Raw genomic sequence first — 115,343 nt, forward strand, 5'->3', positions numbered from 1 at the left:
CGCCTTTGTATTGGAGCGCTTTACTACAGCCTTTGGCATCGGTATTGTTTTTTTGATAAACGCTTTATGCTCCACTTTTTGAGGAAGGGGGTCTTCTAAAGACTTTAAGTCATCCTGTTTTACTATATGCTGAGGTTCTTGCGATTGAACTTCATCCACGGATTGCAATCCTTCTAACTCCTGCTCTAGGAGATCAGACTGTAATACTTCTGGCTCTGTATTAATATCCGACTCTGTATGAATATCTGGCAAGTCTGTATCAACATCCGGATATACAGTTTCTTGCGCAAAAGTCAGCATAATCTCCGACGAGAGCAAGCCATTACTTACACCAATACTTTGAAAATAAAACTGCGCTCCCAATAATACATGCAAAAAGAAAGCTCCAACAAATGCACCAATCCAAAGAGTTAATAATTGCTTCGTATTTGCAAAATTCATCGTTTTTTCTGCCACTATTTTAAGCTTAATATTGGTGTTCAATCTCATTAAAACAGGCTATTTTGAAATTGCAACTTTTTTCTTGACTGATTTTGTCATGTTTAATATGGTTTTCCAGTGATTTTGTGTTGTTTTCAAAATCATTTCTACTTGGCTGGCAAGTTTTAATCAGCGGGTCCAGCCTTTTTGTATGTAAATAAAATTTCAAAACAGAGAGGGGACGTTAAAAGGGTTGTGATGTGTTATGCAAATAAGACGAAAAAATATCTATAAAAGCTGTGTGATTTTAAGTGCATTATCGGTCTGTATACCTTCATTTGTTTTCGCACGAAGTAATGATGGAGCTTCTGTCACTGAACTCAAACCAATTGTTATTGAAGAGAAAAAAATAGGGACGGCCTTGGATTCGGTCACTATTTTGACGAGTCGAAAAACCGCGAAAGATATTCGTGAAAAACAAATAACTGATGCCTATGATATTAATCGCCTTGATCCATCCGTATCCTATAACCCAGGGAATAACAGTTTTGTCATTCGTGGTTTAGAGGCAAGCCGTATTCTTACAACAATGGATGGTATCGTTCTTCCATGGTTGGACGATATATTCCGCGGAAATAGTGGTAACACAACGTTTGATTTTGGTGCACTTTCCACACTTGATATTATTCAAGGATCGGATTCTAGCCTTTATGGATCTGGTGCGCTAGGAGGAATTGTTGCTTTGCGTACCCTTGATCCTGAAGATCTTATCACAGAAGGAAAAAATTGGGGTGGTCTTATAAAAGGTGGTTATCATTCTGTTGATAATAGTTGGCACGTAGATCAAGCTGTTGCAATGCGTGCTCAACAAACGTTTTTGCTTTTCCAGGGTTCTTATGCGGAAGGTCATGAGCGCAAAAATATGGGAACCTTAGAGGGCTATGGAGAGCGCACACGTAAAAACCCTGCTCATTTTGATCAAAATAATTTGCTCTTTAAAATTCACCAATACCTTGATGATAATCACCGACTTGGTTTTACCGCCGAGCGTTTTGGTCACACCATTGATACACATTCATTGAATGCTTCTGAGAGATATTATGCCCCTAGTTCTGTTTATGATAAGGACGACAAACTCCGTGAACGCCTTTCTCTTTCTTATGACTATAATGGCAATGAAGATGCACTTTTTGATGCATTTCGTGGGCAGATTTATTGGCAAAGACAGTCAAATCGTCATATTCTGACCGGATTTCGTGTTAGGGCCCCCAAAGGGGATTTTTTGAGAGATAATTTTTTGCGTAATACTAATTATGGTATCAATGCTAACGCTCTCAAGAAAGTTCATATTGGCACTGTAGATCATACGTTAAAGATTGCCACTAATGTTTTATCATCTAAATTTCATCATTATTTGTTAGGGAAAGATAATTGTCATTTGGCGGAAAATGCACGGGGCTGTCTCTTTGTACCCGCTAATCGGTCAGATTCACCAGATGCGAATGGCTATAATTTGGGTTTTGTTTTCGAAGATGAAATTGGCTTTGCTGATAACCATTTCCGTATAACACCTGGAGTTCGTTATGATTGGTTTAAATATATCCCTCAAAAAACGTCCTCTTATGAGAAAGCTCTGATTTCTGACAAATTTCCTCCAGAAAGAAATGGTTCACATTTTTCTCCCAAATTACGTATGGAGCTGGATGTTCGTAATCAAGTAACACTTTATGCTCAATGGGCGCAAGCTTTTCGTGCACCACGTATTCCAGAACTTTATGTCTCTTATATAAAACCCTCTGCTTATTATGTGAAGGGAAACCCTGATCTTAAAGCAGAAACAAGCAATGGATATGATGTTGGTATAAGGTATGGAAATGGAAATTTCGGCGGTTCAGTCAGTGCCTTTTTCAATCAATACAAGGACTTCATAGATACTATAGATAAAGGTCCATCAGAGGAATTCAAATTTGCGCGTCGCCATTACATAAATCGTGCAAATGTGCGTATTTATGGTGCTGAAGCCAAAATACATTTGGCTCTTAATGGTGGATTCCATAGCAATTTTGCTCTTGCCTATTCGCAAGGAAAAGATCTTGATAAAGATGAATATCTTAACTCAATTCCAGCTTTAAAAGCGATTGTTGGGATCGGATATGCAAAAGAAATCTGGGGAGCAGACGTTGTTCTTACCTCATCTGCCAAACGCGATAAAGTTGCTAAGGAATCGGACTATCAAAAAATTCCAGGTTATAATATTATTGATGTGTCAGGTTGGTTGAAGCCATTTGGTGAAAAGGGTCCTGTTATAAGGGCTGGTGTTTATAATCTGTTCAATCAAAAATATTGGAATGTATCAGATCTTCCTTCCGGTGAAAGCTCAACGCCGAAGGATTATTATACTCAGCCTGGTCGCAACTTTAAAGTTTCGTTCGTGCAAAAATTTTAGTTACTTTTGTTAACCATTAGATCAATTAAAAAGGTTAGATCGATAAAGAATAAGTCATTGTGTTTCTGTTCTTCTTGTTCTCTAAACAACAGATTTTGAGGTTTACGCTTTAGCTTTTTGTAATTTATCGGTTTTTATTGTTCTACTGTTAATAAAAAAAGGGCTTATTTGGTAGTAGGTTGAACCATTAGTTGATAGTGGTTCGACTTACTGTCTTTGAGTTGAAAAATTAAACAATTAACCCTCAAACAGGTAACATAAGGATAAGCCCATGTCATACACAGCCGAAATAATTATTCGCTTGCGTGAAGAAAAAAAAGAGATGCGTAACCGCGATTTCGCGGACTCTATTGGTATATCCGAAGCAGAACTCATTGCGGCTTATTGTACAGTTGGAAAAGCAAAAAAACTACGCGCTGATGTCGCTACTCTCTTGGAAAATGCTCCTAAACTTGGCACAGTTATGGCATTGACACGGAATGATAATGCTGTCCATGAAATAACAGGATGTTTTGAGAAAATTGTTCAAAGCCAGCATATCCCGATAACACTCGGTGAAATTGACTTGCGTATTTTTTCAAAACAATGGAAGTTTGGTTTCGAGCATGACGTGATTATTCTCGGAACACCTATGAAAAGTTTGCAATTCTTTGATCAATATGGCATTGCCATTTTCAAACTCTATTCTAAAGACGCAACAAATATGGATGAATGGGCTGCACTTGTTGAAAAGTTGCTTCATGACGATCAATCACCTGTACTTGATATTTCTCCCGTTCTTACTCCAGTACAATGTGATACGACAAAGCTGGATGTTGAAAAGTTCCGAGATCGTTGGCGCCAGATGACTGATGTGCATCAACTTCATGAGATTATTTCTGAACTGAAAATTAATCGACATGATGCTGTAAAACATGTCGGAAATGAGTTTGCCGATGAGTTAAAAATAGAAGCTGTTGAAATGATGCTCAGACAAGTTGCACAACAAGAGTTACCAATTATGTGTTTTGTTGGTAATAAAGGATGTATTCAAATTTTCACTGGGCAAGTAAAGAACATTAAGCAAATGGGACCTTGGCTTAATGTTCTCGATCAGAAATTTCACCTCCATTTACTCGTTTCTGGATTTTATAAGGTATGGCGTGTTCGCAAGCCTACGATTGATGGGTATGTCAGCTCACTTGAAGTTTTCGATAAAGCTGATGAGATGGTTATTCAATTCTTTGGCGTACGCAAGGAGGGACAAAAAGAACGTGACGATTGGCGCTCTTTATTGAATAGTTTGCCATCATGCCAAGAAAACAGCAGTAACTAAGATAAGGTAAGGTTGGACATGTTCGTATCTCTTTTACATAGGTTATCAAACCTTTTTCTTATGTGTTTACTGCTCTCTCTTACTTGTTTTTCTAAACAAGTAATTGCTGAACCTGCAACGCGTTTTCCTGAAAATGCTCGAATTGTTTCTATCGGCGGAGCACTTACAGAAATTGTCTATGCATTAGGAGCCCAAGATCAACTTGTCGCCCGTGATAGTACAAGTGTCTACCCACAAGAAGCGCTCAAGCTTCCTGTGCTTGGATATATGCGTGCTCTTTCACCTGAGGGTGTTTTATCTCTTGCTCCAGAGGGTATATTGCTTGTTGAAGGAAGCGGTCCCGCTTCAACAATTGATATTCTCAAAAAAACATCGATACCTCTGGTGATTATACCAGAAGACTACTCCCGTGAAAATGTGATAGAAAAGATTCGCCTCGTTGGTCAAGCCATTCATCGGGAAGTGCAAGCGGCTGCGTTAATTGAGAAATTGAAGCGTAATTTTTTAGACAACGATGCGCTTTTGGCGAAAGTAACAAGACCAAAGCGTGTTCTTTTTGTTTTCTCTGTGCAAAATGGACGCGTCATGGCATCTGGAACAGGTACTGCAGCTGATAGTATGATAAAACTTTCAGGCGCTATCAATGCTATCACCGATTATAAAGGATATAAACTTCTCAACGGCGAAGCATTATTGAAATCAGATCCCGATGTTATTTTGCTTGTAAAACATGGTGCAAGATCAACCAGCATTGATAAGATTTTAGCCATACCGGCAGTTCAAGCAACAACTGCAGCAAAAAATCATGCCATAAAACAGATGGATGCCATGTATTTTTTGGGATTTGGTCCACGCACTGCAGACGCATCAAGAGAGCTTATTGAGATACTTTATGGTGCCAATCAAAACGGTAAGAGCTGATAAAAATGGTAGACGGTACATCCATGATGCATTTACCTGAAGCAAAAGAAGGTAAAAAAATAAGCCGTTCAAAGCAGGGGAAGATTTTATTATTAAGCTTAATAATCTTCCTTATCTTCAGTATTTTTGGTGGGCTTTTGAATGGTGCTGCAAAGGTTTCTTTCGTTGATCTCCTCCATGTGATGCTTACACAAGATTTTTCGGTAAGTAGTAAAACGCGTGATTACCTCGTGCTCATAGACATAAGGCTTCCCCGTGTTATCTTGGGATTATTGATTGGAGCAGCTTTAGCTGTCTCCGGTGTTCTTATGCAAGGGCTTTTTCGTAATCCTCTTGCAGATCCCGGAATTGTAGGTGTATCAGCAGGTGCTGGACTTGGAGCAGTCTTAGCAATTGTTGTCGGTATTGCTTTTCCTGTTTCATTTGCACCTTTTCTAGAGCCTTATAAAGTTATCATAGGAGCTTTTTTTGGTGGACTTTTATCAACGATTATTCTCTACATAATAGCAACGCATAATAGCTTTACCTCTATTGCAACCATGCTGCTTGCTGGTATTGCTCTTGGTGCATTAAGCAGTGCAGTTGTCGGAACATTGATTTTTGTCGCAAATGACCAACAACTGCGTGATATCACTTTTTGGAGTCTTGGCTCTCTTGCGGGCGCTACATGGTTAAAAGTATGGCTCGTTCTTCCTTTTATCGTTATTGGTCTTCTTTTCTCTCCCTTTTTATCACGAGCACTTAATGCCCTTGCTCTTGGAGAAGCTGTTGCTGGCCATATTGGTTTCCATATTCAACGCGTCAAAAATATTGCTATTCCCCTTGTTGCTCTTATGTGTGGTAGTGCTGTTGCTGTCAGTGGTGGTATTGGTTTTATTGGTATTATTGTTCCTCATATTTTACGTCAGCTCATAGGTCCTGATCATCGCTATCTCATTCCTTGCTCTGCTCTCCTGGGAGCAGCATTACTTATTTTTGCTGATATGTTTGCACGCTTAATTGTTGCCCCCGCAGAATTGCCGATTGGGATTGTAACAGCACTTTTTGGTGCACCTTTCTTTCTATGGATCCTTATATGCAAACGAGGAACAGACTTTTCATGATTGAAGCGACAAATATTTGTGTTCAGCGCGGAAAGAAGAAGATTCTTAAACACATTAATCTTCAAGCTAAAAGTGGCGCTTTTACCATTATTATTGGTCCTAATGGATCAGGAAAAAGTACTTTTATCAAAGCTCTGAGTGGTGAAATTCCTTACAGTGGAAAAATAACCTTAAATGGTTATAATGTATGCCAAACAAAAACTCATGTAATGGCAAAAATGCGCGCTGTACTACCACAATCAACAACGCTCGTATTTCCATTCTTAGTCCATGAAGTTGTAGGACTTGGTCTTTCTGTAAACCAATTTACCTTTGCCACAGCCGAATTGCAAAATCTTATTCAGAAAGCTTTAGAGTGCGTTGACCTTTCTGATTATGGCAACCTGTATTATCACCAATTATCAGGCGGAGAACAAGCTAGAGTACAACTTGCCCGTGTACTTTGCCAAGTCTGGAAACCTGTTCATAATGGGATTCCTCGCTGGATGATATTAGATGAACCTATTGCTAGCCTCGATATTCAACATCAAATCATCGTTATGGATATTGCTAAACAATTTTCCTATTCTGGTGGCGGCGTTCTTGCTGTTCTTCATGACCTCAATCTCGCGGCACATTATGCAGATAACATGATCTTGCTCAAGGAAGGTGAGATTTATTGCGAAGGAAATGCAACTAATGTTTTGACAACACAAAATCTCCGCAATGTTTATCATTGTTCTTTAAACGTTTCTGAATTACCTAAAGAAGATATCCCTTTTATACTCCCTCAAACGGCATCCTCCTATGAAATTAGATCTCTAAGCTGTCGGCTTCAATCTAAAAACTAAAGTCCATAGCAAAATAAAACACGCAAATATTCAAGAATCTTTTTTATTTTTATATGAACTCCTTTTTGTCATCTATCATTAAAAAGAAGACCAAGCACCCTAAAGATATTTTTTGAAAAAACTACCAGTTTAAAATCTTTCAAGATTTTACGTAACTAAAAACATGTGAAGTTTTGTTTTGCTATCAAACTGTTAGATAATACGAATTTATACAACATAAATATGCGTTTTCCTACTCTTTCTATCACTTTTATCTTTATAAAAATGATTCAAGAAATGCGTACAAATGCCTTTGTTATAATAACGGGTGTATTATTTATATCTTCTAAGGACCATATAGAAATCAAGTACTTTTCTCCCCTCCACAAAAGATTTGTTTGTAGCTTTAATAGTAACATCTTCTTTATAACACATATACTTTAACTTTTTTTATAAATAAATATTAATTTATACTAATATTTTTTACTTTTCTCTTTCTATTAAAAAATTGTTTATTGGCATATCACAAAGAATTAACCTATTGAATAAAAACTTTAAAATAAACTCAATAACGCTTCTTGTAAGCCCCCCTAATGCAAAAACAATGCGAAATATAGGGATGAGGAGAGAGTATAGAAATAGCGTTTGTCTTCTGCTTCACAAGCATAATGATGATTCCACTCAAGGAGTACTATCATTTACAGATAAAGCCTCCACCATGGCAATGCAAAGAAATGAAATCGACAACAAGGTGAGAGATATCTTTATAAGATGAATTAACTCATACGGGGGTATGCTGTTTTTGCACAAAAAAACGTTAAAATATTGTACTTTATTTATGCCTCAGGTTGAATAATTTTATCACCTTACCCCCTATCAAAACACCTTATGAAAAAATGTATCTCTAGATCACTTCACGGTACAGTTTAAATGATTTTTACATATTTTCCCTATGTTATCATACAATTATAAAATAAATTATATCCTTAACTCTTTCTTTCAATCATTTTTAAATTGTTTTTTGACTCTCTCAAGTATCCTATTAACAATATAGATTTCCTCTTCATATGCATAGAAAATAACGCGGAATTGCTCCGCGTTAACAAAATTATCAAGGTCTATAGATTATTTATGGACCCGACCATACTCATGATTTTATAGCATAGACAACGGTTGTATTAACAGGGCGCGTTTCTGCCTCACCCGTATGGGAAAGAGTTACCTTGTGTGTATGTGCACCAGCAGAAGCTGTTCTCCCTTTCAGGGTCGTATTATAAGTATAATGATTCGGGAGTCTCCCAATATCACCAACGGGCCAGCCTACCCCTTGATACTCAAAATTGTGTGCATGCTCGCCTGCGTTTTCAATGCTTCCAATATGCGTATGCAATTTTATGCTATCTTGTTGTTCATCCGCAAACTTTCTACCACCATCTAAACCCCGACCATTATCAAAGCCGCGTAAAAACATGCCTCTAAAATCAGGAACTTTAAAAGTTTTATTGCTGTCTTTTCCCCATTTATCACCTATTGCATTGAATAACAGCGGATAATCTTCACGCTTATAGGCCTTACCATCACATAAAAGCCAACCATTTGGCACATTTTGCATAGCAAATGTTGCAATGAATCCAGCGGGAAAACTTTCTATCTTTGGTGGTGTAGGATTTAATAAATACCAACCCTCATGCTCTTTTATTAAAACACCATTATTGTATACCATTTCATAAATGCCATCTGTTTGAAATTCTCCACCTTCTAATGGTATAACCCCCACATCAGTGGCTTTATAGATAAGCTTTTCTCCTATATTATTAACAGTTATGGTTGTCGCGCCAATATTTACACCACAAGCTTTAAAACGTATGACGATATCATTGTTGTATTTCTTTATAGGCGAAACTGTCTTTAAAGTAATTAATGTTGTTTTATCATCCACATTTACTGTAAAGCTTGAATTAATAGATCCTCCATTATCTGCAAGATATTCACGTACGCGCTGCATCATCGCCCGTGCACTATCATTAACAGAACTAGGCGGCTGACCTTCTGCCCAATTAATGATACTATCTGAATAAGCATTTTCATCAGCCTTTAGAGACCAATCGTAAATATTAGACATTTTAAATCCCCCATTATTTTCATAGTTTTTCTAACAATTTCTCGTTCTGTGCACTAAAATGTGCGGCCGCTGTTGATTGGTACATCATAACCACTGTACCATCCGTATTTACGCATTTTATCTCTCTTCACTCCTTCCAATTTTATAACCTAAATTCACCAGACGCTTTTCATAACATTAGTATTAATGCTTTCTCTTCTAATGTGTAATGTAACCACCTCATTTGAGGTTACTCAGTATCTTGTTTTGTTGTTTTGCTGTTGTTATATAATTATTTCTCAAATCTTGCATCTTGTTGCAAAATTTATAAATACTGTTCAAAATTTTTCTTATTATGGATTTCATATAACCATTACTGAATGTAATAACTTATCACCCACATAGAAAGTTTCTGACTTAAACATTATCTTTTTTTATTTTTTCAATAGTTTAAATCTATCTCGTCGATATTTTAAACAAAGAAATTCTATCTTTTAGCTATCATTTGTATTAAAATTTTAAAATTAGCTTCAAATTTTTTGCATGCTTCATTATGTTTTTATTCACATGCAGATACTTTGTTCTATTTTATTCAATTTATTCCTGAAATTGTGTTACAGGATTATCACCAATGTTTTTTTGAACAAGCTTTTGTTCAATCTAAATACATCATAGAGAATATATTCAATATGGCTATTTCCTCACGCTTTCATTGAACTGAAAAGAAATACTTTGAAATACTAAAGAAACACTACACACCTTCACAAAATTTGAAGGTTGTATCCGATCCGGAAAAAATTAAAAAGCATAACCTAGCACCCTCCCCCAATTTTTATGAACAATATCCTTGTTTTTTAAACGCCCCATAACCAACTTTTCCCCTCCCACACTTAGCACATCTGCCTCTATATATTATTATATGTATATCTTTTTTGCAAGAACAATAAATCATTCTAAACAACATCTTGCAATTATTGGTGTTCTTCTTAATTCATGACAATATCAAAAAGCATTCTCTAAACTGTTTTTCTAACTCATCTGCTTCATCAATCCAAACAAAAAATACGCTCCATCGATTTAACACTTGCTATACCCTTAACTATCAAAGAAAACACCTTACAAAATCTTGCATAAGTAGCCAGACAATTGGACTATCCATGGCTTGTCTTTTCCAAATAAAATATCCTCTCCACTCATTACCGACTTTATTTTCAGTGTTCTCTGCACCTTGAACTTCTATCTTCCCTTTAAAATATACATCATTTATTAGCTACACCCTTTACCAGCTCTCGATGGGGTTATTTTTACTGTTTTTGAAGTTATTGCTATATTTTCTAATGTCAGAAACATTTTCTTTAGGTAATAAAAAACTCAGAAATTCCAGACTTTTTACATACATAACGCTAATATATAACCTTACAATACATGAATAAAATGTGATCTATTCTACAAAAATATAATACGTATTGATGAATCAACAAAACCAACACTCAAAAAGAAAGATGGGAATATGAGTTTTGGAGATCTTATCGTATGCAGTATATTAGGATTTTTGTTTACAATCTTTTCATTGGGGGGGGGGATGCTTAAAATCGTTACAGTAGAATTAAAAAAAAATATTTTAGGTGTCCTTTTCTATTCCTTCCAGCATTTACCTCACTATTTAGTATAATTGCACTACTTAAATATGATCTTTTTAACAAGATTTAAAAGATAAGCTGTTTTTATATCCTTCATAAGGTGCATAACGAGTTTTATGATGTGAGTGGAGTAATGCAAAGCGATTATAGAATGCTATGATACTGCAGATAAAGAATTCACTAACGAATTTATTTATGAATCTCTTGTCAACACATTTGTCTATCTTTGGGGTGCACCAATCATCACTGGCTGTATAGCTGCAGCTTTTATATGGCTACCATTTATAATACTGTTAATAATAGTAATATTGGTGGGAATTTGGTTACTCTTCCTCATAATTCCCTACTTATTCAAAAATTGGTTTTCGGCTTTATTAATCATCATTATAATAATTCTTTGTTTGTGTTTATTTTAATTATTACCTATTTTAGTGTTTAAAATTTTTTTTGACGCAAATTTTCTCAATTTTTCTCTTGTTGTATTATAATAATAATAAGAGCACTTCATTATAATTAGAAAGCTTTTTGTATATAATTAGTGATTTCTTATCTGTAATATTGTTGCACGATATCACATGACACTTGAATAACTTTACCTTGAAAACAAAGAGCTTTATGTCTCAGAAAATGAATTTTCACCTCGTCTTAAGCTAAAACACAGCGCTTTGCACGCATTTCTATTGCAAACTAATTAATGAATTTACGTATACTTTTGTGCTGAGATACATCCTTTTGCTTTCCTCTCTCTTCCAACTATTTAAAATTGTTGATGAAATTTCAAGATAAAAAGCCTTTGTGCATTTTCATCATCATTTTTTAATTCAGCTTACGATTTTCAAAAGATTCAAAACAATATTATTTTTAATAATAAAGATTAAGTATTGTTTCACGCTTTTGTTTATCGCATTCTTAATGGGAACATCCCCCTCATGAAGAATAGAATGCTCCAAACAAAATATAATGATATTGCATATTACGCACTTTTTAAAGAAATATTGCTCAAAATATACTCCTTTTATTTTACGACAGCGCACGTCAATAATAAAATAGTAAGCCATTATAGATCATCAGCGTTAAGCTTTTGAAGATACAAGCTGGAACCCATTATACATTTTACTGTCCCCCACGTTTTGACAGTCCTCACATCTTAGAATATTCATTAAATGACATTGGGCTTCCTTTCTTCAAGTGTTTTGCCCCATACGCCCCCACTTATGACGTGCAAGGAAGTGATTTTATATGAAAAGATGTATGATGAGAGAATCTTATGGTATTCTGAGTTATTATTTTAATATGAAAAAAATCTCAATCAGAGCCATAAACTATCTACTTTTTCCCTGATAATCCGTTTTTAACTTTATTCTGGTTTATAAAAGCTTCAATATCATAGTTTATCACTTCATAATATCTATTTACACTCTTAAAAACACACCAAAATCGTTTAAAATATATTTTTATGATTGACAATATAGATATTTAAGCCAACCATATTCGTATTAACAAAAATACTTCAAGTGGGAGGAGGCATGCAAATATTAGAATAGATATTGTATCAATTTTCAAAATAACTTTTCTTGAGCTGTATTGGATTTTCTTTGCTACAAAGCAATATTATTCCTATTCACCCGGATGCTCGTGATTGATAATTTGAATACATCTCCATTAACATCGTAACTCCATTAACATCGCAACCTATTTTTGAACTCTGTGTCTATAAGGAAAAAGTTTGTGCAGAAAAATACTCCATCAATCAGTTGTAGCCCCTTTCCCGCTTCACGCAAAATTTATCAACAGAGCCTTCTCTTTTCTGATGTGCGCGTACCATTGCGTGAAATTTCACTGACTGATGGCAGTGGTGAAAAACCTTTAAACGTCTACGATACTTCTGGCCCCTATACAGATAAAGATATGATCATTGATATTACAAAAGGCTTGCCAGCAATTAGCTTACCTTGGCTCTCTAAGCGGGATGATACTGAAACTTATCCTGCACGATTAGTTAAACCTGAAGATAATGGATTGACTTCTGATAAAAATCTTACACCAGCCTTTAAACAAAAACGTCCTATTTTACGAGCAAAAAATGGCAAAGCAATTACACAAATGGCTTACGCACGCGCAGGCATTATTACCGAAGAAATGGAATATGTGGCTATACGAGAAAATGAAGGATTAGCAGTAAAAGAACGGCAGAATGTACCATCAAATGAAACATTTTCTGGATCAATACCAGAAATTTATACTGCCGAATTTGTTCGCAATGAAATTGCTTGTGGACGCGCCATTATTCCACAAAACATTAATCATCCAGAGTGCGAACCCATGATTATTGGGCGTAATTTCCGTGTTAAAATTAATGCCAATATTGGTAATTCAGCAGTAACGTCATCTATGGAAGAAGAAGTTGATAAAATGGTTTGGGCCATTCGCTGGGGAGCAGATACAGTTATGGATCTCTCTACAGGACGAAATATTCACAATATTCGTGAATGGATTATCCGAAATTCTCCTGTGCCCATCGGAACAGTCCCTCTTTATCAAGCACTCGAAAAAGTACAGGGTATTGCCGAAAACTTAACATGGGATATTTTCCGTGATACCCTTATTGAGCAAGCAGAGCAAGGTGTTGATTATTTTACCATTCATGCAGGATTAAGATTACCATTTATTCCTATGACCATTGATCGTGTAACAGGTATTGTTTCACGAGGCGGTTCTATTATGGCAAAATGGTGTCTCCATCATCACAAAGAAAGCTTTCTCTATGAACATTTTGATGAAATTTGTGATGTTGCAAAAACATATGATATCTCTCTTTCATTGGGGGATGGATTGCGCCCTGGCTCTATTGCCGATGCCAATGATGAAGCCCAATTTGCAGAGCTTAAAACTTTGGGAGAATTGACAAAAATTGCTTGGAAAAAAGATGTACAGGTTATGATTGAAGGTCCTGGGCATGTCCCAATGCACAAAATTAAAGAAAATATGGAGCAACAATTAGATCTTTGTCATGAGGCGCCTTTTTATACTTTGGGACCTCTTACAACGGACATTGCTCCTGGTTATGACCATATTACATCAGCAATTGGTGCCGCTATGATTGGATGGTTTGGAACTGCTATGTTGTGTTATGTAACACCTAAAGAACACCTAGGACTCCCCGATAGGAATGATGTAAAAACTGGTGTGATCACTTATAAAATTGCTGCTCATGCCGCTGACCTTGCTAAAGGTTTGCCTAGAGCACAATTGCGCGACAATGCTCTTTCGCGTGCACGATTTGATTTTAGATGGCACGATCAATTTAACCTTTCTCTTGATCCAGAAACAGCTTGTGCCTTTCATGATGAGACAATGCCTAAAGAAGCCCATAAATTAGTGCATTTTTGTTCCATGTGTGGACCAAAATTCTGTTCTATGCGTATTTCCCATGATATTCGTGAGGCAGCTGCAATAAGAAAAACAAAAGGGGAAGGTATGATCGCCATGGCCGAAAAATATCAGAAAAATGGTGACCTTTATATGGAAACTGTTCCTCCTCAAAAAAAGAAAGTAAACAGTTGAAGAACATTCTTATCAAAGGTGCAGGTGTAGGCGGCTTAACAGTTGCCTTTATGTTACAGCAAAAAGGTGCTTCTGTTACTGTATCGGCCCCCCCTCATTCACCTATAGGAAGTGCTAGTTGGTATGCAGGAGGAATGCTTGCACCTTACTGTGAAAGGGAAAGTGCAGAACAAATTGTTGAAGATCTTGGTGTACAAGCTATACAATGGTGGCGTAAAACGCTCCCCAACCTTGTCATACAAAAAGGCACTTTAGTGGTTGCACCTACACGAGATAGAGGAGAGCTTGAACGATTTTCTGTGCGTACGCATAATCACAAAACCGTAGATAATACAGAAATAGCTCATCTTGAACCAGATCTTGCGGAACGTTTTAACTGTGCGCTCTTTTATGAAAATGAAGCCCATATTGATCCTCGCAAAGCACTTATGGTTTTAAAAGAAAAGCTTCTCAACAATGGAGCCTGTTTTGTTGATGTAGAAATAGCTGAAAAAAATTTTGATATTGTTATTGATGCGACAGGAATAGCACGTTTAGGAAAAGATAAAAATATACGGGGCGTACGTGGTGAAATGCTTCTCGTGCGCTGCACCGATATTAAAATTTTGCGTCCAATTCGTCTTCTTCACCCACGGTTTCCTCTCTACATTGTACCTCGACAAGATAATATTTTTATGATTGGTGCAACGATGATTGAAAGTGACTTTGATGGTGCAATCTCTGTAAGATCAATGATGGAACTGCTCAACGCGGCTTATACTTTACATCCTGCTTTTGCTGAAGCAGAAATTATTGAATCTGGCGTTGGTGTTCGTCCATGTTATCCTAATAACTTCCCTTCTGTGTATAAAGATGGTAACTTTATTTCTATTAATGGATTTTATAGACATGGTTTTCTGTTGTCTCCAGAAATGGCAAAACGAGCAATGGAATTGGCATTGGAATAAAACATGCAAATATTTGTTAATGGTGAAACAGTCCAAACAGAAGTTATGACTCTCGGTCTCTTGCTTGAAGAATTGGGGTATGAAGGAAATTGGCTTGCAACTGCTGTTAACGCTGAAGTTGTTCCCATAGATGCACGAAGCCAATTTGTCTTGCATGAAGGAGATAAAATTGAAATTTTAAGCCCAATGCAAGGAGGCTAAAATTATGCTGAATCTTTATGGACGACAATTCTCTTCCCGTCTTCTATTAGGTACAGCGCAATATCCTTCACCAGCAATCCTTCGTGATGCTATTCATAAATCGAATACGGAAATTGTAACTGTTTCCTTGCGCCGTGAAACTGCAGGTGGAAAACAAGGTGGACAATTTTGGAAATTTCTTCAAGAACTTGGGGTAACAGTGCTTCCTAATACTGCTGGTTGTTATACTGTTAAAGAGGCCGTAACCACAGCCCAATTAGCAAGAGATCTTTTTAAAACGGCTTGGATTAAACTCGAAATTATCGGTAATTCAGATACCTTACAGCCAAATATTTTTTCCTTAATCGAAGCTGCTCAAATTTTAAACAATGAAGGTTTCAAAATTTTTGCCTATACAACGGATGATCTCATTGTTGCTGAAAAACTTTTTGACATTGGTTGCCGTGTTATTATGCCTTGGTGTGCTCCTATTGGTTCTGCCAAAGGACCTCATAATACTGATGGATTGCGTTCTATCCGTGCTTACCTTCCTGATGCTACTCTTGTTATTGATGCCGGCATTGGACGCCCATCACATGCCGCCATTGCGATGGAACTCGGTTATGATGCAGTACTGCTTAATACCGCAGTTGCTAAAGCAGGTGATCCTGTCTTAATGGCTGAAGCATTTTCTAAAGCTGTTCAAGCAGGACGTATGGGATATAAAGCTGGCATGATCGAAGCACGCAGTGTAGCAGTCCCTTCAACGCCAATCATTGGAAAAGCAGTATTTTCATGAAACTGGATCCATTTTACCTCATCGTTGATAACGCTGATTGGATTGAACGTTTGCTTCCTCTTGGTATCAAGCTCGTACAATTGCGTATGAAACATGAAAATCAACAAATAATCCGTCAACATATCAAGCGTGCAAAAAACATATGCAATAAATTGGGAGCACAATTAATTATTAATGATCATTGGGAAATAGCAATTGATGAAAAGTGCAATTTTATTCATCTGGGACAAGAAGACCTGAGCAATGCTGATCTTCACGCAATTCGTAAAAGTGATATAAAAGTTGGTCTTAGTACACATGATGAACATGAATTGGATACCGCACTCTCTGCTAATCCTGAGTATATTGCACTTGGTCCTATTTATCCGACAATCTTAAAAAAAATGAAATGGATGCCGCAAGGATTAGAGAAAATCAAACAATGGAGAAAGCGGATTGGTGCTTTACCTTTGGTGGGTATTGGTGGTTTAACACCAGAACGCGCAGTTGGTGTTTTAAAAGCAGGAGCAAATAGTGCTGCTGTTGTGACTGATATTATCCTCCATAAAAAACCTGAAGAGCGTGTACAGCAGTGGATAAAAGTGACACAAACATGGCGTTGATACCTTCCATTCTTATTGTTGCGGGCACTGATCCAACAGGAGGTGCTGGTATTGTTCGTGATATAGAAACCTCTGCGCATTTTCAAATAAAAGCAAATTTAGCAATTACTTGTGTTAACGTACAAGATGATAATCGCGTTGTCGAAATCATTCCAATGCGTGGAGACCTCGTCGCTGCGCAAATGCGTGCTGCCCTAGAAGCAAATCCAATAAGCGCAATAAAAATCGGTATGACGGGGACAAAAGCAATTATAGCAGCAATCTGTAACGTACTCAAAGACTATCCCCATGTTCCAGTTATTTTGGACCCTGTACTTGTCGCTTCATCAGGAGGAAAACTAATAACGGAAACAATCATCGACACTATGATCGATAAACTGCTTCCTCATGTTGATCTTTTAACACCGAATAGAGAAGAACTCGCTCTTCTTAGCCAAAGTCCATTGGCATCTCATGATAAGCAAGCAATACAACAAGCAAAAAAACTTTTGTCATTGGGAGCTCGCTCTATTTTAGTAAAAGGGGGACATGCGGAGGGGCCTCTTGCAATTGATAGCTTCATTGACAAAACTGAAGTCATAAATATCTCTACTCCACGTTTAAAAGGAACAATGCGAGGAACAGGTTGCATTCTCTCAAGCGCTATTGCAGCGCATTTAGCATTAAATGAACCTCTCATTTCAGCTGTAAAAAAAGCAAAAGAATATATCCACACATTGCTTTTAACCCATTGTAAAAATAGTTTATAACGTCTTAGTATTTTTCTCATATAAAATTAATATTTATATATTCATTAATATATTTATTTTTTAATAAAAATTATTTAAAAAATATAATAATAAAAAATTTACACTTTATTTTATAAATAAAATACTACAAAAGTAACTTTAATTAAGTATTAAATATATAATACAATGATAACAAATATTATAACACCACTTGCATTCAGTAAAAAAATCTTTTATTATGAATGAGTTTAGTCTGTTTAAAAAGTTGAAATAGCGCAATTTAAACAAATTGTACATTTAAAGATGTATATAATCGCGAACACTCGCATTTTACGATTTGCCTTTTTTGTGAAAAGAGAGAATCCTATCAGCGTTCTTATACATTAATGGCTAGCGAATACATTTAATAAAACTTGAAGGATAATTTTGTTTGATCTATAATCGCTAGATCATTAGAAAAAGTAAAATGTTAAATCAAACGCCGTGCTCAATTTCCTATGAAGAACTCTTAAACTTTTATAAAGAAAGTGGTGCGGATGCCGTTCTGACGGATTTCCCTATTGATCGTTTTAAGCAGTCTGCTTGTTCAGAGAGAAAATTAATATCTGTCGTGAACATTTCTCATAATCAACAAGCATCTCCCAAAACATCTCCAACCGTAAAATTAGATCATCATCAGCTGCATAACTCTAGGACTATACAAAATGAATCCACAGCTATAGAGAGTGCAAAAAGTGCCAAGACACTTGATGAATTAAAATCTGCTCTCCTTGCATTTAATGGCTGTTCATTAAAATTGACAGCAAAAAATACCTGTTTTTCAGATGGAACAGCAGGAAGCCCCCTGATGCTTATAGGCGAAGCACCAGGACGAGACGAGGATATACAAGGAATTCCTTTTGTGGGAAAAGCCGGGATGTTGCTTAATAAAATCCTCGCATCAATTGGCTTAACAAGAAATAATGTTTACATTGCCAACACTATTCCTTGGCGTCCACCAGGAAATCGTACACCAACACCAAGAGAAGTTGCCTTGTGCCGCCCTTTTATTGAACGGCACATTTATTTAGCGCGTCCTCGTGTTCTTATAGCACTGGGAGGTGTTGCTGCACAGTTTCTTACTGGATCTCAAAATGGAATTATCCGAACAAGAGGGAAATGGCATATCTATGAAAGCGAGGATAATATAAAAATACCTGTTATGCCAACTTTCCACCCAGCCTACCTTCTTAGAACCCCTAGTCAAAAGAAGCTTACATGGATAGACTTCTTAGAAGTAAAAAATCGCCTCGACAGCCTTTTGTAATTCTTTAATCCTATCTTGCTTCTAAAATTAACACACCCTTCTTTAACTCTTAAAATACAAATGGGAAAAAACTATGAAACAGCCAATAACATCTATTTATCGTTTGGAAGACTACCAACCAACACCTTACGTTATCCCTAAAACACAACTTTCTTTCCAATTGGCACCGACAAAAACCTATGTTACAGCCATATTGTCTATTGAATCCCGTCACGATACAAAAGAATTAACACCTCTTGTTCTTTCTGGTGATGATCTTACTTTAATTTCCGTTTCTATTAATGATGAGATATTAGCCCCAAACACTTATAAAGTGACGCCTTCACGTTTAGAAATTACAACGCCACCAACGGCTCCTTTTACATTGAAATTGGTTACAGAACTGAATCCTGAAAGCAACCGCCAACTTATGGGGCTTTACCTTTCAAATGGTGTTTATTGCTCACAATGCGAATCGGAAGGTTTTCGTCGTATTACTTATTTTTACGACCGCCCAGATGTTCTTTCTACCTATAGAGTGAAAATTGAAGCAGATTCCCAAACAATCCCAATCTTGCTTTCCAATGGTAATCTGGTGGAAACAGGAACTTTAGAGAATAATCGCCATTTTGCCATTTGGGAAGATCCTTATCCCAAACCATCTTATCTCTTTGCTTTAGTAGGTGGAGATCTTGATAAGTTAGAAGACCATTTTACAACTGTATCTGGACGACGTATCGAGCTTGGTATCTATGTAGAAAAAGGAAAAACCGAACGCGCAACCTATGCAATGGATGCTCTTAAACGTTCCATGCGTTGGGATGAACAATGTTTCGGACGCGAATATGATCTTGATGTTTTCAATATTGTTGCTGTGTCCGACTTTAACATGGGAGCAATGGAAAACAAAGGCCTTAACGTTTTTAATGATAAATATGTTCTTGTCGATCCTGAAACAGCAACCGATCAGGATTATAGAAATGTTGAACGTGTCATTGCACATGAATATTTCCATAATTGGAGCGGTAATCGCGTTACCTGTCGCGATTGGTTTCAACTCTGTTTAAAAGAAGGATTCACTGTTTATCGTGATCAGGAATTTTCATCAGATCAAAATGTACGCAGCCTACAGAGAATTGAAAATGTAAAAGCATTAAAAGCAACGCAATTTGCAGAAGACGCAGGACCTCTTGCGCATCCTGTACGTCCTCGTCAATATAGCCAAATTAATAATTTTTACACCACAACTGTTTATGAAAAAGGTGCTGAAGTTGTTCGCATGATACGAACTATTTTAGGTCCTATTCTGTTTCGTAAAGGCACTGATCTTTATTTTCAACGTCATGATGGACAAGCTTGTACAATTGAAGATTTTATTACCTGTTTTGCTGAAGTGTCTGGTCAAGACTTCTCCCAATTCATGCTATGGTATGAACAGGCAGGAACACCCAATGTAGAAATCGATAGTCATTATAGCGATGGTGTTTTAACAATTCATGCAAAGCAACATATTCCCGCAACCCCACAACAAAATACAAAAAAGCCCATGCTTATCCCTATCGTATTTGGCTTGTTAGGACCTAACGGAGAAAACCTCACCTATGAAGCAGATACAGATATTCAATCAGATGTTATGCTTTTATCCAAGGAAAGCCAAACGTTTACATTAAAGGGACTGCGTGAAAAACCCGTTTTATCACTGCTGCGGGACTTTTCAGCACCAATCATTCTACACACTCCATTCAATGAAAGAGAACTTATTTTTCTTGCACAACATGATGACAATCACATCAATCGCTGGCAATCTCTTAATCATTTAATGACGCAAGCTTTGATTCAAAGCATTCAAGATAAAACACAAGAAAAAGCAACTCTCTCTTCTGCTTTGCTAAAGCTGATTGAAACGATCATAACAGATGAAACCTTAGAGCCTGAATTTCGTGCCTTCTGTTTAAATTTACCTAGTGAAGTTGAGCTTGCTCATACAATCGGTAAAAATATTGACCCAGATCGTATTCATTATATCCGCAATCAGTTTTTAGCTTCACTTGCACAAACTCATCAAGAGCTCTTAACAAAATTCTATGGACAAATGCAAACCCAAGAGCCCTATTCACCAAACACTGCACAAGCTGGAAAACGAGCATTAAAGAATATCATACTGGATTACCTTTCCATTGCTGAAGCCAATCCAAATCGAGCTGCTATACAATATGCAACAGCTGATAATATGACTGACCGTATGGCTAGTATCGCTGTTCTCGTGAAGCGTTTTAATGAAAGTGAGCAGGCACAAAATGCCTTAAATGATTTTGAAAACCGCTATCGGCATGACCCTTTGGTCATGGATAAATGGTTTTCTATTCAAGCAATGGTTGCTGGCACATCAACACTCGAGAATGTTCAAAAGCTCATGCAACATCCGCTTTTTTCACAAGATAATCCTAATCGTGTACGTTCCCTAATCGGTGTTTTTGCCTCTAACAATCTCACGGGCTTTAATAGGATGGATGGAGCGTCTTATCATTTTCTTTGCCAAGTCATTTTGGAAATTGACAAAAAAAATCCACAGCTTGCTTCACGATTATTAACAATGATGCGCTCTTGGCGACAATTAGAACCTATTCGACAACAAAAACTTGAAACTGAATTAAAAATGATTGCTGTTGCGCCAAAATTATCAAGCGATGTTGCTGATATCATTAATCGTCTGCTCACTTAAAACAAAAAATTATTTTAAATCAATATGCTATAATATTTTTTAAAATAAATTCTATAAACTATTCGATCATCATTAAACCTATAAACAGGTAATCTAAGCCTGTTTATAGGTCACGTTTAAAGTGCTTTTTTCTTTTCATATTCCAAAATTATAAAAGTAAAATTATTTTTTTAAAAAAAAGACTGGACAGAAGACTCCTGTTTTGATTCATTGCACTCGATGGGGTTACTATGAATATCGAAGCAGTTTTTAAATCACATTATTCCAGAATTAAAGGAACGCGAGATGGCTAAATTGGACGCATATAATGCGCCAAGGGAGGTGTATGCTGATTCAAAATCAAGCGCTCAAAGTCGCAAGGAGCGGACAGAGCGTACCAATCTGTTTTCTGGTCCTGCCTATCAAAAACTTCTTTTTATTGAACCTTGGCTGCGACGTTCACTCCCATTTGTAATTCTTGCATTTCTTGTTACGCTAGCAGCGATCCGTTTCCTATCAATCTATGATTGGCGCAACACAATTGATAAAAACACGCATTCTACCATCACTCTCTTAGCTTCTCATATTACCAATACGATTGACCGTGACTTACTTGCAGCCACTCGACAAGGAAAAACTGCTGTTCTTTCTCATAATCATTTACAAAATATCCTGACTAATTTTCGTAACAAAGGTCTTATAAAAACCAGCGCTGTTATTGCTATTGTCGATCAAAAAGGCAATGTCCTAGCTTCATCAAGTTCCGAGATTGTCTTAGGAAAACCCTTACAGGATTTTACCTCTGAAAGCATTGCTTTACAAGCTCTAGGAAAACATGCTGGAATCATGAAAATTACAATAGGAAAAGATATTCCTGCTCTCGCTTCCTTTCAGCAAACAGAAAATGGACAATATGGGGTATTCATCAGTGAAAAAATGCAACATATTTACATGGAATGGCGGAAAGCTCTCTCGTTAAATATAACCATGTTTATTGGAACTAGTGGCGTTATCCTCGCTCTTCTTTATGCTTATTATAACCAAATTGTACGAGCACGCAAAACAGATCTTGTTTCAGAAAAAATTCAAAACCGTATTGATATGGCAATGATGCGTGGACGCTGTGGACTATGGGATTGGAATATGGCAAGTGGACGTGTCTACTGGTCACGAGCAATGTACGAAATGCTCGGCTATGTCCCTCAAGATGCACTGCTCTCAATTTCCCAAATTAGCGCCATTATCAATCCAAATGATGCGAATTTTTTTGATCTTGCTCAGGAATTAATGAGCGGTAAAAAGAAGCATATCGATATTAACGTTCCTATGCGTCATGCTGATGGTCATTATGTATGGATGCGCATTCGTGCCGAAGTTACTGAAGAAGAAGAACCCCATTTGGTTGGTATTTCCTTCGATATTAGTGAACAGCAACAATTGGCTGAACAAACAGCGCAAGCCGACCTTCGTATCCGTGATGCGATTGAAAACATTTCAGAATCTTTCGTCTTGTGGGATGCTGAAGGACGTTTAGTCATGTCCAACAGCAAATTTTGCGAATATGCCGCTATTCCTAAACAAATTCTCCAATCAGGTATCCAACGTGCAACGGTCGAAGCCATGGCACGCCCTGCACTCAGTGAATATCCCCTTAAAGATGATGGTACTGGTAACTTAACCAGTATTCGCCAAACGGCAGATGGTTGTTGGCTCAAAATTAACGAACGACGAACCCAAGATGGAGGATTGGTTTGTATTGGTACTGACATTTCTGAGCTTAAACAACAACAGGAAAAATTTGAAGACAGTGAAAGGCGTCTTTTTTCTTTCATTCAAGAACTCAAGCGCGCGCGAGGGAGTGCTCAACAACGCGCAACAGAAGTTGAAAAACTTAATAAAAGTTTGAAAGCAGAAAAAGAACGCGCCGAAAGTGCTAATAAGGCTAAATCAGAATTTTTAGCCAATATGTCTCATGAATTGCGCACGCCTCTGAATGCTATTCTTGGTTTTTCAGATATCATGTTGCAATCGACTTTTGGTCCTCTTGGTTCACAACGCTATAAGGAATATATGCATGATATTTACAATTCAGGAACCCATCTTCTAACCCTTATCAATGACATCCTTGATATGTCAAAAATCGAAGCAGGAAGATTTACGCTTGATTGTAAAAATACCGATCTTGAGCCCATCATTAGTGAAGCAGTACGAACACTAACACCTCAAGCTCAAGAAAAAAATATTGTTGTTACAACAAACATTACCCCAGAACTTCATGCTGAAGTTGATGGTCGTGCAATGAAACAGATTTTCCTTAATCTCATCTCTAATGCCGTTAAATTTACGCCTTCTGGCGGAAATATTGATGTCTGCGCTTTCAAGAAAAAAAATAACCTTATTTTTAAAATTACAGATACAGGCGTTGGTATTCCCCAATCAGCAATTAAAAAACTTGGGCAACCTTTTGAACAAGTCGAAAATCAGCTCACTAAATCTCATACGGGCTCAGGTCTTGGATTAGCCATTTCACGCTCCTTGCTAGAACTCCACAAAGGAAAACTTGAAATTACTTCAAAAGAAATGAAAGGAACAACTGTAACGATTATAATGCCCATCACACAAAGTTAAATTTTTCCATTTTGTTCCCGTTGTAGTAAAATCTGTTTCCGTTTTTCCCCCCAACGATACCCTGAAATAAAACCATTTTTACGCACAACACGATGACACGGAATGATAATAGCCAATTCGTTACGTGCACAGGCATGAGCAACGGCACGAAAAGCTTTCGGCATACCAATACGGCATGCTAAGATCTCATATGAAATTGTTTCACCACATGGTATATCACATAATACTGCCCATACTTGTCGTTGAAAAACTGTACCATTTATATCTAAGGGAAAATTATATTTTTTTACCAGCTTAGGTGTTTCTATCATGGCTATAATATGGGCAACTTCTCTCTTAAATGTATTGTCACCTACAACTTGTTGTGCATCACCAAAGCGTATCGTAAACTCCTGTAATAATTGCTCTATAGTGTCTCCTAACGCTATATGACAAATCCCTTTTTGAGACCTAGCCACCAAAAGCTTTCCTATTGATACATCTTTCAGACAGAATACTCTCGTTTGGGAAATATTCAGCATTTTAGTCTTCTTTATATTTTAAAAAGTTTTGAACATCATCCATAAAGTAAAGGGAGAGTATTCACTATCTTTTAAAAACAAACAAAATCATTCTGAAATTATATCCTTAGCCATTGTATTAAAATACACTCTCACCCTTTTATGAAATGGAAAGATACATAGATTGACTGTCTTCCTACCCTAAAACGGAAACTTCGACCAGAACCGGATCTATCAACAATCTTGCTTTTTATATAACAGATTCCAACTGAACCCATTTGATATGGTTTATTTCATAAGCTCTCTACAGACAAATCCTGCTCTGAATTCTATCATACACTCTAACAAAAACACCTTAATGTGGTAAATTTTCATACCTTATATCACAACTCTAAACGGCAGTATTTTACGGAACAACACGATAAGCTTCCCATTTTATTTTACGAAATCCCATCGAACCATAAATAATGGCTTATGTTTTACAAGCAACAGAAAAAGCGCGTGCTCTCTTAAGCAAAAAACGTCATAAAACACAAAGAAAGTATGCCGGCAATGGATTGGAAAGATGTTCCGGCTTTTTATGCTCCACAGTATGCTTGAATATTCTAATTTGTTGGAGCACTGTTATTATTTTTTATCAAAGGTCATACTTTTGATAAACTGACGAGATGACTCAACTCAAAAAAGAAATTTATCTTCAATTTTATGAAAAAAAGCATGGAAAAGGTATTTTAATGCTTACTTTCTTTGTCACTTAACTTATAAAATGACGGTAGCCTCAGAACTAAAATATTTTGCCCACAACAATCGCACACAGATATTTGTCATAGGAAAAAGTCATGCCCAAACGCACAGATATAAAATCTATTCTTATCATCGGAGCAGGACCTATTATCATTGGTCAGGCATGTGAATTTGATTATTCAGGCACTCAAGCCTGTAAAGCATTAAAAGAAGAAGGTTACCGAATTATTTTGGTAAATTCTAATCCTGCCACGATTATGACAGATCCAGATCTAGCTGATGCAACTTATATAGAGCCCATTACTCCTGAAATAGTTGCCAAAATTATTGCTCACGAGCGTCCCGATGCCCTTTTGCCCACTATGGGAGGACAAACAGCCCTCAATACTGCTTTATCATTAAAGCGTATGGGTATTTTAGACCGCTACCATGTTGAAATGATAGGAGCCAATGCTGATGCTATTGATAAAGCTGAAGATCGTGCTTTATTCCGCCAAGCGATGGCAAAAATCGGTTTGGAAACGCCACGCTCTATGTTAGCCAATGCAACAGAACTGAAAGAAGAAAATCGCCAACAACACGCAAAAACGTGTGCTGAACTTAAAGCAAAGCTTTCTGGTGCTGCGCTTGACAAAGCACTCGAAGAACTTGAGCGCAACTGGCGACATACCGAAGCTGATCGCAAACAACATTATATCGCTCATGCAACAGCAAAAGCAGTTCAAGCTCTTGATGTTGTTGGGCTTCCAGCTATTATTCGTCCTTCATTCACCCTTGGTGGAACTGGTGGTGGAATCGCTTATAACCGCTCTGAATTCTATGAAATTATTGAACGTGGGCTTGAAGCTTCACCAACAACAGAAGTATTAATTGAAGAAAGTGTTTTAGGGTGGAAAGAATATGAGATGGAAGTTGTTCGTGATAAGAACGACAACTGTATCATCGTTTGTTCTATTGAAAACATTGATCCAATGGGGATTCATACCGGTGATTCGATCACTGTAGCACCTGCTCTCACCTTAACCGATAAAGAATATCAATGTATGCGTAATGCTTCGATTGCTGTTTTGCGCGAAATTGGTGTTGAAACGGGGGGATCCAATGTACAGTTTGCTGTCAATCCTGAAAATGGGCGCCTCATTGTTATTGAAATGAATCCGCGTGTTTCTCGCTCTTCAGCGCTTGCCTCAAAAGCAACGGGGTTTCCCATTGCCAAAGTAGCGGCTAAACTGGCTGTTGGTTATACACTTGATGAATTAAAAAATGATATCACGGGTGGTGCAACACCAGCATCATTTGAACCTTCTATTGACTATATTGTGACAAAAATTCCTCGTTTTGCGTTCGAAAAATTTCCCGGTTCATCACCTGTCCTCACAACTGCGATGAAATCTGTAGGAGAAGTCATGGCAATTGGACGCACTTTTCAAGAATCGTTACAAAAAGCACTCCGTGGACTTGAAACAGGGCTTACGGGTCTTGATGAAATTGTGATTCCAGAGCATGCTGAAGGTGATGAAAAAAGTTCTATACGCTCAGCCATTGCCATACCAAGCCCTGATCGTCTACGCTATATTGCTCAAGCCATGCGCACAGGCTTACCCTTAAATGAGATTCACCAAATTAGCAAAATTGATCCGTGGTTTTTAGAACAAATAGCCTCCATCATTGAAATGGAGCAGCGTATCCGCATTCATGGATTACCCCAAGATGCAGATAATTTACGTATGTTAAAAGCTATGGGCTTTTCAGATGCGCGATTAGCCTCCCTTACAGGGAAAGAACCCGATTATATCGCAGCTTTACGTAAATCACTGAATGTTAAACACGTCTTCAAACGGATTGATACTTGTGCCGCTGAATTTTCTTCTCCTACAGCCTATATGTATTCAACATATGAAGTTCCCTTTGCAGGTGTAGAGCACTCGGAAGCACACGTTTCTGAACGCAAAAAAATTGCTATTTTAGGCGGTGGACCAAACCGCATTGGGCAAGGTATTGAATTTGATTACTGTTGCTGCCACGCTGCTTTTGCACTGCGTGATGCAGGATTTGAAGCGATTATGATTAACTGTAATCCTGAAACAGTTTCAACCGACTATGATACCTCTGATCGCCTTTACTTTGAATCTTTAACAACAGAAGACGTTATCGCTATTTTAGAAGCAGAACAGGAAAAAGGAGATTTGGTTGGAGTCATCGTCCAATTTGGCGGACAAACACCCTTAAAATTGGCAAGCGCTCTAGAAAAACACAATATCCCCATCCTAGGTACTTCACCTGACGCTATCGACTTAGCAGAAGATAGAGACCGCTTTCAAAAACTTTTATTTAAACTTAATTTAACACAACCTCAAAATGGTATTGCCCACTCCATTGAACAAGCACGCCTCATTGCCCACGAACTAGGCTTCCCTTTGGTTGTACGTCCCTCTTATGTTTTAGGAGGACGTGCTATGCAAATTATTCGTGATGAACGTAGCTTACAAAATTATTTACTTGAGAGTGTCCCTGAATTAATTTCAGAAGATATCAAAGTCCGTTATCCTAACGACACAACAGGACAAATCAATATATTGCTTGGTAAAAATCCGCTTCTCTTTGATACCTATTTAACAGAAGCAATTGAAGTAGATGTTGATTGTCTATGTGATGGTAACGAAACACTGATCGTTGGTATTATGGAACATATTGAAGAAGCTGGTATCCACTCTGGTGATTCAGCATGTTCTCTACCAGTCCATACGCTCTCAAATAAAATAGTTACTGAATTAGAGCGCCAAACCAAAGCATTAGCACAAGCACTTCATGTTCGCGGCTTAATGAATGTACAATATGCTATAAAAGATGACACCATTTATGTCTTAGAAGTCAATCCCCGTGCTTCACGTACTGTCCCATTTGTTGCAAAAACGATTGGTCGCCCTATTGCTAAAATGGCTGCACGTATTATGGCAGGAGAAACGCTTCATGATGCTCTTCAAGCTTATGGTGGATTACCTTCTTTGCAAAAAAAACAACATATTGCCGTCAAGGAAGCAGTATTTCCTTTTGCTCGTTTTTCAGGTGTTGATACACTTCTTGGTCCAGAAATGCGCTCAACCGGTGAAGTTATGGGACTTGACTATGAATTTTCGCTTGCTTTTGCTAAAGCCCAACTTGGAGCTGGTGTAAAACTCCCTAAAGAGGGAACTTTGTTCGTTTCTGTAAGAGATGAAGATAAAAAACGCATCTTAAATCCTGTAAAACGTTTAACTGAGCTTGGCTTTTCTGTTGTCGCCACAAGTGGAACACAAAAATTTCTCACCGAACACCACGTTGAAGCAAAAAAAATTAACAAAGTTCTAGAGGGACACCCCCATATTGAAGACGCTATTCGTAATCGCAAAATTCAATTGATTTTTAATACAACTAGCACGGCCAGTGCCATCTCAGACTCAAAATCATTACGTTATGCAGCCCTCATGCAAAATGTTCCCTATTATACAACAATAGCTGGAGCCGAAGCCGTTGTAGAAGCGATCAAAGCACTCAAAAAAAGGCGCCTTGAAGTACGTTCACTACAAAGTTATTTCAGTTGAATTTTTCTACTTAACAAAATGTACACTGTTTTCTTATTTTTTCTTTATATAAAAATTGATTAAGACTTGCTTTTTGTTCCAAAAACTTTTATAGAGGTTTCATCGAATTTTCGGTTACGTGACTTTCTTTCCTGTGCAATCTGCACTTTCGGCGAAACTTCTCCCACCTAATTTCGATCTACAACCGTATTGAAGAAATGAAAGCTTCAGTACTCAATATAATTATATATTCTAAGGAGTTTCCTATGTCTACAGGAACAGTTAAGTGGTTTAATACAACAAAAGGTTTCGGATTCATTCAACCTAGTGATGGTAGTGCAGATGTATTTGTACACATTTCTGCTGTCGAGCGTTCTGGTCTAAACAGTCTTAATGAAGGGCAAAAAATTTCTTATGATGTTCTTCAAGATCGTCGTTCAGGAAAATTTGCCGCTGGTAACCTTGCAGCCCTTTAAAGTTTAAATTCTGCAATATTTTATTTAAAAATCTTCGTCTGTAATGACGAAGATTTTTTTTATTTTGTATAAAGCATCATTTTACCTTGTTAACATAAAAGACTGCTTATCTCCTTTGCACAATTTATCCCCCCCTTATACTTCCTCAAAACTTTCATAAAATCTACAAAGAGATTATCTTGTGAAATCTCAAAAAAGAAGAATATAAAGCCCGTGTAAGAGTATTTTAGAAGTTTTTTATTGCATACAATATAATCTCTTATAGAATATCCTTAAAGCAATAACCATTTGTTGATATAATATAAGGATTTAAAATTATGGCTTTTATTGCCGACAAACTGTCTCTTATCAAACCTTCTGCAACAATAGCTGCTTCTCAAAAGGCCCGCCATTTAAAAGCATTAGGGCGCAATGTTATTGCTTTAAGTGCTGGAGAGCCAGACTTTGATACCCCAGACAACATCAAAAACGCGGCTATTGAAGCTATTCGAAGAGGAGAAACAAAATACCCTCCCATATCTGGAATTCCAGAATTGCGCCAAGCAATTTCTGCAAAGTTTAAAAGAGAAAATAACCTTCTTTACCAACCAGAACAAATTATTGTTGGTACCGGTGGAAAACAAATTCTCTTTAATGCATTCATGGCAACTTTGAATAAAGGAGATGAGGTCATCATTCCATCCCCTTATTGGGTTAGTTATCCAGAAATGGTCGCACTCAACGATGGTACGCCTGTCTTTTTAGAAACAAAAGCCGAATTTTCTTATAAACTCCAACCCCAAGAGCTAGAAGCTGCCATTACCCCCAAAACCAAATGGTTCATCTTTAACTCTCCTTCAAATCCATCAGGTGCTGCTTATACACATAATGAATTGAAAAAACTCACAGATGTTTTAGTAAAATATCCTCATGTTTATATCCTTTCCGATGATATATATGAACATCTCACATATGAGGGTTTTACCTTTGTTACTCCAGCTCAAGTAGAACCAGCGCTTTATGAGCGTACACTCACAATGAATGGTGTTTCTAAAGCCTATGCGATGACGGGATGGAGAATCGGCTATGCAGGCGGACCACAAGAATTAATTAAAGCCATGGATACCATTCAAGGACAGCAAACATCTGGAACAAGTGTCATTTCACAATGGGCTGCGGTTGAAGCACTCAACGGGCCACAAGACTTTATTGCTAAAAATAAAAGTATTTTTCAAACACGCCGTGATCTCGTTGTCTCCATGCTAAATCAAGCTCCTGGCATTCACTGTCCAACGCCTGAGGGTGCTTTTTATGTTTATCCTTCTTGCTCCGGAATTATTGGAAAGAAAACACCTAACGGCCAATGTATTACCAATGATGAGGACTTCGCCATAGCGCTTCTAGAAACAGAAGCTGTTGCTGTCGTCCAAGGATCTGCTTTTGGACTTGGATCAGCTTTTCGTATTTCTTATGCAACATCAGAAGAATTACTTGAAGAAGCTTGTATACGTATACAGCGCTTTTGCAACAGTCTAATTTAAAATTTTTAAATATCATCTCTTGTGATTGTTTTTACCGAATGTCAGTATATCCGAGAAAATATCGGAAACTGTGTCATGGTCTAAATCTATCGATTCAGCAAAAATAGAGGCTGTAGATAAAGATCAAAAAAATCTAGCTATCAAATAAATGAATCGGTCTATTATCATAAGAGATGAAAAACCTATTCTGCTTTCTCCATTCAATTTATAACTCTAAAAAAGACCGAGCGCTTTTAAACACAATTGCCCTTATAATCAAAGGCCCTTACAATAAAATCTCTTCTATTTCTCGGCTTCTTCTTCGTCCTAAAATGAAGAAGAAGCCACCTCCCATCGTTGTGTAAGCAATCCAGTTTCCTTTAAGTTCTATCTAATAACTACTTGATTTACTTCATAGGCTTTATGAACAAGACCTGCCTTAAATATTCACCTCACACTCTAATAAAAAGCACTTCATGTATAAGGTTTTAAATATTTTATATCACACCCCTAAAAGACAGACTTTTATGGTACAACAGGATAAATCTCTCTTAAACTCCTCATTGAATTTTAGTATTCTTAAAAAATTGTTGGATATCCACAAGTTTCAAAATTTTTTCCTTATCATCTTCCCATATATTGCAATTTCTAAGGACTCTTTCAAAAATAATAAAAAAAAAGCCGGACATATTGTCCGGCAAATTTGGAAAATCTTCAGAGATAAAATCAATCTGATAGATCTTCGTAAGGGAACACTCAAGAAAACGCACTGGGAGGCAACATAATCAAGAGATAGCATTCTATGTCATTTTATAAGAAAAAGCACAATAAAGACTTAAGCGTATCTGCTATGCAATAAACACATAGCTTTAAATTTGTCTCCATTATGTAGCACTCTCTTTAATTAAATATAAAAATGTAAGCTACACCATCACACGATTGTCCATTTTTCAATATATAATAGCTCTCACGTTTGCTAGCATTTGTAAAAAAACATTTATCCCTTTTTTCAAAAATATTTACCCGCGCAGACTCCCTCCACTTTTAATGTGCAACGAATAATTTTAATTGATTCAATATGAGCAAATTTGAAACGAAAGAATATTACGGGAGTCTCAAGTTGCAAAACAGCTAATTGTTCCTTATAAATTAAGACATTAATATTAAAAAGACCACTGACGAGCTTTTAAAAAAATATAATCTCGAAAAGCATTTAACCTTGCCAAATTCTTTAAATTATAAGGATAACAAAAAAAAGTATCAAAAGAAGGAATATCAACCATATCAGGAAAAAGACGCACCAAATGCTCATCATTATTGACGATATAATCAGGAAGCACAGCAATCCCAAGATCACGCATAAGCGCATTCTTTATTGAGATGATATTGTTGATTTGTAGAACTGAAACGCGCAATGATCCATCACTTCTACCAGCCTTTTCCAACCAATTTAAACCAGACAAATAAGGTGGAACAGGTTCACCGAACGAAATAATACGATGCTCATCGAGATCAGATAATTTTTCCGGCTTTCCATAATTTGCAATATACTTTTCCGAAGCATAAACATGCATATGAATTGTAAAGAGTTTTCTTTGTATAAGATCAGGTTGTTTGGGTTGATGTAAGCGAACAGCACAATCCGCATGACACATTGTCAAATCAAGCTCTTCATCGGAAAGCAAAAGCTGAACCTGCATATCAGGATAAAGACTAAGAAATTCTGGCATACGCTCTGCAATCCACCCTGCCCCCATTCCAAAGGTCGAGGTCACACGCAAGTGCCCCGTTGGTTTTGCATAGCTTTCACTTAATTGCAAACGCACACTTTCAAGCTTCATCAAAACATCATGAGCTGTACGATAAAGAGTTTCTCCCTGTTCTGTAAGAATCAAACCACGCGCATGACGTTGAAATAAGGATACCCCAACCTCTTGTTCTAAAGCCGAAACCTGTCGTGAAACGGCTGATTGAGATAAATGAAGTTTTTGAGCAGCATGCGTAAAAGATCCCGCTTCTGCTGCAGCGTGAAAAACCCTTAACTTATCCCAATCCAACGGTGGCGCCACAATTAATTCTACCTCTATATTCTCTATTTTCTCAATGAGTTACTAACGCTTGGATATATCCAAAAACCGTTCTGCTTCCAACGCTGCCATACATCCTCTTCCCGCAGCTGTTACAGCTTGGCGGAATGTTTCATCTGTCACATCCCCAGCAGCAAAAACACCAGCAATGCTTGTTGCTGTTGAGTCCGGTGCTGTCCATAAATAGCCGCCTCGTTTTTGTTTCAGCTGTCCTTCAAACAGAGAAACAGCAGGATTATGCCCAATGGCAATAAATATGCCCTCTGCATTCACTTTCATCTCATGACCTGTCTTAACATTTTTCAGACGTGCACCTGTTACAACAGCGCCCATTGAATCTTGAGCTGGCAGCCCCACAATTTCTTCGACCACATGATCCCAAAAAACACGCACATTATTACAAGCCAGCAACCTATCTTGCAAAATTTTTTCTGCCCGAAACTGCCCCCGCCTGTGAACCACGCTTACACTCTTAGCCAAATGCGATAAATAAAGTGCTTCTTCAACAGCCGTATTTCCTCCTCCCACGACAATAACGTCCTTATCACGATAAAAAAAGCCATCACATGTAGCACAAGCGGAAACACCTCCGCCCATAAAGGTCTGTTCACTTTCTAAACCAAGCCAGCGTGCTTGAGCTCCTGTTGCAATAATCAGTGCATCACAAGAATATTGTGTTCCTGAATCCCCATATAAGACAAAAGGATACTTCAACAAATCAGCCTTTATAATTGTATCATAGACAATTTTTGTCCCCATATTCTCAGCTTGTTTTGCCATTTGTTCCATCAACCATGGTCCTTGAATGGGATCTGCAAAACCTGGATAATTCTCAACATCAGTTGTAATTGTTAATTGTCCACCCTGCTGCAAGCCCGTCACCAAAACCGGCTTAAGCATTGCTCTTGCTGCATAGATCGCCGCTGTATAACCAGCCGGACCTGAGCCAATAATCAGCAGACGAATATGCGATTGCACCATTAAATCCCCTTCACTTTATTATAAATTAATTATTCTATAAATGATAACGGAATGCAGCCTTTTAAAAAAATATTTTTCAAGAGCCCTAATTATGTTATGTATACTTCTTTTCAAGTTTTATGAAAAGGTCTGATTACTAATTCATCAAGGCACGCTAATGTTAAGAATTAATCCTTATCCTATAAAGAGAAAAATGTAACTTCTTATGAGCACAAAACCATAATAAAAAGAGATACAAAGATAGGGAACGATCATTTTTCAATTTATTATCAATGTCTGTGCACGTTTTGCCTTAATCATGGGAGGAGCAATGCTTTTGCCAATTTTTGTGGATTTGCACGACAACAATCGTAATTGGATAAGCTTTCTCTATTCTTGTGCCATAACCACCATGTTAGCAACACTGATTCTTTTAGCAACTAAGGGAGCTACTTGTCGCTTTTCAGCACGGCTTGGCTTTATGCTCACTGTTTGTCTTTGGCTTACAGGAAGCATCGTAGGTGCCTTACCTCTTTATCTTTCTCCTCTTCCCATTTCTCTAGCAGGAGCCATTTTTGAATCTGTTTCTGGAATTACAACAACAGGCTCCACAGTCCTTTCTGATCTTGATAATTTATCGCGAAGTATTTTATTATGGCGTTCTCTTATATGCTGGATTGGGGGCATTGGTTTTATCGGTTTAGCCCTCTTAATTTTGCCTTCACTGCGTGTGGGTGGCGTGCGACTTTTTCATATGGAATCATCTGATAAATCTGAAAAAATATTGCCTCGCATCAACCAAATTGCTAACGGAATTATCATCGCTTATGTTGGGTTAACATTGGCTTGTATGCTTTCTTATTTTGCTGCAGGCATGAATTTATTTGATGCCATTAACCATGCAATGAGTACAGTAGCAACAGCTGGTTTTTCAACGCATGATGCTTCTTTTGGCTATTTTTCTGATAAACCAGCCATCTTAATTATTTCAACAATCTTCATGTTGCTTTCTGCTTTACCCTTCGTACTTTATGTTAAATTAGTCCTTCCTGGACACTCCAAACGCTTCCTTGACCCACAAGTGATTGTTTTTCTCCATATCGTTCTCCTTTTCAGCTTTGCTTTAGCGGCATGGCTACGGTTTTATGATCATCGCGCGTTCCACTTGATTTTCCTTGATGTCATTTTTCACCTTTCATCCATTATTAGCACCACAGGTTATAGCGCTGAAGATTATCAACTTTGGGGACCGTTTGCGCTTGGAATTTTCTTCATTGTTTCTTTTACAGGCGGATGTGCTGGTTCTACTTCTGGTGGCATGAAAATCAATCGCCTCATTATTCTTTGGCGTATTACACAAACAAATATAGAAAAACTTCTTTCTCCTAATGTCGTTGTAAAAGCGCGCTACGATCACTCAAATATATCAAATGATGTTGCTCAAGCCGTTTTGTTTTTTGTCTGTCTTTATATGTTTTGCCTTGTTATCGGCACTGCACTTTTGCTTACAACCGGTCTTGACTTTACCTCTGCCTTTACGGGGGTCTTAACCGCACTTTCAAATGTTGGTCCAGGCTTTGGAGATATTATTGGCCCCACTGGTAATTTCTCTACAATCAACGACCATGCTTTATGGATTTTAAGTTTTCTAATGTTAGCTGGACGCCTTGAAATCATAACAATATTCGTCCTTTTTATTCCCGCTTTCTGGCGTGAACAATTCTAATGCAGAGAGTATTTTATTCTACCATGATAAAAATTTACAAGATAAAAAGGTGTGAACAGTATGCATCATAATATTCACCCCTTACTCAATCCACTGAAGATTTTCTAAAATTTCATACAAATCATCATATCAATGATATAAAAATAATTTAACAAAAACAATCAAATACCAATATTTTCAAAGCCATAACATATAAAACTTCACTTTATTGATCTTCTTTATCAAATAAAGTGGACGCATAGAACATTCTTTTTTACGAATAATCTCTCATGCAAAAAATATGAATATTTGCTGATAAAAGTGTTTTTTCTCTTTAATAGAGTTACCTCCTTATAGAAAAAAATGCTATTATATTACGAGCTCACAAGCTTATAAAAAAACATCTCACAGTACTCATCACCCCCATTCCACGACAGCCTTCATGAAAGATATAAAATGGGCACCATCATTTTTACTTAAATAATAATAAGGTGCAAGTCGGTACTACAAAATAAGATATAAATTAGTACCACCATATTATTTTTTTTCTGTTAATGTCGTAACAGCCTGCATTTCAGACAATTTATAAGAAATCTCTTTACACCTTGTCTTCAATAGTTTTGATCCACCACATGCCTTCTTCCGATTGTGATGTGCTAGAGGATAGCTCTCCTTGATTTAATATCAACAGATTTGACATAAGAAAATCTTACGCTACTCAAAGCTCTTATTCAAATTGAAAAGGTAAATTATCTATAAAAATCATATATATATTAATCTTAAATCCATCTTATCATGAATTTATTGAAAATATGTACGACTATTTTATCCATGGAGATAGCATCATTATCTTTTTAAGACAAGAAAACGTTTTTTTGCTATCTATTTAAGTCTTACAAAACGAACAATATCAGTACGACACCGTATAAGATAGTGCATAAATCCCCAGACTTGAGTTAAAGCATTATTTTCTTCTTATTCTAAAACATCAATGAATAAAAGTAGCTTTCCTCTCTCCTAGTATGCTTTATCATAAACTACATATCGCTCTCAAGCGTATACATTTTTAATCTTTTATCCAAAATTTTGAGAACTTCTTATAGCGTTCTACTAAAGACAATATAAATTTTGTAAAATAACAGCTATATCATTGAGCTGTTTTCTTGATGACTATGAGAAACCTTTAAGGAAAATACTTTTTATCATCCCTCAAGAAGATTTTTGATATCATATCAAAGTGTTTTTTCCGCAAACAGTTCTTTGTAAACACTTTCAATCTTGCTTGCCTCTTTTTCCAAAGGAAAGTGAGTACGAACATGGGTTAAAGCTTTCTTTCCGGCTGCCAATGTTTTTTCCACATCAGAAAAATAAGGTTCAATTGCTGCGGTTAAAGCCGAACCATCTCCTGCTTTTACAACTGTTCCTGTCGCTTCTACAACCAATTCTTTATAAGCTCCAGCATCACTCGTTACAACCGCAACCTGTGATGCCATTGCTTCTAATGGCGTTAAACCGAAACCTTCTGTACGAGAAGGTGCAACATAAAGTGTTAAACGACGATACCACAAAGGGATGTCCAGAATCTCACCAAGAAAAATAATGCGATCATCCAGACCAGCTTTAGCAATCTTTTGGCGTAACTCTTTTTCAAAATGATAATATTGCTCTGTCGTACGACCAGCGATAAGTGCTGTCCATTCGGGGTAATCAGGCAATAATGCTATCATGGCATCAACAAATAAATCTGTTCCCTTTGAGTAGCGCAGACGCCCAAAACATCCTACCGCATATTTTCCTGGAAATCCTGTCGAAGAAAAGCAATCATCAAAAGTCTGTGGTGGAGTAAAACGCCTCACATCCACCCCATGCATAATAACCTTATGAGGCACTTCTAGATAAGCGCCCGTACGTGTACTGGTAGCTATAACCCTATCCATACAGCGAATCAACCATTTGGTAAAAGGCTTATGATGACGTTGTGAAGCCGAAGTAAAGATGAGTTTAAGCTTCATTCGCAAAACATCGCGTAAAAAGATCCCACAAAGCATCTCAATATTGCGTCGTGCATGCCAAATACGAAATGGCTTCCCTTTCGGACTTTTCCAAAGTCCGAAAAGGTCCCTAAAGGCAAGAGCCGGTAAAGTTTGTGGTAAACCAAACCCCAAAGTGGATATACGCATACCCTGTTCGCGTTGCATTGGAATAAGCTGAATAATCGTAGATGTTACTCCCGACAAACGCCTTTTAAAGTGAGGCGCAATAACCTCAGTTTCGTCCAAAGATACACGCATAATAATCCATATGTTATTTAGATGTACTGAACCTTAATGATCTCATAATTATGCGCACCACCTGGTGCATTCACCTCAATCACATCACCTTCTTGCTTGCCAATAAGTGCACGTGCGATAGGCGAAGAAATAGAGATTTTACCAACCTTTACATCAGCTTCTTGATCTCCTACGATCTGATACACTTTTTTTTCTTCAGTGTCCTCATCCAAGAGTTTAATGGTTGCGCCAAATTTTATTTTGTCACCTGAAAGACGCGAGACATCTATAACTTCTGCTCGCGCGATATAATCTTCAAGCTCATTTATACGCCCCTCATTATGACTTTGCGCTTCTTTAGCTGCGTGATACTCAGCATTTTCGGATAAATCACCATGCGCACGCGCTTCAGAAATTGCTTCAATAATTCGCGGACGCTCCTGTTGTTGACGCCAACGCAACTCTTCTTTAAGACTCTCAAAACCAGCTGTAGTCATCGGAACTTTTTCCATAATCCGTCCCTTTCTATTACACGGAAGGTTTAATAAAAATACAAAAAACGGCTTCCAAAATTACTTTTGGAATCCGAAAACTACGATCTTTTTTATTATATAGTACAGTATCGCTGTTTTCCATACAAAAATAAATAAAGGAAACAAAACATGCACAAATAGTGATTAAAACATCTCATTTTGGTGTTTAAAACGTTAAACTTCACTATTCTCTTTAAAAGTGTCCTAAAGAAGAAAGAATTGTATTTTTTTCTGTTTTATCATAATCTAGTAAAAGAAATCATATGGGATATGAAGAGAGAAGGATAGAAAATCTCTAAAGAAATTCTTTACAGAAAAATGAAAAAAATCGTCATTTTTTTTATGTTTGGCTCTTTCTTTTTAGCCACAACAATATCAGAGGCAGCAGATGCTTTTGTTACGAGAAATCTTAATTTTAGAACAGGTCCCAGCACTCAGTATGCGCTTTGCGGCTTAATCTCTGCTGGAGAATTGGTTTTTGTTAAAAACTGTGAAGGAAATTGGTGCCATATCCGATATAACACTCAAATAGGTTGGGTGTCATCTCGTTATCTTTCATTTAAAGATGGAAACGATCTTTATCACACATATACAATGTCTTTAGTGCCCAAACATACCGATTATTCTCCATAACAGCCATAATAACTTATGCCCTCTTGAATATCATCATGGCAAAAATGCAATAGTGTCCACGAACAACCACAAATATGCCCCCTCCAAAGAAATACTTCGAAGAATTTGTCTCATGAAAAACTTGATCAATATCCTAATGAAAGCTCTAATAAACCAAAATAAATCTGTTCAATAACGTTTTGCTGTTGTCGTAATAAATTTGTAAAATTAGTATTTTCTTTAAAATCACCAACACTTTTCTATCAAAGGATACAACAATGAAAAATGGTGTTACTGCAACAGTAGAAGCTCTTTCTGCTCTCATTGCTTCAGGTAATCCTCTTTTTAAGAATGGCGCGTTATGGACACCTCACCGCCCTGTTCGTCCTGAAAAGTCTGAAGGTGGTATTCCATTTCAACTCGAAACATCTTTTAAACCCGCGGGAGATCAACCTCAAGCCATAAAAACTCTGGTTGAGGGAATTCAAAAAGATGAACGTACACAAGTGCTTTTGGGTGTTACCGGCTCAGGAAAAACCTATACAATGGCCAATATCATTGAAAAAACACAGCGTCCAGCTTTAATCTTAGCACCAAATAAAACTCTAGCAGCGCAGCTTTACGGTGAATTTAAAAGTTTTTTTCCCCATAATGCCGTCGAATATTTTGTTTCCTATTATGACTATTATCAGCCAGAAGCCTACGTTGCACGCTCTGATACCTATATTGAAAAAGAATCCTCAATTAATGAACAAATCGACCGGATGCGTCATGCTGCAACACGCGCCGTCTTAGAGCGTGATGACGTTATTATCGTCGCCTCTGTCTCCTGCATCTACGGGATTGGTTCCGTAGAAACCTATACGGCCATGACCTTCCAAATAGCAAAAGGGGACAAACTCAATCAACGAACACTCTTGGCTGATTTAGTCTCTCAACAGTATTATCGACAAGATATCAATTTCATTCGTGGTTCCTTTCGTGTACGAGGGGATACAATCGAAATTTTCCCTGCCCACCTCGAAGATCGTGCTTGGCGTATTTCGCTCTTTGGCGATGAAGTGGAAACAATTACGGAATTCGATCCTCTCACCGGACAAAAAACAGGCGATCTTCAATCGATTAAAATTTATGCCAATTCACACTATGTAATACCGCGACCAACACTCAATCAAGCAATGAAAGCCATCAAAATGGAACTCGTTCAACGCCTCGATGAGTTGAACGCAGCTGGACGTCTTTTAGAAGCACAACGTTTAGAACAACGTACAATTTTTGATTTAGAAATGTTAGAAACCACCGGCTCATGCGCCGGAATAGAAAATTATTCACGTTATTTAACAGGACGAAAACCCGGAGAACCACCACCAACCTTGTTCGAATACATTCCAAATAATGCTCTTGTTTTTATCGATGAAAGCCACGTAACCATTCCCCAAATTGGGGGCATGTACCGAGGTGACTTTCGTAGAAAAGCAACACTAGCAGAATATGGTTTTCGCCTCCCTTCTTGTATGGATAACCGTCCTTTGCGCTTTGAAGAATGGGATGCTATGCGCCCACAAACGATTGCTGTCTCCGCAACACCTGGACGCTGGGAAATAGAACAATCTCACGGCACTTTTGCGGAACAAGTTATTCGCCCAACAGGGCTTGTTGACCCACCAACAGAGGTTCGTCCAGCTAAAAATCAAGTCGATGATGTTGTGAATGAAATTCGTAAAACAATTCAAAAAGGCTACCGTACATTGGTGACAGTTCTCACAAAGCGTATGGCTGAGGACTTAACTGAATATCTCCACGAACAAGACATTCGTGTACGCTACATGCATTCTGACATTGATACATTAGAACGCATTGAAATTCTACGCGATCTTCGGCTTGGCACCTTTGATGTCCTCATCGGTATCAACTTGCTCCGAGAAGGCTTAGATATTCCAGAATGTGGTTTTGTTGCCATTCTAGATGCCGATAAAGAGGGCTTTTTGCGCTCTGAAACTTCCCTCATACAAACAATCGGACGTGCTGCACGTAACGTAGATGGCCGTGTTATCCTCTATGCAGATACGATCACTGGTTCCATAGAACGAGCCTTACAGGAGACACAAAGACGTCGACAAAAACAAATAGCCTATAATGAAGAACACCATATCACACCGAAAAGTATCAAAAAAAATATCGGAGATATTCTCAATTTAGGCGATGAAAACAACCATGTTCGTACAAATATCCCTGATGTTATCGAGAAAAAAAATATAGTTGGCAACAATTTAGCATCTCATATTAAACACCTTGAAAAATTAATGCATGAAGCAGCTGCTGATCTTAATTTTGAAGAAGCAGCGCGACTTCGCGATGAAATCAAACAATTACAAAAGATAGAACTAGAACTCGCAGAAAATCCCTTAACACATCATAGCGAACAATCCACCCATGAGCCCGTGTTACAACAAAGTCTTTTCTCCAAACCAGACCTTGCACACATGGGACCAACCATGGACACTGGTATTTTGGAAAATCAAAAAGGAAAATCTCGTAAAAACACCCCTAATCAAGCAACAATAAAACGAAAAAAACGCAATCAATGAAGGAGTAAGAAATTTCAAACCGCATAAAATAATCTTCAGCTCTTCTAAAAAAGACTAAGGTTCAAAAGCAAACAGCATTATCCGAAAAATAGACAACCTCCAACATCAAGGGTGCTCCAATTTGTCTAAAACAACATAAGAAAGAACATTTTACAAAAAATTCCAAAATATATTATTTTATACAGTTATACTCTGATATTTAACTCAATATTATCGATCCTTACAAAAAAATATTCAAATAGGTCACTGTTCTATAACACAAATAAAGTAAAATAAGACTTTCTCATAGAACCATAAGACTATGATAAAAAATGATAACTTTGTATTCATACACCTATTGTTCAATTCATATTGTACCAAACAATAAAAAAGTACCAATAAATAAAGATTTTATATCCCATAGTAAAAAATCGGGTACTCTCAATACAAATTTATTAATTAACCTCAAGCAGAGTACATTAATTGAAATCAAAATTCTGTTATGATTTTATTGTACTGTCTCCGTGGTAGATTTAACTAAATGAATTTTTATTTTTTTGTCACAATAAAGTCCAAAATTGTTCAGGCTCTATTCAGTTTGAAACGTGTAGGATGTGAAAAATACGAATTTACACAAGGAGCATCATTATGAAAAAAGTGATCAGGCTAGCGGTATTATCAGCAATGTCAACTGTGACCGTTTTGATGCCGCTAAATGCAACGCTTGCGAATATGGCATGGAATCGTAGTGACTCTATCTCGAGAGAAATAGATGATATGATGAGGAAGATGCGTAAAGAAACAGATGATGCGATAAGGGAAATAAGGAAGAAAGCTGATATCCCGCCTTGCGGTTTTTCTCGCTCCCATTGTTCTGATAGAAAACGTGGCTTTTTTTCTGATGATTTCCAAAAGTTTGTTGATGATTTCCACAAGAGTTTTGAAGACGGCAAAAGAAGATTTAAAGCCGAACATGAAAGGTTTGTAGCCAAACATAGTAAGACGGAACAACAACACCACCACCACCACCACCACCATTATCATTATATTGAAAACAAAACGTATCATTACGTCGAGCGCAAAAAAACAAAACACCGTAATGTTCATATAGACAACTCAAGAGATGCTGTAGTAATGGGTATTCTTGGTCTTGCAACAGGTACGATTCTTGGTACAGTTTTAAAAAAACCAGAACAGCCACAAGTTGTTTATAAAACCGTACCACAACATCAAATTGTATATCAACAGGTTCCACAAGAACAGATAATTTATGAAGCTCCGCAAACGGTGAAATATGAGCCAGTACAACAATCATGGGAATCTGATTGGCTTAACTATTGCAAGAAAAAATACCGTTCTTTCAACCCTAAAACAGGAACTTTCCGAGACCGTAATGGTTTGGAACACGTTTGTTATGCCCCAATAAATTAACTTCTGTTCCGCCCTACTAAAAAGTCTTAAATGGCACAAAAAAACGCTTCAAAGCGTTTTTTTGTTTGCTCATATATTAAAATCTTGAAGAAAAGGATTATTTTGGCGCCCATAGCCTATGCTACTTTTAGGGCCATGCCCACAAATAAAATAAACATCATCGCCTAAGGGTAAAACTTTTTCTCGAAGAGATTGTATCAATTTTTCATAGGAACAGAAGGGGAAGTCCGTACGTCCAATAGAACCACAAAAGAGAACATCACCCAAGAGGGCTAAGCGCTCTTTTTCATTGAAATAAATAACATGACCAAGGGAATGCCCTAGTGTATGCAAAACCCTAAACTCATGTCTAGCAAAATACACACACTCACCATCTTCTAACTATATCGAACAACGCACCATAATGCTTTCGGGTGTAAGCCATGATTTAAGAACCATTCTCACCCGTTTTAAACTTCAACTAGCGTTAGCAAATACTGACTTTGATATTAAACCGCTTGAGCAAGATGTGAGCGACATGCAAAATATGTTAGAAAATGACCTTGCTTTTGCCCGTAGTGAAGGAAGTGAGTGTATTAAAACTTTTGATTTAAATACTCTTATGCAAAAATTCTCTACCGATGCGCATCTTCACAAACGTCAATTTTCCTACACCATTGAAAGCCCTACACAAATACAAGTACGCCCCCATGCCTTCACGCGTCTCATCAGCAATCTTGTATCAAAAGCATTTTGTCATGCTAATACTGTCAAACTAACAGCCATATCCCAACAAGAATCTTTCATCATAACTATTGATGATGATGGACCTGGGATTCATAAAAATATGCGCACAGAAGTCTTTAAGCCATTCTTTAAACTTGATAAAACACAAAATCAAGATGCGAGTAGAGCAGGACTCGGCCTTTCTATTGCTCAAGATATAGCACGTAGCCATGGAGGCAATATTCAATTGGATGATAGCCCTCTAGGGGGCTTACGCGCTATTATTGATGTCCCCCTTTAGCAATTTTTCTTGTTAAACCACGTTATAAAAAAATCCCTAAAACTATCAAAACATGCCAAAAACACTTCTAAAACCTAAATGAGCACAAAAAAATTAAAGAGAATGTTTCCCATATATCAAAAAAAGTTCCCGCAATATATTATCTTATACAGTTATAATCTGATATCGAACTCAATATTTAACCTCACAAGAGAGTAGTCAAACAGGACTGTATTCTATCACACAAATAAGATTTTATCTTAGCACCATAAGCCTATAATAAAAAACGATAACTTTTATTCATACACCTATTGTTTAATTCATATTGTATTAATTAATAAAAAAGTACTCATCAATAAAGAATTTATAACCAATAGTAAAAAATCTGCTGCTCTCAATACAAGCTGCTTAATTAACCTTAAGAATATTACATTAATTGAAATCAAAATTTTGTCATGATTTTATTTTACTGTACCGGCAATGTTTTAACTAAATGAATTTTTATTTTTTTGTCACAATAAAGTCCAAAATTGTTCAGGCTCTATTCAGTTTGAAACGTGTAGGATGTGAAAAATACGAATTTACACAAGGAGCATCATTATGAAAAAACTCTTCAGATTAGCGGTATTATCAGCAATGTCTACTGCAACCGTTTTGATGCCATTAAATCCAACGCTTGCAGATATGGCATGGTATCATAGCTATGATATGAGGAGGGAGGCTGGTTTACCAGCTCACAATTTTAGCTCCCATTTTTCTCATAGTGAACATCGCTCTTTTGATAATCCCCACAAGCGTCATTATGTTAGCCATAAATGGGGAGCACAACAACACCATCATGTTGAACACAAGACATATCATTATGTCGAGCGCAAAAAGACAAAACACAGTAGTATTAATATAAATAACTCAGGAGAAGCTTTAGCAATGGGCATTCTTGCTCTTGCAGCAGGTGCACTTCTCAGCAAAATTTTAAAAAAACCAGAACAGCCACAAGTTGTTTATCAAACCGCACCACAGCATCAAATTGTATATCAACAGGTTCCACAAGAGCAGATAATTTATGAAACTCCGCAAACGGTGGAATATGAGCCAGTACAACAATCATGGGAGTCTGATTGGCTTCAATATTGCAAGAAAAAATACCGTTCTTTCAACCCTAAAACAGGAACTTTCCGAGACCGTAATGGTTTGGAACACGTTTGTTATGCCCCAATAAATTAACTTCTGTTCCGCCCTACTAAAAAGCCTTAAATGGCACAAAAAAACGCTTCAAAGCGTTTTTTTGTTTGCTCATATATTAAAATCTTGAAGAAAAGGATTATTTTGGCGCTCATAGCCTATGCTACTTTTAGGACCATGCCCACAGATAAAACAAACATCATCGCCTAAGGGTAAAACTTTTTCTCGAAGAGATTGCATCAATTTTTCATAGGAACAGAAGGGGAAGTCCGTACGTCCAATAGAACCACGAAAGAGCACATCACCCAAGAGAGCTAAGCGCTCTTTTTCATTGAAATAAATAACATGACCAGGGGAATGTCCTGGGGTGTGAAAAACCTTAAACACATGTCCAGCAAAATGAACACACTCACCATCTTCTAACCATTTGTCAGGAATACAGATGCAAGCATCAGTGATGCCATAATTTTTTGCGCTTTCGCTCACAGCATCCATCACAGGCTTATCATCGCGATGTGAACCGATAATTTTTACATTAAGCGCTTCTTTCGCTTGCATTGCTGCTCCCACATGATCAAAATGACCATGTGTTACCCAAATAGCCTCAACAATAACACCATTCTTTTCGATTACGTCTTGAATCCGCGGCCAATCACCACCAGGATCAACGAGAACCCCCGTTTTACATTCACTATCAAAAAGCAAAGTGCAATTTTGTTGGAATGTCGTAACGGGAATAATATGTATATTAAGACTACCCATAATATCCTTTTCAAAAGTAACTTTTTTAAATTTATAAATAAAACTTTCTCTCCTTTAAGGTAAAGGTGCTGCTCGACAGCTTTATACAACTTATGTAAACTTGCATTTTGTGTAAACTAAATTTTTATCAAGGTTTTTTTAAGAATGACCAATCACGTTCAAGTTTTGTGTGACGATGCCCCTCACCTTCTTGTGATTGATGACGATACTCGTATTCGCAATCTTTTATTTCAGTTTCTCATTAAAAATGGATTTCGTGTTTCAGTTTCAGCCAATGCGAATGAAGCAAGACGACTGTTGGCAAGTTTAGATTTTGATCTTCTTATTGTTGATGTCATGATGCCTAGCGAAAACGGTATTGATCTCACTCATTCACTCCGCCAAACAAAAGATGTTCCTATCTTGATGCTAACAGCTTTATCAGAAATAGACAATCGTATCCGTGGATTAGAAGCAGGGGCCGATGATTATCTGTCTAAGCCGTTTGACCCTCGTGAACTTCTCCTTCGCATCAACGCCATTTTACGACGTGGTTTTCCCCTTAGCCAACCTAAAATTGAGCAAATCGTTTTTGGTCCTTATATATTTTCAATTTCACGACGCGAACTCAAAAAAGGAGGAGAAATTATTAAATTAACAGATAAAGAACAAGAAATGATGGTCATGTTTGCCGAAAATGCAGGCGATACAATTCCGCGCCATAAATTCGCGACAGATGACAGCAATATAAGTGAACGTGCCATTGATGTGCAGATCAACCGCCTTCGTCGTAAGATCGAAAAAAACCCAGCACTGCCTATATGGCTCCAAACCGTGCGAGGAATAGGGTATAAACTCTCTATTGAATAGGCACAAGAATGATCAAACCTTTAAGATTTTTTCTTCGATGGTTAACGAAAAAAATGCCTAAACGGCTTTATGCTCGCTCTTTAATCATTATTATCGCTCCCATGGTGCTTCTGCAAACGGTCATTGCTTATGTCTTTATGGAACGCCATTGGCAAATGGTAACCGAGCGTCTTTCAACGGCTGTCGTGCATGATATTTCAGCCATTATTGATATTCTTGAAACATATCCCCAACAAGATAACTATGAAGATATCAAGCGTATTGCACAACAACGTATGGGATTAAATATTTCTATTCTATCTCCTACCTCCTTACCCCCTCCAGGACCTAAGCCATTTTTTGCAATTCTTGACTATTTTTTAAGTGAAGAAATCACCCGCCAAATTAACCGTCCCTTCTGGATTGATACCGTAGGAGATTCTGATCTTGTTGAAATCCGTATCCACCTTGGTCACAACATCTTACGCGTCTTTGCTCCACGCAGCCAAGCCTATGCTTCCAATACTGCTATTTTTTTAAGCTGGATGGTAGGAACAGCTCTTGTTTTATTGCTGATAGCAATTTACTTTTTGCGCAATCAAATCAAACCGATTCAACAATTGGCTGAAGCAGCAGAAAGCTTTGGACGCGGTCGTCCTTTACCAAAAGGTTTTCAACCACAAGGAGCTGATGAAGTCCGTCGTGCAGGCATCGCTTTTTTACGCATGCGTGAACGTATTGAACGCCAAATTGAACAACGTACCATGATGCTCTCAGGAGTAAGTCATGATTTAAGAACCATTCTTACACGCTTTAAACTTCAGCTGGCATTAGTAAATACTGACTTTGATATTAAACCGCTTGAGCAAGATGTAAGTGACATGCAAAATATGTTAGAAGATTATCTTGCTTTTGCTCGTGGTGAAGGAAGTGAAAGTGTCAAGACTTTTGATTTAAATGCTCTTATGCAAAAATTCTCCACCGATGCTCGTCTTCACAAACGTCAATTTTCTTACACCATTGAAGGTCCTACAGAAATACAAGTACGTCCCCGTGCTTTCACACGCTTAGTCAGCAATCTTGTAACAAATGCATTTTGTTACGGCACGACTGTTAAACTAACCGCTAACTCTCAACAAGAATCTTTTATATTGATAATCGATGATAATGGACCTGGAATTCATGAAAATATGCGCACAGAAGTTTTTAAGCCATTCTTTCGACTTGATAAAGCGCGAAATCAAGATGCAAGTGGAACAGGACTTGGTCTTTCTATTGCTCAAGACATAGCACGCAGCCATGGTGGCAATATACAATTAGATGAGAGCCCACTCGGGGGAGTGCGCGCTATTCTTGATGTCCCCCTATGAGCAATATTTCCGCAAACCGTCTGTAAAAATAACAGACTGTATATTTTAGGCATTCCCTACAGTTTCAAACAAAGTGTACTGTAGTGCCTTGTAAGCACTTTCTCCCGACAAAGCAACCATCTGAAATGCAACATAATGGCTTTCACAGGCTTTAAGTGCATGTATCAACAATGTTTCAACCTGTATATGAGATGGATGCATCCCACCAGCCAAAAGAAGACCTTGTCGATAAATAACTGAATTATTCCTTTGCCAGTAATCAAAATGTCCCAACAACAACTTTTCATTAATTGCTAGCAATAAGCGCTGTATTTCAGCTGTTCGAGCATTTTTAGTAGAGAGATCAAACGAACAAGCTAAATGAAGTGCTTCATGCTCTTCCATCCATGAAAAAGCAAGACGATAGTTTGCGCGTTTTCCTTCCACACAAACGCTAATTTCATCTTGTGCATCCCGCTCAAACGACCAATCATATTCACAGGCAATCTGTTCGATAAAGTCAACAGGGTGCTCTTTTCTTTCTGTGGCGCAAAATGCAAGCCTCATCACAATCCTCAATCATCTTAAAACATTGTCAACAGAATATAAACCGTCTAAACTGTAACAATATTTTGCTACAATCAGAACCTTTACACCAAACAAATACACATAAAAACATCGACAGTACACAAACACCCAGAACACAATCGCGCTGTTTAGGGCAACCTGATAGTCATAAAACGAATCATCAAGTCTTTTCAGTGTATTGATACAATTTCATAGCGCCAGCCCCCCTGATTCAAAAAAATGTATTTTACCCAAAAAAAAATCAAAAATAAACAAATGCTCCGCTCTAACAGACTCAAGATTAAGCATTTTTTAGTTTCACGCATCACATTGAAAAATTGGGGATATTTTTTGAAGATTCTTTTTTTAAGAAACTATTTTACTTTTTTGTGTCTGCGTTTTTTTAATCATCTTTCTTTAAATCATCAAGGCGCCTTTTCAAATCAGCATTATCAGCATGGATTTTCAGCACCATCTCCTTAAAAGTCTCAAACTCTTCGCGAGAAACAAGATCAAGTTTGTTTGCTATCTTTTCAGCCTGCACACGAAAAGCTGTTCCAGCTTCACGTCGTATGCCTTGCGCAACGTCAGCAGCATCCGTTGCTAATTTTGCTAGTTCATCAAGAATACGATTTGATCCATTACGCATAACATTTTTCCTTAAATTTTAATTATTGACGCACGCATTATAGCGTATTCTCATAACATTTAGATACTGTAATTTGTTCCTTTTACTCTATATTTTACATACTATGTAGACTTTTCATAACGATTTTGTTTAAGATTTTTTAATATTCCTTTATCACCATATTTTTTACCGCGATAAATCAGTGGAAATCTATCTCCCTTTCTGACTAGCCTCCCTACTGACTTGACCATTGTGCATTCATCTGTCATTTCTGACCATCAGAGTCACTTCATATTCATCTCGTATAATGTAAAATGCTTAACTCATGAACAATCTGTCTTGTCCAGCCATTGCTTTTCCGTCTTTCCTTGATCCTGTCATTATCCAGCTAGGTCCCATAGCACTTCATTGGTATGGACTTGGTTACGTACTGGGTATTCTTTTTGCTTGGTGGTATGCGCAAAAATTATTAAAAAAAACATCTCTATGGTATAGAGACCACCCTCCTATGGATAAAGAAAAGATCGGAGATTTTGTTGTCTGGTCTGCCATAAGTGTTGTTATCGGAGGGCGTTTAGGACAAGTTCTTGTATGGGATCCCATTTACTATTTTAACCATCCAAGTGCTATCATTGCCGTATGGGATGGGGGAATGTCCTTTCATGGCGGACTTATTGGTATTATCATTGCTATGATCTGGTTTGCCCGTAAAAATTATATTAACATACGAGCCATGTTTGATATCATTGCTGCAGGTGCTCCTATTGGTATCGGCATTGTACGAATCTGCAACTTCATCAACCAAGAGTTATGGGGCAATATCACTACACATCCTTGGGCTGTTTGTTTTCCTCTCGATCCTTACTATTTACCGCGCCATCCAAGCCAGCTTTACGAAGCATTTATGGAAGGATTTCTTCTCTTCATCATCTTGTGTCTTCTTATTTTTGGGTTCAAAGCATTAAAGCGTCCCGGTGCTGTATCAGGAACATTTATTATAGGCTACGCAGTAGCACGCAGCATTTCTGAAGTTTACCGTGCGCCTCAAGAAGATCCAGAATGGTTTTCGACACTTTTCCATTCTACTGGTTTTACCTATGGCATGGCTTTATCTCTTCCCATGCTTCTTTTAGGGGGTTATCTTCTTCTCCACGCCTTTAAATATAAATCGACAGAAAATGGCCAATCTAAAAGAAAAAATTAAAGAAATTATTGTCCTTAATGGACCAATCACTGTTAGCCAATATATGACGTTGGCACTTACAGATCCTCAGTTTGGTTATTATCAAACACAAACACCTTTTGGACGTGATGGTGATTTCATTACAGCACCTGAAATAAGCCAATTATTTGGAGAGATGATTGGCATTTGGACTCTTGCGAGCTGGAAAGCTCAAGGTTGTCCTCATCCTTTTATCCTCGCTGAGATAGGTCCAGGACGTGGAATTTTGATGGATGACATTTTGCGAACCATCCAAAAGCTTTCTACAAGAGCATTTAATGCTGCTGAAATTTTTTTGATCGAAATAAGCAAAAAACTTGCAAAAGAACAAAAAAAGCGCCTTTGCTCTTATCAAAAACAAATCCATAGCATTGAAAATTTTAATCAAATTCCTTCAAAACCTCTCTTCCTCATTGCTAATGAATTTCTCGATACACTCCCTATCAACCAATATATTAAAGTCAATGGAGAATGGAAAGAGCGCTGCATTACAGTCAATCAAAATGGAGATTTCATCTTTATTGCTGCCCCGCATAAACTTCCCTCTTCTTGTCTACAAACCTATTGTTCTAAAGTGCCTGACGGAACAATTTTTGAACATGCCCCTTTACGGCATCAATTCATGCAACAAATCAGCCACCATTTAGTGCAAGTGACAGGTTCTGCTTTACTTATCGACTATGGTGCTTGTGAGCTTGCCTTTGGCGATACCTTGCAAGCACTCTCAAAACATAAATTTCGTGATGTTTTTGATGCCCCTGGTGAACATGATTTAACATCCCATGTTGATTTTTCTTTTTTAAAAAACATAGCTCTTGAACAGGGCTGTTTTGCTGAAATCTTAGAGCAAGGAGAATTTCTTTTTAAAATGGGGCTACTGGAGCGCGCAAACCAGCTTGGAGTTGGCAAAAGTGCTCCTTTGCAAGACAAAATCCGCCAAGACATCGAACGGCTCGCTGGTCCAGATCAGATGGGAAAATTATTTAAAGTTTTACATTTCAGTGATAAAAACATCTCCATACCTCCTCAATTTTGATGATCGGCGCTTTTGTCAATAAGCACATCAGTATCTGAAATATTCATTGACAAATATGAACATCTCCATCCTCATTTCAAATAATCTCCATAAGGAACTTTTATGAAATCTATCCCTCATCCCATTCTTGCAAAAAATCTTTCTACTTTACACACCCATGGGATAAAACATGGATTTTTTACACGTCAAGGTGGTGTTTCAAAAAATCTTTATCATAGTCTTAATGTTGGGAAAGGTTCAAATGATCAGCTTGAATATATTGTACAGAATCGTCTTTTGATCGCCAATTATTTTTCTATTGAGGCGCAAAATTTAGTCACAGTCAATCAAATACACTCCTGTAACGTTGTCGTAGCTCATCAAGCAACTATCGGTGCACCTCCTCAAGCTGATGCTCTGGTTACGACCACCCCAGAACTCGTTATTGGGGTTCTTACAGCAGATTGCGGACCCATTCTGTTTGCTGATCCACAAGCTGGAGTCATCGCTGCAACTCATGCTGGCTGGCGTGGAAGCTTAAATGGAATTATCGAGAAAACAATTGCTGTTATGGAAACACAAGGAGCCAAAAGACAATCAATAACAGCAGTCCTTGGACCTTGTATTGGCCCTTATCACTACGAAGTAACAAATGAATTTTACGACCAATTTATTGATTACCACAGCAAATACCAAAAATATTTTTTAAAAACAGACAAAATAAATCGCTTTTATTTTAATCTATGGGCATTTATTATAAACCAACTCAAAGAAGCAGGCGTTAATGCTTCTTGTGTAGAGCTTTGTACCTATCAAGATGAACAGCGTTTTTTCTCCTATCGCCGTGCAATACACCGCAACGAACCCGATTACGGACGGCAAATTTCTGCTATTATGCTGAAAAACAAAAGATGAGCCCCTTTTATACTTGAGAACAATACCAAAACTGCAAAACTAAACTTTTTACCCAAATGTAAAAATAAATCCCATTGGACTTTGCTTTTTTCACAAAATTATCTACCAGCACATAAAATATGATAGCCTTCGCTGTGATCATTTTCAATGTTTGGTTATAATAATTGAAGGCAAGATGATACTTCTTTTTATTACTCCCCTTCATTCATCTTAAATATGAAACATTCCCCATATTGAAAGCATTTTTATAAAGTAATAACCAAAAAGATTAATCAATATGTATTTCTTTGCCGCATGGAGAAAAAACTTTGCTCTAAAAGTAACAAACTTTTGGAAAAAGAGAAAACATACTGCATAGCTCTTTAATAATAATCGATAAAATTGTAAGGCTTTTGTAATTGTTCTCTTGCAATTTAATAAAAAGAAATTAAAAACCGTGTCGCATTCTCACCATGATGATTCAGAGGTTCTACTATGAAACTTTTCTGCGGAAATTCTAATCCACGCCTAGCTGAAGATGTTGCAAATTATTTGAACATCCCCTTAGGCAAAGCAACTGTAAAGCGCTTTGCTGATCAAGAAATTTTCGTAGAACTGCATGAAAATGTACGTGGCCAAGATGTTTTTGTTTTGCAATCTACATCCTATCCCGCAAATGATCATTTGATGGAATTACTCATCATGATTGATGCCCTTCGTCGTTCTTCTGCACGTCGTATTACAGCTGTTATCCCCTATTTTGGCTATGCCCGCCAAGATAGAAAACCAGGACCACGGACTCCTATTTCTGCAAAACTTGTTGCCAACCTAATTACGGAAGCAGGGGCCCATCGTGTTTTAACATTGGACCTTCATGCAGGACAAATTCAAGGTTTTTTTGATATCCCTACAGATAATCTCTATGCTGTTCCTGTCATTTCTCGCGATGTCAAAGTGCATTATTCTCTTGAAAATGTTATCGTTGTTTCACCTGATGTGGGTGGTGTGGTTCGCGCGCGCGCGCTCGCCAAGCGCTTGAACAGTTTGCTCGCTATTGTGGATAAACGTCGCGAAAGCCCCGGTGAATCAGAAGTTATGAATATCATTGGAGATGTATCGGGAAAAGATTGCCTTTTGCTTGATGATATTGTTGATTCAGGTGGAACTTTATGCAATGCAGCAAGTGCTCTGCTTAAACATGGTGCCAATAGTGTCACGGCTTATATCACGCACGGTGTTCTTTCTGGTAATGCAATCGAACGAATTGCCAATTCAGAGATGAAAGAATTGGTTATTACAGATTCAATTATGCCAACACAAGCTATTGAGAAAACCCATAATATTCGTGTTTTGCCCATTGCCGACCTTATTGGAGAAGCAATAGCAAGGACAGCAGCAGAACAATCGGTTTCCAGCTTATTTGGTTAAAGTGGTTCCTTGGGGTCTCCCGGTGCTGTTTCAACACCAAGATCAGGAAATGCAACAATACGTTGACCACTAAAATGCGTATGAATAACAATAAGTCCACGCTCTTCAAAGTAGGTTAAAAGTCGGCGTGCACGGCTTAAAGAATGAGTTCCATAAAGACGTGCTAAAAATGCATCAGATGGACATGGCTTTCCCCCTAATGCGGCCTGTGCCACATTCAAGAAGACTCCTTGAACATCTTCTTCCAAACTTTCTGATATCTGCAAAATATGTTTCCAATGTTCACTGACAGCCGTTTGTTCATCAACAAAAGCCTGAGCAATAGCCAATTTACGCCGAAATTGTGAAAGATTAAAAGGAACCTTTGACATACCATGGATACGGCAACGAACTGAAAAATCTTGATAAAGCACCGCTGTTGAACGATAAAAAGCCTCAGAATCCTCAAGAATTTCCCGAATAATATGTTCTGCTTGGCCGTCACGCTCAACATCAGAAAGTTCAGGAAATAAACTCAGGTTTTCTTCCAACAGCTCTTGTTTTTTATGCACTACCTCCTCTAACATCTCGTGCATTGATTTTTCCCTCATCGGCTCTCGTGTTTGTTTAAATGGCGTTAAAATTTCCTCTGGTGAAGCAGTAAAAACGAGCTCTTGCACATCATCCCGCTCTGTTGGAAGTGGCATTAATTTAGGACTAGAAGAGCGTGCCAAAGTTTCAACAGAACCGATAATGATTGGTAAGGGACGTCGTGATAAAGCAGGGCCTAAAGCTATAAAATTTCCCCGTTCAAGATCTCTAAACATTTCCGCTTGGCGACGCTCCATTCCCAAAAGATCAGCAGCGCGCACCATATCAATATCTAAAAAAGTCCGCCCTATTAAAAAGTTTGAAGCTTCAGCAGCAACATTTTTGGCAAGCTTAGCCAAACGTTGTGTCGCAATAACACCAGCAAGACCACGTTTACGTCCTCGACACATAAGATTGGTCATAGCGCTCAAAGAAATTTTACGCGCTTCATCAGAAACTTCTCCTGCTGCAGTTGGAGCAAACAATTGCGCTTCATCGACAACGACAAGCATAGGATACCAATAATCACGTTCCACATCAAAAAGTGCCCCAAGGAATGCCCCTACAGCACGCATCTGTTGTTCAGTATCCAAGCCTTCAAGATTAAATACCACTGAAACTCGATGTTGTCGAATGCGATGGGCAATACGAGTCAACTCTAATTCACTACGTTGAGCCTCTACAATAACATGACCAAATTTATCTGCCAAAGTTACAAAATCGCCTTCTGGATCAATTACACAATGCTGCACCCACTTAGCACTTTGCTCCAAAAGACGGCGTAAAAGATGTGATTTCCCTGAACCGGAATTACCTTGTACAAGAAGACGTGTCGCCAATAATTCTTCTAAGTCAAGAAGTGCTGGCATCGATTTATGCAAAGCACGATTCTCTGACATCTCACCCAAGGCAATCTCAACCTTCATAACATCTCCAGTGTTTGATTTTGAACATATCAGTGCCAGCACATATTGGTTGATTCTCCATCCACACCGCAATTTGTAACATTTCCTCCTTTTTAACGGTAGAAATCATCGATTTTTCCCACAACTCTTGCATCTATGAATAGTTTGAACTATAGAACAAACTTCTGCGTAGACACCCTTGGAGGCAACGTAGAATGGAGTGATCGCTGTTGGTTAGCGCATATCTTCATATCCATGCAAAAACTATTACTGTTTTTGAAGGATCTCCAATCATGTAAAAAGGACTTAAATTATGAGTAAAAGCTACACTCTTAAGGCCGAAAAACGCGAGCGGGTTGGTAAGGGGTCCTCCCGTGAACTTCGCCGCAACGGTCTTATTCCTGCTGTCATTTATGGTGAAAAACAACCACCCTTGGCAATAACAGTTCCCTATAAAGAAATTTTCTACAAAATTCATGCCGGTGGCTTTCGTACCACCATTGCAACGATTATTCTTGACAAGCAAAAAATTATGGTTTTGCCAAAAGATTATCAATTAGATCCCGTGCGTGACTTTCCCCTCCATGTAGACTTTTTACGCATTTCAGCAAAATCCGTTGTAGAAGTGAATATTCCTGTCCACTTCCTCAATGAAGATACGGCACCTGGACTTAAAAAGGGTGGTGTCCTCAATATTGTTCGGCACGAAATTGAATGTACAGCTCCAGCAAGTGCTATTCCTGAAGCTATTGAAATTGATCTCTCCAGCTACTCTATTGGTGATTCTATTCACATTTCAGCAGTGCAACTGCCAAAAGATGTGACTCCCATCATCCAAGATCGAGACTTTACCATTGCAACCATTGCAGCTCCTGCTGGCATGGATGTCAGCGATGAAACTTCTGAACAAGAAAATGATGAAGAAAACACGGAAACTTCATAAAACTCAAAAGGCGGGAATTTTTTCCGCCTTAATTTATGAGACATTACCCTTACTCATACTTTGACTGAAGATACACATGTGGCTTATTGCTGGTCTTGGCAATCCTGGTTTACAATATCAAAATAACCGCCATAATATCGGTTTTATGGCTGTTGATGCCATTTATCAGTCCTTCTCTTTTTCTCCATGGTCAAAGAAGTTTCAAGCAGAAATCTCCAATGGTTTCATAAGTAATGAGAAAATTTTTCTTATAAAACCACAAACTTTCATGAATCTTTCTGGTCAAGCTATTGGCGAAGCTTTGCGATTTTATAAATTAGATTTGAAGAATTTGATCATCATTTATGATGAGTTAGACCTGTCACCGGGAAAAGTTCGTATAAAAATTGGTGGAGGAAATAATGGGCATAATGGCATTAAGTCTATTGATGCCCATTGTGGTACTGACTATTGTCGGATACGCATAGGAATTGGTCATCCTGGAAGCAAAGAACTTGTTCATCAGCATGTTCTGGGAAATTTCACCAAATCTGATCAAGAATGGTTATCCCCTCTCTTAGAGGCAATTGCAAAAAATATTGCTCTCCTTATAAAAGATGAGAAATCCCTCTTTATGAATGAAGTTTCACAAACGATAAAAAACAATCAAAACCATTGGCTTGAGTGTCCCAGTCGCGTGAAGAATATGGATAAGAACTCTTAAAAAAAATCCTCTTATAAACTTTCTCAAAGGAAAAATCTGTTGGCAACGTGAGAAGCTAGAAAATAGAATCAGAATACAAGCTTGTATGCACTTTTGAAAAAGAAAGGCTTATTTTCTCTTTTAAGAAAAAGAGAAGATTGAACAGAAAACCAAAATACTTAAACAGCTCTCTCCAATCTTCTCCCCAAAATTAAAAAAATTCATTTGGCTGAATGGTCGACTGTAGCGGATCATAGCCATTTGATTGTTGACTATAAACTGTAGGAATACTCCTATTGTTTTGCAATACCACAACACGCGAACCAACGGGAACACGATCATAAAGATCGATAATATCTTGATTAAGCAAACGAATGCACCCACTTGAAATAGCACGCCCAATTGACCACGATTCGTGTGAACCATGAATACGGAAAAGTGTATCTTTCCCATTTTTGAACAAATAAAGTGCCCGCGCACCTAATGGATTATCGGGTCCTGGTGGCATTCCTTTCCCAAGATGTCCATAACGTTCTGGTTCTCGAGCCATCATAGCTGCAGTAGGAGCCCAATTTGGCCACCGACGCTTGCGCTGTATAACCCCCTCACCTTCAAATGCTAAACCTTCCTTACCGACCCCAATCCCATAACGCAAAGCTTTTCCATTTTCACCAATAAGGTAAAGAAAACACTCTTGCGTATCTACAACCAATGTTCCAGGTGGATAAGATGTATAATAAATCACTTCTTGTCGCCAATATTTTGGATCAATTGTCGCAAGATCAACAGCAGGTAACGAATAAGTCTCATTCGTTACAGGACCATACAAAGCCTGTATTTCTGGTGGAATGTATCGAACTTGTTGAAAAGAAACCGATGACATATCTGACTGATGTGTAGCACATCCAGCCAAAGCCAAAAGTGCTGCAATTAAAAAGGCACAACGAGATAACACTCTTCTATTTTCTCCGATTAATTATTTATGCAGATTTGCATACCATGAAAAACTTAGCACAATATTAACATTAATTCGAAGTTTTCTTATCCTTGAAACTAAGGAGAGAATTAAGATAAGAAGAACTAAGGTAAAAAAAGCAGATACCTGCTACTTTATACTTTTTTCTCACTTATCGCAAGGCAAGGACTATAACTCTTATGAAAATATGCTATAAAAAAGAAGCTTTATCTTGACTATAAAATCAAACGAAAAGAAAGACTCTCATGGGCTTTAAATGCGGTATTGTCGGATTACCTAATGTTGGGAAATCAACTCTTTTTAATGCATTAACAAAAACAGCCACTGCACAGGCTGCCAATTATCCTTTCTGTACCATTGAACCCAATACCGGTGAAGTTGCTGTTCCAGATTTACGAATGGAAAAAATTGCATCAATCGCTGGTTCAAAAGAAATGATTCCTACACGCATTAACTTCGTCGATATTGCGGGGCTTGTGCGAGGAGCTTCAAAAGGCGAAGGTTTAGGAAACAAATTTTTAGCCAATATTCGCGAAGTCGATGCCATTGTCCACGTTTTACGCTGTTTTCAAAATGAAGATATTACCCATGTAGAGGGACGTATTGATCCTGTTAGTGATGCAACAACGGTTGAAACCGAACTCATGCTTGCGGATCTTGAAAGTCTTGAGAGACGAATCATACAAATTCGTAAACGAGCAACCGGAAAAGACAAAGAAGCTCTCACAATTTTGCCTATTATGGAAAAAGCATTAAACATACTGCAACAGGGAAACCCTGTCCGGTTATTGCTCAAAGATATCTCTTCCGATGAACACCACATTCTTAAAAGCTTGAATCTTTTAACCTCCAAGCCTGTACTTTATGTTTGTAATGTAAGCGAAAATGACGCCGCTCATGGAAATAGCTTTACCCAAACAGTTGAAAAAATGGCAACAGAGCAAAATGCGCAAAGCATTATCATTTCTGCTTCTATCGAAGCGGAAATCACACAACTGAGTGATGCTGAAGCATCAGAATATCTCAATGCTTTAGGACTCTTTGAACCGAGTCTCAATCGCCTCATTCGCGCTGGTTACCATTTACTTGATCTCATTACTTACTTCACCTGTGGGCCTAAGGAAACACGAGCATGGACAATTACGCGTGGTACAAAAGCTCCCCAAGCAGCTGGCGTTATTCACTCAGATTTTGAGCGCGGTTTCATTCGTGCTCAAACCATCAGCTACAATGACTATATTGCTCTGGGTGGAGAAAGCGGTGCAAAAGAAGCAGGAAAAGCCCGCGATGAAGGAAAAGAATACATTGTGCAAGATGGCGATATCATGTTATTTAAACATAATACTTAAATCTTCACTCTGTCTTAATAGTTTATCTTGAAAACTTTGGTAATAGCTCCCTGGAATCTTGTCGCAAAAGCTCTCAAGTGTTTTTAGAACAAAAAGACTGTTGCTAGCATATGATTATGATAGCAACAGTTTTATCCATTAAAGAATGAAAATATAAAATTAGCGTGTCCAACGCCCTTCGTATTTAAATGTTGGAGCGTCCTTTAAAGAATCTTTTGTCGCATTTGTAATGAGTTTCCATTTACCATAATCATTTGTCATCTGGATTGTTTCTGGAGAAACGACCACATAACTCTCGCCTATGCCAAGAAAACCACCAACAGCAATAACAAATCCTGCAATATTATTTTCACGTAAAATAATATCTTTTACTTCACCAATATTTTCATCTTCTATATTATATACATTGGCGCCTATAAGACTGGAAGCTACAAAATCCGTTGCTAAAGGTGTCACATAACGCACAGACTTATCTATCCCCACCTGTACAATACCCGTCGAAGAGATCATTTCAGGTTTTGAAGGCACTTCAAAAGACTGAGCATAAGTACTAGAAACCATCAAAATTGACATAAGAGTAGTACATGCAATTTTTTTCATTTTAACATCTCCATTTTTACTTTGCTTTTACTTTATAAAACCTCAATGCATCATAAAAAGATTTGTTCCTTATGCTCTTTATACTCTATACTCTTTCGAGCCTTGTCGCTTTACCCTTTTCTCTTTATTTCGTCTTTTGTTTCTTTCTCTAACTCTTTTTCTAAACCACACCAAATACGATTTTTTAAAATATAAACAAGCCCTGCAAAAATGATTAAAAATAAAATAACACGAAAACCGGTTTTTTTACGAATTTCCATATGAGGATCAGCAGCCCACATCAAAAAAGCAGAAACATCGCGCGCATAATGTTCAATGATTTCTGGAGTTCCATCTTCATAAGCAACCATACCATCACTCAAAGGAGGAGCCATCGTTAAAGAATTACCGGCAATAAAATAAGGATTATACCAATAACCATTCGCAATTTTTATCTCCTTCGGTGCCTTCTGATATCCTGTTAAAAGAGCTGTAATATAATCTGGACCAGCTGTATCATAATGAGTTAATACATCAGTAATTAAAGCAGGAAACGGCAAAGATACCCCACGTGCACGTGCCATCAATGACAAATCTGGAGGATAAGCACTATTCAAAATAAATCTTTCTTCTTCTTCATGTGAAAAGGGAGAAGGAAAATAATCCGTTGCAACCCCAGCACGTTTAAAAAATTTTCCTTCTCGATTCGGGCCATCGCGCACTTCATATTGCCCCGCCAAAGCTTTAATCTGTTCTTGATCATACCCTAGAGCTTTTAAATTGCGAAAAGCCACATATTTTAGCCCATGGCAGCTGGAACAAACTTGTTTATAAACCTTTAATCCGCGCCTCAATTGCGCCTTATCATAAAGCCCAAATGGACCTGAAAAACTCCATTTTTGTTTTTTAGGAACTTGTAAAGGAAAAGAAATAAATCCCTCTTCCTGATCAGAGTCATCACTCGCTAAACTCTGAGCAGAAAAGCTCATAGCAACAATAAAAATCAGTCCGACAAAAACATTTACCATAGTCTCTTTTTCTGTTTTAAATCTTGCATAATTGAAGAAGGAAGAGAACAATTTTTTTCAAACGCTGGCAAAATCGGCAAAATAACCAAAAAAAATATAAAATAATAAACAGTAGCCAATTGTGTCCATAAAAGAATTTTATCACTTATTTCTCTTGACCCCAACCAACCAAGAAAAACGACATCAATAACCAACGCCCAAAAGAAAATTTTATAAACAGGTCGATATCTTGCTGAACATATTTTAGAACGGTCTAACCATGGCACAAAAATTAAAATGCAAATCGAACTGACGAATAAAACAAAACCAACAAAGTTTGAAGAGAAAATACCAATATCAAAAGTTATAGCACGAAGCATCGCATAAAAAGGCAAAAAATACCATTCTGGAACCACACGAAGAGGTACCTTTAAAGGATCTGCCACACTATAATTTTCAGCCTGCCCCATATAATCGGGCATATAAAACAAAAACCAGGCAAAGAAGATCAGAAAAACAGTAATAGCAAAAATATCTTTGATAAGCGCATAAGGCGAAAATGGAACTGTTTCCTTATCTGATTGTATAGCAAGACCCGTTGGATTACCTTGCCCAACACAATGGATTGCCCAAATATGCAGCCCCACAAAAAGAAGCAAAATAAATGATAAAACATAATGGAAAACATAAAAACGATTCAACGTTGGTTGTCCTACGACATAACCACCCAGAAGTGTCTCATGCAACCATGTCCCCACCAAAGGTATCGTTTTAAAAAGCCCTGCAATCACTGAAGCCGCTGAAATAGACATCATCCCCCAAACAAGCACATAACCAAAAAATGCTATTGCCATCATGATGATATAAATAAAAATACCTGTAACCCATACCATTTCTCGCATGTTTTTATAAGAACCATAATAAAGTCCACGTGCCAAATGGATATAAACAGCAATAAAAAAAAACGAAGAGCCTACACAATGCCATGGACGAAAAAGCCAACCAAACTGCCCTTCACGCCGAAATCGTTCACTGGTTTCAAAAGCCAAATGAATATCCGGAACATAATGCATAGCCAAGACAATACCAGTCAAGAGCTGTGATAAAAGCATAATGGTTAAAATACCGCCAAATGTGTAAAAGTAATTAAGATTACGCGGAACAGGAAAAATCACAAATGCATTATAAAAAAAACGAGGAAGAGGAAAACGCTTATCAAACCAACGGGCAAGAGCATTTTTAGGACAATAAGGAGGAAACCTTATCATGACTTTATCCTATTTTGAGCAAAGTATCAGAAAGAAATTGGTAAGGTGGAATAGTCAAATTATAGTTAGCTGGGCCTGACCGCACTCTTCCAGCGGTATCATAAACAGACCCATGACAGGGACACAACCATCCTCCAAATTTACCCGATTGCCCAAGTGTTACACAGCCTAGATGCGTACAAAGATTAATAACAATCAGCCAATTTTCACGTCCTTTACCTGCTGAACGCGCAAAATCTGTTGCTTCTTTTTCACCTTCAAGATTAGGATTGCGCGCTTGACGATCTTTTAGAAGTCTCAATTCAGTAGCGCGCGCATCAGCAATTTCTTTTGCCGTACGATTTCGAATAACAACAGGCTGTCCTCGCCACTTTACCGTTACCGACATCCCCTCTTCAATACCAGAAAGATCAACCTCAACAGAGGAAGATGCCAAAACAGCTTCATCTGGACGCAACTGACGGATAAAAGGCCACGCAACCGCTCCCATTCCAACTGCTCCTGCAACAGCTGTTACCAAAAACAGAAAATCCCGCCTCGTTTGCTCACCCATGGACTTAACTTAAAGAGACACTTTGCTAAAACATTCTTTTACCATACCCTCTCCCATTGTACAATGCTTGATCATTCAGTTACCTCAACCATGAAAACATCCCCGTAAAAAACTCCTGCCATTTGTATGGTTTATACAAAAACTGTTTTATAATGATAATTCATCGTTTTACAGAGTGAATGAAATCCTGAAACACCGTAAGTTTCTTTCATTTCAAACCTATTCATATTAATCAATCAAAATTACTCCCCCACCCGTGAAAATCAGAGATAGCATGTAAATAAACACTTCTAAAGAAAGAAACATTATCTTGTTATGACCATATCTCAGTAAATAAGTTGAGCTTATCGGTTATTTCTTTAACACATTTACAGCATCTCTCCCTTCCTCAATTCCAACTGGTTGCATGAGTATTTTTTTCGCTTCTGTTTTTGCATAAAAAGCATATTTTGTTGATTTTAATTAAAATGGATGATCTAACCTCATTAAATACCCCACTTTTCAACATAATGAGCCAATCCATTTCATGGATTGCTCAATAAAAGGAAGTCTCTAATAGGGAGCTTCTCTCTTATCCCAAACAGACCTATATACATAACTTTTTCCCTGAAATTTAAAGGGAATAAAAATTAACCGTAAAAACATGTATTTCTCAAAGCATATTTTTCGAATAAATTGTGGTGCTTCTTTACAAAGTCGAAAGAAAAATCATATTACAGAGAACATGACACTTCATATAGCTCTTTTCCAACCTGATATTGCTGGTAATACTGGAACGATTTTACGTCTTAGCGCTTGCTTTGGTTTACATGTGCACATTATTGAACCTGCAGGCTTTAATCTGTCGGATCGTAATCTCAAACGCGCAGGATTGGATTATCTCGAATATGCTTCCTTAGAACGACACATTGATTGGCAACATTTTATAAGCTCCATGAAACACTTAAACCGCCGCCTGTTGCTTTTAAGTACAAAAGCAAAAACATGCTATACGCAGATATGCTATCAAAGAAATGATGTTTTACTTTTTGGTCGTGAAACAGCTGGCGTTCCCGATTATGTTCATGAAGCGGCCGATTACACATTGAAAATTCCCATGCAACCACAGGCACGCTCTCTAAATCTCGCCATGAGCGTAGCCATAACAACAGGAGAAGCATTACGCCAAATTGGTTATCATGAAAGAACCTGTAATCTATAAAAACACAACAATTCCACTAAAATTTTTAATAGAACGATAAAAATACATAAAATATGGTTTTAAATAATTAAAAAATATTTTTTATAGCGTATAATAAGTAATTAAAAGCGCATACGTTTCAATAATACTTTTGGAATAACTTACAGAATTCCTGTAAAAAAACATAAATTATTACGAAAAACAATATACAATATATAAAAAACAGTTAGAGTGTATAATGCCTATCATTTTCCAACAATCAAGTGCTGATAAAATAAACATTTCTTAGTGCCCATCATATCCATTTCATATCACCACCTATAAATGATTAAATACTCCTCCTAGTAAAAATCCATTAGATATCCCCCTCTTCATGCTCATACAAAGTGCAAACCGCTATCACTATTCTCTTTATTCATTCTCATTTTCGAGAATCCTTATCTTTGAGATGGTTCATAAGAGACATTTTTCCTCTCTGTAATCACTTTTCCTCACTTGTGACATCTAAGGCAAATAATTTTGATTGATCTAATATGAACAGGTTTGAAATAACCTTACAATATTTGGAGCTCTTATTTCACATGAATAATGATGCTTATAAATTAATATGTTGACTTAAAAAATATAAACAGAAATGTTATAAATCAATTTTTTCTAATAATACATGACGATCCATTAAAAATCCGCTTTCAACCCATATCATTTCTAACTCTTTAAGCTTTTTTCCTAAAAGTACACCTTTAGCAAAACCTTTCTTTATTAAATCGTTACCATTAATGGGAAAAGTTGGAATCTGCCATTTTTTGGCAAGCTGATGAAGCTTGACATAACCCTCTGCTTTTTGCAAAGCATCACTTTTTTCCAGATGATTAAGATGTGATGCAGCGACAGACAACGATAATTGATCTAAAACTGGCTGTCGTCCATGAAAATAAATCAGTTTTTGCACAAAATGATCAGAACAGTTTTGGTTTATTATTTCTAACTCTGCCCATTCTTTTAATCGCGTTCTTTCTTTATGGGAAAAATGCAAGCGCTGTGCCATTTCATGAAGACGTATGGGGTCAGGAGGAAGAAGGCTTTCTAGCCGTAATAATGGATCAACTTTCCAACCAAGAGTCTGTTCTGTCTTCACCAATGCGTGAATTGCATCAATGCCCCATCGTTCTGTTTCAGGAAAAATGAGTGCCAAAATTCTGCTTTGTCGCATCCATAAAAGAGCACGCGTTGGATCAAACGCCGCAAGAAGCTTTTTCATTTCTGCCCAAATACGTTCAGAAGAAAGTTTTTTTAAACCGTGTTTTAAATGAACACATGCCTTCAATCCTTGCACATCAGGTCGCCCTGCTCCATACCACGCAAAAAAGCGAAAAAACCGTAAAATACGCAAATAATCTTCGCAAATACGATCTTCTGCAACCCCAATAAAACGAACTGTTCGGCTAGCAATATCACTCAAACCTCCCACATCATCATAAAGGTTTCCAGCAGCATCACAATAAAGTGCATTTATCGTAAAATCCCGCCGTTCAGCATCTTTTTTCCAATCACGACCAAATGCCACTTTTGCATGACGACCATCTGTTTCAATATCGCAGCGAAGCGTTGTAACCTCATAAGAACATGAATGAGCAATTACTGTTATTGTACCAAAAGCAATCCCTGTAGGAATAGCTTTAAATCCTGCTTCTTCTACACGTGCAATAACCTGTTGCGGCAAACAGGTTGTTGCAATATCAATATCACTAATAGGCTGCCCTAGCAGTTGATTGCGCACTGCTCCCCCTACAATACGCGCCTCTTCCCCCTCCTCAGACAAAACACGAAGAAGTGTTTGAATATCACTTTGTTGTAACCACGCAACCTGTTTGAAGTTCTGTCTTATATTCACCCTTTAACCTTTCAAAAAAGTTGTCTTCATTGCTTTAAAGCACCCTCTTCATAAAACAAAATTTTTAAGACATCCCTTATAAAGCACGTCTATTCCGTCCAAAGAAACTTTTCTCTTCTTATATACGAATATGAAAAAAATGGCATATGATACTTCATTTCTTCTCATTTTCTGTTACAAACAATAAGATATTCATTATCATGCAGAGAAAATTACCATTTTTGCGACAAACGCCTTAAGGAAGAAATATGAGTCAACATGATCCATCATCCAATTTTATAAAAAAGGTCAATATCAATCATGAGGCTCAAGTCATTATTGATGATATTGATACGGCACACAAAGAATTGGATATTTTACAACAAGAAATTGACAAAGTTATTTTTGGGCAAAATCAGGTAATCGAATATGCTTTAATCGCTATTTTTGCTGGTGGTCACGCCCTTCTTGTCGGTGCTCCAGGACTTGCAAAAACACGTCTTGTTGAAACATTGGGAACAGTCTTAGGGCTTGATGAAAAACGCATCCAATTCACTCCTGACTTAATGCCATCGGATATTATTGGTTCTGAAATTATGGATTCCGATAAAGACGGTAAACGTTCTTTTCGATACATTCAAGGTCCTATTTTTACGCAACTTCTCATGGCCGATGAAATCAATCGTGCTTCCCCACGGACACAGTCAGCCCTTTTACAAGCTATGCAAGAATATCATGTTACTGTTGCAGGTACCCGTTATGATTTGCCACAACCTTTTCATGTTCTTGCAACGCAAAATCCTCTCGAACAAGAAGGGACATATCCACTTCCTGAAGCACAACTGGATCGCTTTTTGATGCAAATCGATATTGACTATCCTGACCTCACAACAGAGCGACGGATTATTTTAGAAACAACAAAAGAAAAAAAAACAAATGCAAAACCAATTTTATCCGGCAAAAAATTGCAAAAAATTCAAAATATCGTTCGCAAAATGCCTCTTTCAGAAAATGTGATTGAAGCTATTTTAAAAATTGTCCGCTCATCTCGCCCTCATAAAGACAATAGCCTTGCTAATACTTATGTTTCTTGGGGACCTGGTCCACGGGCATCACAAGCCCTTTCACTTTGTGTTCGCGCCCGTGCTCTTTATTATGGACGCTTAGCCCCTTCACTTGATGATGTTGAAGCATTAGCCTATCCCGTATTACAACACCGCATGGCTCTTAATTTTTCTGCCCGTGCTGAAGATATAACCGTAAAAGATATTATCAATAACCTTGTGAAAGATGCTCTTTGAATGGCACTTGGCAAAAAAGTTTTACAAAAACCTCCATTGTCTCTGGCAAATGAACTGCATAAGGATACTGGCAAAATGCCATATTTCCTTTTGCAAGCGCGTCATATCGCTAATACACTGATAACCGGATGGCACAGACAACGTAAAAGCGGTAATGGGGAAAACTTTTGGCAATTTCGTCCCTATATGGAAGGAGAATCCATTACCCGCATTGATTGGCGTCGCTCAGCGCGTGATGAAAATACGTATCTGCGCGAAAACGAATGGCAAATGACACAAACCGTTTGGCTTTGTCCTGATCAGAGCGCATCAATGCATTACTGTTCACGCTTTTCTAAAATCTCTAAAGGTAATCATGCCATTATTCTTACCCTTACCTTGGCATCCCTTCTTGCACGCAGTGGCGAACATATTGCTATTCCCAACTTAATGTCCCCCACAATGACATCCAATGTCGTAGAACGAATAGCCTTTGCTTTAGAAAATCATTCAGATGAAAATTCATTTCCGGATTTTTCAACGATTACACGCTTTTCACATGTCGTTATAATGAGTGATTTTCTCGACTATCCTGAAAAAATCATCCAACATTTAACCGTTTTAACTACAAAACAGGTGACAGCTCATTTAATTGAAATTTCTGATCCCGCAGAAGAAAACTTTCCCTACACAGGTCACACAGAATTTTTGGATCCTGAAACGAAAGAGAAACATGTTTCCACTAAAGCAGAAGATCTTCGTAAGAGCTATTGTAAACTATATCACGCAAGGCGACAAGAATTGGTAAATTTTTGCGCACGCCAAGGATGGTCTTATCACGTTAGTACAACGGATCAACCTTTAACAGAGACCATTTTTCATCTTGCAAATACAATGAGCGACTCTCCATTGCAAAAAAGGAGGGCACTTTGAGTTTTGCTGCTCCCTTTCTGTTACTAGGGCTTTTGTTCCTACCGGTCATTTGGTGGCTGTTACGGATAACTCCTCCATCTCCGCGCAAAGAGCTTTTTCCCCCTTTTCGCTTCTTACCCAAACCAACTCATCAACAAGAAACAGCAAAACATACACCTTGGTGGTTGCTCTTGTTGCGTTTAACCATAGCGGCACTTGTTATCATAGCTCTAGCACGCCCCACTTGGAATCAAAAACCAATCAGCTTTTCTGGATCTCAACCCCTTGCACTCATTATTGATAATGGTTGGGCTTCTGTAAAAGAATGGAAAAAGCGCATCTCTATCACTGAAATGCTTCTTGCACAGGCAGAAAAACAGCAAAAAAATATTTATCTTGTTGCAACGGCTGAAAATGATATCTCCAATATAGAGCCTCAACCAGCCAAGATTATAAAACAGCATTTAATGCATTTGCAACCGCGTCCTTGGCCTGTCAACCGTGTGCATGCCTTCAAAAAACTCAGCGAAATAACCAAAGGAAAACCTCTTGATATTGCTTATTTAAGTGATGGATTACGAACAAATGAAGATGAGCAAGCTTTTGCTCATCTTGAAGAATTAAAACCTAGAAACTTCTTGTGGTATTTGACTGATATTTCCGATTTAACCGGCATAACATCCATAGAAAATAACAATGGAAACATGGGCGCGCGTATTATCCGCTCAACAACACACAGCAACACTCCCGCTATACTCAGCCTCTACGATTCAAATAATCAACTTCTCGGTCAATTTACGAACAATTTCTCTGAAGGAGAAACAACAGCACTTGTTCCTTTTAATGTACCACTTGAACTACGCAATGATATCGCTTGGATAAAAATAAACAATCAAAACCATGCTGCTGCAACCTTCTTGGTAGACAGCCATAACAGAATAAGCCGTGTTGCTCTTCTCTCACCAGATACCAATGAAATGGCACAGCCTTTACTTGCTCCATTTTATTACATTATCAAAGCCTTACAAGGTCATACACAGCTTATAACAGCCGGTGGAAGAGAACTTTCAACGGATATTGATCATTTGCTTAAACAAAATCCATCTGTTTTGATTATGGGTGACATTGTTAACATACCCCCAAAAGCAGAAAAAAAACTTTCTGATTTTGTGAATAAAGGGGGAACACTCATCCGCTTTGCAGGAGAAAAACTCAGTAGTGCAGAACATTACGATAACCTTCTTCCGATACCACTACGCCCAGGTCAACGTTCCCTTGGAAGTATTATGTCTTGGACAAAACCACAAAAGCTTGCCCCTTTTGCAAAAAATAGCTTTTTCTTTGATCTTCCTTTTCCAAAAGATGTCACTGTCTCGCGCCAAATCCTCGCAGAACCAACCCCAGATCTTTTTGAAAAAACGTGGCTTAGCCTTTCGGATGGAACTCCTCTTATTACCGCAGCAAAACGTGGTAAAGGAACCCTCATTCTTATTCATGTTGCTCCTGACCCAACATGGTCTAATCTTCCTCTTTCTGGCTTTTTTGCACAAATGCTGCAAAAATTAATCACATTAGGTTCTAACGAAAACACAAACCTAACACACAGAGAAAAAAGAACCGTGGTACAAAGCCCTTGGCGAACTATAGCCGTTGACGGACAATTACAAGTACCACCCTCTGATGTTGTTCCTTTGATCTTTGACTCTCAAAATCCACCCCATCCTTCCTACCATACTCCCCCAGGACTTTATGGTGTCAAAAACAATTTTTATGCACTCAATCTCTTAACTCATTCGTCGCACTTGATGAAACAATCATCATTGCCAACTTCTCTTAATAAAAGCCCTTTATCTTACGATACAAAAGAAAAAAATCTTATTGGTCCACTTTTAGGATTAGCCATCTTATTATTCGCCTTTGACAATTTTCTCATTTTATGGATGGGAGATATTTTTTCTTTCATGAAACGGCGTAATATGTTTCTCCTCCCCTTTATAAGTCTTATTGCCTTGTTTTCATATGATCCAACTCTTCATGCACAAACGAAAGAAAACCATCATGATAGTGTACAAGCTGCCGGCGCAACACATCTTGCCTATGTTATAACCAATAATCATGAAATTGATACAACGAGTAAAAGTGGTCTAGAAGCGTTAAGTCAATTTATCGCAGAGCGCACAATGCTTACCCTCGGCTCTGTTACAGCACTTGATCTCGATAAAGATGAACTCTCTTTTTATCCTCTTATTTACTGGCCAATTGATGTTAAAAGTCCTATACCAACCCCCAAAAGCCTTGAAAAAATAAATAACTTTATGAAACATGGGGGAACAATTTTATTTGACACGCGCGATCAGATAAAGAGCAATCTTAATCTTGAAGGAGATGCCACTCCAGAAACGCAAAGATTACGAGATATCTTAAAAGAGTTAAATATTCCATCCATTGAGCCAGCATCAACAGATCATGTTGTTGCACGTTCTTTTTATATTATGCCAGATTTTCCTGGTCTCTACCGTGGTTCACCTTTATGGATTGAATCCTCCTCAACAAACAAAAAAAATAAAAATTCTCTTGCCAGCGGCGATAATGTAAGTTCTCTTCTCATTACTGCCAATAACTTTGCCGGTGCTTGGGCACTCGATGAAAAAGGGACATGGAAATATCCCCTTGTTCCCAATGATCCAATGCAACGTCTATGGGCATTTCGTGCAGGTTTAAATATTGTCCTTTATGTTCTTACAGGAAACTATAAAGCGGATCAAGTTCATGTTCCAGCACTCTTGGAACGCTTTAAAAGAGAAAGAAGGCAATGATATCATTTTTCACTTTTCAGCCTTTTTTACCACTCATTTGGATTCTGTTCTTAAGTGGAATATCGATTCTTTTTGTCGTTGTTGGTCTTGTTACGCAACGGCAAGGTTCTTTATTTCGTCTGATGGCATTAAGCGCCCTCATCCTTGCTTTGCTCAATCCAATGATCATAAAAGAACAGCGCGAACCACTGAAAAGCACAGTGGGAATTGTTATTGACCGCAGCAAAAGCCAAACATTTGGAACACGTACAAACGACAGTGATGAAGCGCGCGCGCAATTAACTCAAGCATTGGCGCATTATCCACAATTTGAACCACGCTTTATTGAAGCTGGAAAACTTGCTGATAATCAGTATGCGCCCTCAACGAATTTGTTTGAGGCTTTAACACAAGCAGTATCTGATGTACCGCTCTCTCGTTATGCAGGAACCATTTTTATCACCGATGGACAAGTGCATGACATTCCTGACCTATCAGACCTTCATCATGAAGCACCTCTCAATGCTCTGATTACAGGGCACTCAGATGAATTTGATCGCCAAATTAAGTTTATCTCTCCTCCACGATTTGCCCTTGTCAACAAACCACAAACGCTCTCCATTTTGGTAGAAGATAAAGGCCCCACCAAAAAAACAATACCACAGAAAGCAAATATTACACTAAGCATCAATGGACAAGACATTGGCCATTATTCTGTGACTCCTGGCGTGATTTTTCAAACTGAAATTACCCTTCCTCATGCTGAAAAAAATATTATCCAAGTTATAACCGATCCACACAAAGGTGAACTAAGCTTTGAAAACAACCGCGCCATAACAATTATTGAAGGAATCAGAGAAAATTTACGCGTTCTTCTTATTTCAGGTGCTCCTTATAATGGAGAACGGACATGGCGAGACCTTTTGAAAGGTGACTCCAATATTGATCTTGTTCACTTTACTATTTTGCGTCCTCCCACCAAAGCAGATAATACGCCCTCAAGCCAATTATCCTTAGTGGTCTTTCCCACAAGAAAACTCTTTGTTGAAGAAATTAATAACTTTGATCTCATCATCCTTGATGGCTACCAGCACTCTACTGTTCTCCCCTTAATCTATTATGATTATATCGCCCAATATGTACAAAAGGGGGGGGCATTGTTGATGGTAACAGGACCTGAATTTGCCCAAAAAAACTCACTTGCGAAAACACCTTTAATAAGCATTTTACCGGCATTACCTAATGGAACTATTATTGAAAAACCTTTTCGCCCCACATTAACCAAAGAAGGTGAGCGCCATCCTGTCACAAGAGGTCTTGCAACACTTAACCTTCCAGCTTCTCAATGGGGGCAATGGTTGAGACAAATTGCTATTCAAAACATAAATAACGGAATCGCCCTCATGAAAGGAGCCGATGAGCAACCACTTTTACTTCTCTCGCATGTTGATAAAGGACGTGTAGGCATGTTGCTTTCTGATGAAAGTTGGCTTTGGGCTCGAGGTTTCGAAGGCGGCGGTCCTTATGCTGCTCTTTATCGACGAATTGCTCATTGGCTCATGAAAGAACCAGAACTTGAAGAAGAAAAATTAAGTGCGACCAGCAGCCATCATCATTTAACAATTCGCCGCCAAACTCTAAAAGACCATCCAGAACCCGCTGAAATAATCTTTCCCTCTGGAAAAAAAGAAAATATTACTCTGACCAAAGATCAAGAAGGCCTTTTTACTGCAACTGTGACCACTGATGAGACAGGAATTTTTACCATTAAAAATGGCGATTTAACAATACTTTCTTCTGTAGGGATGCTCGATAATCTTGAGTTGTTTGACTTGACTTCAACACAAGAAAAACTAGCCCCCATTATTAAGCACACAGGCGGCTACATCGGACGTTTACACCCTGAGGGAAAAGAAAACATTCATCTTCCTCCATTCAAGCTGATTCAATCAAAAACAAGTCCGTCCTCTTCCCCAGAACATTCAATTGTTCTGAAAGAAGCAACAGAAACCCGTTTAATCAATACCTTTTATTTTTCGATATTTTCTGGTTTTTTTGCATTGCTTGCTTGCCTTTTACTGTTGAGCAGCATGTGGTATTATGAAGGACGTTAAAAGGTTTGAGATTTCGTATAATAGTTTTAAAATTCAGCTTATCTTTTTACGTATTTACTTGTCTTTTATAATTAGATAACGTATTGATTTATAACTAAAAATACAGTATAATTCTCCTTATTTCAAATATCCTCATATTAAAAAAATAAAAAACATTCTCTTGCGTATTATTAGAAGAGATGCAGTATGGATAGAAACCATCGAAGAAAAGAATGAAATACCTCTTATGAATCCTCTTAAAGCAAGGATTTTCATAAAATTGGGGGAAAATAGTATGATGGTTTTTATTTGCACCTTGTATAAGCGTAGAGATGGTAGTGTACAGTAAGCCCTATATACTTCACAGAAGCTTTCTATTATAGCATCGAATACCGGTCGTGAAATTAGCTCAAACGCATTGAGAAATGTTTTTTTTTACAAATATGTGAATGTACAACACAATGATATTCTATTGGGGATATTCTATTGGGGATATTCTATTTGGAACATTCCGCTTGAGGCGTTCTTTTTTGCAAGCTAATTTTTATTTTACAATCTTTCTTGCCTTTAAGCACTAACTTATCTTATGTTTATTCTTTAAATCGTTTTTAATACTCTACGAGCTTTTATGTTTTATCTTGCCCATATATCGGATGTACATCTTTCACCTCTCCCGCAACCTTCCCTCTTCGAACTTTCTGGGAAACGTCTTACCGGTTATCTGAATTGGCAAAAAAAACGTAAGAGTCAGATGGCAACAGACGTCCTAGAAACTTTAATAGATGCCTTGAACAAAACAAAACCTGATCACCTTGTGATCTCTGGTGATCTTGTAAATCTTGCTCTCGATAAGGAATTTGAACAAGCACGTCGTTGGCTACTTAACTTAGGACAACCTCAAGATATTTCTTTGACATTTGGAAATCACGATGCCTATGTCCGCGGCGCTTTCCAAAAAGCATGCACTCTCTTTAAACCTTGGATTACAGGTGACATCCCTCAAAAAAGCGTCTTTCCTTATATGCGCATTCGCAAAGATGTTGCCATCATAGCAGCTTCTTCAGCCATTGCGACACTGCCTTTTCAAGCTTCTGGTTATTTTGGTAAAATGCAAGCGCAAACTTTACCGCTCTTTTTAAAAGAAGCAGCACAGCGCAACCTTTTTCGTGTCGTCATGATTCACCATCCCCCCTTTCCCAATGCAACGTCTTGGCATAAAAAACTACGGGATATAAAACGTTTTCTAAACGTTATCAAATATCACGGTTGTGAACTTATTCTTCACGGACATACTCATTTACCCACATTGAATTACATTGAAGGACCAATTAAAAAAATTCCTATTGTTGGTGTTCCTTCCGCATCACAAGCTTTTGGTGATAAAAAACCACCCGCAGGCTTTAATTTATTTTCCATTGAACGCTTACAAAATCAATGGCATTGCCAATTACAACGTTATAGCATTATCAACCCCAAAAACGAGATTGCATGTACTGAAACAATTAATCTTTAAACACCTTCATAGTTGCCAAAACAACCAAAAACGAAAATATTTTTATTTCATATCCCTTTGGAAATCATAATTCTTATTTCCCTTTTTCTCCTTAAAAGACAAAGTTTCACCTTCTCTGTTAATAGATCAATTTTTCTCAGAGAATTCCATCTGCTGCCCCACTTATGTAACGAGCTTTTTACAAACTTATTGGTTTTCTTCCTTCCCGCCCTAAAGGACGAAAATTCTACCCCATCTGATTTATAAATAATCCGGATTCTTGTCGCACGGGTTCCAGCTGCTAATTGCGCATGTGATTTACTTCACAAAGCTCTACACATAAACCCTGCTTTAAATTTCATCATACACTCCTCCAAAAGCATCTAATGCGTAAAATCCTTATAATATTACAATGATGATATTTTATAGAATAATAGAGAAGCTCATTCAGCTTCTATACCTGAAAATAGATGACTAAAAAAGCCAAATAATAACTAAAGTATATAATTTAAATAACCCAACCTACTTGTGATTTATAAACAAATAATGTTGATTGATTTATCGTAAATAGATTTGAAATAATCCCTTACTATTTCACTCGATATTTATTATCGTACATTTAAAAAAAATATAAAAAATAATAGATTATATTTCGATAACAGATATAGGTAATAATGTTTTTTATGTCTCGATAAATTCCTAATTTGCTATCTATTTTTTCCTATAAATAAATTTATAATACTCTTTATAATTATTTTATTATTATAAATTATTATTTATAATATCACATAAAATATCTAATAATAATAAAAATTATAATATGAATTTTTATTATTATTGAGTTATATTGCGGATGTAATTTTACGTGCTTTAGAATTTTTTTTGCGATCTTTTTGTTATTAAATAAAATATTTTACGATAACGCAAAACAGAAAAGTCGATTGTATCAGAGGTCTTTCAAATAAAACAAAACACCATTAAGTTGCCAATTCATGTGTTGGTTTAAAAAAGCATCTTTTACAGCACCCAAACTCATTTCCCGACGGCACCTATGAATGATGTAATGATAAGTCCATTTAGCATCACCATCTTTACGTTTATGGAAAAGCAAGCTAGTATCAAACCTCACACTTTGCCAATCCCCAATGTAGCGACAGCTTTTGGCACTTAAGATGATTCATAAGAGGCATTTTTATTCTTTCTTTAATGTTTTTTATCTCACTGCTCTCCCTCCTTTTGACGTACAAAAGACGCGGTTTTGATTGGTCAACATGGTATAGGTTTAAAATGAGAAAATCTTATGATCCTTGGATCTCTCACTCAACATGACAAAAAGTAAATTATATTTATAAATCAACGTATTGTTCGAATAAAATAGTAGCTCTTTTGAGTGAAGAATATTTTCCAGCGCATATCTGAAAAATAAAAGCCTCATTCGAAAATGAGACTTTTGAATTGTTTAATTCTGCAAAAAATTAAAATTTATAAGCTACACCCACGCGGAAATCATTTGTTTTGTAGCCCATTTCAAATTTATCCTGTATGAACTTTTTTTTGCCAAAATCTGAATAACGATATTCTGCACGCACAATAACATTATCAGTCATTGCAAAATCAATACCACCTCCAAGGGTGTAACCAATCATGGTCTTTTTTTCATCATGCAACCAATCAGAAAAATCAACTTCTCCATTTTTGCTATCAGTAACTAACCCAAAAATATTCTGAAGCTGCGTATAAGCAACCCCTCCGGAAATATAAGGCATCATACGCTCAATCGCAAAACCAACTCTCACCCGTGTAGCACCAGCCCATTTTTGTTTTAAGGTATGACGTACAGCTTTAATACGCCTTGTTGAATCATTCTCATGCAAATCTCTTGTTAGACTTTTTTCTTCTGTAGGTTGTGGTTTTTCTTCAGTTGGACTTTTTTCCGGTAGATCGACATCTTTAGAATCCTTTTTACCAGACCACATAATATCCGTATCAATACCTATAATAAAACTATTATCGATATCAATATTGGAACCTGCATAAACTCCCCCTATAAAACCAGAAAGTTTAGGTAAATTCTCCTTTCCAATTGGATTCCATATCCTTGTCTCATCTTTTAAATAACTTGCAGTTGTTTTACCTGAAAAGTTACCAATCTGTCCTCCAAGATAAAATCCTGTCCAAGAAAAAGCAGGCGCTGCAATAACAGGAACAGGCTGTTCAGGAATAGCGATATCCGATGCCTGTACTACAGAAATTGAAATTAAAGAAAATATAGATGTTGAGGCTAAATACTTTGTAATCATAATTGCTCCCCTAAAAGCTAATGTGATACATAAATAATAATAAATCGTTTCACACTTTTTTCAAAAAATCTATAGCAAAAATGACACAGTTGAAAAATTAAAATCTTATTTATAATTTCCTAAAACTATTAATCTATAGTAGCTTTTATAGCTTCATATTGATCATTATTATCCAGAATTATATAAATAATTATAATATCAATTTTTTGAAAAGAATGAGATAAGGCTCATAAAGCATATCATTCACTAAACTAGTCACTCATCGTTTTTTGTATAAAGAATAATACCTAGAATAGCACATTTAACAGAGAAATTTTTTCATCACACTTGAAAAACCACTAGAGAACTTCACTCTAACCCTCTCAAGCGTGTAATGAAATAAAAGACAAAAATTAATATATAAAAATGGAATTAATAATTTTTATTATTCTTATAGAATTATTTTAATGTTTCATGATTTTTGTAAAAACTGAACAGACCAATTGCCCAGTTTCTGCAATTAATTTTTCAACACGAAGCAAATCAGGTTCCCCAACACTATTTAACAAAAGGTCACTTAATCCAGGTGGCATGTCATTGGGATCAAGAGAATCATTTAAGCAAAGCCGTATAATTTGACTCAAATTTGTATAAAGACGATAGGCATAATGTAAATCAGCAATACATGACTGATTAAGAAAACTGTTTGGTAAGTGATCTAAAATATCCGCTGTCGTCGCTCCAATTTGAAACTCAATGACATGCGTAATAAGAGAAAATTGAGCAATAAACTCCAAATCCATAATGCCACCAGACATCGTTTTAAAATCCCATTGATTTTTTGGCGGCTTTTCTTTTGCAATCAAGGAACGCATTTCACACACTTCTTTTGCAACTTCCTTCTTATCACGAGAAATAGCAATAATTGCACACACTTCATTTTCTAGCTTTTGTAAAAAATCAGGATCTCCTGCAATGCCTCGAGCCCTTGTTAAAGCAAGATATTCCCATATCCATGCTTCTTGGCGATAATACTTTTTAAAAAATGGAAAAGAAACAGCAATAGGTCCTTTATTGCCTAACGGCCGTAACCTTAAATCAACGACATAAAGAACACCTTGGCTTGTAAGAGTGGATAAAGCAGAAACGAGGCGCTGTGCTAAACGCGTATAATATTGAGAAATATAAAGAGGCTTTTCTCCATCAGATATTTCTGCATCATCATCATGTTCATAAAGCAAAACGAGGTCAACATCGGAATCTGCTGTTAATTCACGACTTCCAAGTTTCCCCATACCCAATATGCCAACACGCCCTCCTTTAATACGACCATGAAGACGAGAAAATTCCTCTTGAACGGTAGCAAATGTTTTTGTAATCATAAGATCAGCAAGTGCAGTAAAAGCAAAACCCGCTCTTTCTCCTGTAATTGCACCATTCAAAATTCGAATACCAATCAAAAAACGTTGTTCATCTGCAAAAATCCTTAAATGGTCAAGAATCTCCTCATAAGAAAGAATATTTTCAAGAAAATATTCAAGCCGTTTTTCTAAATACGTTTTTGTTGGTAATTCTGAAAGAATATTTGGGTCTAACATTCCATCAAAAACGTGGGATCTGCGTGTAATAATTTCTGCAAGACGTGGAGCAGCACCCATAATAAGGACAAGCATATCCAAAAGAGAGGGATTAGACTGCAAAAGACTAAAAAGCTGAATTCCTGAAGGTAAGCCCTGTAAAAAACCATCAAAACGCAACATCGCCTCATCAGCTCGTTTTGTCCCACCAAAAGCTTTCAAAAGAGCTGGTGTTAATTCCGTTAATCTCTCGCGTGCTTCGGCTGATTGCGTTGCTTTATAACGACCAAAATGGAGCGTGCGCATAATACGACAAATATCACTTGCTCTTTCGAAGCCTAAACGGCTTAACGTTATTAATGTCTCCGGATCATCTTCTTCACCGGTAAAAACTAAATTACCAATTTCTAAACCAAGTTCTTGCTCATTCTCAAACAGTGCTGCATAATGTTTTTCAACAACCTGAAGTGTTTTTAATAAATCACGGATAAAACTGCTACTGTCTTGATAACCCATTAAATAGGCAACACTTGTGAATTGAGCAGTATCATTTGGAAGAAGATGTGTTTGTTCATCGAAAAGCATTTGAATACGATGTTCCACATTTCGAAGAAAAGCATAACTTTTTATAAGGCTATTTCTCGTTTTCTCACTGATCCAACCAAGCGTGTGAAGTTCTGCTAACATTGCAACTGTCTGACGTCCACGTAATTGAGGAAAACGTCCACCAGCAATGAGTTGCTGTGTCTGAACAAAAAACTCAATCTCACGAATACCACCACGACCTAACTTTATATTATGCCCATAAGCTGCAATTTGACCGTAATTTTTATGCGCATGAATTTGACGTTTGATCGAATGAATATCAGCAATAGCAGCGTAATCTAAATATTTCCGCCACACATAGGGAAACAGCTCTTTGAGAAAGTTAAAACCTGCCCTCTTATCACCAGCAACTGGACGTGCTTTAATCATGGCTGCTCGTTCCCAATTTTGCCCACGCCCTTCGTAATAACGCAATGCAGTCCTTACTGGTAAGGCCAAAGGGGTTGAACCTGGATCTGGACGAAGACGAAAATCAAGACGAAAAACATATCCTTCCGCAGTGCGTTCTTGAATGATACGGATTAATCGGCGTACCATTTTAGAAAATACGTCAACACTTTCAGAAAGATTACCAATATGAGGTGATGTTTCATCAATGAAAACAATAAGATCAATATCAGAAGAATAATTAAGTTCCCCTGCTCCTAACTTTCCCATCCCTAAAATAATTAAACCACAGTCTTTTTCTGGATTCTCACGGCTTAATAAATTGATCTTACCATGATCATGCGCTTCTCTTAATAGAAAACGTAGTGCTACACTTAATGCTGCTTCGCCCAAACGTGTCAACCAAGCACATGAAACTTCGTAAGTAAAAACACCTCCCAAATCAGCTAAAGCAATGAGAACATGCGCTTCTCGTTTTTTGCGCCTTAAAGCAGCCATCAATGAAGTTTCATTTATAGTTTCATCCTTATCGATAGCCGTAATATCATCTATAATTTCGCTCAGCCTTGTTTCTACATCAACATTTAATAAAGCACTAAGATATGATGGATTGGCAATTAAAACCTCACGCAAAAAAGGAGATAAGGTCATAACCGAACTGATAAAATCAATCTGCGTTCCACTCTCTGAAATGATGGAAATAAGCGATTCTAAACCTTCTTTCCTTGCTTGTTCTTCCATGTCTTTTAACCATTGGGAACTACTTTTATCGAGAGGGCATAAAGGGAGAAGCTGTGTTTTTAAAAAAGCTTGTTTCGTCTGCGCTCCCTTGAAAAGCATTTTGCTTTCCTTTCTACTGCTTTATACTTTTAAAATAGTTGTTACGTATGAAAAGAGAAAAGTGAAGAAAAATATCTTTAAGGAAATAACAAAACAGCCCTAAGCCCTGGATTTGCATTTTCAAGTAACAATTCACCCCCGTGAAGCTTCATAACTGCTTTTGCTATACTTAACCCAATCCCAAACCCAGGTTGTGTGCGGCTTTCTTCAAGACGAACAAATCGTTCTGTCACTTTTTCACGTTTATCCTCTGCTATTCCTGGTCCATTATCGCTCACAACAACTAATAAATGTTCATCACGATATTCCATTGATAAGCAAACCTCCGCTTTCCTTTCACCTTTAGACGCATATTTAATGGCATTATCTATAAGATTAAAAATTGATTGTGCAACAAGCTCACGATTCAACTTAAGCTCTTTATCAAATATATTCCCCAACCGAAGTAAAACACCTGACTCTTCAGCAAAAGGTTCGTAAATCTCAACAGCATCCTCAAGGATCAGTTTCATATTCATCATTTCAAGATGCTCAATTGCACTGCTGGCCTCAATACGTGAAATCATTAAAATTGCATTGAACGTACAAATAAGTTGATCTGATTCTGCAATAACCCTATCAAGGACCTGACGATATTCAAGCTTTGTCTTATTTCCTGAAAGTGCTTCTTCAGCACGATTTCTAAGACGCGTTAACGGCGTTTTCAGGTCATGAGCAATATTATCTGATACTTGACGTAAACCAATATTTAACTCTTCAATGCGGTCTAACATAACATTAAGATTGGTTGACAATCGATCAAACTCATCCCCTACTCCAGAGACAGGTAAACGCCCACTGAAGTCACCATCCATCAAGCGCTGTGATGCAGCCGTTACATGATCAATCCTTTGTAAAGCTCTCCTGCCAACAAAAAACCATATGAGTAAAGCGCCTCCAACCATTGCAGCAAGTGCAATGATCACAGCTTTGCGAATAACAACAGCAAAACGTTCTGGCTCATCCAAATCACGTCCTATAAGAATCTTCATAGCATTAGGTAAATCAACAATAACCGCCAAAGCGCGATGTTCACTTGTTTTGCCATGTTCTCCAAAACGGGAATATAAAAAAGAGGTAGAAATAAAACCACTCTGATTCAAAAGACCTAATTCAATACGTGCTACATTTCCTGCTAAAATACGCCCCATAGAATCCGTGACAAGATAAAGAAATGCTCCTGGTTGTCTTGAACGATAATCAATAGTGCGCATTAATAAGGATAATCCCCCATAATTATAAGCATTTTCAATATACTTTAATTCTTCATGTAAAGCCTGTTCAGTTTGCTCTGTTAACAATGAAGCAGAAAATGCCGTCATATAAATAGAAAGTCCTGTTGCCACCAATCCAAACAATAAAATGTAAAGTGCTGAAAGCCTTAGCGCTGTCGTGCGCATTATATTAATCAAACGATTCATGCTTTGTTATCTGGTACTTTCAGCATATATCCAGCTCCACGCACTGTATGAAGAAGGGGAACATCAAAATCTTTTTCAATTTTGGCTCTCAAACGGGAGATATGGACATCAATGACATTCGTTTGTGGATCAAAATGGTAATTCCAAACATTTTCCAAAAGCATAGTGCGTGTAACAACCTGCCCGGCATAACGCATCAAATATTCAAGTAAACGAAACTCTCGTGGTTGCAATAGAATGTTTCTATCACCTCGTTTTACCGTATGTGCTAACCGATCAAGCTCAAGATTACCTACACAGTAAACAGTTTCTGCTTCTTTAGGATTTTTCCGCCGTTGTAAAACTTCAACACGCGCAAGAAGTTCAGAAAAAGCATAAGGCTTTGTCAAATAATCATCTCCCCCTGCACGCAGCCCCGTTACACGATCATTAACTTGCCCTAAAGCAGACAGGATAAGAACCGGTGTTTCATTGCCTTTAGCGCGCAATTCAGCAATAATAGAAAGACCATCACGATGTAAAAGCATTCGGTCAACAACCATAACGTCATAATTTTCCGTGGTTGCTAAAGCATATCCCGTATCCCCATCATAAGCAACATCAACGGAATGCCCTACTTCCAAAAAAGCTTTTTCGAGATAATGCCCCGTCTCATGATCATCTTCAATAACGAGTATCTTCATAAAACGTATCTCCATTATTTTATTATGTTGTAGGACAAATATTTAATAAACATTTGTCCTACAAACTAAAGCCTTACTTTTTGAAAATTGGAAGAGCAACAAAACGATTTTGATCATTTGTCCGCACTTGTAAGAGTATAGCCTTTCGTCCTAACTGCTGAGCATTTTTGATTGTGTTAATAATATCAGAGACTCGTTTAACCGGTTTATTATTTACTGTCACAATGACATCACCAGGGCGTATCCCTTTATCTGCAGCATCTGAATCGGTATCGACATCCGTTACGACAACCCCTACACCATCATCAGAAGGCATAACAATCAGACCATAATCTTCCAATGTTTCATCTAAATCACTCTGTCCATTTGAATATTTTGAAGTCTCTTTCTTACTTTCATCTTCAGACATTGAAGCGAGTTTAACCTTGATGCTCTCCTCCTTACCTGATCTCCAAATCCCTATGGTTACCATTTCTCCTGGTTTAATATTTGCAATACGTTTCGCCAGCTCACGCGCATCAGCAATTTTTTCATTATTCACTGAAATAATTACATCACCCGCTTTAATACCAGCCTTTTCTGCCGGTCCTTTTAACGGATCAGTAACCAAAGCACCTTTGGCTTCTTTCAAACCTATTGAATCGGAAATCTCCTTTGTTACCGGCTGAATCTGAACACCTAACCAACCACGTTGAACTGAACCTTTTTCAATAAGTTGTTGTACAACCTGTTTTACAGTCGCAGCCGGAATAGCAAAAGCAATCCCAACATTTCCTCCAGAAGGAGAAAAAATTGCTGTATTAACCCCAACAACCTTTCCATTAAGATCAAACGTTGGACCACCAGAGTTTCCTCTATTAACAGCAGCATCAATCTGAATAAAATCATCGTACACACCAGTGCCAATATCACGTCCACGTGCAGAAACAATACCTGCTGTCACAGTTCCACCAAGACCAAATGGATTCCCAATGGCAACAACCCAATCCCCAACACGAAGCTTTGAATCATCACCAAAATCAACATAGGAAAATTTTCTTTTATCATTCACTTTTAGTACGGCAAGGTCGGTTTTGGGGTCTTTCCCAATGAGCTTTGCATTCAATTCTGTACCATCATCAAGAACAACAGTATAACTTGTTCCATCAGAAATCACATGATCATTGGTCACAATGTAACCATCAGATGAAATAAAAAAACCCGATCCAAAAGCAACAGGACGGAGTCTCTGCGATTGGTGCGGAAATTTATTTTTAGGTTTATCAAAATCATAAAACTCTTTAAAAAATCTTTTTAAAGGATGCTGATCTGGTAATTGATCAAGTCCTGGACCACTAAAAAAGTTGCTAAAGAACCTATCTTCTTTCTTTTTATTGCTCTTTACTTGTACTGCTACAACGGCTGGTTTCACTTGAGCAACAATATCGGCAAATCCCTGTTGTTGCATTAACGAAGTAAATACAGAACTTGCATGAGCCTTTGTCATCCACAAGCTTGATGTACATCCACTAAAAAACAGTGCACTTTCCAATATCGCAGAAAAACTCACTGCGACAAATGTTTTAAAGAAAGCCTTTTTAACCATTTACTCTATGCTCCTATTCAATCATACCTTTATTCCAATTCCGACCACTTATAAAATACCAGACCTTACCGTTTTCTGTCTAAATTATTAAAGTTTTGTAAGGTTTCAGTATTCCCTAATATAATTACAATAAGATTGTATGCTCATTGCAAATGATCTGATTTCTTTTATGTAACATCTTTTTTAATGCAATGACATTTTTGACTGTTCTTTTTCATTCACATAACGCATGATTATTCCGTTTGAAGTGGAAAAATATGATACTTATGCCAGTGATAATAATGATCAAAGGCGAGAACCATAAAAACCAAGTTATTTTATTCAATGGTGGCTTCAAGAGAATAAATTCACCATATCGCTCAACAAGAAAGTCAGTGACTTGCTGATTACTATAGCCCATTTTTAGCCTTTCCCGAATTAAAAGCCGTAAATCACGTGCTAAAGCAGCATCTGAATCATCAATTGATTGATTTTGACAAACCGGACAACGTAAATGCGATGAAATATGGCGTGCTCGCGCTTCAAGAATCTTATCCTTTAAAATCTCATCCGGCTCTACTGCTATTGCTAATTGAAAAGGAAACGTTGCAATTAAAAAAAATACAATCCAAAGAATTTGTTTCATCTCAATGTCTTTTCCAAAAATTTAAAGCAAGCACTACCCTATTGTACATGCCAATGCGAAACCAATACCCCAGAAGAGAAAGACATCCCCCCATAGCCATCATGAATGCCCCTAACCAAATACATATTACATAAGGCTTCCACCATACGTGCACAACAAGACCCCGATTATCGATATGTCCCGGTACAATATATAGCTGCGATAAGCCATGATTTTTCAGACCAACTTCTGTTGTTGATGTATTTTGACTTGAGTAAAATCGCTTTGAGGCTGTTACATGACCCACAATGTTTTTATTTTCATATATTTTAAAATAAAACTCCATTGTCGAATAATTCGAACCAACACCATCATACACTGCATCAAAATGAAGCGTTTTATCCGCTATCGTCACCCTATCCCCTATGTTCATGATTAAAATACGTTCTTGCCCAAAACTTGCCACACAAACAATACCAAATAGTGTAACGCCTAATCCCATATGTGCTATTGCTGCACCAAAAGTAGACCATGGCAATCCAAGAAATCTCTTAACGCGTACTGAAAAAGCTCTCTTGCCATATCCACTCTTTCCCCATAGATCCGCTAAACTGCCTAAAAAAACAAACGCTGAAAGCCCAATCCCTAAAACTGCAAAAATATCACGCACAGATGCCGCATAGAATATTATAAAACAGACGATACCAACGAATACAAAAACAAACCATAACCGTTCAAAAACTGCAAGAAAATCACCGCGTTTCCATGCCATCATTGTCCCAAACGGAACAAACAACAACAGCAAAACCATTAGCGGTCCACAAGTAATGTTAAAAAAAGCAGACCCTACAGAAATTTTTTGCCCAGTTAATATCTCAATAAAATAAGGATAAAGCGTACCAATCAATACTGTTGCTGTTATTGTTGTAAATAACAAATTATTTAAAACAATAAACCCTTCACGTGAAATTGGTTGAAAAAATCTTTCTGTTTTTAAAATAGGGGTGCGCAAAGCAAAAAGAAAAAAAGCCGCTCCTGTAAAAAAAAAGAAAAGCGCAAGCATTGCCTGCCCCCGTGCTGGATCAACAGCAAAACTATGAACAGAAATTAAAAGCCCAGAACGCACAAGAAAAGTTCCCATCAGAGAAAGGGAAAAAGTAAGCAGCGCTAAAAACAAAGTCCAACTTTTCAATATTTCTCGTTTTTCGAGAACAAGAGCAGAATGTAAAAGAGCCGTTCCTGAAAGCCAAGGCATAAACGAAACATTTTCAACAGGATCCCAAAACCAATAGCCGCCCCATCCTAGCTCATAATAAGCCCAATAGGAGCCAACCATAATACCCAATGTCAAAAAACACCAAGAAAGTAAAAGCCACGGACGAATCCCACGCGCCCAAATTCTATCAACATGTCCCATAATCAATGCCGCAACGGCAAAAGAAAAACAAAGTGAAAAACCAACATAACCTAAATAAAGTAGCGGTGGATGAATTGCTAATGCGATATCTTGTAAAAGAGGATTGAGACCATTTCCCTGCAATGCTGGTGGATTCACGCGTAAAAATGGATTGGATACAAAAAGAATAAATAAAAGAAAAGAAGTTGTAATCCAACTTTGGCAAATTAAAACAAGCGTCTTAAAATCTTCTGGCAAATGTTGGCTAAAAAAAGCCATCAATGCGCTAAAAAAAGCAAGACTTAAAACCCATAACAACATAGAGCCTTCGTGATTTCCCCAAACACCTGTAATTTTATAGAGCATCGGTTTTTCTGAATGAGAATTCTCAACAACGTTCAAAACAGAAAAATCAGATACGACATAAGCATAAATTATCACTAAAAAAGATAAAAGTAGTAATGTAAAAGTGATATATGTTAGAGGAACAGCTGTTTGCATTAACAAACGCTCTCTCCACCAAAAACCTAAAGCAGGTAAAAACGCCCCTAATAAGCTTACTGAAAATGCTGCAGCTAAAAAAATATGACCCAGTTCGACAAGCACAATCGAATTATTTCTCCATAATGTAATGTTTTTTCAAACGATCAGCTGTTTCTTTAGGCATATAAGTTTCATCATGTTTTGCTAAAATACGCATCCCTATAAAAAAGCCCTGTTTATCGAAATGCCCTTCTACAATCACCCCCTGACCTTCACGAAAAAGATCCGGTAATGCACCATTGAAAACCACTTTTTCATGTTTTTTGTTATCCGTTACAAAAAAAATAACGCCTCTCTCTCCAACATATTGAACGGTTCCCTTTTCAACAAAGCCACCCAAACGCAAAGGGCGCTCCGTTAAAATATCTTCTCTTGTAATTTCAGAGGGCATTCTAAAAAAACTGACCGCATGACGCATTGCATACACTATGAGACTTGCTGCAATTGTCATAACCAAACAACATAATAATATGATCAGTAAGCGCCTTTTTTTTCGCTGCTCTAAAATAACCTTCCATGAGGCAGAACTCTTTAAAGATTGACTGTTCATAGACACTCTGCGAAAAAAGTTTAAATACGTTATAATTAAGTATCAATATTTTATTTTTTAAGAGCTTTGCACATCTTCTACATAGGTGCAAGATTTCTTTTCTCTGTATGCTCACTCGATAAATCACGTAACTGAATCATCATTTTTTTAACACGTGATTGTCCTGAAAAATTTTCAGGCATTGTATCAAGAAAGCTTTGTAAAAATTGCACTGCCTGCGCAGTTTTTCCTGCTTGATGCAATGCATCGGCCAACAACAAACGTGGATAAAAATCTGTTGGGGCTAAATCTGCTGCTTTTTGAAAGGCATTTTGCGCTTCTTGCGTTATCACCCCCCCTTCATAACCAACCAATGCTAAACCGTATCCGACAAGCCTTGGAGCTGTTTCTCCATTCAAACGAAGTGCATCTAAATAAGTATTCACAGCTTCTTGAAAAAGGCTTTCTTCGAGATACCCTACCGCTAACGCATCTGCTAGCTTGCCATCGTGAGGTGCACGGAAAAAAAGCACTTGTAAACGAATAAGCTTTTCTTGCTTACTGAGAGTTTTAGGATCCTTATCCATTAATTCGCTAAAAAAATAACTTTTCACTTCTGGATTGCCTGTCAGCCCATAAATACTCCATGTCATCAGAAGAACAAACAAAATACTCAAAGCCTTAAGAATATTTCTTTTTTTATAATTCATATAAAGCTTGTTAAACTCAATCGTACGCTTATGGCTTCTATAACCATCTACGGTTTCAACTGTCCATTCTTTCTTTATCTCATCGTCAAAACGTAGTGAAAGAAAAAGAATACTTGCCAGAAAAGTCAGAAAAAATGCTGCAAAAATTAATAAGAGCATATCGTTTTTTTCCAATACGAACAGAGAATAACTCGCTTACATTTTATCTTCTTCATAAGAAGAGTGATGTGAATTAATAAAAATTCATTTTTTCATGGAGAATATTATAAATATCTATCATATATATATCAATTAAGCAAAGAAACTAAAAATAATGTTTCCCTACTCTTTATGTATTGTCTAAAATACTGCTTTATAAACTTTATAGACATTTCTTGCTTAAGAAGAAAATATGTTATTCTCCCATCTTAGGTAACAAAACTTTTGCATACAATCCACCCAAATCAGAACGTGATAAAAAGAGATTGCCACCATATTCACTGACCATATCTGAAACAATTGCTAACCCTAAGCCTGCCCCTAGTTTACTTTCATTAAACCGCCGCCCTCTTTTTAATGCTTCATCAATTTTGTCTTCTGTTAAACCAGGACCATCATCTTCTACAAAGATACTAAAATATTCTTTTTCTTCAACATTTTCTTCTAAACAACAAGAGATCAAAACCTTTGCTCGAGACCACTGAGTAGCATTTTCAATCAAATTCCCTACAATTTCTTCTAAATCTTCCTTCTCTCCAGAAAAAACAATATCATCAACATCCATAATAAATTGAATTTGTTTTTCAGGATTAAGCTTTTTCATAACCCGCACCAAACGTTCAAGCACACTGCGAACAGACGTATGATAGACAATACTATCGCATTGTGCTGCAATCCGTGCACGCTGAAGATAATGATTGATTTGAGCTTGCATTATTTGCGTTTGCTCTCTCAACAAACAAGCCTTTTCTCCGCGCATCTTATCTGTCTCATTCATAATCACGGATAGAGGCGTCTTCAATGAATGCGCGAGATTACCAACTTGTGTGCGAAATCGCTCAATAATACGCTGATTATTATTAATGAGAGCATTCATCTCTTGTACAAGCGGCATCACTTCGCTTACTAAATCCGTATTCACATAATGAACTCTTCCTTCGCGAATATCATTCAATGCGTGTCGAATAAGCTTCAACGGTTGAAAACTAAAGAAAATAATAGCAATATTAATAAGAACACTCCCGATACCGAAACTCCAAAGAAAAATTTGCAAAGTTCGCGTAAATTCCTTTACCTGGGCATGAGCTTCATCGATATTCCCAACAAGCCGAAAACGTGCAATATGATTTTTATTATCAAGAACAACATCACTCTCAATCACTTGTAACTTTTGACCATTGTTCCCCGTTATCCGATAAGAGCGAAAGAATTTATTGTCAAAAGGTATATCAACATCACTTGGTGTAAATATCTCGCCTGTTCCCAATGATGGGGATGTCAATCTTCCTTTTAAATTATAGGATATCGCAACAACTTCCCAATACCATCCTGTTGTTGGATCAGAATAACGAATATCATCAATCCCAGCCCCTCCTATCAAAGTACCTTCCGATGACACCGTCACTGTTGCAATAAGACTGTAGAGTTGAGCAGAAAGGATACGCTCTAGGCTTTGTTCAGTTGAACGCTTATAAAATAAAATACTTACTGCAGAAATCGATAAAAGAGAAATAACAACCCATAATGTTGATAAGATCATAACACGTAAACTGAGAGATCGAGTAATTACAAAAAAGAACCTCCTACACCAATTATTCTCTTCAAAAACATTCATTAATCACCTAGCATTCTCACGCGATACCCCATTCCTCGAATAGTTTCAATCAAATCCACTCCAAGCTTTTTCCGTAACCGACCTACAAAGACTTCCACCGTATTCGAGTCCTTATCAAAATCCTGATCATAAAGATGTTCTGTAAGCTCTGTTCTTGAAATGACCCTGTCACAATGATGCATGAGATACGAAAGCAGTCTGAATTCATAAGATGTTAGTTTAATCAATTGACCATCTACAAAAACACGAGACGTCTTTGTATCCAACAAAACATTTCCGCAACATAATGCACTTGTCGCATGTCCCGTAGTGCGACGAATTAATGCTCGCAAGCGCGCCATCACTTCCTCCAAATGAAATGGCTTCACAACATAATCGTCAGCTCCAGCATCAATACCGTGCACCTTATCAGACCAACGGTCTCGCGCCGTTAGCATTAAAACAGGCATGGAGAGCCCTTCTTGACGCCACTTTTCAACAACACTAATACCATCAATCTGCGGTAAACCTATATCAAGTATCACCGCGTCGTAAGACTCTGTGCTCCCTAAAAAATAAGCCTCTTCACCATCGAAAGCACTATCGGAAACATATCCTGCACGTCTTACAGCTTCTGCTAATTGATGGTGAAGATTCCGATCATCTTCAACGATTAAGATACGCATCACAACACCATCTGCCAAAAACTAATCAGCAGGAACAAAAAACTCAACACGACGTAACTTTTCACCATTACGGGCTGGTACAACAACTACAATTGCACACATGTCCTTTCCATCCTGAACAACCGGTTTTGAACGGACGAGAACCCCGCTCTCTTGCGCGGCAGCCTTCTTACCTACTTCAGCACACCCAGAAGCTAGAACAGAATCTGCTCCTAAAAAAGCTGCTATTATTACGAACAAGAATTTTTTTTTCATCATAAATATTTCAATAACCCATCTCTTCTCCTTGATAAAGGATAAAAGAAATAATGGTTTTTTTCAGTCGATTTAAAAATCACAAATGGAAATAATTTATCCTCTATCTTACAGAAGAACATATTAACATTACTCCAAATTTTTAAAAAATCAAAAAAATATTTTTAATAATGAGAATAAAATTTATTCAATAAAATAATAAAATATTAATACACTATCTTACGAAAAATGAATAATTCTAAAATAAACTCTTTCTCTGTTAGCACTATAGCAAAAAAATACTTCTACTCCATATAATTATTGTAGATTTGTTTGGTTGTATTTCTTTGCCATAGGCTCTCTTTAAATGTTTGATTTTTTTAAAAAAAAGAAAGGGCAACATCGTAAGCCATTTCACAGTCCTGCTCTCATTGAATTAGACGCACGATTAGACACAGCGCTTTATCACATTCGTTCTGCTAACAGTTTTTTCTGGAAAAAGGCAAAAATCGTCTCACAAAATTTTCATCTTCAAGGATGGAAACGTTTTATCGTTGAAGTTCTCGATGAAATACTGACATTAGGGTTGATGGGATTTACTCTTTTCACTATTTTGGGCATTTCTGTTTTTGAAGTGACCAAAACAGATTGGTCTTCTCCTAAAAACTTTTCCATTCTTTTTCTAGATCGCTATGGAAATTCCATTGGGCACCGTGGTGCACTGCCGGCGATCTCTGTCCCCGTTGAAGAAATGCCTGACACTGTTATTAAAGCGGTTCTCGCTACAGAAGACCGTCGTTTTTTTGATCATTGGGGCATTGATTTTCAAGGACTTACACGGGCAATTTCACAAAATATGCAAGCTAAAGGTGTGGTGCAAGGTGGTTCAACTCTCACACAACAATTGGCTAAAAATTTATTTTTAACAAACGAAAGAACCATAACACGTAAAATCAAAGAAGCTTATCTTGCTCTTTGGCTAGAAGCAAATTTTAGCAAAAAGCAGATTTTACAACTTTACCTTGACCGGGCCTATATGGGAGGAAACAATTTTGGTATTGCCGCAGCAGCAAAATTTTATTTTGGAAAAAACATACGTCATGTCTCTTTAAGTGAATCTGCTATGTTAGCAGGACTCTTTAAAGCTCCAACAAAATATGCTCCTCATAGTCATCTCTTTGCGGCTCAAACACGTGCCAATATCGTCCTTTCTAATCTTGTTAATAGTGGCTTTATGACGAAGAGCCAGATTATCAATGCGCATCGCCACCCTGCTAGGGCACTTCCCCAAATAGAAAATAATCAGCCTGATTATTTTCTTGATTGGGCATTCGAGGAAGTCAAAAAAATGCGCAATCAACTTCCAAGCCATAGTTTAATTATTCAAACGACTCTTGATCCAAATATTCAAAAAGCAGCAGAAGAATCAATTGCATATCATTTACATCAGTATGGTCAACAATATCGCGTAACACAAGCTTCCACTGTTATACTCGATAATAACGGTGCCGTATGCGCAATTGTTGGAGGACAAGATTATAAAAAGAGCCAATTTAACAGAGCAACACAAGGCGGACGACAAACTGGTTCTTCATTCAAACCTTATGTTTACGCAACCGCACTGGAACACGGACTTTCTCCCTCGACAATCGTTTTAGATGCTCCGATCAATTGGGGAGGTTGGACACCAAAAAATAATTCGGGCCGTTATTTGGGGAAAATTGATTTAGCAACAGCTTTAGCTTTTTCTATTAATACAGTCCCTGTGTATCTCACCTATCAATATCTTCACCGCGATACCCAACCTATCATAGATCTCATCAAGAATATGGGAATTAACGCGCATATTTTATCACACAAAACGATGGTTCTGGGCACTTCCAACATGACCCCCATGGATCAAGCAACTGGCTTTAATGTCTTTGCGAATGGCGGAATAGCTGGTAATCGTCATGGGTTCACGCAAATCAGAACAATTGATGGGCATGTGGTATGGGATTTCGAGCATAACGGAAATAAGTTACACCGAGTTCTCAGCAGACAATCAGCTGCTTATATGAACCAAATGATGGTGGGTGTCACAACACGAGGGTCTGGTAAGCGTGCTGCTCTGCCCATGACTCTTGTCGCTGGGAAAACTGGAACATCACAATCCTATCGTGATGCTTGGTTTGTTGGCTTTACTGGCAATTATACTGGAGCGGTATGGATGGGAAATGATAACTTTTCACCGATGAATCGTGCTTTTGGGGGTGGAGTCCCTGCCATGATATGGCAACGCATCATGCTTGCTGCACACCAAAATATTATGCTCAAACAACTCTATGGTGTTAAAGATTCTCTTCTTCCTTATCATCCCCCAATACTTTCCTCCCATGCAGATTCTGAATTTTTTTCCCCAATACCCTCTACGCTTTCTCCTGAAACATTGAATATTGTGCGATTGATTAACAAAGATCTGAAAAAACCATCTGCAATTTCTTTGAAGGTGAAAACAACTGGAGATTCAACATTTTGAATTCAAGATATTCACTGATGTTTTTTAATATCACCATTTTCTTTTTTATCTTCGCTTTTTCCATTTTATGTGGAAAACTGAGTGTCGATTATGTGCTCAATTCCTTTCCTCATTTTGAACGCTTTAGAATTGGAAAATGGAGTGCTTATCCAAAAATGGGAACCGCCAATATGGATCCTTATACCCGCGCCCGCACGACCAAACGAGGCATTGTTTCACTCGGACGCACTGAAGGTCTTCAATTCCAGATTTGGCAAGACAACCAAGGGCGTCCACTCCACCCCCACTGTCATTATTTACTCAAAGGCACCATCCCTGAAACTCGTCTTTTCACCCTTTATACAGCTGACAAATCCCTAAAACCCTATACTTCATCCAAAGAAATACCTTTTGAACTCCACACGAACGCTATTATTTATGAGCATGATGGCTCATTGCGCATCAATATTTCACCTACACCGCAAGCCGGCAATTGGCTTGCAACAGTTAGTCAAAAAGAATTCGGGCTTATTCTTACCTTATACGATACCTCAATCATCTCTGCAACGGCATTACAAAAGCTTACAATGCCATCAATAGAACAAATCCCATCAGGACAAATAAATTGTGACTAGATTCATTTATATCGCACTTCTTGCAATCATTGGCGCTATTATCGTTCATATTTGCGTTCTCTTTCTGATCCCCTATTGGGCACAAAATAATATATGGACAGCACTTAAAAAATCCGGAGCCCCTTATCAATTTGTTGCTTTTACTCCCGATAATCCTATTCAACAATCTGCTGATCCACTCTTTCTTCTTAAAGTCTGCAGATTTAATCTTGAAAATGGACCTGTTCATTTAAAAGCTTTGAAAACACGACAATTTTGGACATTAGCAGCTTACACACACAAAGGAATTATTTTCTATAGCCTTAATGACCGAACAGCCCCTGATAATACACTCGATCTTATTATTGGAAAACCAATACAAATCATAGAACTCAAAAAATCAAAACCTAAAAAAAATGCCAATTCAGTTTTGGTTGCTAAAAATTTGAATGAAGGTTTTGTCATTTTACGTATTTTTGCCCCTTCTTCACTTGCAAAAAAAGAAAGTGAAGCTTTTCTTTCATCTGCGACCTGCCGCATATTTTATGAATAAAAACGGAGTAACCTCTCATTTGTACAATACCTTACTTTCTATACAAAATACATGAAGCCTATCAAAATGGTTATCTTTTTTCTCTATTAATTGAATCTTCGAATTCAGATTTATCTGATTATAAATCCCTCAATTTTTTATTGAGATAGAATGAAATCTCTATTGCACATCATCATATCCTATTTGATTACGCATTATCTGACAGAAAAAACTCCCAGCAATCAGAAGAGAAAATCAAGAGTAAAGTTCTAGAAAAATATGCTGCTAACAACCGTAAAACTTGTTATTTGAGTTTATTTCTTTTTATTTACAAACATTCCCATAAAATTCGCATCAATGACATGATAAACTATAGAAGAAATACTGATTACCTTCAATGAAGCGCAAAAATAATCGCTGGAAACTTATAAGACATTATGCATCCTTGACCTCAAAAATAAGTGCTTTATTTTTGTTTTATGAGCATAAGCTTTTTGTAAGATATGCACTCTGAAAAAACTTGGCTTATAGTTTACAATTGAGGGGAAAAACTTCATGAAGAAGAGATATGTTCGGTTCATTTCAAGAGCAGCAGTATGGTCCCCTCGATTTGGTGGATTGTCGTTCTTTGTTTTATTATTTTCATTCATTTTACAACGTTTTTCCGTCATTAACGTAACCGACTTCATAATTTTGATCGGAATCTCTACCGGCTGTGTGATTATTTCTCTTTTTCTTGCTTTAAAAGCACTTTACAGCTTATGGGTCTATGGAGCCCTAGGGGGAATGAAAGCTTTAAAAGGGATCATTTATTCGGTAATAACGGCTACACCACTGATGTTATTTTTTGGACTTTGGTTTACCTTACCGGCTCTTTACGATATTTCTACCGATACACAAAGTCCGCCGGCTTTTTTTCGCACAATACGTCCCAGCGATGCTTTACCGCTCAAAAGTGTTTTGACTGAACAAGAAACATTACAGATGTCACAATGGCCAGAAATATCGGGGCGCCGTTATGATGGTTCACCTGATCGTATTCGCGAATCTGTTCTCAATGTTTTAGCAGCCTATGATTGGCCTGTTGTGGCTCAACGAGAGTTTAAAGGTGAAGAAAATGCGCTTTATATTGAAACGAGAGCTAAAACTTTTTACCTTGGGTTTATTTCGGATATCGTGATACGCTTAACTGATGAAGGGGATACAACTTTTGTTGATATGCGTTCTGCTTCTCGTTATTTGCCAAGAGATTTGGGGACAAATGCTGCTTTTATTATCGATTTTATGGATGCCCTTGATACGGAAATCGCTTCCCTTCCTCTTTCACAAGACGATGAATAACAATCTAAGAGAAATAAGGCATTTTATATCCATAACAATTGCCTATTTTTCAATAAACATGATACATAAGCAAACAATCACTTTTCAAAAACTATAAATTGATAATCCTTATACAAAAGATAATAATCTCAAAACAACCCATGCTTGAAATAATTAAAAAGATTTAAAATAGGAAATAAAAAACAGAATTCTTGATGATAATACTGATTTTAAAGTATCTATCTCAATGTAATCAGTAAACATTTTTTTAAAGATAAATATTATATAAAAATAATAACTTATTTTTTATAAATAACTCTACAAATAACACCTTATAATTATATTTTAAAATAATATAACAACTTGATTTTATATTATTTTAAAATTCCCATATATTCAATTAATAAATTTGCAGCATAATATAATATAAAAAACCTAATTGTTGATAATGTTGTCCTTTTTATACTCCAGTTCTCACCTTTAAATCTATTGTAAGAAAACATTAAAAATCCACATATAAACGTTGCCAATAAGGAGCCAGTAAAAGTATTCATAACAAAAAAATCCAAAATAAAATATCTATTATCATACACAAAAATATCCCTGAAATCAGTTTAGCCATAGCTTTAAAGTATGTTTACAATATCACTGATCTCAGAAATATCTTACTAGCTATTTTCTAAATAAATTAGAAACAGCCTCCCTCTACTTTACGGATGACATTGATTGTACTTATCTTTAAAACCACTAATAGCTCCCATTACTCCGCCTGCGACTGCTGTTTCCGGACCACCTAATAAACCAATTAATGCTCCTGCGCCTCCCTTTATGGCTGTTGATACAACATAATCGCTTACTTCACAACTTGGATTCGGATGGCATTCATTGTACTTATCTATCAAACCGTCAGCAGCTCCTCCTAATCCGCCTGTTAGTGCTACTTGCGGACCAAATAATGCACCAGATGCTAGTCCTATGCCTCCGTGTATGGCAGCTGCTTCAACATAATCGCTTGTTTCACAACTTGGTGCCGTATAGCATGCATTGTATTTATCTACCACAGCGTCACCAGCTCCTGCTAGTCCACCTCCTATTGCTCCATTGACAAAGCCAGAACTGACACCTCCCGGTCCAGAAAAAAGACCTCCAACTGCACCAGCAATACCTCCTATTACGTCTCCTATGATGCCGCCTGCACCTGCTGCTTGGGCATGAGCGCCTGGGCTACAATCATCTTCTTCTGGAAAAAGCCAACTTTTTGGATGTGAGTTACTAATTGAATCATGTGATGAGCTTGAACTACCCATTTATATCATTCTTTTATTATTAGAAATAACTGTATCACAAAGATACAGTGGGAATTTCATTATTGTTCATTTTAGCAAATTTCAAACATAATTTGTAAAAATAATAATAAAAATACTGTATAAATAATAAATACATTATGTTTATATTATATTAATACAAGATATATATTTTGTATTAATATAATACTATTTACAATACTGTTTAAATATGCGACATCAATCGCTCTTTCTCTTAAATAAAATTATAAATTCAAATGAGACATTCACAAGAAAAACTAGTATCCTTTTCTCTTGGTTTACAATAACAACAAAGAAATATATTTATTATGTCATCGAACTCAGTTGCGTTGCTGTTGTTTTGCGTTTGCTGGGCTTGGTGAATCCTTTTATTTTTCAAGCGATTATCGACCGTATTCCCCCTTTTCAGCGTATTGAAAGTCTCTATGCTATCGTTGTCTTGATGGTTGCTATCATGCTGTTTAGCACGGCTCTTAGCACTCTTTCAGGTTACTTAGGTGCCTATTTAGCCAATCGGCTTACGCTAGAATTTGGACGGCGCATTTACACCCATGTGTTAAGCCTTTCCTTGCCCACTTTACGCACTTGGCAAATGGGGAAACTGTTCACGCGAATCTGAGATGTTGATACAATTCGCGGGTTTCTAACAGGAACCATCGCCACAACCGTACTGAATGTTCTGTTTGCCATTATTTATATTGCTGCACTCTTTTCCATTAGTCCAAAACTGACCTTTATTGTCCTTATCATTTTACCTTTACAAATGGGTTCTTTAGCGTTTGTCGGTCCCTTCTTGCGCCGCCAATTACGCCGTGCTTTCACTCTGCAAGCCGCCCATCAATCGCGCCTCATTGAAAGTTTTATCAATCTTGAAGCCATTAAAGCGCATGTAAAGGAGCCAGCCCATACAATACGCATGCAAGAGACTTTAGCCCGTAGTTTAGATCAAAGCCTTACAACTAGTAAATTGCATCTTCTCAATGGAGCCATGAGTCATATTTTTGGTGATCTTTTCACTATTTTTATTATCTTTTTTGGTGCTCAGGCAGTTCTTCAAAACCAGATTACACTAGGACAACTTATTGCCTTTCATCTCCTCGCTGGAAATGTTTCTGGTCCTATCTTAAGCCTTGCATCCCTATGGGAAGAATGGCAGCATTTGAAAATCTCTCGTCTTCGTTTGGGCGATATTCTTAACTCCCCTTCAGAATGGGAAGAAAAAAAGCCGCCTCTTCAACTCAGTGCTCCTCCTCATCTTGAGGCCAACGATCTCTGTTTTTCTTATGGAGATAAATCCATTATCAATCATCTTGATGTCTGTTTACAACCTGGGCAACCAATTATGTTACTTGGTCCTTCAGGGTGCGGAAAAACAACCTTGGCGAAGCTCCTTTGTGGACTCTCCCCCCAACAAGCGGGAAGATATTGATTAACGCACAACCTTTACAGAATTTTGATGTCCGTAGCGTGCGTGAAACAATCGCGTATTTTCCCCAAAATCCTTGCCTTTTTTCCGGAACCATTCTTGAGAATATGCTTCTTGCTAAACCAGATGCCACTAAAGATGAAATCGACTCTGCACTATATGTTAGTGCTTGCCATGATTTGATTGCTCAGTTGCCTCTAGGACTCAATACTCAAGTAGGAGAGCAAGGTGGTTTTTTATCAGGTGGTCAGCGCCAACGCTTGGCTTTGGCTTGTTTCTTTCTGATAAATCCAAGCCTTCTTATTTTGGATGAACCTACTTCCGCATTGGATGACACTGTCAGTGCACAAATTGTTGAGCATTTATATAAACTTTCACAAGATCGTATTGTTCTTGTTATTACCCACAAACGTGATCTCTTCCCTCAGCATGCAACCGTCTTAAACTTTACTGATTTGGAGGCAAAAAATGGCAGATAAAGCTCCCTATTTGCGCCTTTTGTCACCAACGCTTCATATGGTGGTTGCTGTTTTGGTCACCTTATTTCTCTTTATTGTAATCGGCAGCTTTATCGCAAAAACAGAGATTGTTGCACGGGGGCAAGGAAGTGTTATTCCCACCACCTATGTTCAGCTGGTCCAAGCGCAAAATACAGGACGCATTGAGAAAATCCTTGTAAAAGAAGGGCAATTTGTTCATCAAGGGGATCTCCTTATTCAATTAGATCCCCGTGAAGCCCTCAATGAGTGCGCACGTGTTCAAGCAGATATCGCGCAACAAACCCTTCAAGCACAAATTGCAACAGCTATTTTAACAGCTTTGCATGAAAGTGATCCTTTGGATAAAGATTTTGTAACCAAAGGGCTTGCCTATCTGCCAGCTCCTCCTTCTGGCAACACGACTGCAAGAATAGAAGGGGAAAAACTCATTAGCGCTACCCTTCAATCTCTCCAAGATAAATTAAGAGCGCTAAAAGCACAGGCGGACCGCGTCGAGCGCAGCGGTGCAACACAACATGCGCAATTAGATAGGTTGGAAGATGATCGTCAATTAAGCCAAGGAAAATTAAAGGCTGCAAAAAGCCTGATGGAAACAAAAGTCATTAGCCAAGCCGTTTATTTAGAGCGTTTACATGATTTTAAAAATGTCGAGCATGAAATTTTAACCAATCAAAGACGTTTGGAAGAAAATGCCGCCGAAATAAACACCCTCCGCCAACAACGGAAAAGTCTCATTTCCGATGAAATCGCCCGCTATCGGCAACTTTCGCGTGAAACAGAACTGAATCTTCAAGGATTAAAAGCAAAGCTTGATAGCACTCAATACCATCTTGACCACTTATCACTCTATGCACCTGTTGATGGACGTATCGATGATTTAAGTATCCATACTTTGGGCGGCTTTGTAGAGGCTGGTAAAACTCTCATGCGCATTGTCCCTGGTGCGGGTGGTCTCATTATTGAAGCATTTTTTGATAATCGAGATATTGGTTTTTTAGAAAAGGGCCAACGTGCTTACATCAAGTTTTCTGCCTTTCCTCCTGAACGTTTCGGTGTTATCCACGGTACAGTCGTTAATGTAGGCGCTACAGCGCGCTATAATAAGGAAATTAATGGTGTCTGCGCTGTTTTAATCAAAATTGACCAAGATCACATCACTTTGAATAACAAACAACTTAAATTTATCCCTGGCATGACTGTAACAACGGATGTCATTACCTCAAAACGACGTCTCATTTCTTATTTCTTTGAACCTATCACCAAAATTTTAGAACAATCTCTAAAGGAAAGATGATGTCTGTAAATGAAAATCCATCACCATCACTCATAGATCCTCTTACGGCTTTGGGTGCCATGGTTGTTTTAATGCTTACATCTTCCTTATACCGCCGCTGGCGAATCTGGGATATCGAACGAAATTTAGGACCAGCTTTACAGACTGGGCAATACAAGCTCTATAAAAATGAACGTGGAGAATTTTGTGCCTTTATCACTTGGGCTTTTTTAGATGAGAAAAATCATCAATCTATGTTTAAAAAAGGGAGAGCTTTTACCCGATGTCAATTGGCAGAATGGAAAATACGTATGGTTTATTGATTGTGTAGCACCCTATGGCCATACTGCTCATATTGTACGCGATATGCAACGAAATATATTTCCTGATCAGCGTTATTGCTACGCTGTTCGACGTAATGAAGATGGTGGAATACGAAAAATTGCACGCTGGTGTTGCTATAGAGCGCAAAATCCAGCCAAATAGTTTTTCTAAAGCAAGTGCGCATAAATCATTTACCCCTCGTCTTATAGAAAAGAATCTTTTAAAAGAGCTCTTTAAGCGATAGCTATAGTAAAAGAACCTTACCATATTTAGAGCTTCCCCGCTACAAATGGGTACTTTTCAGCTTACCAGACTTGCTATGAATAGCAATAGATGGTTAAGAGGGCTAATCCACTCTCAAGCTGAACTTTGATTAACATTTTACCAGAATTGGCTGGGGTACCTGGATTCGAACCAGGGAATGCCGGTACCAAAAACCGGTGCCTTACCGCTTGGCTATACCCCAAAAAAACACGCTTTATAGCGACTCCTGCACCTTATAGCGATTCCTGTGATTGGACGCAATATCTGAAAATCAAAGACTTTACTTTTTTATCATAAAATTTCTGAGTCTTGTATGGCATTGCCATAGATACAAATTCGTAGCAGAAACTGATATACAGTTGTGATTTTAACATAAGAAGGAACCATTTATCCATCAATTATTTTGCTCTTTGTATTGATTTTCTAGGAACAGAAAATGAAAATCTTGCAGTTTACTCATGTATCTAATAAATTTGCATATGATTTACTTTTCTTGATATATTAAAATCCCATCTTGCTCAATTAAAAAAAACTGTCTCCACATTGGCAACCGGTAAGTGTATGATAGTGCTGCTGTGCTCTTGCATTAAGCATAAAGATGGTAATGTCCACTAATTTTTACATTATATTATTCATGGGTAGCACCATAAAATAAAATCAAGCACATTGAAAAATATTTCCTAAAAAATAACACTTAATATTCTGTTGAAAACATTATGATACACCAATAAACTGGAAGAGTTTTGCAAAAATTAAAAACATTTTATATGGTATTTGAAAAAATAGAGATACAAAAACAAGGAATAATAGCTATTTCCATTTACTTTTTATTCAAAAGATAATGATATTTATTACCCACTCATAGATGTAAAAAATCTTCAGAAGCAATCTTTATGTAGACCAATACCCTTTTTGATTGATGAATATACATTTCCTAAAAGCTTCTTTTACAAAAAGAGAGACATTAAAACTATTTCATACAAACTAGGTATTCAACATTTGCTTTTAAATGCGGTAAATGGCAAATTAGGCTTATGAAATAAGCTTAACAATTAGAATCGAGGAGATTTTTAAATGGCTTTTGAATTGCCCCCATTGCCTTATGATTACGATGCCCTTTCGCCTTATATGTCACGCGAAACGCTTGAATATCATCATGATAAGCATCACCTCGCTTATCTTACCAACACCAATAATTTTGTGAAAGAGTTAGGCTTAGAAAATGAAAGCCTTGAAGATATTGTTAAAAAAAGTTTTGGAAAAAATATTGGTTTGTTTAATAATGCAGCGCAGTATTACAATCATAACCACTTTTGGCTTTGGATGAAAAAAAATGGTGGTGGCCAAAAACTTCCTGAAAAGTTAGCAAAAGCTATTGACGCTGATCTAGGTGGTTACGACAAATTCCGCGCTGATTTTATTGCTGCTGCTAGTGCCCAATTTGGTTCTGGATGGGCGTGGGTTGCTGTTAAAGATGGCAAGCTTGAAATTATGAAAACGCCTAATGGCGAAAATCCCTTAATTCACAATGCTCGACCTATTTTGGGTGTCGATGTGTGGGAACATTCCTATTACATTGATTATCGCAATACTCGACCGAAGTACCTCGAAGCCTTTGTAGACCATTTAATTAATTGGGACTATGTTTTGAAACTTTATGAAGAATGTGAATTTTAAACTGTCTCAATAATTTTTTAGTGTATGAAAGTCCCTATAATCCAATAAATTATCGGAGACTTTCATACAGAGGTATTATGGATTAGCAAAAGTCTTTTCCTGCTATCTTTAGAAGATATGCATAGATATAGGCAACTTCTTCTAGCTTTGAAAAACGTCCAGCTGCACCAGCGTGCCCTGAATCCATATTAATACGTAATAAAACTGCATTATCGTCTGTTTTTAGGTCTCGTAATTTTGCCACCCATTTTGCAGGCTCCCAGTAAGTTACACGAGGATCTGTTAATCCTGCCATCACAAGTATAGGGGGATAGTTTTGAGCTTTGACATTATCGTAAGGGGAATAGGAAGCAATAAGCTTATAATCTTCTTCTGATTCAAGAGGATTCCCCCATTCGGCCCATTCTGGAGGAGTGAGTGGCAATGAAGCATCTAACATTGTCGCTAAGACATCAACAAAAGGCACATTTGCTACGATCCCAGCAAAATCCTGTGGAGCTATATTGGCAATGGCTCCCATCAACATCCCCCCTGCTGAACCACCATGAGCAATCAGCCGGTCGTGAGAAGTGAATTTATTGTTTACAAGGTAACGCCCACAAGCAATAAAATCTGTAAATGTATTGTGCTTAAAGAGATGTTTTCCTTTCTCATACCATTCTACTCCCTTTTCTTTTCCTCCGCGAATATGAGCAATAGCGTAAATAAAACCTCTGTTTACTAGAGAAAGTACATTACTATTGAAACTGGCAGGTATAGAGATCCCATAAGCACCATAACCGTAAAGCAGACAAGGCGCACCACCATCAAGGGGAGTATTTTTGTGATAAAAAAGTGAAATAGGAATCTTCTCACCATCGTCTGCTATTGCTGTAATACGTCGTGTTACATATGCATCTTTATTATGCCCAGAGGGAATTATTTGCGTTTTTAAAAGCATCCGTTTACAACTTTTCATCTCATAATCAAACACTTGATCAGGTGTTGTCATAGACGAATAGGAAAAACGAATAGTTGGACTGTTATATTCTGCAACTCCTTGCAGACCTAAAGAATAAGCCTCTTCAGTAAAAGCAATGGAATTAACTTGTTTAGTGGTACGTTCCATTACTTTTATACGTGGAAGCCCCTCAAAACGTTCGATCCAGACAAGAAAATCTTGATAAGCATCATGGGATAATATTAGGCACCCAAGCTGATGTGGGACAAACTCAGACCAATTTTCTGATTGTGGAGATGTATATGGCGCTACCATAATTTTGAAATCTTTTGCATTATCTAAATTGGTCAGAATATAAAAGACATCACCACCTTCTGTAAGTGAATATTCAATACCTTTTTGTCGTTTCCGTACACATTGGGGAATAGTAAAAGGCGCCTCAGCAGGAATTAACCAGATCTCGGATGTTTCATGATCATGAATATTAATATAAATAACATCATTAAGCTTAGAACCGCTTACATCTAAGAAAAAACCTGGATTGTCTTCACGAAAAATAAGCTTATCTTGTGATTGATCTGTGTTTAATTGGTGATAATAGAGCTCTGAAGGTCGGTGGTTTTTATCCATCTTAGTATAGAAAAAACCTTCAGATCTAGCATCCCATACAATTTGACCAGATGTATCAGTAATTGTGTCTATACAGTCAGACAATGTCTCAAAATTACGAATTTTAGCTGTATAGAATTCTGATCCTTTGTCATCATAGGTCCATACCACATGTGTATGGTCAGGAGATTCTTGAACTGAACCAAATTTGAAATATCCTTTGCCTTCTGCCAAGACGTCACCATTAAGGTACACGTTTTTTTCTCCGCCATTCCTTGGTGTCCGAAAATAATGTGGTTGTTGGCCTCCGGTAACATAAGAGAATCCGTAAGCAAAAGGACCATGTTTTATAGGAACAGAACTATCATTCTCTTGGATCCTGTTTTTCATTTCGGTAAAAAGCAAATCTCGTAGTGGTTTTGTATCAGCCATTTGAGCTGATTGATAAGCATTTTCTTTTTCAAGATAATGTCGAATATTGAGATCAAGACAGTTAGGATTTTTAAAAACATCTTGCCAGTTAGACGCACGTAGCCAATGATAGGGATCATCACGAAAAATACCATGATATATTTCCTTATGAGTGATTCTAGATGCTTTGGGAGGAATTGCAAAAGTGCGAGTCATACACAATCCTATATTAAAATATGTTAACAGCTTCATTTATATGTTAGAATCACAATTATTGATGCAAGTGTACAAATCTATAAGTTCTATTCACTTGCAAAAATAGTGCCATGATAATTTTTAAACTAATACCTTTCTGTTCATTACATATCACAGCTATTGTTTTCTAGGGATATAATACCACTTTTATAATGAAAGTGACTGGTAAAACAATTAAACTATGAGAAAAAGAATTGATTTTTTTTGAAACAGTATAATCGCATAATTTTATAGAAATGAATAAATATATCATAAATATTATTATTACTTTATAAAAAATAAAAATATTCTATGTCGTTTTAATGAATAGTTTTATATTATAAACAATGCTATTGTGTCATGTTTGTAATATATATTGTTTTTTATTATTAAATTTAATAAATATAAATAATAAAAATAAATTTGAAATTTATTAAAAATAAACTTACTAAATTATAAGTATTCAAAACATAAAATAATAATTTATATATTATATTTTTATAATTAGTAATTTTATTTTTACGTTCTCAAAAAAATAAATAAATTTCATCCTATATCTTTTTATATTTGTGATGTATTATATATTATGTATGATATGTTATAGGCTAAAAATATATTTTAGCATGTAATAATTTCGTTTTTCTTATTGTATATTATGACAAAAAATGGGTATTTATTTGATTTTTTTGTGTTTTGGCAATTTTATAGAATAATTGAATTGACAAAAAAGATTTTTGTACAATATGAAACTCATGTGCATGAGATCTTTATATCATGAGTATATGCACTATATCTCGATTTTGAATTACTCAATTTTAAATTAAAGGAAACAAGAATGGAACATCGTGCAGTCTTAGAGACTGAAAGCAATTTAGTTATTACATTGGTTGCTGATATTGTTGCTGCCTACGTGAGTAATAATTCTATTCGACCGACTGAAGTGCCAAGTTTAATTGCTGATGTCCATGCTGCTTTTCGTAAAGCAGGGAATCTAGAGTTAACAGAAGTCGAAGTTGAAAAACAAAGGCCTGCCGTTAATCCAAAACGTTCAGTATTTCCTGATTATCTCATTTGCCTTGAAGATGGAAAGAAGTTTAAATCTCTAAAGCGTCATCTCATGACACATTATGGAATGTTGCCAGAGGAATATCGTGAAAAATGGCAGTTAGATAGTTCTTATCCTATGGTGGCGCCTAATTATGCAAAAACACGATCGGCTTTGGCCAAAGAAATGGGTCTTGGACGCAAAAGCAAACGGAAAAAAACTAAATAATCTTATTTTGCGAAAAAATGGTTTCGTGTATAAAGTTGATTTTAGTATACATGTTTTGTGTGAAGCTTTTGTATATATAGCAATTTCTATCAAGGGGATTACATATAGCTTTCGTTACGAATCCGTTTAATCATTGATTTCAAACCATTTGATCGTTGTGGTGTAAGATTTTCATTTAAACCAAGTTTTTCAAAAAGCTCTTGAGCATCAGAATTGCGAATTTCAGAAGCTTTTTTGCCTGAATAAAAAGCAAGAAGTATATAAATGAGTCCACGCACAATATGAGCATCGGAATCACCTTGAAACGTCAATATTGGATCTTCTGAGTTATTACGTGAAGATAAAAGCCACACTTGGCTAACACAACCAGGAACTTTGTGAGCATCATTTCGAGCGCTTTCCGGAAAAGGTGGCAATTCATAGCCAAGCTCGATGACATAACGATAACGATCTTCCCAATTATCCAAAAGCGAAAAGTTCTCTATAATAGTACCGATTTTTTCCGCCATTATTTTAGTCCTGTTTCGTTTGAATAATCATTCTTAAATACACTTATAAAAAATAAATATTTATTCTTCCTAATATAAATAACACGAAGAACGTTAAAAATCCTTATTTCAAGATAACATTTCATGGTTTTGTAAGAACTCTTGTATTTCTATTTTGTAAGAAACATTAGGGGAAGTCTCTGATATTATTTTTGTTCCCTAATATGTTCCCTAAATATTCATAAGCAGCTCTTGCACCGTAATATGCGCGTTCGCCAAGTGAACTTAAAAAAGATTTTCCTACTTTACAGGTTTTTATATTACGGTCACAAAATGCGCCTAAATCATTTAAGGCTTCCTTAAAAGCAATAATCACATCGCTCGTTGTTGTCTCATTATTTTTGGGGCTAGAAGAATGATTACTGCTTGGATCTGCTACAAAAAATGAAATAATGACAAAAATAAAAAATAATAATAATAATAATTTGATTAAAAAACGTATCATGGATAATCAATGTAGCGCAGTGGTAAATACAATAAAAGAAGCATTTTATATACTGTTGCTTTATAAACAATTTATAAAATGTGCTTTTTATAAAATTGAGTATTCATGTATTGGGTCTATATCATTGGCTTTTTTATAAATATGGCACAATTCCGCCGTATAAAATAGGATACATTGTCTATTCAGTAAAAAATTAACATCAAAATTATACACTTACAGGCTGATCATGTTAATGAACATACTATGGTAAAAAAATGAGAGATATAATTATGTCGTGTACATACTTATTTTAGATAATAGCTCACCATCTTAGCTTAGTTGAAAAAGCTAAAAAGAGTAAAATTCTGTTATTCTGACTCTAGTGTCGATAAAACATTTATATTATCTATAAAATTTTTACTAGCACATCATAAACATGATCAACATGTCGATCAAAATATTAAACAATAGATGCATCTCTTACAACTCCATCTAAAGATCTCAAGACCAGTTTTTCTATAACATTGTAAATCAATTTAATTGATACGAAGTTATTTACACTAAAATATAATTATATTAAGAGATAATTATATTTTACCAAACCGTTTATGGATAAGTAACCATCTATATGTAAATTATAAAGAATAGATAATGATTGTCATCTGTTTAGTGTTATATGCAAATATTTTCAATTTTATTTTAAATAATAGGCAAACATATGCCCCAAAATGAAGAATAACGTGGCATTATTGTTTAGATAATTATATGTGATAATGCAGTTTGCAAACACCAAAATGATCTTGAATGCTAATCATTTGGTGCTCTCTTTATACACATTAAAGACTTGTCAAAATGAAATGAATAAAAGTTGCCAAGAACTCTTGTTGATTTATCAACTTATAAATTGATATAATGAAGCTGCTCATTTTAGGAGTTTGAAAGGAAAAATCAATAATGTCAATGCACTTCTCTCTGGCTGGAAGTAAGAACTGATTCATATTCGTTTCCTAATTTATATTTGTTTCTTTGTAAAAAATAAACGCAACTGAAAATAAAAGTAATGGCAACAAAACGAAAGACATACCGAAAAAAAACTGTAAAACACCGTAAATACTATAGTAGTATTGTTATAACACTTCTTCTTATAATTTTTCATTTTATTTTTTGGAGTGCAAAAACTCTTTATTTCTATACGCGAAAAAATACTTTATTTTTTGTTGGATCTCTTCTTTTTAGCATTAGTTTTTTATTTATTTCATTTAATGCTTTATTTTCGCAAATGACAACGCATCAAAATATTTTAACTCAAATGAAATTTTCCTCTGTTCAAAGTATAGGTAAGAGCTCTACTTTATCGGAAAAAGAAGAAAAATCACAAGAACTCTCCCGTGTAACTTCTGTACATTCTCAAAATCATAACCACACAAATTTATCTTTATCCTCTCAATCAGCAAGCATGCTGGAAAAGCAAAAAGAACTAGCAAAATTAGGCCTTTATGATGGACCCTTAGATGGATTGGAAGGACCTAAAACACGCCGAGCCATCACTTTATGGAAACAGCAAACTGCTCAGAGAATGCAGAAGAATGTTCTATCTAATCCCGCAACAGATGAAATCGCGATATTAATTAAGCAAAGCGAAATAGAAACAAACAATACAAAAAATATGACACACTTAAAAGAAGCTATTTTAGAGCCTTCTGTTGAAGATATTATACAAGTGCAAAAAGCTTTACATATTTTTGGGAATGAAGAGGTTATTGTCACAGGAATAGAAGATCAAAAGACGATAGAAGCTTTAAAACAGTTTCAAAAAATATTTGATCTTCCTGTAACAGGTAAAATTAATCACACAATTTTAATGAAAATGCGTGAAATTGGTTTATTTAATTGAAGCTAATCATCTACATTATAAAAATAATCTCTTAATTTATAATGATAATTCATCTTTCGTTTGTTTAATGCTCCCCTCAAACATTCCTTCATCTCAAGCCCTCTTATATTCAATCAATCAGAATGGTTTTCTTACACATTACATATTGAGCCGTATAATTTGCTGCAAGAAAACCACAACCGATTGCAGAAAAAAGAAATATTGCAAAATAGAAAACGCGCTTGTTCTAGCATTTTTATTGCTTCTGATGATAAAAGGACACAAAATTTTTGTAGTATCACGTAAACCTTTCATATTATCGAACCACGAATTGTCCATATATTATCGTCAATTTGATCTTTATAAATATGATGCAAAGAATTTATGCAAACACCTGTAAGGATAAGTAGACGTAAAGCTAGTTGTGTTATGGTTGTTGTTTTGCAAAGTATCTGAAAAAAACAGCACTTCTCTCCAATCTATTGCTGGAAAATTATGTGTTTTATGACATTGTTTTCCTAAGATAGCGTGTGTGTTTAATATTGCCTATAAATCAACATCTAAATTTAACGCAGCAGTATATTTGAAACAAATGTTAAGACAGTTTAGTACTTTTCTCAGCTGTTATAGCTTTTGTATGCCAAATGGAGGCAAGAATATTGCGCATCTCTGTTTGTATAATCTCTTAAAACAGGGAGACAGCCTAATTTGGGAAGAATATGAAATTTTAAGGTAAAAACCAGTTTTCATCTTTGCCATTTCCTTTTAATTCAGCTTTACGCCTTTCAAAGACATCTAAAGCAATATCTTTAAAATAATGGAGATTACCTATTGCCTCATGCTTTTATTTATCACATGTCTTTTTGAACTCACTCCCCCCTCACGCAAAACAAAATGTCCCAAACGAAATACACTTGGATTGCCATTCACGGGCTTTCTTAAAAAAACATCTCTTAAAGCACCCAAGACCATTTCACAACAACGCCCGTGAATAATAGCAGCCCCTACTGCGCGCGCGCTATTATTTTTACACTTGTGAAAAAGCAAGCCAGCACCATTACACACTGTACCTACCTTCAATTTGTGACAACTCTTGACACTTGAGACGATTCATAAGAGGCATATCCTTGCTTTATTTTTTTATCCACAGACGCTCATCCCGCCTATAACATGCAAAAAACATGGTTTTGATTGATTCATTATAAAAGAAGTTGAAATGAGAAGATCTTATGATATTTACAGCTTTTGTTCAATATAAGAAATAAAAAAATATCATTATAAATCAACATATTGTATAACTTTGATATTCCTTCATAAAGGTAAAGATGGTAGCGTATAGTGGAGTTTATAAACTTACGGGGAGTTTACATAATCCCCATTCCACGAATGTCAATGTGAAATGGACATCCACTGAGAGATGTCTATCTCAAACAGCATGATGTGCAAAAAAATACATTTGTTTGGAGCATTCTATTTTGCGTGAGGAGCTCATTCCCCCATAAAAAAGCAAACGCGTAAATTGACTGCACAATAACACGTTTCTCTCTATCAAGAGGTTCTTCAATAGAAAGTGTATTAATAATACATCTTTGTCTATCCTGCTTTATATGTTTTCTTATAAACTTCTAAAAAAAGCACTTTCTCGCGTAACATAACTTATCGTGCATTTTAGAAGCATTTTTATTCCCTTTATTAAAGAAAATAAAAGAATATATAAAAATTTATTTCAGTAATAACGATACAACAAAAAATATTAACCCATTACATCCTTTTTGCTATTGCGGCCTGAGCTGCTGCTAAACGAGCAATTGGTACTCGAAAAGGAGAACACGAAACATAATCTAGGTTATTTTCTTCGCATAAAGTAATAGAAGCAGGATCGCCTCCATGTTCACCGCAAATTCCCAATTTTATTTTTGCACGCTTTGAACGTCCACGCTGTGCAGCAATGGTAATAAGTTCCCCTACTCCATCACGGTCAATAGACACGAAAGGATCTTGCTCTAAAAGACCTTTTTGAAAATAGGTTGCTAAAAAAGGAGCAGCATCATCACGGGAAATCCCAAAAGTAGTTTGTGTCAAATCGTTTGTTCCAAATGAAAAAAATTCAGCAGTTTCAGCAATTTCATCTGCTCGAAGCGCCGCCCTTGGAAGTTCAATCATCGTCCCAACCATATATTGAATAGTGCTTCCCTTTTCTTTCATCACTTCTTCAGCAACCTGATCAATACGCGCTTTTACAAAATCGAGTTCAGATTTAAGCGCAACCAGTGGCACCATAATTTCAAGCATAACAGGAGATCCAGATTTTTGGGCAGCTTCTGCTGCTGCTTCAAAAATCGCCCGCGCTTGCATTTCTGCAATTTCAGGATAAGTAATAGCTAAACGGCATCCTCGTAATCCAAGCATAGGATTAAATTCGTGCAACTGCTGAGCGCGTTCAGCAAGAACTTCAGCAGAAACCCCCATAGCTGTTGCAACATCAAGAATTTCTGCTTTCGTTTTAGGCAAAAATTCATGTAATGGTGGATCTAGCAAGCGGATAGTAACAGGTAAACCACACATAATTTCAAATAATTCACTAAAATCTGAACGCTGCATTGGCAAAAGCTTATCTAGTGCTTTACGACGACCACTTTCATCATGACTTAAAATCATTTCACGCATAGCAACGATACGTTCATCAGAAAAAAACATGTGCTCCGTACGGCAAAGACCTATACCTTCAGCCCCAAAAGATCGCCCCATACGGGCATCAGATGGTGTATCAGCATTAGCGCGAACTCTTATACGTCGCATCCCATCAGCCCATTCCATTAATTTTGCAAAGTCTCCGCAAAGCTGAGGCTGCAACATTGCAACTTTCCCTTTGAAAATTTCTCCACTTCCACCATCAATTGTGATAACATCACCCTTTTTTAAGCTTTCTCCTGAGGCAAACAACGTATTTGTGTTATAATCAATCCGCACACTGCCAGCACCAGAAATACATGGTTTTCCCATCCCCCGCGCAACAACAGCAGCGTGACTTGTCATACCGCCACGCGTTGTTAAAATTCCTTCTGCAGCATGCATACCATGAATATCTTCTGGGCTTGTTTCTACACGGACCAAAATAACTTTGCGACCTTCCGCCGACACAGTTTCTGCCTCTTCTGAAGTAAAAACAATTTCACCAGTTGCGGCTCCAGGAGAAGCAGGTAAACCACGTCCTATAACAAAACGTTCTGCTTTAGGATCAAGTGTTGGATGCAAAAGTTGGTCCAGCGACTTTGCATCAATACGCATCACAGCCTCTTCACGGTTTATTAACCCCTCCTCAACCATTTCAATTGCCATCTTGAGAGCCGCACGAGCCGTGCGTTTTCCTGAACGAGTCTGAAGCATCCATAATTTACCTTTTTCAATGGTAAATTCGAGATCTTGCATATCCCGATAATGCTGCTCAAGCTTCTGCGCAATCTGACATAATTTCAAAAAAGCCTCAGGCATAATTTTTTCTAACGACGGTCTATTTGAACCAGCAACAATACGCGCACTTTCTGTAATATTTTGAGGCGTTCGAATGCCCGCCACAACATCTTCCCCTTGCGCATTAACTAAAAATTCACCATAAAGTTCTTTTTTCCCTGTCGATGGATTGCGTGTAAAAGCAACACCTGTTGCCGAATCTTCTCCCATGTTACCAAAAACCATAGCTTGCACATTAACTGCCGTTCCCCAACTTTCAGGAATGCTATGTAAACGGCGATAAGTAACTGCGCGTGCCGTCATCCAACTTGAAAAAACGGCTCCAATTGCCCCCCATAACTGTTGTTCAGGATCTTGTGGAAAAGGAGTTCCTAATTTTTCTTCAACATAGGCTTTATAAGAAATAATAACATTCTTCCAATCATCTGCTGTCATTTCTGTATCAATAGTGTAACCATTGCATGCCTTTGCTTCATCAAGAATCTCTTCAAAATACGAATGGTCTAGCCCCAAAACAACGTTAGAATACATTTGGATAAAACGCCGATAACTATCATAAGCAAAACGTTCATTATTGGCTTGTAAAGCAATGGCTTTTACAGTCTCATCATTCATGCCAAGGTTAAGCACTGTATCCATCATCCCTGGCATAGAAGCCCTAGCCCCTGAACGAACAGACAGCAAAAGTGGCTTTTGCTCACTCCCAAATTCACGTCCTGTTTGTTCACCAACACGTCTTAGTGCTTGCTTAACAGATTCCTGTAGCTCTTCTGGATATGATTTGTCATGGGCGTAATAAAAATTACAAACTTCTGTTGTCAGCGTAAATCCTGGCGGTACGGGCAAACCAAGATTACTCATTTCTGCCAAATTAGCCCCTTTACCTCCGAGAAGGTTACGCTCACTTGCACTTCCTTCTGCCTTTCCATCTCCAAAACTATAAACCCATTTTTTCACTGTACAAATCCTCCCATATCAGCATCAAAACATCATTCAACCGAGGCTCATTTAAAAGCAATAATTTGATTCAAAATTGGCTCAAAAACAATATCGCTTCATAAATGCATAATATTAATCCTTCCAAAGGAGATAATGGCCAAAAGTATCACTATCCATCTTCTGGAAGATTAAGATTCAGTTTTTAAGAAAACTATCAATCACCGAAAAAAATTCTTCTACTTTCATGGCACCTTCATATTTACTACCATTAATAAAGAAAGTAGGTGTTGCTGTGACACCAAGCTCTTTACCGCGTTCAAAAGATGCATTTACTTCATCTAAAATGGACTGATTTTTCAAACAAGCAGTAAAACTTTCATCTGTAAAACCAGCCATTAAGCCAATTTTTTTCAATGGTGTTAGAGCATTTTTTCCGAAAGCCCATTCATTTTGTTTTTGAAATAAAACTTCTATCAAAGGAAAATAGCGATCTTCTGGTGCACACCGTGCCAACATAAAACCTGCTGTTGCCCGAGGATCAAAAGCATATTCTCGGAAAATAAGTTTTACTTTTCCTGTTTTGATATATTTTTTACGAATTTGGGGAAGTATATCATTATAAAAATGCGCACAATGGGTACATGTCAACGAAGCATACTCAACAATGACGACTGGTGCATCCGCCTCTCCCTCAAAGCGATCCTTTACTTTACCCGATTGGAGAAGCTCTGCCATATCAACAGTTGTTGCCACTGGTTTGGGATCACGCGCTAAAGCAACTGTTACACTGTTTTGTACAATCGTTATGAAGAGAAAAATTATCCCGAAAGATAAAAAAGAACGATATTTTACCATAAATAATACTTTTCTGTTGTTATTAACAAATAGGAATCCAATGCTTTCTCATATATTAAAGAAAAATATATAAAATATCTTTCTATTTATTATTTTTTTCCAAGAAAATGCAACAGCCAAGTTTATAAAGTGCTTGGTGCAAGCTTTTATCTTCAATTCCTTCAAGCATTTTTTCCACGCATTTTTTGTCTTGTTCACTCAAAGGCGGTTTTAGAGGCAAGTGATTCATAAAAACCGACATACTCCTTTGCTCAATCTTGATGCGATCAATAGCAATGTAGCCAAAAAATCCGTTAATTCTATGAAGTAATTCCTCTGTTTCATGCATCAATTTTAACGCAGCAAATCCTTCACATGCGACAACAAGTGTTGCTGGCTGAAAAACTTCATCTTGATCTGCACGACGTTTCCAAATAATTTTAAGCGGCATTGTATGTTCACTGATATCATAGCCCGCAATCTGTGGCCAATGTTCTATAAGCGCTACATTAAGCCCTGTCCGTTTGCGTAAAACTGGATCAAGTATTTTGTATACCGTCTCAGAAAGAGAATAAAAGATACGTTTTTTAAGCTGTTTTCTCATTTTTAGATCATTGTTCAACCGCTTACTAAATTAAAATCATTTGTTTCATCTAGAAATTGTTGCCTCCTCAATTTATGAAATATCAACAAAATAAAAAGCCTTTTCTCACCAGAGCCTTGACAATAAAAGAGCAAAAAACATGAATTACAAAATAAATAATTTTTTCTTTTGCATTTTATATCTCCCTATGCTTGAAAGCAATCATGTATGAAATTTCTTCGCACCTCCTTGCTTGGTACGATCAAAATCACAGACATCTTCCATGGCGGATTACCCCTGAAAAGCAAAAACAAGGTATCCGTCCTGATCCTTATCAAGTTTGGCTTTCTGAAATCATGCTTCAACAAACAACCGTTGAAACAGTTAAGCCTTATTTTAAAAAATTTCTAAAACTATGGCCTGATCTTTTCTCTTTAGCAAAAGCCTCACAAGATGATATCATGAAAGCATGGGCTGGACTTGGTTATTATTCACGCGCACGTAATCTTAAAAAATGTGCGCGACAGCTTGTTGAAAACTACGCGGGACAATTTCCACAATCTGTAAAAGAATTGCGAACTCTAGCCGGTATTGGAGATTATACTGCCGCAGCCATTGCTGCGATTGCTTTTAACCACCCTGTAGCAGTGGTTGATGGTAATGTCGAACGTGTGGTAGCGCGACTTTTTGCTATCACTTCAATATTGCAAAAAGCAAAAGTTGAAATTAAAGAAAAAACACAAAAAATTACTGCTTTAAATCGTCCTGGTGACTTTGCTCAAGCAATGATGGATTTGGGAGCAACAATTTGTACTCCACGCAAACCATCTTGTTATACCTGCCCTCTTCAATGTTTATGCAAAGCAGAAAAGATGCAACAACCGGAGTCTTTTCCAGTTAAAGCCCCTAAAAAAGAACGCCCTTCAAAAACAGGTATTGCTTTTGTGATCCTTAATAAAAAGAGACAAATTTATTTGGAAAAACGACAGACGCAAAAGCTCCTTGGTGGAATGACCCAAATTCCTAACAATATTGGCATAAACAACGAAAATGGGCTCCAAAACGCACCCTTTACTGCCAATTGGCAATTCAAG

The 115,343-nt window shown here is 37.1% G+C and carries 81 protein-coding genes, 1 tRNA gene and 5 pseudogenes (2 of these 87 cut by a window edge); 49 read left to right on the top strand and 38 right to left on the bottom strand.

Translation table 11 applies throughout. From position 1 onward, the window contains the following. A protein-coding gene (locus tag ACFILH_RS08460) for an energy transducer TonB (RefSeq protein ID WP_375667648.1) crosses the window boundary here: on the bottom strand, positions 1–441 show its 5' portion. Its footprint begins 330 nt before the window's first position; 441 of the gene's 771 nt are visible here — the first part of the coding sequence; it begins with the start codon at positions 439–441; the stop codon falls past the left edge of the window. 244 nt (positions 442–685) lie between these two features. On the opposite strand from ACFILH_RS08460, the gene ACFILH_RS08465 reads away from it, so the two are divergent. The 5 genes from ACFILH_RS08465 (at position 686) to ACFILH_RS08485 (ending at position 7,035) form a co-directional block, all read left to right on the top strand. Further along, positions 686–2,866, top strand: coding sequence for a TonB-dependent hemoglobin/transferrin/lactoferrin family receptor (locus ACFILH_RS08465; protein WP_375667650.1), 2,181 nt, complete (start codon positions 686–688; stop codon positions 2,864–2,866). Positions 2,867–3,137: 271 nt separating this feature from the next. After that, positions 3,138–4,181 (top strand): hemin-degrading factor, encoded by a 1,044-nt coding sequence (locus ACFILH_RS08470; protein WP_375667651.1) that lies wholly within the window; start codon positions 3,138–3,140, stop codon positions 4,179–4,181. A gap of 18 nt (positions 4,182–4,199) precedes the next feature. Next, positions 4,200–5,102, top strand: coding sequence for a hemin ABC transporter substrate-binding protein (locus ACFILH_RS08475; RefSeq protein ID WP_375657730.1), 903 nt, complete (start codon positions 4,200–4,202; stop codon positions 5,100–5,102). Positions 5,103–5,107: 5 nt separating this feature from the next. Beyond that, entirely contained in the window at positions 5,108–6,205 is a 1,098-nt protein-coding gene (locus ACFILH_RS08480) for a FecCD family ABC transporter permease (protein ID WP_375630798.1), read from the top strand. After that, positions 6,202–7,035 (top strand): heme ABC transporter ATP-binding protein, encoded by an 834-nt coding sequence (locus tag ACFILH_RS08485; protein WP_375637393.1) that lies wholly within the window; start codon positions 6,202–6,204, stop codon positions 7,033–7,035. Before ACFILH_RS08480 ends, ACFILH_RS08485 begins: the two co-directional genes overlap by 4 nt. 1,126 nt (positions 7,036–8,161) lie before the next feature. Here ACFILH_RS08485 and ACFILH_RS08490 read toward each other — a convergent pair. Next, the gene (locus tag ACFILH_RS08490; protein WP_375667653.1) at positions 8,162–9,136 is read right to left on the bottom strand and encodes a tail fiber protein; all 975 of its coding nucleotides are present in this window, start codon (positions 9,134–9,136) and stop codon (positions 8,162–8,164) included. A 3,347-nt stretch (positions 9,137–12,483) separates the two neighbouring features. On the opposite strand from ACFILH_RS08490, the gene thiC reads away from it, so the two are divergent. From thiC to ACFILH_RS08535, 9 genes are all read left to right on the top strand, one after another. After that, on the top strand, positions 12,484–14,319 hold the full coding sequence (gene thiC / locus ACFILH_RS08495; RefSeq protein ID WP_273791113.1) for a phosphomethylpyrimidine synthase ThiC: 1,836 nt from the start codon (positions 12,484–12,486) through the stop codon (positions 14,317–14,319). Continuing rightward, positions 14,316–15,266 (top strand): FAD-dependent oxidoreductase, encoded by a 951-nt coding sequence (locus ACFILH_RS08500; RefSeq protein ID WP_375637395.1) that lies wholly within the window; start codon positions 14,316–14,318, stop codon positions 15,264–15,266. The genes thiC and ACFILH_RS08500 overlap by 4 nt, the downstream gene beginning before the upstream one ends. A 3-nt stretch (positions 15,267–15,269) precedes the next feature. After that, complete coding sequence (gene thiS / locus ACFILH_RS08505; protein ID WP_273791115.1) at positions 15,270–15,467, top strand: sulfur carrier protein ThiS; 198 nt, start codon at positions 15,270–15,272, stop codon at positions 15,465–15,467. A gap of 4 nt (positions 15,468–15,471) precedes the next feature. Then, positions 15,472–16,245: a thiazole synthase gene (locus tag ACFILH_RS08510; RefSeq protein WP_273791116.1), complete on the top strand. Its 774-nt coding sequence runs from the start codon at positions 15,472–15,474 to the stop codon at positions 16,243–16,245. Further along, on the top strand, positions 16,242–16,847 hold the full coding sequence (locus ACFILH_RS08515; RefSeq protein ID WP_273791117.1) for a thiamine phosphate synthase: 606 nt from the start codon (positions 16,242–16,244) through the stop codon (positions 16,845–16,847). The genes ACFILH_RS08510 and ACFILH_RS08515 overlap by 4 nt, the downstream gene beginning before the upstream one ends. After that, positions 16,838–17,596, top strand: a complete 759-nt coding sequence (locus ACFILH_RS08520) for a hydroxymethylpyrimidine/phosphomethylpyrimidine kinase (protein ID WP_273791118.1) — start codon at positions 16,838–16,840, stop codon at positions 17,594–17,596. The genes ACFILH_RS08515 and ACFILH_RS08520 overlap by 10 nt, the downstream gene beginning before the upstream one ends. Positions 17,597–18,041: 445 nt before the next feature. After that, positions 18,042–18,881 (top strand): uracil-DNA glycosylase family protein, encoded by an 840-nt coding sequence (locus ACFILH_RS08525; RefSeq protein WP_273791211.1) that lies wholly within the window; start codon positions 18,042–18,044, stop codon positions 18,879–18,881. Between the two features lie 73 nt (positions 18,882–18,954). After that, positions 18,955–21,582 carry an aminopeptidase N gene (pepN, locus tag ACFILH_RS08530; RefSeq protein ID WP_375667655.1) on the top strand — a complete coding sequence of 876 codons (2,628 nt, stop codon included), beginning with the start codon at positions 18,955–18,957 and terminating at the stop codon, positions 21,580–21,582. 285 nt (positions 21,583–21,867) lie between these two features. Beyond that, on the top strand, positions 21,868–24,189 hold the full coding sequence (locus tag ACFILH_RS08535; RefSeq protein ID WP_375630809.1) for an ATP-binding protein: 2,322 nt from the start codon (positions 21,868–21,870) through the stop codon (positions 24,187–24,189). Here the strand turns inward: ACFILH_RS08535 and ACFILH_RS08540 are convergent. Then, on the bottom strand, positions 24,186–24,710 hold the full coding sequence (locus ACFILH_RS08540; RefSeq protein WP_273791214.1) for a methylated-DNA--[protein]-cysteine S-methyltransferase: 525 nt from the start codon (positions 24,708–24,710) through the stop codon (positions 24,186–24,188). The two genes, ACFILH_RS08535 and ACFILH_RS08540, sit on opposite strands and share 4 nt — an antisense overlap. Before the next feature lie 818 nt (positions 24,711–25,528). On the opposite strand from ACFILH_RS08540, the gene carB reads away from it, so the two are divergent. The 3 genes from carB to ACFILH_RS08555 all read left to right on the top strand — a co-directional run bounded on the left by carB (position 25,529) and on the right by ACFILH_RS08555 (position 30,989). Next, positions 25,529–29,014 carry a carbamoyl-phosphate synthase large subunit gene (carB, locus tag ACFILH_RS08545; protein WP_273791215.1) on the top strand — a complete coding sequence of 1,162 codons (3,486 nt, stop codon included), beginning with the start codon at positions 25,529–25,531 and terminating at the stop codon, positions 29,012–29,014. 245 nt (positions 29,015–29,259) lie between these two features. Continuing rightward, positions 29,260–29,469: a cold-shock protein gene (locus ACFILH_RS08550; RefSeq protein WP_012754908.1), complete on the top strand. Its 210-nt coding sequence runs from the start codon at positions 29,260–29,262 to the stop codon at positions 29,467–29,469. A gap of 317 nt (positions 29,470–29,786) precedes the next feature. Further along, complete coding sequence (locus ACFILH_RS08555; RefSeq protein ID WP_375659932.1) at positions 29,787–30,989, top strand: pyridoxal phosphate-dependent aminotransferase; 1,203 nt, start codon at positions 29,787–29,789, stop codon at positions 30,987–30,989. 1,142 nt (positions 30,990–32,131) lie between these two features. On the opposite strand, the gene ACFILH_RS08560 is transcribed toward ACFILH_RS08555, so the two are convergent. Both ACFILH_RS08560 and trxB read right to left on the bottom strand, forming a co-directional pair. Continuing rightward, positions 32,132–33,037, bottom strand: coding sequence for a LysR family transcriptional regulator (locus tag ACFILH_RS08560; protein ID WP_273791217.1), 906 nt, complete (start codon positions 33,035–33,037; stop codon positions 32,132–32,134). 42 nt (positions 33,038–33,079) lie between these two features. Next, entirely contained in the window at positions 33,080–34,036 is a 957-nt protein-coding gene (trxB, locus tag ACFILH_RS08565; RefSeq protein WP_273791218.1) for a thioredoxin-disulfide reductase, read from the bottom strand. 310 nt (positions 34,037–34,346) lie between these two features. On the opposite strand from trxB, the gene ACFILH_RS08570 reads away from it, so the two are divergent. Continuing rightward, complete coding sequence (locus ACFILH_RS08570; RefSeq protein ID WP_273791219.1) at positions 34,347–35,741, top strand: TrkH family potassium uptake protein; 1,395 nt, start codon at positions 34,347–34,349, stop codon at positions 35,739–35,741. Positions 35,742–36,952: 1,211 nt separating this feature from the next. On the opposite strand, the gene ACFILH_RS08575 is transcribed toward ACFILH_RS08570, so the two are convergent. Together ACFILH_RS08575 and greA are read right to left on the bottom strand one after the other, a co-directional pair. Beyond that, positions 36,953–38,011, bottom strand: a complete 1,059-nt coding sequence (locus ACFILH_RS08575; RefSeq protein WP_273791220.1) for a glycosyltransferase family 4 protein — start codon at positions 38,009–38,011, stop codon at positions 36,953–36,955. A 17-nt stretch (positions 38,012–38,028) separates the two neighbouring features. Then, positions 38,029–38,502 carry a transcription elongation factor GreA gene (greA, locus tag ACFILH_RS08580; protein WP_007347010.1) on the bottom strand — a complete coding sequence of 158 codons (474 nt, stop codon included), beginning with the start codon at positions 38,500–38,502 and terminating at the stop codon, positions 38,029–38,031. Positions 38,503–38,841: 339 nt separating this feature from the next. On the opposite strand from greA, the gene ACFILH_RS08585 reads away from it, so the two are divergent. The 3 genes from ACFILH_RS08585 (at position 38,842) to ACFILH_RS08595 (ending at position 43,133) form a co-directional block, all read left to right on the top strand. Beyond that, positions 38,842–39,156, top strand: coding sequence for an SH3 domain-containing protein (locus ACFILH_RS08585; protein ID WP_375630822.1), 315 nt, complete (start codon positions 38,842–38,844; stop codon positions 39,154–39,156). Between the two features lie 257 nt (positions 39,157–39,413). Beyond that, entirely contained in the window at positions 39,414–41,723 is a 2,310-nt protein-coding gene (gene uvrB, locus ACFILH_RS08590) for an excinuclease ABC subunit UvrB (RefSeq protein ID WP_273791222.1), read from the top strand. Positions 41,724–42,350: 627 nt separating this feature from the next. After that, positions 42,351–43,133: a BA14K family protein gene (locus ACFILH_RS08595; RefSeq protein WP_375667656.1), complete on the top strand. Its 783-nt coding sequence runs from the start codon at positions 42,351–42,353 to the stop codon at positions 43,131–43,133. Positions 43,134–43,202: 69 nt separating this feature from the next. Here ACFILH_RS08595 and ACFILH_RS08600 read toward each other — a convergent pair. Further along, positions 43,203–43,514, bottom strand: a pseudogene (locus tag ACFILH_RS08600) (MBL fold metallo-hydrolase); the annotation flags it as partial. A 4-nt stretch (positions 43,515–43,518) separates the two neighbouring features. Here ACFILH_RS08600 and ACFILH_RS08605 point away from each other — a divergent pair. Together ACFILH_RS08605 and ACFILH_RS08610 are read left to right on the top strand one after the other, a co-directional pair. Further along, positions 43,519–44,139, top strand: a pseudogene (locus ACFILH_RS08605) (sensor histidine kinase); the annotation flags it as partial. Between the two features lie 579 nt (positions 44,140–44,718). Next, entirely contained in the window at positions 44,719–45,342 is a 624-nt protein-coding gene (locus ACFILH_RS08610; protein WP_375657739.1) for a BA14K family protein, read from the top strand. Positions 45,343–45,411: 69 nt separating this feature from the next. Here ACFILH_RS08610 and ACFILH_RS08615 read toward each other — a convergent pair whose 3' ends face one another. Next, complete coding sequence (locus ACFILH_RS08615; protein WP_273791225.1) at positions 45,412–46,062, bottom strand: MBL fold metallo-hydrolase; 651 nt, start codon at positions 46,060–46,062, stop codon at positions 45,412–45,414. Positions 46,063–46,206: 144 nt separating this feature from the next. Here ACFILH_RS08615 and ACFILH_RS08620 point away from each other — a divergent pair, with 144 nt between their 5' ends. Then, a complete protein-coding gene (locus ACFILH_RS08620; RefSeq protein ID WP_273791226.1) occupies positions 46,207–46,911 on the top strand; it encodes a response regulator in 705 nt (234 codons plus the stop codon). Positions 46,912–46,919: 8 nt separating this feature from the next. After that, entirely contained in the window at positions 46,920–48,260 is a 1,341-nt protein-coding gene (locus ACFILH_RS08625; RefSeq protein ID WP_375637402.1) for an ATP-binding protein, read from the top strand. Between the two features lie 45 nt (positions 48,261–48,305). Here the strand turns inward: ACFILH_RS08625 and ACFILH_RS08630 are convergent, their stop codons facing one another. After that, positions 48,306–48,806, bottom strand: coding sequence for a YbjN domain-containing protein (locus ACFILH_RS08630; protein WP_375629408.1), 501 nt, complete (start codon positions 48,804–48,806; stop codon positions 48,306–48,308). 403 nt (positions 48,807–49,209) lie between these two features. After that, positions 49,210–49,455: an accessory factor UbiK family protein gene (locus ACFILH_RS08635; protein WP_273791228.1), complete on the bottom strand. Its 246-nt coding sequence runs from the start codon at positions 49,453–49,455 to the stop codon at positions 49,210–49,212. 304 nt (positions 49,456–49,759) lie between these two features. Between ACFILH_RS08635 and lgt the strand changes: the two genes are divergently transcribed. The 4 genes from lgt to ACFILH_RS08655 all read left to right on the top strand — a co-directional run bounded on the left by lgt (position 49,760) and on the right by ACFILH_RS08655 (position 53,993). Beyond that, on the top strand, positions 49,760–50,638 hold the full coding sequence (gene lgt, locus ACFILH_RS08640) for a prolipoprotein diacylglyceryl transferase (protein ID WP_273791229.1): 879 nt from the start codon (positions 49,760–49,762) through the stop codon (positions 50,636–50,638). Further along, the gene (locus ACFILH_RS08645) at positions 50,613–51,692 is read left to right on the top strand and encodes a class I SAM-dependent methyltransferase (protein WP_375643121.1); all 1,080 of its coding nucleotides are present in this window, start codon (positions 50,613–50,615) and stop codon (positions 51,690–51,692) included. The genes lgt and ACFILH_RS08645 overlap by 26 nt, the downstream gene beginning before the upstream one ends. A gap of 102 nt (positions 51,693–51,794) precedes the next feature. Continuing rightward, positions 51,795–52,586: a peptidoglycan editing factor PgeF gene (gene pgeF / locus ACFILH_RS08650; RefSeq protein ID WP_375620697.1), complete on the top strand. Its 792-nt coding sequence runs from the start codon at positions 51,795–51,797 to the stop codon at positions 52,584–52,586. A gap of 474 nt (positions 52,587–53,060) precedes the next feature. After that, positions 53,061–53,993 (top strand): ribose-phosphate pyrophosphokinase, encoded by a 933-nt coding sequence (locus ACFILH_RS08655; protein WP_273791232.1) that lies wholly within the window; start codon positions 53,061–53,063, stop codon positions 53,991–53,993. Here the strand turns inward: ACFILH_RS08655 and ACFILH_RS08660 are convergent. Further along, positions 53,990–55,489, bottom strand: a complete 1,500-nt coding sequence (locus ACFILH_RS08660) for an ATP-binding protein (protein WP_273791233.1) — start codon at positions 55,487–55,489, stop codon at positions 53,990–53,992. The genes ACFILH_RS08655 and ACFILH_RS08660 overlap by 4 nt on opposite strands. 292 nt (positions 55,490–55,781) lie before the next feature. Here ACFILH_RS08660 and ACFILH_RS08665 point away from each other — a divergent pair, with 292 nt between their 5' ends. Next, on the top strand, positions 55,782–56,411 hold the full coding sequence (locus ACFILH_RS08665; protein ID WP_273791234.1) for a 50S ribosomal protein L25/general stress protein Ctc: 630 nt from the start codon (positions 55,782–55,784) through the stop codon (positions 56,409–56,411). A 76-nt stretch (positions 56,412–56,487) separates the two neighbouring features. Next, a complete protein-coding gene (gene pth / locus ACFILH_RS08670) occupies positions 56,488–57,114 on the top strand; it encodes an aminoacyl-tRNA hydrolase (protein WP_375630837.1) in 627 nt (208 codons plus the stop codon). A gap of 190 nt (positions 57,115–57,304) precedes the next feature. Here pth and ACFILH_RS08675 read toward each other — a convergent pair whose 3' ends face one another. Next, complete coding sequence (locus tag ACFILH_RS08675; protein ID WP_375663210.1) at positions 57,305–58,048, bottom strand: L,D-transpeptidase; 744 nt, start codon at positions 58,046–58,048, stop codon at positions 57,305–57,307. 266 nt (positions 58,049–58,314) lie between these two features. On the opposite strand from ACFILH_RS08675, the gene ychF reads away from it, so the two are divergent. Further along, on the top strand, positions 58,315–59,418 hold the full coding sequence (gene ychF, locus ACFILH_RS08680) for a redox-regulated ATPase YchF (protein ID WP_375630839.1): 1,104 nt from the start codon (positions 58,315–58,317) through the stop codon (positions 59,416–59,418). A gap of 159 nt (positions 59,419–59,577) precedes the next feature. Here ychF and ACFILH_RS08685 read toward each other — a convergent pair whose 3' ends face one another. The 4 genes from ACFILH_RS08685 to petA all read right to left on the bottom strand — a co-directional run bounded on the left by ACFILH_RS08685 (position 59,578) and on the right by petA (position 62,825). Next, positions 59,578–60,018, bottom strand: a complete 441-nt coding sequence (locus ACFILH_RS08685) for a PRC-barrel domain-containing protein (protein ID WP_273791238.1) — start codon at positions 60,016–60,018, stop codon at positions 59,578–59,580. A gap of 110 nt (positions 60,019–60,128) precedes the next feature. Continuing rightward, positions 60,129–61,025 carry a cytochrome c1 gene (locus ACFILH_RS08690; RefSeq protein ID WP_375667658.1) on the bottom strand — a complete coding sequence of 299 codons (897 nt, stop codon included), beginning with the start codon at positions 61,023–61,025 and terminating at the stop codon, positions 60,129–60,131. Further along, positions 61,019–62,272 carry a cytochrome bc complex cytochrome b subunit gene (locus tag ACFILH_RS08695; RefSeq protein WP_375643123.1) on the bottom strand — a complete coding sequence of 418 codons (1,254 nt, stop codon included), beginning with the start codon at positions 62,270–62,272 and terminating at the stop codon, positions 61,019–61,021. The genes ACFILH_RS08690 and ACFILH_RS08695 overlap by 7 nt, the downstream gene beginning before the upstream one ends. A 4-nt stretch (positions 62,273–62,276) precedes the next feature. Further along, positions 62,277–62,825 (bottom strand): ubiquinol-cytochrome c reductase iron-sulfur subunit, encoded by a 549-nt coding sequence (petA, locus tag ACFILH_RS08700; protein ID WP_375622263.1) that lies wholly within the window; start codon positions 62,823–62,825, stop codon positions 62,277–62,279. Positions 62,826–63,549: 724 nt separating this feature from the next. Between petA and ACFILH_RS08705 the strand changes: the two genes are divergently transcribed. Further along, positions 63,550–64,026, top strand: coding sequence for a tRNA (cytidine(34)-2'-O)-methyltransferase (locus ACFILH_RS08705; protein ID WP_273791242.1), 477 nt, complete (start codon positions 63,550–63,552; stop codon positions 64,024–64,026). A 616-nt stretch (positions 64,027–64,642) separates the two neighbouring features. Here ACFILH_RS08705 and ACFILH_RS08710 read toward each other — a convergent pair. Continuing rightward, entirely contained in the window at positions 64,643–65,896 is a 1,254-nt protein-coding gene (locus ACFILH_RS08710) for a CCA tRNA nucleotidyltransferase (RefSeq protein WP_375667660.1), read from the bottom strand. A gap of 248 nt (positions 65,897–66,144) precedes the next feature. Between ACFILH_RS08710 and ACFILH_RS08715 the strand changes: the two genes are divergently transcribed. The 5 genes from ACFILH_RS08715 to ACFILH_RS08735 all read left to right on the top strand — a co-directional run bounded on the left by ACFILH_RS08715 (position 66,145) and on the right by ACFILH_RS08735 (position 74,468). Then, on the top strand, positions 66,145–67,176 hold the full coding sequence (locus ACFILH_RS08715) for an AAA family ATPase (protein ID WP_375664717.1): 1,032 nt from the start codon (positions 66,145–66,147) through the stop codon (positions 67,174–67,176). Next, the gene (locus ACFILH_RS08720; protein WP_375657744.1) at positions 67,177–68,088 is read left to right on the top strand and encodes a DUF58 domain-containing protein; all 912 of its coding nucleotides are present in this window, start codon (positions 67,177–67,179) and stop codon (positions 68,086–68,088) included. Then, positions 68,085–70,883 carry a DUF4159 domain-containing protein gene (locus ACFILH_RS08725; protein WP_375666866.1) on the top strand — a complete coding sequence of 933 codons (2,799 nt, stop codon included), beginning with the start codon at positions 68,085–68,087 and terminating at the stop codon, positions 70,881–70,883. Before ACFILH_RS08720 ends, ACFILH_RS08725 begins: the two co-directional genes overlap by 4 nt. Further along, positions 70,880–72,976 (top strand): glutamine amidotransferase, encoded by a 2,097-nt coding sequence (locus tag ACFILH_RS08730; protein WP_375667661.1) that lies wholly within the window; start codon positions 70,880–70,882, stop codon positions 72,974–72,976. The genes ACFILH_RS08725 and ACFILH_RS08730 overlap by 4 nt, the downstream gene beginning before the upstream one ends. Positions 72,977–73,583: 607 nt before the next feature. Continuing rightward, the gene (locus ACFILH_RS08735) at positions 73,584–74,468 is read left to right on the top strand and encodes a metallophosphoesterase family protein (RefSeq protein ID WP_375630853.1); all 885 of its coding nucleotides are present in this window, start codon (positions 73,584–73,586) and stop codon (positions 74,466–74,468) included. A 1,454-nt stretch (positions 74,469–75,922) separates the two neighbouring features. On the opposite strand, the gene ACFILH_RS08740 is transcribed toward ACFILH_RS08735, so the two are convergent. The 12 genes from ACFILH_RS08740 to ACFILH_RS08795 form a co-directional block, all read right to left on the bottom strand. Beyond that, on the bottom strand, positions 75,923–76,747 hold the full coding sequence (locus ACFILH_RS08740) for an outer membrane protein (protein WP_273791555.1): 825 nt from the start codon (positions 76,745–76,747) through the stop codon (positions 75,923–75,925). Positions 76,748–77,190: 443 nt separating this feature from the next. Further along, positions 77,191–80,136 carry a bifunctional [glutamine synthetase] adenylyltransferase/[glutamine synthetase]-adenylyl-L-tyrosine phosphorylase gene (locus tag ACFILH_RS08745; RefSeq protein WP_375667663.1) on the bottom strand — a complete coding sequence of 982 codons (2,946 nt, stop codon included), beginning with the start codon at positions 80,134–80,136 and terminating at the stop codon, positions 77,191–77,193. A gap of 77 nt (positions 80,137–80,213) precedes the next feature. Then, positions 80,214–81,596, bottom strand: a complete 1,383-nt coding sequence (locus ACFILH_RS08750) for a HAMP domain-containing sensor histidine kinase (protein ID WP_273791553.1) — start codon at positions 81,594–81,596, stop codon at positions 80,214–80,216. After that, entirely contained in the window at positions 81,593–82,279 is a 687-nt protein-coding gene (locus ACFILH_RS08755; protein WP_273791552.1) for a response regulator transcription factor, read from the bottom strand. The genes ACFILH_RS08750 and ACFILH_RS08755 overlap by 4 nt, the downstream gene beginning before the upstream one ends. Positions 82,280–82,352: 73 nt before the next feature. After that, positions 82,353–83,864 (bottom strand): Do family serine endopeptidase, encoded by a 1,512-nt coding sequence (locus tag ACFILH_RS08760; RefSeq protein ID WP_273791551.1) that lies wholly within the window; start codon positions 83,862–83,864, stop codon positions 82,353–82,355. Positions 83,865–84,078: 214 nt separating this feature from the next. Further along, entirely contained in the window at positions 84,079–84,489 is a 411-nt protein-coding gene (locus ACFILH_RS08765; protein WP_375643132.1) for a cytochrome c-type biogenesis protein CcmH, read from the bottom strand. Position 84,490: 1 nt separating this feature from the next. Then, positions 84,491–86,470, bottom strand: coding sequence for a heme lyase CcmF/NrfE family subunit (locus ACFILH_RS08770; protein WP_375643133.1), 1,980 nt, complete (start codon positions 86,468–86,470; stop codon positions 84,491–84,493). A 7-nt stretch (positions 86,471–86,477) separates the two neighbouring features. Next, complete coding sequence (gene ccmE, locus ACFILH_RS08775) at positions 86,478–86,957, bottom strand: cytochrome c maturation protein CcmE (RefSeq protein ID WP_273791548.1); 480 nt, start codon at positions 86,955–86,957, stop codon at positions 86,478–86,480. A 77-nt stretch (positions 86,958–87,034) separates the two neighbouring features. Further along, positions 87,035–87,805: a tetratricopeptide repeat protein gene (locus tag ACFILH_RS08780; protein ID WP_375667665.1), complete on the bottom strand. Its 771-nt coding sequence runs from the start codon at positions 87,803–87,805 to the stop codon at positions 87,035–87,037. A 235-nt stretch (positions 87,806–88,040) separates the two neighbouring features. Next, complete coding sequence (locus tag ACFILH_RS08785) at positions 88,041–89,459, bottom strand: ATP-binding protein (RefSeq protein ID WP_375660130.1); 1,419 nt, start codon at positions 89,457–89,459, stop codon at positions 88,041–88,043. Continuing rightward, positions 89,459–90,124, bottom strand: coding sequence for a response regulator transcription factor (locus ACFILH_RS08790; protein ID WP_375630861.1), 666 nt, complete (start codon positions 90,122–90,124; stop codon positions 89,459–89,461). The genes ACFILH_RS08785 and ACFILH_RS08790 overlap by 1 nt, the downstream gene beginning before the upstream one ends. Positions 90,125–90,145: 21 nt before the next feature. After that, the gene (locus ACFILH_RS08795; RefSeq protein ID WP_273723886.1) at positions 90,146–90,382 is read right to left on the bottom strand and encodes a hypothetical protein; all 237 of its coding nucleotides are present in this window, start codon (positions 90,380–90,382) and stop codon (positions 90,146–90,148) included. A 343-nt stretch (positions 90,383–90,725) separates the two neighbouring features. Here ACFILH_RS08795 and ACFILH_RS08800 point away from each other — a divergent pair, with 343 nt between their 5' ends. From ACFILH_RS08800 to ACFILH_RS08815, 4 genes are all read left to right on the top strand, one after another. Then, positions 90,726–92,876: a transglycosylase domain-containing protein gene (locus tag ACFILH_RS08800; RefSeq protein WP_375630862.1), complete on the top strand. Its 2,151-nt coding sequence runs from the start codon at positions 90,726–90,728 to the stop codon at positions 92,874–92,876. A 17-nt stretch (positions 92,877–92,893) separates the two neighbouring features. Then, positions 92,894–93,490: a DUF1214 domain-containing protein gene (locus ACFILH_RS08805; protein WP_273791544.1), complete on the top strand. Its 597-nt coding sequence runs from the start codon at positions 92,894–92,896 to the stop codon at positions 93,488–93,490. Continuing rightward, a complete protein-coding gene (locus tag ACFILH_RS08810) occupies positions 93,483–94,022 on the top strand; it encodes a hypothetical protein (RefSeq protein WP_375667666.1) in 540 nt (179 codons plus the stop codon). Before ACFILH_RS08805 ends, ACFILH_RS08810 begins: the two co-directional genes overlap by 8 nt. A gap of 534 nt (positions 94,023–94,556) precedes the next feature. Continuing rightward, a complete protein-coding gene (locus ACFILH_RS08815) occupies positions 94,557–95,342 on the top strand; it encodes a DUF1499 domain-containing protein (protein ID WP_375643138.1) in 786 nt (261 codons plus the stop codon). Positions 95,343–96,031: 689 nt separating this feature from the next. Here the strand turns inward: ACFILH_RS08815 and ACFILH_RS08820 are convergent. Beyond that, positions 96,032–96,628 carry a hypothetical protein gene (locus ACFILH_RS08820; RefSeq protein ID WP_375643140.1) on the bottom strand — a complete coding sequence of 199 codons (597 nt, stop codon included), beginning with the start codon at positions 96,626–96,628 and terminating at the stop codon, positions 96,032–96,034. 208 nt (positions 96,629–96,836) lie between these two features. Between ACFILH_RS08820 and ACFILH_RS08825 the strand changes: the two are divergent. The 3 genes and pseudogenes from ACFILH_RS08825 to ACFILH_RS08835 all read left to right on the top strand — a co-directional run bounded on the left by ACFILH_RS08825 (position 96,837) and on the right by ACFILH_RS08835 (position 100,331). Next, positions 96,837–98,551 (top strand): annotated as a pseudogene (locus ACFILH_RS08825) (peptidase domain-containing ABC transporter). Next, complete coding sequence (locus tag ACFILH_RS08830; RefSeq protein WP_375667668.1) at positions 98,541–99,866, top strand: HlyD family type I secretion periplasmic adaptor subunit; 1,326 nt, start codon at positions 98,541–98,543, stop codon at positions 99,864–99,866. The pseudogene ACFILH_RS08825 and the gene ACFILH_RS08830 overlap by 11 nt, the downstream one beginning before the upstream one ends. Before the next feature lie 71 nt (positions 99,867–99,937). Then, positions 99,938–100,331, top strand: a pseudogene (locus tag ACFILH_RS08835) (toxin-activating lysine-acyltransferase). Between the two features lie 229 nt (positions 100,332–100,560). Here ACFILH_RS08835 and ACFILH_RS08840 read toward each other — a convergent pair. After that, a tRNA-Gln gene (locus ACFILH_RS08840) sits at positions 100,561–100,635 on the bottom strand. Positions 100,636–101,507: 872 nt separating this feature from the next. Between ACFILH_RS08840 and ACFILH_RS08845 the strand changes: the two genes are divergently transcribed. Further along, positions 101,508–102,110: a superoxide dismutase gene (locus ACFILH_RS08845; protein WP_375657751.1), complete on the top strand. Its 603-nt coding sequence runs from the start codon at positions 101,508–101,510 to the stop codon at positions 102,108–102,110. A gap of 82 nt (positions 102,111–102,192) precedes the next feature. Here ACFILH_RS08845 and ACFILH_RS08850 read toward each other — a convergent pair whose 3' ends face one another. Then, the gene (locus tag ACFILH_RS08850; protein WP_375667669.1) at positions 102,193–104,286 is read right to left on the bottom strand and encodes a S9 family peptidase; all 2,094 of its coding nucleotides are present in this window, start codon (positions 104,284–104,286) and stop codon (positions 102,193–102,195) included. An 853-nt stretch (positions 104,287–105,139) separates the two neighbouring features. On the opposite strand from ACFILH_RS08850, the gene ACFILH_RS08855 reads away from it, so the two are divergent. Continuing rightward, entirely contained in the window at positions 105,140–105,577 is a 438-nt protein-coding gene (locus ACFILH_RS08855) for a MucR family transcriptional regulator (RefSeq protein ID WP_012754848.1), read from the top strand. A gap of 98 nt (positions 105,578–105,675) precedes the next feature. Here ACFILH_RS08855 and ACFILH_RS08860 read toward each other — a convergent pair whose 3' ends face one another. Beyond that, the gene (locus tag ACFILH_RS08860) at positions 105,676–106,086 is read right to left on the bottom strand and encodes a SufE family protein (protein WP_375637421.1); all 411 of its coding nucleotides are present in this window, start codon (positions 106,084–106,086) and stop codon (positions 105,676–105,678) included. Between the two features lie 108 nt (positions 106,087–106,194). Next, a pseudogene (locus tag ACFILH_RS08865) lies at positions 106,195–106,570 on the bottom strand (DUF5330 domain-containing protein). Positions 106,571–107,609: 1,039 nt separating this feature from the next. Between ACFILH_RS08865 and ACFILH_RS08870 the strand changes: the two are divergent. Next, entirely contained in the window at positions 107,610–108,443 is an 834-nt protein-coding gene (locus tag ACFILH_RS08870; protein WP_375631393.1) for a peptidoglycan-binding domain-containing protein, read from the top strand. 1,740 nt (positions 108,444–110,183) lie between these two features. On the opposite strand, the gene ppdK is transcribed toward ACFILH_RS08870, so the two are convergent. From ppdK to ACFILH_RS08885, 3 genes are all read right to left on the bottom strand, one after another. Further along, positions 110,184–112,850 carry a pyruvate, phosphate dikinase gene (gene ppdK / locus ACFILH_RS08875; protein WP_375631392.1) on the bottom strand — a complete coding sequence of 889 codons (2,667 nt, stop codon included), beginning with the start codon at positions 112,848–112,850 and terminating at the stop codon, positions 110,184–110,186. A gap of 177 nt (positions 112,851–113,027) precedes the next feature. After that, positions 113,028–113,687, bottom strand: coding sequence for a DsbA family protein (locus ACFILH_RS08880; protein ID WP_273791562.1), 660 nt, complete (start codon positions 113,685–113,687; stop codon positions 113,028–113,030). Between the two features lie 82 nt (positions 113,688–113,769). Beyond that, positions 113,770–114,270 (bottom strand): DUF721 domain-containing protein, encoded by a 501-nt coding sequence (locus ACFILH_RS08885; protein ID WP_273791561.1) that lies wholly within the window; start codon positions 114,268–114,270, stop codon positions 113,770–113,772. Positions 114,271–114,473: 203 nt separating this feature from the next. Here ACFILH_RS08885 and mutY point away from each other — a divergent pair, with 203 nt between their 5' ends. Continuing rightward, a protein-coding gene (gene mutY / locus ACFILH_RS08890) for an A/G-specific adenine glycosylase (protein ID WP_375667671.1) crosses the window boundary here: on the top strand, positions 114,474–115,343 show its 5' portion. 189 nt of this gene lie beyond the right edge of the window; only the first 870 of its 1,059 coding nucleotides appear in the window; its start codon is at positions 114,474–114,476; the stop codon falls past the right edge of the window.

This window comes from Bartonella sp. CL435QHHD (assembly GCF_042195095.1).
Lineage (GTDB): Bacteria > Pseudomonadota > Alphaproteobacteria > Rhizobiales > Rhizobiaceae > Bartonella.

Excerpts from the sequence above, each read along its gene's own strand:
- ACFILH_RS08465 (WP_375667650.1), top strand. The coding sequence starts at position 686 with ATGCAAATAAGACGAAAAAATATCTATAAAAGCTGTGTGATTTTAAGT.
- ACFILH_RS08470 (WP_375667651.1), top strand. The coding sequence starts at position 3,138 with ATGTCATACACAGCCGAAATAATTATTCGCTTGCGTGAAGAAAAAAAA.
- ACFILH_RS08475 (WP_375657730.1), top strand. The coding sequence starts at position 4,200 with ATGTTCGTATCTCTTTTACATAGGTTATCAAACCTTTTTCTTATGTGT.
- ACFILH_RS08480 (WP_375630798.1), top strand. The coding sequence starts at position 5,108 with ATGGTAGACGGTACATCCATGATGCATTTACCTGAAGCAAAAGAAGGT.
- ACFILH_RS08485 (WP_375637393.1), top strand. The coding sequence starts at position 6,202 with ATGATTGAAGCGACAAATATTTGTGTTCAGCGCGGAAAGAAGAAGATT.
- ACFILH_RS08490 (WP_375667653.1), bottom strand. The coding sequence starts at position 9,136 with ATGTCTAATATTTACGATTGGTCTCTAAAGGCTGATGAAAATGCTTAT.
- thiS (WP_273791115.1), top strand. The coding sequence starts at position 15,270 with ATGCAAATATTTGTTAATGGTGAAACAGTCCAAACAGAAGTTATGACT.
- ACFILH_RS08510 (WP_273791116.1), top strand. The coding sequence starts at position 15,472 with ATGCTGAATCTTTATGGACGACAATTCTCTTCCCGTCTTCTATTAGGT.
- ACFILH_RS08515 (WP_273791117.1), top strand. The coding sequence starts at position 16,242 with ATGAAACTGGATCCATTTTACCTCATCGTTGATAACGCTGATTGGATT.
- ACFILH_RS08520 (WP_273791118.1), top strand. The coding sequence starts at position 16,838 with ATGGCGTTGATACCTTCCATTCTTATTGTTGCGGGCACTGATCCAACA.
- ACFILH_RS08525 (WP_273791211.1), top strand. The coding sequence starts at position 18,042 with ATGTTAAATCAAACGCCGTGCTCAATTTCCTATGAAGAACTCTTAAAC.
- pepN (WP_375667655.1), top strand. The coding sequence starts at position 18,955 with ATGAAACAGCCAATAACATCTATTTATCGTTTGGAAGACTACCAACCA.
- ACFILH_RS08535 (WP_375630809.1), top strand. The coding sequence starts at position 21,868 with ATGGCTAAATTGGACGCATATAATGCGCCAAGGGAGGTGTATGCTGAT.
- ACFILH_RS08540 (WP_273791214.1), bottom strand. The coding sequence starts at position 24,710 with ATGCTGAATATTTCCCAAACGAGAGTATTCTGTCTGAAAGATGTATCA.
- carB (WP_273791215.1), top strand. The coding sequence starts at position 25,529 with ATGCCCAAACGCACAGATATAAAATCTATTCTTATCATCGGAGCAGGA.
- ACFILH_RS08550 (WP_012754908.1), top strand. The coding sequence starts at position 29,260 with ATGTCTACAGGAACAGTTAAGTGGTTTAATACAACAAAAGGTTTCGGA.
- ACFILH_RS08555 (WP_375659932.1), top strand. The coding sequence starts at position 29,787 with ATGGCTTTTATTGCCGACAAACTGTCTCTTATCAAACCTTCTGCAACA.
- trxB (WP_273791218.1), bottom strand. The coding sequence starts at position 34,036 with ATGGTGCAATCGCATATTCGTCTGCTGATTATTGGCTCAGGTCCGGCT.
- ACFILH_RS08570 (WP_273791219.1), top strand. The coding sequence starts at position 34,347 with ATGCTTTTGCCAATTTTTGTGGATTTGCACGACAACAATCGTAATTGG.
- ACFILH_RS08575 (WP_273791220.1), bottom strand. The coding sequence starts at position 38,011 with ATGCGTGTATCTTTGGACGAAACTGAGGTTATTGCGCCTCACTTTAAA.
- greA (WP_007347010.1), bottom strand. The coding sequence starts at position 38,502 with ATGGAAAAAGTTCCGATGACTACAGCTGGTTTTGAGAGTCTTAAAGAA.
- ACFILH_RS08585 (WP_375630822.1), top strand. The coding sequence starts at position 38,842 with ATGAAAAAAATCGTCATTTTTTTTATGTTTGGCTCTTTCTTTTTAGCC.
- uvrB (WP_273791222.1), top strand. The coding sequence starts at position 39,414 with ATGAAAAATGGTGTTACTGCAACAGTAGAAGCTCTTTCTGCTCTCATT.
- ACFILH_RS08595 (WP_375667656.1), top strand. The coding sequence starts at position 42,351 with ATGAAAAAAGTGATCAGGCTAGCGGTATTATCAGCAATGTCAACTGTG.
- ACFILH_RS08610 (WP_375657739.1), top strand. The coding sequence starts at position 44,719 with ATGAAAAAACTCTTCAGATTAGCGGTATTATCAGCAATGTCTACTGCA.
- ACFILH_RS08615 (WP_273791225.1), bottom strand. The coding sequence starts at position 46,062 with ATGGGTAGTCTTAATATACATATTATTCCCGTTACGACATTCCAACAA.
- ACFILH_RS08620 (WP_273791226.1), top strand. The coding sequence starts at position 46,207 with ATGACCAATCACGTTCAAGTTTTGTGTGACGATGCCCCTCACCTTCTT.
- ACFILH_RS08625 (WP_375637402.1), top strand. The coding sequence starts at position 46,920 with ATGATCAAACCTTTAAGATTTTTTCTTCGATGGTTAACGAAAAAAATG.
- ACFILH_RS08630 (WP_375629408.1), bottom strand. The coding sequence starts at position 48,806 with ATGAGGCTTGCATTTTGCGCCACAGAAAGAAAAGAGCACCCTGTTGAC.
- ACFILH_RS08635 (WP_273791228.1), bottom strand. The coding sequence starts at position 49,455 with ATGCGTAATGGATCAAATCGTATTCTTGATGAACTAGCAAAATTAGCA.
- lgt (WP_273791229.1), top strand. The coding sequence starts at position 49,760 with ATGAACAATCTGTCTTGTCCAGCCATTGCTTTTCCGTCTTTCCTTGAT.
- ACFILH_RS08645 (WP_375643121.1), top strand. The coding sequence starts at position 50,613 with ATGGCCAATCTAAAAGAAAAAATTAAAGAAATTATTGTCCTTAATGGA.
- pgeF (WP_375620697.1), top strand. The coding sequence starts at position 51,795 with ATGAAATCTATCCCTCATCCCATTCTTGCAAAAAATCTTTCTACTTTA.
- ACFILH_RS08655 (WP_273791232.1), top strand. The coding sequence starts at position 53,061 with ATGAAACTTTTCTGCGGAAATTCTAATCCACGCCTAGCTGAAGATGTT.
- ACFILH_RS08660 (WP_273791233.1), bottom strand. The coding sequence starts at position 55,489 with ATGAAGGTTGAGATTGCCTTGGGTGAGATGTCAGAGAATCGTGCTTTG.
- ACFILH_RS08665 (WP_273791234.1), top strand. The coding sequence starts at position 55,782 with ATGAGTAAAAGCTACACTCTTAAGGCCGAAAAACGCGAGCGGGTTGGT.
- pth (WP_375630837.1), top strand. The coding sequence starts at position 56,488 with ATGTGGCTTATTGCTGGTCTTGGCAATCCTGGTTTACAATATCAAAAT.
- ychF (WP_375630839.1), top strand. The coding sequence starts at position 58,315 with ATGGGCTTTAAATGCGGTATTGTCGGATTACCTAATGTTGGGAAATCA.
- ACFILH_RS08685 (WP_273791238.1), bottom strand. The coding sequence starts at position 60,018 with ATGAAAAAAATTGCATGTACTACTCTTATGTCAATTTTGATGGTTTCT.
- ACFILH_RS08690 (WP_375667658.1), bottom strand. The coding sequence starts at position 61,025 with ATGGTAAATGTTTTTGTCGGACTGATTTTTATTGTTGCTATGAGCTTT.
- ACFILH_RS08695 (WP_375643123.1), bottom strand. The coding sequence starts at position 62,272 with ATGATAAGGTTTCCTCCTTATTGTCCTAAAAATGCTCTTGCCCGTTGG.
- petA (WP_375622263.1), bottom strand. The coding sequence starts at position 62,825 with ATGGGTGAGCAAACGAGGCGGGATTTTCTGTTTTTGGTAACAGCTGTT.
- ACFILH_RS08705 (WP_273791242.1), top strand. The coding sequence starts at position 63,550 with ATGACACTTCATATAGCTCTTTTCCAACCTGATATTGCTGGTAATACT.
- ACFILH_RS08715 (WP_375664717.1), top strand. The coding sequence starts at position 66,145 with ATGAGTCAACATGATCCATCATCCAATTTTATAAAAAAGGTCAATATC.
- ACFILH_RS08720 (WP_375657744.1), top strand. The coding sequence starts at position 67,177 with ATGGCACTTGGCAAAAAAGTTTTACAAAAACCTCCATTGTCTCTGGCA.
- ACFILH_RS08730 (WP_375667661.1), top strand. The coding sequence starts at position 70,880 with ATGATATCATTTTTCACTTTTCAGCCTTTTTTACCACTCATTTGGATT.
- ACFILH_RS08735 (WP_375630853.1), top strand. The coding sequence starts at position 73,584 with ATGTTTTATCTTGCCCATATATCGGATGTACATCTTTCACCTCTCCCG.
- ACFILH_RS08740 (WP_273791555.1), bottom strand. The coding sequence starts at position 76,747 with ATGATTACAAAGTATTTAGCCTCAACATCTATATTTTCTTTAATTTCA.
- ACFILH_RS08745 (WP_375667663.1), bottom strand. The coding sequence starts at position 80,136 with ATGCTTTTCAAGGGAGCGCAGACGAAACAAGCTTTTTTAAAAACACAG.
- ACFILH_RS08750 (WP_273791553.1), bottom strand. The coding sequence starts at position 81,596 with ATGAATCGTTTGATTAATATAATGCGCACGACAGCGCTAAGGCTTTCA.
- ACFILH_RS08755 (WP_273791552.1), bottom strand. The coding sequence starts at position 82,279 with ATGAAGATACTCGTTATTGAAGATGATCATGAGACGGGGCATTATCTC.
- ACFILH_RS08760 (WP_273791551.1), bottom strand. The coding sequence starts at position 83,864 with ATGGTTAAAAAGGCTTTCTTTAAAACATTTGTCGCAGTGAGTTTTTCT.
- ACFILH_RS08765 (WP_375643132.1), bottom strand. The coding sequence starts at position 84,489 with ATGAAACAAATTCTTTGGATTGTATTTTTTTTAATTGCAACGTTTCCT.
- ccmE (WP_273791548.1), bottom strand. The coding sequence starts at position 86,957 with ATGAACAGTCAATCTTTAAAGAGTTCTGCCTCATGGAAGGTTATTTTA.
- ACFILH_RS08780 (WP_375667665.1), bottom strand. The coding sequence starts at position 87,805 with ATGCTCTTATTAATTTTTGCAGCATTTTTTCTGACTTTTCTGGCAAGT.
- ACFILH_RS08785 (WP_375660130.1), bottom strand. The coding sequence starts at position 89,459 with ATGAATGTTTTTGAAGAGAATAATTGGTGTAGGAGGTTCTTTTTTGTA.
- ACFILH_RS08790 (WP_375630861.1), bottom strand. The coding sequence starts at position 90,124 with ATGCGTATCTTAATCGTTGAAGATGATCGGAATCTTCACCATCAATTA.
- ACFILH_RS08795 (WP_273723886.1), bottom strand. The coding sequence starts at position 90,382 with ATGATGAAAAAAAAATTCTTGTTCGTAATAATAGCAGCTTTTTTAGGA.
- ACFILH_RS08800 (WP_375630862.1), top strand. The coding sequence starts at position 90,726 with ATGTTTGATTTTTTTAAAAAAAAGAAAGGGCAACATCGTAAGCCATTT.
- ACFILH_RS08805 (WP_273791544.1), top strand. The coding sequence starts at position 92,894 with ATGTTTTTTAATATCACCATTTTCTTTTTTATCTTCGCTTTTTCCATT.
- ACFILH_RS08815 (WP_375643138.1), top strand. The coding sequence starts at position 94,557 with ATGAAGAAGAGATATGTTCGGTTCATTTCAAGAGCAGCAGTATGGTCC.
- ACFILH_RS08820 (WP_375643140.1), bottom strand. The coding sequence starts at position 96,628 with ATGGGTAGTTCAAGCTCATCACATGATTCAATTAGTAACTCACATCCA.
- ACFILH_RS08830 (WP_375667668.1), top strand. The coding sequence starts at position 98,541 with ATGGCAGATAAAGCTCCCTATTTGCGCCTTTTGTCACCAACGCTTCAT.
- ACFILH_RS08845 (WP_375657751.1), top strand. The coding sequence starts at position 101,508 with ATGGCTTTTGAATTGCCCCCATTGCCTTATGATTACGATGCCCTTTCG.
- ACFILH_RS08850 (WP_375667669.1), bottom strand. The coding sequence starts at position 104,286 with ATGACTCGCACTTTTGCAATTCCTCCCAAAGCATCTAGAATCACTCAT.
- ACFILH_RS08855 (WP_012754848.1), top strand. The coding sequence starts at position 105,140 with ATGGAACATCGTGCAGTCTTAGAGACTGAAAGCAATTTAGTTATTACA.
- ACFILH_RS08860 (WP_375637421.1), bottom strand. The coding sequence starts at position 106,086 with ATGGCGGAAAAAATCGGTACTATTATAGAGAACTTTTCGCTTTTGGAT.
- ACFILH_RS08870 (WP_375631393.1), top strand. The coding sequence starts at position 107,610 with ATGGCAACAAAACGAAAGACATACCGAAAAAAAACTGTAAAACACCGT.
- ACFILH_RS08880 (WP_273791562.1), bottom strand. The coding sequence starts at position 113,687 with ATGGTAAAATATCGTTCTTTTTTATCTTTCGGGATAATTTTTCTCTTC.
- ACFILH_RS08885 (WP_273791561.1), bottom strand. The coding sequence starts at position 114,270 with ATGAGAAAACAGCTTAAAAAACGTATCTTTTATTCTCTTTCTGAGACG.